Origin of the sequence: Kosakonia pseudosacchari (assembly GCF_900184035.1) — a bacterium.
GTDB lineage: Bacteria > Pseudomonadota > Gammaproteobacteria > Enterobacterales > Enterobacteriaceae > Kosakonia > Kosakonia pseudosacchari.
The window spans coordinates 1-113,882 of the sequence record NZ_FXWP01000019.1 but is presented as its reverse complement, the minus strand read 5'-3'; the positions used below and the strand labels follow the sequence as shown (position 1 = coordinate 113,882).

The window sequence follows — 113,882 nt, the reverse complement described above, 5'->3', positions numbered from 1 at the left end:
GCCCGCCGCTGGTGGTGGTGAGCCGTTCACACGCCGATGATGAGCTAAAAGAGTATTTACAGCATCTTGGCGAACACCAGACCACGGCGATTGGTTCCTCGCTGAAATTTTGTCTCGTGGCGGAAGGTAAAGCGCAGCTTTACCCGCGCTTTGGACCCACCAACGTCTGGGACACCGCGGCAGGCCATGCGGTGGCGGTCGCTGCCGGGGCGCATGTCCACGACTGGCAGGGGCGCACACTGGATTACACCCCGCGTGAATCCTTCCTCAACCCCGGCTTTCGGGTTTCGCTCTACTGATTAAGCAGCTTGTGCAGCAGGTCGATGACTTGCTGCACCTCTTGCGGGCTCAGACCACCATCTTTTGCGTACTGTACGCGCCCCTCTTTATCCAGCACTACAATCGCCGAGCTCTCTTCGTCCAGTTTCCAGGCTTTGCGCGTCACGCCTTCGCTATCCACAATGAATTGTGACCACGGATAGAGTTTCTTATTGCTTTCGATACTGCTGCGCACAAACATCGCGCTGCCAGGAATGGCGTCATCGGTGTTAACGATGGTGGTGGTTTGGTATTTATCGTGCGGCAGTTTTGCGGATTTGATCGCTTCAATCAGCGCCGCATTCTTCTCTTTTGCCGAGGTTCGACCGGCAATATGCTGCACCACTCGCACTTTGCCTGGAAGTTGAGCGCTATTCCATTTTTTATAGCTAAACTTGTCGTTATCCAGAATCAACTCCCCTCTGTCGGCTATGCTCACAGGCGGCACGCGTTGGTTGTTCTCAAAATTATGGGCTGAAGCAACCAACGGCAGTAACAGGCATGTCGCTGCCAGGATGTTACGTAGGGTCATGGCGTTTCCTTATTATCTCTTGTGTTTGTGCAGGTGATCCGACCACTTGGGCTCGCGTTTTAATCATAAATGCGATCAATGCGTTTTTCCCGCAATCTGGATGCCAGTTTGCGGGCGAACGCACATAACCGTGAAAAAATGTGGGCTTATACTGCGTAGAGTAAGGTGTTGAAAAGAATATTCTGAATAATTGTCATCAAAAGGTAAATAAAGTTATTCACGCTATGTATAGGTTAGGTTCTGAACTATAGTCATTGAGCATTAAAATTTGCGCTCATCTACGTTGGTCCGATTGTGGAACCGCAAGAGCGTAATGTTTCACAGGAGATACAAGAATGAAAATTTTCCAACGTTACAACCCACTTCAGGTGGCTAAGTACGTAAAAATCCTGTTTCGTGGACGGTTGTATATCAAGGACGTTGGCGCTTTCGAGTTCGATAAGGGCAAGATCCTGATCCCGAAAGTGAAAGACAAACAGCATCTGTCTGTTATGTCTGAAGTTAACCGTCAGGTGCTGCGTTTGCAGACCGAGATGGCTTAACAGCTGTGCTATGCAGTAGTTTAAGTACTATAAAAAAACGGCCCCAAAGGGGCCGTTGACATTTCTGCGACAAATTACGCCGCGCCTTTACCCTCAGCGTCCGGTAGCTTCGGCGTTAACACCGCCGCGCGGGTATCGATGCGGGTCACCAACAGTTGATCGATGCGGTAGTTATCGATGTCCACCACTTCGAATTTGTAGCCGGAAAACTTCACCGCATCGGTGCGTTTCGGGATTTTACGCAGCATAAACATCATAAAGCCGCCGATGGTTTCGTAGTTACCGGACTGCGGGAATTCATCGATATCCAGCACGCGCATCACGTCATCAATCGGTGTACCGCCGTCAATCAGCCACGAGTTTTCATCACGCGCGACGATCATCTCTTCCACCTGGCCGACCAGATCGCCCATCAGTGTCGTCATCACATCGTTAAGGGTAATAACGCCCACCACCAGCGCGTATTCGTTCATGATCACCGCAAAGTCTTCGCCCGCAGTTTTGAAACTTTCCAGCGCTTCAGAGAGCGTTAACGTATCCGGGACAATCAGCGTATTGCGGATCTGCACGCCGCTATTCAGCGCCATGCTCTGGTTTGCCAGCACGCGGTTCAGCAGATCTTTGGAATCGACATAGCCAACAATGTGGTCAATGTCATCGTTACAGACCAGAAACTTCGAGTGCGGATGCTCCGACACTTTCTTTTTCAGGCTCTGTTCATCTTCGTGCAGATCAAACCAAATAACGTTTTCGCGCGAGGTCATCGACGACGGCACGGTGCGCGATTCCAGTTCAAACACGTTCTCAATCAGTTCGTGTTCCTGCTTACGCAGTACCCCGGCTAACGCACCGGCTTCCACTACCGCATAAATATCGTCAGAGGTGATGTCATCTTTACGCGCCATCGGCAGTTTGAAGATGCGGAAAATGACATTGGCCAGGCCGTTGAAAAACCAGACCAGCGGGCGGAAAACAAATAAGCAGAAGCGCATCGGGTTGATGATACGCAAAGCCACGGCTTCAGGCGCAATCATACCGATGCGTTTCGGTGTCAGGTCGGCAAAAAGAATGAATAACCCGGTCACCAGCGAGAAAGAGATAATAAAGCTAAGTTGTTCAGCAAGCTCCGGTGAAACGACATTGATCAGCAGGCCGTGAAAAACGGGGGAGAATGCCGCGTCGCCGACGATACCGCCCAGAATGGCGACGGCGTTAAGGCCGATTTGCACCACCGTAAAGAACATACCAGGCGTTTCCTGCATTTTTAAAATGCGTTGCGCGTTGATATTGCCTTCATCGGCAAGCAGTTTGAGCTTAATTTTTCGCGATGCGGCGAGTGAGATCTCGGACAACGAGAAAAACGCACTTACCGCGATCAGACAGAGTATGACTAAGATACTGTTTAACATAATTTATCCAGCTATTAACCGGATCCTCGGAAGGGGTTTTTGAATATCCATGTGGTAAACACTTATGAAAGCCGGCCCGAAGCGGTGGACCGGCAATTTCGAGGGGTAGTATAGCGTAAGCCTGTTGCAGGCTGCCAGAGGCTTAATTTACGCCGTTTTTCGGCGATGAAACCCGTGGCTTTTTAAGGGTTAAGCTGCGGTGGCAAACAAACACCAATACCGCCGATACCGCAGTAGCCGTGCGGATTTTTATACAGATATTGTTGGTGCTCATCTTCCGCGTAATAGAACGGCGTCGCCGCTTTGATTTCGGTCGTCACCTGGCGCGCATCGCCTGCACTGCGCATTGCTTGCTGAAAACGCGCAAGGCTGGCTTGTGCGGCGTCGCTTTGCTCCGGCGTCAGCGGGTAAATGCCGGAACGATACTGGGTGCCGGAATCATTGCCCTGGCGCATGCCCTGCGCCGGATCGTGGTTTTCCCAGAACACCTGCAGCAGTTTTTCATAACTCACCACGTTCGGGTCGTATACCACGCGCACCGCTTCCGCGTGGCCGGTCAGACCGGAGCATACTTCGCGGTAGGTCGGATTTGGCGTATAGCCGCCGGTATAGCCTGCGGCGGTGCTGTAAACGCCATCTAATTGCCAGAACAGGCGTTCTACGCCCCAGAAGCAGCCCATCGCGAACAGGGCGATCTCCATCCCTTCCGGAACATGACTCATTGAATGCCCGTTAACAGCATGTAAACTGGCAACGGGCATTGGTGTATTGCGTCCGGGCAATGCATCTGATTGGGAAACAAGCTCTTTTTTATCGAACAGACTCACGGTGATACCTCCCGGAGGGGCTAATTGCGGTTAGGGTTGTGTTGCGGCCTGTGTTTTAACACAATAAACGCCATAAATCAGACTAGATTTAAACATAAGAAATTTTGGGGTAGTCGTCCGTTTTTCAACCTGTGTTAACGGGTTTTTATCGGCTTGTGAATTGCCGCAGGGCAAAAACAGGCTCAGCGCGGAGCTGCGCTTACGTTTCCTTCCAGGGGTGGGAACAAGGATATTCAGGAGAGAACGTGCCAAAGATCCGTCTGTTATGTTTTGCCGCTTTACTGCTGGCGAGCGAAACGGCTTTCGCCGCCAATGTGCGATTACAACTGGAGGGGCTAACCGGGCAGTTGCAAAAAAACGTGCGCGCCCAGTTGTCCACCATTGAAAGTGATGAAGTGACCCCGGACCGCCGTTTTCAGGCGCGCGTGGATGACGCCATCCGCGAAGGGTTAAAAGCCTTAGGCTACTACGAACCCACCATCGATTTCGAACTGCGCCCGCCACCAGCGAAAGGGCGCCAGGTGCTGATTGCGCGCGTGCAGGCCGGTGAACCGGTGCGCATTGGCGGCAATAGCGTGATCCTGCGCGGCGGCGCGCGTACGGACCGTGATTATCTCGACTTACTCAAAAAACGCCCCGCTATCGGTACGGTGCTGCACCATAACGATTACGACAATTTCAAAAAATCGCTCACCAGCGTGGCGCTGCGTAAAGGCTACTTTGACAGCCAGTTCCTTAAAAGCCAGCTTGGCATTGCTCTTGAGCGCCGCCAGGCGTTCTGGGATATCGATTACGACAGCGGCCAGCGCTACCGCTTTGGTACGGTGACGTTTGAAGGCTCGCAAATCCGCGACGAATACCTGCAAAACCTGGTGCCCTTCCACGAAGGCGATTATTACCAGACGCAGGATCTGGCAGAGCTAAACCGCCGTTTGTCCGCCACCGGCTGGTTTAATTCGGTGGTTGTCGCGCCAGAGTTTGATAAAGCGCGTAAAACCAAAGTGTTGCCGCTTAAAGGCGTGGTGTCACCGCGCACGGAAAACACCATTGAAACCGGGGTGGGTTACTCGACCGACGTCGGGCCGCGCGTTAAAGCAACATGGAAAAAGCCGTGGATGAACTCCTACGGCCACAGCCTGACCACCAGCACCAGCATCTCCGCGCCGGAACAGCAGCTTGATTTCAGCTATAAAATGCCGCTGCTGAAAAACCCGCTGGAGCAATATTACCTGGTACAGGGCGGCTTTAAACGTACCGATCTGAACGATACCGAAGCGGATTCCACCACGCTCGCCCTGTCGCGCTATTGGGATCTCTCCAGCGGCTGGCAGCGCGCCATTAACCTGCGCTGGAGCCTCGACCACTTTACCCAGGCGAATGTCACCAACACCACGATGCTGCTTTATCCCGGCGTGATGATCAGCCGTACCCGTTCGCGCGGCGGCCTGATGCCAACCTGGGGCGATTCGCAGCGCTACTCGGTGGATTATTCGAATACCGCCTGGGGATCGGATGTCGACTTCTTAGTATTGCAGGCGCAAAACGTCTGGATCCGCACCCTTTACGATCGTCACCGTTTTGTGATGCGCGGCAATCTGGGTTGGATCGAAACCGGCGATTTCGATCGCGTGCCGCCGGATCTGCGCTTCTTCGCCGGGGGCGATCGCAGTATTCGTGGTTACAAATACAAATCTATCGCGCCTAAAAATGACAGCGGCAAGCTGATTGGTGCCTCGAAACTGGCGACCGGATCACTGGAATACCAGTACAACGTCACTGGTAAGTGGTGGGGGGCGGCGTTTGTCGACAGCGGCGAAGCGGTGAGCGACATCCGTCGCAGCAATGTGAAAACCGGCGCGGGTGTTGGCGTGCGCTGGGAGTCGCCGGTCGGGCCGATCAAGCTCGATTTCGCGGTGCCGGTCGGCGATAAAGAGGAGCACGGATTACAGTTTTACATCGGGTTGGGGCCGGAATTATGAGTTTATGGAAGAAAATCAGCCTCGGCGTCCTGGTGTTTATCCTGCTGGTGCTGGGTACCGTGGTCTTTCTGGTGGGCACCACCAGCGGGCTGCATCTGCTATTTAACGCGGCCAACCGCTGGGTGCCGGGGCTGGAGATTAGCCAGGTCACCGGCGGCTGGCGCGATCTGACGCTAAAAAATATCCGTTTTACCCAGCCGGGCGTGGCAGTTAACGCGGGCGAAGTGCATCTGGCGGTGAAGCTCGGCTGCCTGCGCGACAGCAGCCTGTGCGTGAACGATCTGTCGTTAAAAGATATCAATGTCGCTATCGACAGCAAAAAAATGCCGCCCGCCGCACCGGTAAAAGAGGAAGAGAGCGGGCCGCTGAACCTCTCCACGCCATACCCGATAACGCTTAGCCGGGTGGCGCTTAACAATGTAAATATCAAGATCGACGACACCATCGTTTCGGTGATGGATTTCAGCACTGGTCTGAACTGGCAGGAGAAAAACCTGACGCTGAAACCCACTTCGCTGCAAGGGCTGCTGATTGCGCTGCCGAAAGTGGCCGCAGTGGCGCAAAAAGAGGTCGTTGAACCGAAAATTCAGAACCCGCAGCCGCAGGAAAAACCGCTCGGCGAAACCATGAAAGCGCTGTTTGAAAAGCCGCTGCTGCCGGAAATCACCGATGTTCACCTGCCGCTCAACCTCAATATTGAAGCGTTTCGTGGCGAACAACTGCGTCTTACCGGCGATACCGACATTCTGGTGCGCAGCCTGTTGCTGAAAGTGAGCAGTATCGACGGGCAGATGAAACTCGACGCGCTGGATGTGGATTCTAACCAGGGGCAGGTGCGCGCCACCGGTAGCGCCCAGTTGCGCGATAGCTGGCCGGTGGATATTACGCTCAATTCCACGCTGAATATCGATCCGCTGAAAGGCGAGAAAGTGAAACTGAAAGTCGGCGGCGAAATGCGTAAGCAACTCGACGTCGGCGTCAATCTATCCGGGCCGGTCGACATGGATTTGCGTGCGCAAACCCAGCTGGCCGAAGCCGGTTTGCCGCTGAATCTGGAGATAACCAGTAAGCAGCTTTACTGGCCGTTTATCGGGGAAAAACAGTATCAGGCCGATGACCTGAACCTGAAGTTCACCGGTAAAATGACCGACTATGTTTTGTCGTTTCGCACGGCGGTGAAAGGGCAGGATGTACCGCCTGCGACCATTACGCTTGATGGCAAAGGTAACGAGCAGCAACTGAACCTCGATAAACTGGTTATCGCCGTGCTGGAGGGCAAAACCGAGCTGAAAGCGCTGCTCGACTGGCAGCAGGCGATTAGCTGGCGCGGTGAATTAACGCTCAAAGATATCGATACCGCAAAAGCCTTCCCGGAGTGGCCGTCAAAACTGAATGGCCTTATCAAAACGCGCGGCAGCCTCTACGGCGGCACCTGGCAGGTTGATGTGCCGGAGCTGAAATTGAACGGCAACGTGAAGCAGAACAAGGTCAACGTTGACGGGCAGCTTAAAGGCAACAGCTATTTGCAGTGGACGATCCCCGGCTTGCACCTTGAACTGGGAAAAAACAGCGCCGATATCAAAGGCGAGCTGGGGGTTAAAGATCTCAACCTCGATGCCACGATTGATGCGCCGGGGCTGAATAACGCGCTGCCAGGGCTGGGCGGCACGGCGAAAGGGTTGGTGAAAATTCGCGGTACGGTGGATGCGCCGCAGGCGCTGGCGGATATTACTGCCAATAACCTGCGCTGGCAGGATCTTTCCGTGGCTCGCGTGCGGGTGGAAGGCGATGTGAAATCCAGCGATCAGATCGGTGGCAAACTGAATGTGCGCGTGGAACGTATTTCTCAGCCTGGCGTTAACGTAAGCCTGGCGACGCTGGCGGCGGACGGCAATGAGCAGCAGCATAAACTGCAGTTGCGCGTGCAGGGCGAGCCAGTTTCCGGCCAGCTTAATCTGGTGGGCAGCTTTGATCGCCAGCAGCAGCGCTGGAAAGGGACACTGAGCGATACACGTTTTGCCACGCCGGTTGGTCCGTGGTCGATTAACCGTCCGGTAACGCTGGATTACCGCAATCAGGAACAGAAAATCGCCATCGGCCCGCACTGCTGGCTGAACCCGAACGCTGAACTCTGCATTCCGCAAACCATTGATGCAGGCGCAGAAGGGCGCGCGGTCGTGAATCTTAACCGCTTCGACCTGGCAATGCTGAAACCCTTTATGCCGGAAACCACGCAAGCAAGCGGCGTGTTCAGCGGTAAAGCGGATGTCAGTTGGGACACCACCAAAGAGGGGTTACCTCAGGGGGAAGTGACGCTCGCCGGGCGCGGTGTGAAAGTGACGCAGGTGGTGAACGATGCACCGCTGCCGCTCGCGTTTGATACCCTCAATCTCAACGCAAAACTGCGCGATAACCGGGCCGATCTCGGCTGGCTGATCCGCCTGACCAACAACGGTCAGTTCGATGGCCAGGTGCAGGTAACCGATCCGCAAGGGCGGCGTAATCTGGGCGGCAACGTCAATATCCGTAACTTCTCGCTGGCGATGGCGAACGCCATTTTCAGCCGGGGCGAGAAAGCGGCGGGCACGTTGAATGCCAGTTTACGTCTTGGCGGCAACGTGCAAAGCCCGCAGCTATTCGGGCAACTGGGGCTGAACGGGCTGGATATTGACGGCAACTTTATGCCGTTTGACATGCAACCCAGCCAGCTGGCGATGAATTTCAACGGCATGAGTTCGACCTTGCAGGGCGTGGTGCGTACCGGGCAGGGGCAGATCAACCTGAGCGGCGATGCCGACTGGAGCCAAATCGATAACTGGCGCGCGCGCGTGGCGGCGAAAGGCAGCAAAGTGCGCATTACCGTGCCGCCGATGGTGCGCCTGGATGTCTCGCCGGATGTGGTATTTGAAGCGACGCCAAGCCTGTTTACGCTGGATGGCAACGTGGATGTGCCGTGGGCGCGCATTGTGGTGCATGACTTACCGGAAAGCGCGGTGGGCGTCTCCAGCGATGAAGTGATGCTGAACAACGACTTGCAGCCTGAGCAGCCAAAAAGCGCCTCGATTCCGATCAACAGCAACCTGACGGTGCATGTCGGCAACAATGTGCGTCTCAATGCTTTCGGCCTGAAAGCGCGACTGACGGGCGATCTGAAAGTGGCGCAGGATAAGCAGGGGCTGGGGCTGAACGGGCAGATCAACATTCCGGAAGGGCGTTTCCACGCGTACGGCCAGGATCTGCTGGTGCGCAAAGGTGAACTGCTGTTCTCCGGGCCGCCGGATCAACCGATGCTGAATATCGAAGCGATTCGTAACCCGGAATCGACAGAGAACGATGTGATTGCCGGGGTTCGCGTCACCGGCACCGCCGATGAGCCGAAAGCGGAAATCTTCTCCGATCCGGCGATGTCGCAGCAAGAAGCGCTCTCTTACCTGCTTCGCGGTCAGGGGCTGGAGAGCGAGCAGAGCGACAGTGCGGCGATGACATCGATGCTGATTGGCTTAGGGGTTGCACAAAGTGGTCAGGTTGTGGGTAAAATCGGCGAGACTTTTGGCGTCAGCAATCTGGCGCTGGACACCCAGGGCGTCGGCGACTCCTCGCAGGTGGTGGTCAGCGGCTATGTGCTACCAGGTCTACAAGTAAAATATGGTGTAGGAATTTTTGACTCACTGGCGACTCTCACGTTACGTTATCGCCTGATGCCTAAGCTGTATCTTGAAGCGGTGTCTGGCGTAGATCAGGCACTAGATTTGCTCTATCAGTTTGAGTTTTAGCAATGCGAATATTTGTCTACGGCAGTTTACGACGCAAGCAGGGCAACAGCCACTGGATGACCAATGCTCAGTGGCTGGGGGACTTTTGTGTCGAAAATCATCAGCTGTACAGTCTGGGGCACTATCCGGGCGCAGTACCCGGTGAAGGAAGCGTCAAGGGCGAAGTCTATCGCATCGACGCAGCAACGCTCGGTGAGCTGGACGCGCTGCGCACCGCGGGCGGCGAGTACAAACGCCAGTTGATCCAGACGCCTTATGGCAGCGCCTGGATGTATGTTTACCAGCGTTCGGTTGAGGGAAAAACCTTGATCGAGAGCGGTAACTGGCTCGATCGCGAGCAGTACCAGAAGTAATCACGCTTAGAGAACCGCGCCGCTGGCGCGGTTTTTCTTTTCCAGAGTGAGGACGAGAAGCATGTTACGTAAGACAGCCTGGGTATTTGCCGCAGCGCTGCTGCTGGCGGGGCTCTTTAGTTTTGGCTACCTCACTTATTACCCTTTTCTCCACTTTTTCTGGGGACATGCCGAGCTGGTAACGACCTCTGTTTCCGCCACCCTGCTGGCGACGCTGATTAATGGCCTGCTATTCGCTTTTTCTGGCTTGCTGATACTGGTTTTGCTGTTGCGACAAAATGCCCGGCAGCGCTTTTCAGCGCAGAGGATTGTGGCAAGAAGCCTGGGGATCGCGCTGGGTAACGTGGCGCTGTTTAGCCTGTTTGTCGCCGGACATAAATTTCTGCTGGCGCCGCAAATACCGCAAGGCGTTGGCGTAAATGTTACTCACGACTATTTCCACCCGGAGCGGGTACTGAGCACGGTTATTGTGCTGGCGTTCTCTGTCTGGCGGTATAAAGCCCGGCCAGAGTAAGCGTGCCAGCGTGCGCTGCGCATATCCGATCTCTGCCATTTCGTTGCCTGGAGCTGAAACCGAAAGCCCACAAAGCCAGGGCGAAAAAAAGCCCCGGTAGCATCACGCGCACCAGGGCTTTTTTCAGATAGCGCGGATTACTTCTTCGCAGCGCGCTCGAAAGAGGCAACGATTTCAGCTTTCGCCGCTTCAGCGTTGTCCCAGCCGTCCACTTTCACCCATTTGCCTTTTTCGAGATCTTTGTAGTGCTCGAAGAAGTGCGTGATCTGTGCTTTCAGCAGTTCCGGCAGGTCGTTCACATCTTTAATGTGATCGTACTCTTTGCTCAGTTTGGTGTGCGGTACGGCAACCAGTTTGGCATCTTCGCCAGACTCGTCGGTCATTTTCAGCACGCCAACCGGACGGCAGCGGATCACAGAACCAGGCTGCAGCGGGTACGGCGTCGGCACCAGCACGTCAACCGGGTCACCATCCAGAGAGAGGGTGTGGTTGATGTAGCCGTAGTTGCACGGATAGAACATCGCGGTGGACATGAAACGGTCAACGAACAGCGCGCCGCTCTCTTTGTCGACTTCGTATTTGATCGGGTCAGCGTTAGCCGGAATTTCGATAACAACGTAGATATCTTCTGGCAGATCTTTACCCGCCGGGACGTTCAGTAAGCTCATGTTTGTTTCCTTTAAAATGTGTGGCAAACAAGTGCCGGGTATTATAGCCAACTGGCGGTGAATGTCTTGGGCTGTTTTAACCACCTCACACTTTTTCAGACGCTTTCTGACACCCATTTTTGACCGTTTTATCCATAACCATAGCAGCATCATCAATAATTTTGTGTAAGCGATTACAGCGAAATTTCATTCTCATCCGTACGCAGTAAATTTCTGCAATTTCAATGGATAAATGAGGTGAATTAAAACCGCGCTTTTCGCGCGCCAGATCGCAACTGGTCAACAACAATTCATTCACTTTTCCGATTTGTGATGTAACGCATTCTGTTACATCTCCGATTGTCTATAGTTTTCCCGCAGGTGAAGTTGTAGCCAACAATAACCCTACGAGGATGCTCTTATGTGGAAGCGCTTACTTCTTGTCACAGCAGTTTCGGCAGCCATGTCGTCTATGGCGATGGCCGCCCCGTTAACCGTGGGATTTTCGCAGGTTGGATCTGAATCCGGCTGGCGAGCCGCTGAAACCAACGTCGCGAAAAGCGAAGCCAGCAAGCGCGGCATTACGCTGAAGATTGCTGACGCCCAGCAGAAACAGGAAAACCAAATCAAAGCGGTACGTTCGTTCATCGCCCAGGGCGTTGATGCCATCTTTATCGCGCCGGTGGTAGCGACAGGCTGGGAACCGGTGTTGAAAGAAGCGAAAGACGCCAAAATCCCGGTGTTCTTGCTCGACCGCTCCATCGATGTCAAAGACAAATCGCTCTATATGACCACCGTTACCGCCGACAACATTCTGGAAGGTAAGCTGATTGGTGACTGGCTGGTGAAAACCGTTGATGGCAAACCGTGTAACGTCGTGGAGCTGCAAGGCACCGTGGGTGCGAGCGTGGCAATCGATCGTAAGAAAGGGTTTGCTGAAGCCATTTCCAAAGCGTCCAACATCAAGATTATCCGTTCTCAGTCTGGCGACTTTACCCGCAGTAAAGGTAAAGAGGTGATGGAGAGCTTCATCAAGGCGGAAAACAACGGCAAAAACATCTGCATGGTTTACGCCCACAACGATGATATGGCGATCGGCGCGATTCAGGCCATCAAAGAAGCGGGTCTGAAACCGGGCAAAGACATTCTGACCGGCTCCATCGACGGCGTGCCGGATATCTACAAAGCGATGATCGACGGCGAAGCCAATGCCAGCGTCGAACTGACGCCAAACATGGCTGGCCCGGCGTTCGACGCGCTGGAAAAATTCAAAAAAGATGGCACGCTGCCGCCGAAGTTGACCATTACCAAATCGACGCTCTATCTGCCGGATACGGCGAAAGAGGAGTTAGAGAAAAAGAAAAACATGGGTTACTGAGTCGCAAAAACCTTCTCCCCGATGGGGAGAGGGTAAATGTGTGAGGGGTCAACAATGAACGCGGAAGCACACCAGGAAATCCTGCGTACTGAAGGCTTAAGTAAATTTTTTCCCGGCGTAAAAGCGCTCGATAACGTGGATTTCAGCCTGCGCCGCGGCGAAATCATGGCCCTGCTCGGGGAGAACGGCGCCGGAAAATCGACGCTGATTAAAGCGTTAACCGGCGTTTACCACGCCGATAAAGGCGCTATCTGGCTGGAAGGCCAGCAAATCAATCCGAAAAATACCGCCCACGCCCAGCAGCTCGGCATCGGGACGGTATACCAGGAAGTCAACCTGCTGCCGAATATGTCGGTGGCGGATAACTTATTTATTGGCCGCGAACCCCGGCGTTTTGGTTTCTTGCGCCGTAAAGAGATGGAAAAACGCGCGACGGCGTTAATGGAGTCCTACGGTTTTTCGCTTGATGTTCGCGAGCCGCTCAACCGCTATTCGGTAGCGATGCAGCAGATTGTGGCAATTTGCCGCGCTATCGATCTCTCCGCCAAAGTGCTGATTCTTGATGAACCCACCGCCAGCCTCGATACCCAGGAAGTGGAGATGCTGTTTACCCTGATGCGTCAGTTGCGCGATCAGGGCGTCAGCCTGATCTTCGTCACCCACTTTCTCGATCAAGTGTATGAAGTGAGCGACCGTATCACGGTGCTGCGCAACGGCGGCTTTGTCGGTTGCAAACCGACCTGCGAGTTGCCGCAAATCGAGCTGGTCAAAATGATGCTTGGCCGTGAGCTGGAAAGTAACGCGCTGCAACGCGCCGGACGTACATTGCTGAGCGAAAAACCGGTCGCGGCGTTCAATGGTTACGGCAAAAAAGGGGTTATCGCGCCGTTCGATCTGGAAGTTCGTCCCGGCGAAATCGTTGGGCTGGCGGGGCTGTTAGGCTCCGGTCGCACGGAAACCGCCGAAGTAATTTTTGGTATCAAACCCGCCGACAGCGGCAGCGCCACCATCAAAGGCAAAACACAATCTTTACGCTCGCCGCATCAGGCCTCGTGTCTGGGCATCGGTTTTTGCCCGGAAGACCGGAAAACCGACGGCATTATCGCCGCCGCGTCGGTGCGGGAAAACATCGTGCTGGCGTTGCAGGCACAGCGCGGCTGGCTGCGGCCTATCCCACGCAAAGAGCAGAACGCGATTGCCGAGCGTTTTATTCGCCAGCTTGGCATTCGCACACCGAGTGCCGAGCAGCCGATTGAGTTTCTTTCCGGCGGCAACCAACAGAAAGTGCTGCTGTCGCGCTGGCTGCTGACGCGCCCGCAATTTTTGATCCTCGACGAGCCGACGCGCGGTATCGATGTGGGGGCGCATGCGGAGATCATTCGCCTGATCGAAACCCTCTGTGCCGATGGGCTCGCGCTGCTGGTTATTTCGTCCGAACTGGAAGAGCTGGTGGGCTATGCGGATCGGGTGATTATCATGCGCGATCGTAAACAGGTGGCGGAGATCCCGCTCGCTGAGTTGTCCGTTCCGGCGATCATGAATGCCATTGCGGCGTAAGGAGTAAAGTGTGATGCCTCAATCACTTGGCCAAACGACGCCGCCAAAGCGCCGTTTTAACTGGCCGACCGGAACGCCGCAGTTGATAGCGCTACTGCTGGTGTTGGTGGTGGATAGCCTGGTTGCACCGCATTTTTATCAGGTGGTGTTACAGGATGGTCGCCTGTTCGGTAGCCCGATAGACATTCTTAACCGCGCCGCGCCGGTGGCGCTGCTGGCCATTGGAATGACGCTGGTGATTGCCACCGGCGGCATTGATCTGTCGGTCGGGGCGGTAATGGCGATTGCCGGCGCGACGGCGGCGTCGTTAACGGTCGCCGGACACAGCCTGACGGTGGTACTGCTGGCGGCGATTGGCACCGGTGTGCTGGCCGGGTTGTGGAACGGCATTCTGGTGGCGATTTTGAAGATCCAGCCGTTTGTTGCCACGCTGATTTTGATGGTCGCCGGGCGCGGGGTCGCGCAGTTGATCACCTCCGGGCAGATTGTCACCTTTAACGCCCCGTCGCTGGCATGGCTGGGCAGCGGTTCGCTGCTGCTGTTTCCCACGCCGGTGATTATCGCGCTGGTTACGCTGGTGCTGTTCTGGCTGTTCACCCGTAAAACCGCCCTCGGCATGTTCATTGAAGCGGTCGGCATCAATATTCGCGCGGCGAAAAACGCAGGGGTGAATACCCGCGTTGTGGTAATGCTGACTTACGTGCTGAGCGGCGTGTGCGCGGCGATAGCCGGGGTGATTGTCGCGGCGGACATTCGCGGTGCGGATGCCAACAACGCCGGGCTATGGCTGGAACTGGACGCGATTCTGGCGGTGGTTATCGGTGGCGGTTCGCTGATGGGTGGGCGCTTCAACCTGGTGCTGTCGGTCGTAGGGGCGCTGATTATTCAGGGCATGAATACCGGCATTTTGCTCTCCGGTTTCCAGCCGGAACTCAACCAGGTGGTGAAAGCGGTGGTGGTGATGTGCGTACTGATTGTTCAGTCGCCGCGCTTTATCGCGCTGATTAAAGGAGCTCGCGGTCATGATAAAACGTAATTTACCGCTAATGATAACGCTGGGCGTGTTTGTGCTCGGCTACCTCTACTGCCTGACGCAGTTTCCCGGTTTCGCCTCGACGCGCGTGATTTGCAACATCCTGACGGATAACGCTTTCCTGGGGATTATCGCCGTTGGTATGACCTTCGTGATCCTCTCTGGCGGTATTGATTTATCCGTTGGTTCGGTGATTGCCTTTACCGGTGTTTTTCTGGCGAAAGCCATTGGCGACTGGGGCATCTCGCCGCTGCTGGCGTTCCCGTTGATTTTGCTGATGGGCACCGCGTTTGGCGCGTTTATGGGGCTTTTGATCGACGCGTTAAAAATCCCGGCGTTTATCATCACCCTGGCGGGGATGTTTTTCCTGCGCGGCGTCAGTTACCTGCTGTCGGAAGAGTCGATTCCGATTAATCACCCGATTTATGATTCACTCTCCAGCATGGCATGGATGATCCCCGGCGGTGGGCGTTTGAGTGCGATGGGGCTGCTGATGCTGTTCGTGGTGGTGATCGGGATTTTCCTTGCGCACCGCACCCGTTTTGGCAACGAAGTCTACGCGATTGGCGGTAATGCCACTTCCGCGAACCTGATGGGCATCTCAACACGCAGTACCACCATTCGTATCTATATGCTCTCCACTGGCCTTGCGACACTGGCGGGGATTGTCTTCTCCATTTATACCCAGGCCGGTTACGCGCTGGCGGGCGTGGGGGTTGAACTGGATGCTATCGCCTCGGTGGTGATTGGCGGTACGCTGCTTAGCGGTGGCGTCGGCACCGTGCTCGGCACGCTGTTTGGCGTGGGTATTCAGGGGCTTATCCAGACCTACATTAACTTTGATGGTACGCTCAGTTCATGGTGGACCAAGATTGCCATCGGCATACTGTTGTTTATTTTTATCGCGTTGCAACGTGGCTTAACGGTGTTGTGGGAGAACCGCCAAAGCTCACCTGTTACGCGCGTTAGCACAACGGCAACAAAGTAATAACATATTGAAATGACTATTTTTCCCTAAAGTAATTCCGGTAGCGGTCGATAACTGACGAATCGGCTTAATTTACGCCAAAAAGTATCGCTGCTACCGGGATTCACATCATGCTTAAAACGCTTTCGATCCGTACTGGTTTACTTTCTTTGTTGGCTGTTATGACGCTTCTGCTGCTGCTGGTCAGCGGTATTGGCATTTATGCACTGAATAAAAGCTCCTCTTCGCTGGAACGCATTAGCCAGCTACAAGGCGAAAAAATGGCGCGCCTGAGCGATGGCTACACGCTGATCCTGCGTGCGCGTAATGAAGCGGGCCAGGCCGTTCGCATGATGGAAGTCGGTTTGCTGGATGATGCCGCCAAATCGGTGAAAATGATCAATGGCGAAATTGATCGCGGCGAAAGCGCGCTGACCGGCGTGATTAAGGCGGGCGTGGATGATGAGCAGGGCTCCGCGCTATTGGCGGCGTTAGCGAAAAGCTACGGCGACTATGTCAATCAGGGCATTAAACCGATGCAGGATGCGCTCAACCAACAGAGCGCCGATGCCTATTACGACCTGCTGGAAAACAAACTGATCCCTATCTCCCGCCAGTTTGATAACGACATGCAGGCCTTCCAGAAGTGGGGCGAAGTACGCGGCAAAGCGGAAGTGAGCGCCGTTCAGAGCAGTAAAAACGGCGTTATGCTGCTGATTCTGGTGGTGGCGTTGCTGGTGGCCGGGATCATTGTGCTGGCCTGGCTGGCGTTGCGCCATTTACTGCTGAAGCCGCTGGATACGTCTATTCAGCAGCTGGAACAGGTGGCGGCAGGGGATTTGACCTACCTGAAAACCGACGTCAGCAGTAAAGAGTTTAACCGGCTGAATGCGGCTATCGAAGAGATGCGCCAGTCGCTGGTGGGTTCAGTCACCCGCGTGCGTGATGCCAGTTCGCAAATTGATACCGGCAGCCGTGAGTTAGCGGCGGGCAACATCGATTTGTCGCAGCGTACTGAATCGACCGCCACATCGCTGGAGCAAACCGCAGCCAGCATGGAGCAGATCACTGCCACGGTGAAACTGAACGCCGACAACGCCGAGCAGGCGCACAAACTGGCGAAGACGGTTTCCGATACTGCCGATCGCGGCAGTGAAATGGTCTGCTATGTTATTGAAAAAATGCGTGATATCTCGGCCAGCTCCGATCGTATCGCCGACATTCTTAGCGTGATTGACGCCATTGCTTTCCAGACCAATATCCTGGCGCTCAACGCCGCCGTTGAAGCCGCGCGTGCGGGTGAACAGGGGCGCGGTTTTGCTGTGGTTGCCGGTGAAGTCCGTAACCTCGCCAGCCGCAGCGCCGAATCGGCGAAAGAGATCCGGGCGCTGATCAGCAGCTCTCAGGCGCAGGTCTCAGAAGGCAGCGAGCTGGCGATGCAGGCCGGGGAAACGATGGACGAAATCGCCGAAGAAGTGTTGCGAATGACCAAATTGATGCGCGAAATCGCCAATGCGTCGCAGGAGCAGAGCCGCGGCATTGAGCAGGTGAATATCGCCGTCAGCCAGATGGATGAAACGGCGCAGCAAAACGCGGCGCTGGTGCAGCAATCTTCTGCCGCAACCCGTTCGCTGGAAGAGCAGTCGCGCGAATTGTTGCAGGCTATGGCTTCATTCCGTTTACAGACGCAGGGATAACGAAAGGCAACACCATGGGAACCTGTATTCAATGCGATAAGGAAGCGCTGAAAGAGAGTGATTTCTGCGCGGAGTGTGAAGCGCGCGAGTTTAAAAAAATTCGCGGCTGGCTGTTTGTACCCGCTATTTCGCTGGTGCTGTCGCTGCTGACGATTGTGGTGTCGATCAACACCACCGTCAAAGCCCTGATGGAGAACGACGGCGCGTTCGTCGGCGGGCAGAAAGGGCTGCTTATTTTCGAACTGGTTTTCTTTGTGGCGATGTTTGCCTACACGCTGTTCGTTTCGAGCCTTTTCTTTCGCAAAAAGCGTCAGCTTCCGCGTTTTTTCATTGGTTTTCTGCTGCTCTGGCTCGCGTTTTACGGGGTGGATTTAGTGCTGGCGCATCAGCTTATGAATCTGCCTTACGTCTACGATAACGTTAAGCCGTTGCTGCGTAACGCGGTAAGCGCGGCGATTTGGATCCCCTATTTCCTGGTGTCCGTGCGCGTCAAACGCACGTTCGTGCGCTAAAAAAAGCGCCACAATCGTGGCGCTTTCTCGTTCTACCCGGCCGATTAGGCGTCCGGGAACTCACGCATATAACGTTCTACGTCATCCACCATGTGTTCGTTGCCGACAAAGAATGGACGGCGCTGATGCAGGCTTTCCGGCTGGATATCCAGAATACGGTTTTTACCGTCGCTGGCTTTGCCGCCCGCTTGTTCTGCGAGGAACGCCATCGGGTTGCATTCGTACAGCAGGCGCAGCTTCCCTTCCGGGTGGCTGGCGGTGCTTGGGTAGAGGTAGATCCCGCCTTTCAGCAGGTTACGGTGGAAATCCGCCACCAGCGAGCCGATATAGCGCGTGGTGTATGGGCGGTTGGTCGATTTATCTTCTTCCTGGCAGAATTTGAGGTATTTCTTCACGCCCTGCGGGAATTTGATGTAGTTGCCTTCGTTGATGGAGTACGTGTTGCCACGCTCCGGGAAGCGCATACGCTCCTGGCACAGGCAGAATACGCCAAGTGACGGATCGTACGTGAAGGCGTGTACGCCGCAGCCGGTGGTGTAAACCAGCATGGTGGACGAACCGTAAACCACATAACCCGCGGCGACTTGCTTGTTGCCCGGTTGCAGGAAGTCTTCCATGGTGACCGGCGTGCCGACTGGCGTGACACGGCGATAGATGGAGAAAATTGTCCCGACGGAGACGTTAACGTCGATGTTGGATGAACCATCCAGAGGATCCATCAGCACCACATATTTCGCGTGTTCGCAGCCTTCGAAAACGACGATCTCATCTTCTTCTTCAGAGGCGATCCCAGCCACGATATCGCGGGCGCGGAGTGCGGCTTTCAGTTTTTCGTTCGCGAACAGATCGAGTTTTTGCTGCACCTCGCCCTGTACGTTTTCAGCACCGCTTGCACCCAGGATATCGACCAGACCGGCCTTGTTGATATCACGATGAATGATCTTGGCGCCCAGTTTTATCGCCGACAGCAAAGCAGTCAGTTCACCCGTTGCATGCGAGAACTCATGCTGCTTTTCGACAATAAATTCACCTAACGTTTTCATAACACTTTCCCTGCATTTTTCATGATGGAGTAAAGCGATTGTAGCCTGTGGTTTTCAGGTTGCTGCTCACAGCAAGTTCCGGATAGTAAACAGCTGGCACCGTAACAGCCAGAGCTTTCGCAAACGAAAACGCGAAGGTCATGCAACAATACTAACAAACATTCAAAAGTCCGCGCACAGGTGAATCGCGCCAGCAACATACGGATTATCCTGAAATGCATTTCTCTGCGGTGAAACATATGAGTAAAATGTGCGCCAGTTTAAGAAAGGATAATGACGTATGCGCATTCATATTTTGGGGATTTGTGGCACTTTCATGGGCGGGCTGGCAATGCTGGCGCGCTCGCTGGGACACCAGGTAACGGGCTCGGACGACAGTGTCTATCCGCCGATGAGCACGCTGCTTGAGAATCAAGGGATTGAACTGATTGAAGGCTACGACGCAAGCCAGCTCGATCCGGCGCCAGATTTGGTCATCATCGGCAATGTGATGAAGCGCGGTAATCCCTGTGTGGAAGCCGTGCTGGAAAAGAACATTCCGTTTATGTCTGGCCCGCAATGGCTGCATGACTTTGTGCTGCGCGACCGCTGGGTTGTCGCCATTGCCGGTACGCACGGTAAAACGACTACCGCTGGCATGGCGACCTGGATTCTGGAAGCCTGCGGTTACAAACCGGGGTTTGTGATTGGCGGCGTACCGGGCAATTTTGATGTTTCGGCGCGCCTGGGCGAGAGCCCGTTCTTCGTGATTGAAGCCGATGAATATGACTGCGCCTTCTTCGACAAACGTTCCAAATTCGTTCATTACTGCCCACGCACGCTGGTACTCAATAACCTTGAGTTTGACCATGCGGATATTTTCGACGACCTGAAAGCGATTCAGAAACAGTTCCACCACCTGGTGCGCATCGTGCCGGGGCAGGGGAAAATTATCTGGCCGGAAAACGACATCAACCTGAAACAGACGATGGCGATGGGCTGCTGGAGCGAGCAGGAGCTGGTGGGCGAGCAGGGTCACTGGCAGGCGAAAAAACTGAACACTGACGCCTCCAGTTGGGAAGTGTGGCTGGATAACGAATGCGTCGGCCAGGTTAACTGGGGCTTAGTGGGCGAACACAACATGCACAATGGCCTGATGGCGATTGCCGCGGCGCGTCATGTTGGCGTCGCCCCGGCAGATGCGGCGAAGGCGCTGGACTCGTTTATCAACGCGCGCCGTCGTCTGGAACTGCGTGGTGAAGCCAACGGCGTGACAGTGTATGACGATTTTGCCCATCACCCGACGGCAATTCTGGCAACCCTCGCGGCGCTGCGCGGGAAAGTGGGCGGCACCGCGAAAATTATCGCCGTGCTTGAGCCTCGCTCGAACACCATGAAAATGGGTATCTGCAAAGACGATCTGGCTCCGTCGCTGGGACGTGCTGACGAAGTGTACTTGCTGCAGCCGCCGCATATTCCGTGGCAGGTGGCAGAAGTGGCTGATGCCTGCGTACAGCCTGCATACTGGAGTGCGGATGTGGATACGCTGGCGGATATGATTGTCAAAAGCGCGCAGCCGGGCGATCACATTCTGGTGATGAGCAACGGCGGTTTTGGTGGTATCCATCAGAAACTGCTCGACGGACTGGCGAAAAAAGCGCAGCTTGCTGCTGAAAACGCCTGATTGTACGTAGCAAAATAAAAAACCGCGCCTGCAAACCGGCGCGGTTTTTTTGTGCCTGCGCGTTACTCTTTCGCCATCGGCGTTGCAATCGACTGCGGAGTTTTGCTGCCCTGAATCGCCTGCACGCGTTTCTCTACTTCAGCCACCTGGCTGCTGTTGTGCAGCAGCGTATAGGTTAAATCGAAGCGGGTGCTCTGGCCCGGTTGCAACTGCTTCACGCGTTTTTGTTCGCGTTCAATCGTCACCGGATAGGCGTAGCTGGTGCCCGGTTCGATACCGGTGACGTAGCCCTGTTTTTCCGTGTCGGTATTTTTCCACAGTGTCAGTACCGGCAACTGTTCGGTGTTGTAGCTAATCGACACGCCTTTATCTCCTGCCTTGTTCAGCAATGCCGCGACGGTCTGTTTACTGGCGTCAGCCAGCGGCTTGATATTGAACACCATTTCGTCGAAGCCTTTGGTTGGCCCGGCGTAGGTTTGCCACTCTTTCAGCCCTTTTTTGGCGTAATCATTGAACGGGCTGACCGTTTCATACGGCGTAATAAAGCGCGCGCCCTGTTCAAGGATCGGTTTGCTGAAGTTGCTGTGGTAGATAATTTGGTAATCATGCGGGTAATCCGCGTGGTTGGTCAGCACGTCATGCAGGCTGAAACTGTTGCTGCCCGGAATGTAGCGCAGCTCCATTTCCGTTTGCAGATCCGCTTTTTTGAAGGTGCTCTCTTTAACTAATCCGCGAATGCGAATTTCATAGGGTGCGGTTTCGCTAACATCGACGGAAACCTGTGACGCGGGCGTGTTACCCACTTTGCCGTGCAGGGTGTAAATCTGCCCGTCCGCCGTGACCGGATGGCCGGTCCATTCATAGCCGCAGCGCACTACCATCTCGTTGAAACCTTCCAGCCAGCCTAAGCCATTGCGGCTTTCCAGATTGATGAATGCCGGGTTAACGACCTCTTTTACCGGTGAACTCCAGCCCATATGCACGCCAAAACCATCGGCATAGAGCAGGTTCATTCCGCGAGTTGGGCTCAGCGCGATAGTCAGGCCATTTTTGCTGCTGATTTTGATGACTTTGCTGCCCTCTTGTTTCCCACCGTGCAGCACCACCTGCTCAATGCTGAACTGCTGATCTTTGATGTTCAGCTGATCGCTGCTGATCCGCCAGTTTCCCTGCTCAACGCCGCCTTCAGCACTTGTCAGCACCCAGGTTTTTGCCGCTACCTGACCAGAAACAAGCAGGGCAAGCACGGAAAGCATTACTGTTTTTTTCATCATTTCGTCCTTTTTGGCTGAATCGATTATTTGCACCACGGCTGAAATCTACGTTTTGCGCGGTGGAGAAAATGTGATCCGTTTCATTTGGTGAAAATGAGCGGTAATGAGAACGTCAATAGCGGGTATTGATCGCATTTATCTATGAAATGAAAGCGATATGCACCGTAAATATGTGAAGTTGGATGTTTTTAGCTTTAACGATTCAGCTAAATTTGATTGTGTTCAGAAGGAAATAAATGAAACAGGAAAAGGGAAGCGGGAAAAGCCCTCTCCCGCAGGAGAGGGATTATGCAGAAAGGTTATTGCTCGCTGGTTTCAGCCAGTTCACGCAAATACTGGAAGATTAAACGCGCGGATTTCGGCGGTTTGTTGCCTTCTTTCTCTTTCTTCGCGTTGCGGATAAGCGAGCGTAACTGCTGGCGGTCAGCGTCTGGCCACAGGTTCAGCACCTCCGGCACTGCATCATCACCCTCTTCAATTAGGCGATCGCGGATCTGCTCCAGCTTGTGGAAAAAGGCCACTTGCTGGTTGTGGCGGTTTTTCAGCTTATCCAGCGCCTGGCGAATCGGATCGACATCGCGCTGACGCAGCATTTTACCGATCAACTGCAACTGACGGCGGCGACCCTCTTTCTTAATGCGCTGCGCCAGCTCAATGGCGTCGCGCAGATCCTGGTCGAGCGGGAGCTTATCCAGCGCGTTTTTGCCAAGATCCACCATTTCGGCGCCGAGCTGCTTTAACTCTTCAGCATCGCGCTTAATTTCACTCTTACTGACCCAGATGATCTCATCATCTTCGTCTTCAATATCATCACCGGGCACGTCGTCGAGCCAGTCGTCGGGCTGCTTTGTCATCTCAGGCTCCTTAAAAAAAGAGGCTAATGTTACCAGTTAAGGCGCGCACTGAAAAACGGTTCTCTGTTAGACTTCAAAGAATCTCTCCCTTAATTATGGCATTGGCAATGAAAGTAATCACACAAGTTGCACAACAACGCAAAACGCTGGAAGAGGCGGTTTCCACAGCGCTGGAATTAGCCGCCGGAAAAGCGGACGGTGCGGAAGTGGCTGTTAGCAAAACCACCGGGATCGGCGTGAGCACGCGCTACGGCGAAGTGGAGAATGTCGAATTTAACAGCGATGGTGCGCTTGGGATCACCGTTTATCACCAGAACCGTAAAGGCAGCGCCTCGTCAACCGATCTCAGCCCGGACGCGATTGCCCGCACCGTGCAGGCGGCGCTCGATATCGCGCGTTACACTTCGCCGGATCCTTACGCGGGCGTGGCAGATAAAGAGCTGCTGGCGTTTGAGGCACCCGATCTTGACCTGTTCCACCCGGCGGAAGTGACGCCGGATGAAGCCATCGAATGGGCCGCGCGCGCCGAGCAGGCGGCGCTGAAAGCGGATAAACGCATTAATAATACCGAAGGCGGCAGCTTTAACAGCCACTACGGCATTAAAGTCTTCGGCAACAGCCACGGCATGCTGCAAAGCTACTGCTCCACGCGCCACTCGCTCTCAAGCTGCGTGATCGCCGAAGAGAATGGCGACATGGAGCGCGATTACGCGTACACCATCAGCCGTGATATCAACGAACTGCAAACGCCGGAGTGGGTGGGCGAAGAGTGCGCGCGTCGCACCTTGTCCCGCCTGTCGCCGCGCAAGCTGCCGACCATGAAAGCGCCAGTCATTTTCGGTCACGAAGTAGCGACCGGCCTGTTTGGCCACCTGGTGGGGGCGATTGCCGGCGGCTCTGTCTACCGCAAATCGACCTTCCTGCTGGACTATCTCGGCAAGCAGATCCTGCCGGAATGGCTGACTATCGAAGAACATCCGCACCTGCTTAAAGGGCTGGCCTCTTCACCGTTCGACAGCGAAGGCGTGCGCACCGAACGCCGCGATATCGTGAAAGATGGCGTGCTGATGCAGTGGCTGCTGACCAATTATTCCGCGCGCAAATTGGGGCTGAAAAGCACCGGACATGCGGGCGGTATCCATAACTGGCGCATTGCCGGGCGCGGTTTGAGCTTTGAGCAAATGCTCAAAGAGATGGGCACCGGCCTTGTGGTCACTGAGCTGATGGGGCAGGGCGTGAGCGGTATTACCGGTGATTATTCGCGCGGTGCGTCCGGTTTTTGGGTAGAAAATGGTGAAATCCAGTACCCGGTGAGCGAAATTACCATTGCAGGAAATTTGAAAGAGATGTGGCGTAATATCGTTACCGTTGGTGACGATATCGAACACCGCAGCAATATTCAGTGTGGTTCAGTGTTACTCCCGGAGATGAAAATCGCCGGACAATAACTCCGTGGCGCACGGCGTTGCGCCTTTAGCGTGAATAATAAAAAGGAAGTGAGCAATGCGTAAAAACCTGTTAGCGATCCTTGCTGTGTCATCGTTATTTGTTGGATCGTCGGTGTTCGCCGCCGATCTTGAAGATGATATGGGCACCCTGAATGACAATCTGAAAGTGGTGCAGAAAACCAGCGACGCTGGCGAGATGAAAGATGCATTAACCAAAATGCGTACCGCTGCGCTGGATGCACAAAAAGCGACGCCGCCGAAACTGGAAGGTAAAGCGGCAGATAGCGCGGAGATGAAAGATTATCGTCACGGCTTTGATGTGCTGGTCGGGCAGATTGACGGCGCGCTGAAACTGGCTAACGAAGGCAAAGTGAAAGAGGCGCAGGACGCCGCCAAAGGGTTCATTGATACCCGCAACACCTATCACAAGAAATACCGTTAATCAGCAATAGATTTGAAATGGCCGCAACCGCAACGTTGCGGCCATTTTTTTATAGCGATGCATCTGCTGTTTAAGGTTTTAATGTTGAAGCGAAGGGGTTGAGTCCCCGCTGAAATTGGCGAACTGAAGAGTGAATGGCAAGGTCTGGGCGCCAGGGATGGCGACCAGAGGCGAAACGAGACACGACAAAATTGCCAGGAGCCATTTTGAACAGCGCTTGCGCTGGCCCCGAAGGGGCGAGTCCCAGGGATGGGACGAGTAATCTCGAGTCGAGCCGACCGAAGACAGACACTCGGGAGGCGAGCGTAGTGCGTAGCACCAATTTCTCGCGGGGCCGCGGGGATTGATAAGGGGGACGCGGTGTCCCCCTTATCCCGTTCACGATACGGACGTCTATTCAGAAAACCGTTCTATTAATGAACGGAACAATTCCACATATCTTAAATAACAACGCTTACTTACCTGGCATTTCACCTGTTAGTTGGTGAATGCTTTTTTATTATGGGCTTCCCTGGTGCTGTTTCATTTTAAAAAACGAGCAAGGTCAGGGGATCAAAATCACTTTCCCGCTAAACCTTCTGTTTTCCAGCAAGTCATGCGCCTCTTTCCCCCGGTAGAGTGGAAAAGATGTCACCTCCGGCAATTTAATATGTCCCTCTTTTAACAGCGCGAACAGGCGATCTGCGCGGCGCTGCCGCTCTTGCTGCGAGGTCAGGTAAGTCCACAAATCGGCACCGATAACGCCGGTGGAACGCAGCAAAAACTGCGCCGGATCCGGCGTGGGGATCGTGCCGCCGGACATACCGAACAGCACCACGCGCCCGCCCTCTTTCAGGCTCTCCAGGCTTTGTAATAGCGTGCTGCCAACCGAATCAAACACGATGTCACAACCCGCTGTATGCCAGGCGTGAACCTGCTCAGGCCATGAGTCGTAATCGGCGGCGGCATCCGCGCCGTTACGCAGACAGAGGTGCTGCTTGGTCTGGTTTGAGGCCACGGCGAACACCTGCACCCCCCGGTGTACCAGCATTTGCGTCAGCAGGTTGCCCACGCCGCCAGCGGCGGCCAGCACGGCGACACGCATGCCGGGTACCACCGGCAACACGTCATGCAACAGATAATCTGCGGTTAAGCCTTGCAACAGAATCGACGCCGCCTGCGCTTCAGAAAGCCAGTCAGGCAGGCGAATAGCATGTTCCTGCGGCACCACAATATGGCTGGCGTGCGCCAGCGGCACATCGGCAAAGCCCACGCGATCGCCCGGCTGCCAGCCGCTTACCCCGCTCCCCACAGCAATCACCTGGCCGGCACCTTCATACCCGGCAACCCAGGGGGCGCTTCCTGCCAGTGGGTAACGTCCCTGGCGGCGATAAATATCTGCAAAATTCAGCCCGGCGGCAGACACCTCAACCAGCAACTCACCTGCGCCGGGCTGCGGCGTCGGGTGATTGCGCATGAAGAGCACATCCGATGCGCCAAACTCATTGAACACCAGCGATTGCATAATTCAACATCCAACAAACGATAATGGCGCTATTATTTCCCGCGTTCTGTTGCAGATAAATGGGGCGTTGTTATCTTCATTTGATACTGTGGGTTTAGAATGCGGGTGGAAAATGGATTATCTCAAATGCGTTGAGTCGTTTGTCAGCACCATCAAGTTCGGCAGTTTTACCGCCGCCGCCGACTCGTTAGGCATCACCCCGGCGATGGTCGGTAAACATGTGCGTGAACTGGAGCGTCGCACCGGTTGCAAGCTGCTACACCGCACCACGCGCCGCCAGGGGCTAACCGAAGCCGGTCAGCGTTTTTACCAGTATGGCCTGCAAATCCTCGCCACCGTTCGCGAAGCGGACGGGTTAGCCAATCATCTTTATGAAAATGTCTCGGGCCTGCTGCGCATCAGCGCGCCGGTGGCCTGGGGCAACCATGTTTTAACCCCTATCTTGTCGCGTTTTTTACAACAATATCCCGGCGTGGATGCGGAAATGGTGCTTAGCGATCGCAAAGTCTCGCTGATTGAGGAGCGTTTCCAGCTCGCTGTTCGCGTCGGCGCTATCAACGACGAGGGGATGATTGCCATTCCGCTGGCGCCGTACCAGATGATCCTCGCCGCATCGCCAGACTATCTGGCTCGCCACGGCACGCCCGAAACCCCAGAAGAGTTGAAACAGCACCACTGCATCAGTTTTAGCCAGTGGCGATCCGATCACAGCTGGCAACTGGACGGGCCGGACGGTAAGCACGAGGTGCCGATTACGCCGCGGCTGATGGTGGATTCCGGCGAAGCGATTCGCCAGGCGGCGCTGGCCGGGCTGGGGATTGTGCAGCACGCCGACATCATGTTGCAGCGGGATATCGATGCAGGCCGCCTGTGTTCCGTGCTGCCGGGCTATTTGCCGCCGCCGCGCCCGATGCACTTATTACATTTACCCGGCAGGCCGTTATTGCCGCTGGTGTCGTCATTCACGGATTATCTGTTGCGGGCGCTGAACAGCGGGCAGGAATAAGTAAACCTTATTCACCTCACACTTTTCCCCTCCCGCCCGCCGTTTTTTTGTGCTTTGGGGCAGCCGTTTTTCCGCCTCTTTAGGTCAAAATTGTGACCGCTATACAGTGAAAAATCCCTGAACGGCCTCATTTTGAGGCGCAGATCACTAAAGCCTTCCTCGTTTCCACTTCGAAGTGGAAAACTCCTCGCTACAAACTCTTAACCTGCAACGTTAGTTTTATTCCGAAGTCATTAACGGGGTACGACGAGTGAATAACGGAGCGGTAATAAACGACGCGGAGCAGGCTGCGCAAACGGCAACCCTCGCTGAACGCATGCTGAAGCAGGTGTATGCCTTACTCAGTTCTCAGAACATTACGCCGAACGCGGTGCAGCAACAGATGCTGACTTCTCATGTCCGCGCGATGGCGCACCGGTCGGTGACCGGCGAACCGCTGCCGGAAGTGGACGCCAGCTTGTTCGACGAGATCTCGGCGGAATCCATGAGCCTTGCCCGCGACGTTGTGGCGGCCTTTGGCAACCTTCCGGATGAAGAAGCCTGGCTGCTGTCGGTGCACTTCGAAGTGGCGAAAGACAACCTTTAAGGAGCGAAAAATGGAACAGATTACCGTAGTGATTGGCGACCGCCTGGGTAAAGGCCAGAAAGTGGCGGCAGGTGTAGAAAAAGCGGGCGGCCGCGCGGTGGTCGTGCCGGGCGTGGCGGCGGATATGAAGCTTGGCGACGTCATGAAAGCGGAAAACGCCACCTTTGGCATCTCCTTTTGCGGCAGCGGCGGCGCGGGCGCTATCACCGCGCAGAACAAGCATGGCTACAAAGCGAAATACGGTATGCGTTCTGTGGAAGAGGGCGTGACGGCGATTAACGAAGGCTGCAACGTGCTGGGCTTTGGCTTTATGGACAAAGAAGAGTTAGGCGAGCGTCTGGTGCAGGCGTGGCAGAAAAAATACGGCGCATAACCATGAAAGAACAGTTCACCACCACGGTCAGGGTAAACGGCAAGGGCGATGCGAAAGCGCGCGCCTTCGCCGATGCGCTGAACCATGTTCAGGCCGCGGTGATGAAAGCGTCGCCGCACATTTTACTGCGCATTGAGCCACAGGACGTGCAGGTTGTTCAGGCGCAGGAAACGACGCGCAAAGAGGCGTTTTTGTTCCTCTTTCTGCGTCGGATAAGACGCACGTACAGCGTGGAGCTGGACGTCACCGTCAACGTGACCGCCATCAATCTCGATAAAGTGGATTTCGTCACGAAATAACTCACCGCATACCCCGTGAGCCAGTATCACAGGGTAGAAGAGGGCAGACTGATGTTCTTAATCATACTAATAAAATCGCTCATTATCGGCGGCCTGGTGGGCGTCGGTGTGGGCGCAGGGGCTGCACGCATGTTCCATGCGCCGACCACGCAAGGGATGGGCGCATTTCGTACACTGGGCGAACTGAACTCCTGCGAAGGGGACCCGGCTTCGCACTTCTCGTTTGGTCTGGGTTTCTTCTTTAACGCCTGGGCGTCGTCCGTTGCGGCAGGGTCGTTCACGCAGGACGTTGACCACCGCATTATTCCGAACTGGGGTGCTGCTGCGTTGATGGTGAAAAACCGCAACGTGGGCGAAACCCTGCATGATCCGAAAAAGATGGCTATCGCCTGTGGGCTTATCGGCATGGTGGTCGTCACCTTCCTCAACCTGACCGCTTCCTCCGTTCCGGCGGCGTTGCAGGTGACGGCGGTGAAAGTGCTGGTTCCGGCCGCGAACCTGCTGGTCAACACCGTGATGCCGGTGATTTTCTGGCTGGCGGCGATTGATGCGGGCAAGAAATCCGGCTTCTGGGCGACCGTCTTTGGCGGCGCGGCGCAGCTGATTATGGGTAACGCCGTACCGGGTCTGGTACTGGGCATTCTGATTGGTAAAGGTGTGGAAGAGAGCGGCTGGAACCGCGTCACCAAAGTGATGATGACGGCGATTGTCGCGCTGTTTGTTCTGAGCGCCTTCTTCCGTGGCTTCGATCTGAAAATGATCGAGTCCTTCCACCTGAGCGCGCCGGACTGGCTGTCGCTTATCCACAACTCGCTCAGCGGCAAATAAGGAACCGAGATGGAACAGAATAAAGGCTTTTGGTACGCCGACTGGTCATTCCCGATTTTTGTCGGCCTGCTCTCTTCCGGCGTGTTCGCCGGGACACACATGTACTACCTGTACGGTATTGGCGCGTTTAACGAAGTGGCGTTTGTTTCAATGCTGCGCTCCGGCATGGATACCGGGGTTTATGGCGCGGTAGCGGCGTTTGGCGCGAGCTTCCTGTTCGCCCGCATTATCGAAGGCTCGCTGGTCGGGATCCTGGATATCGGTGGTGCTATCCAGACCGGGGTGGGGCTTGGCGTGCCGGCGCTGCTGCTCGGCGCAGGCTTTGTCTTCCCGGTGGCGAACTTTGTGGCTTCGCTGGCAACCGGTTTGATCATTGGTCTGGCGATTGGCTACCTGATTATCCTGGCGCGTAAGTTCACCATCAACCAGAGCGACTCCACCTACGGCGCAGACGTGATGATGGGCGCGGGTAACGCCTCCGGCCGCTTCCTTGGCCCGTTGATTATCCTCAGCGCGATGACTGCTTCCATTCCGATTGGCATTGGTTCATTGATTGGCGCGCTGCTGTTTTACCTCTGGCAGAAGCCGATCACCGGGGGCGCGATCCTCGGTGCGATGCTGCTGGGCTCCATTTTCCCGGTAGCCCTCTGACACCCACGGGCGCTGCGGCGCCCGTTACTCCTGGAGATTCGCATGTTTGATTTACTCCTGCGCCGGGCGCGTCTGGTAGACGACACGGTGACGGATATCGCCATCGCGGCGGGCAAAATCGCGGCGCTTGGCGATATCGACGGCCCGGCGGCAAAAATCGTGGATTTACACGGCGAACACTATGTCAGCGCCGGGTGGATCGACTCCCATGTCCACTGCTATCCCAACTCGCCCATCTATCACGATGAGCCCGATAGCGTCGGCATTCAGACCGGCGTCACCACAGTGATTGACGCCGGAAGCACCGGCGCGGATGACATTGATGATTTCTATGCTATTACCCGCACGGCGACGACGGACGTTTACGCGCTGCTGAATATTTCCCGCGTCGGGCTGATTGCGCAAAACGAGCTGGCGAACCTGACTCATATCGACGCCCACGCCGCGCGCGATGCCATAACACGCCACCCGGATTTTATTGTCGGCCTGAAGGCGCGCATGAGCAGTAGCGTCGTCGGCGATAACGGCATCACGCCGCTGCAACGCGCCAAAGTCATCCAGCAAGAAAACGGCGATTTGCCGTTGATGGTGCATATTGGCAACAACCCGCCCAATCTCGATGAAATCGCCGATCTGCTGACTTCCGGCGACATCATTACCCACTGCTATAACGGCAAGCCAAACCGCATTCTGACGCCAACTGGCGAGCTGCGAGCTTCCGTGACTCGCGCGATTGCGCGCGGTGTGCGCCTTGATGTTGGACACGGCAGCGCCAGTTTCAGCTTTGCGGTGGCACAGCAAGCTATCGCGCTAGGAATTTTGCCGCAGACCATCAGTTCCGACATTTACTGCCGCAACCGCATCGATGGCCCGGTGCGCTCGCTGGCGAATGTGATGTCCAAATTCCTCGCCATTGGTATGTCGCTGCCACAGGTTATCGCCTGTGTGACCGACCACGCTGCCGATGGTCTGCGCCTGAAGCATAAAGGGCGTCTTGCCGTGGGTTTTGACGCTGACCTGACCATTTTCGACCTGAAACGCCAGCCGGTACTGTTCACCGATGCGGAAAACGAGACGTTACAGGCCGAACATATCCTCACGCCGCTTGCCGCCATTCGTGCAGGCAAGGGCTATATGACCGAACAAGGGAGTGCCGCACATGCCTTCGATTTATGATAAGTACCAGTTGAAACAGGTAATTAACGCCTCCGGGCGCATGACGGCGCTCGGCGTTTCCACGCCACGCCCGGAAGTGGTCGACGCCGTAGTCAGCGGCATGAATCACTACTTCGAAATGAAAGACCTGGTGAATAAAACCGGCGAATACATTGCGAAACTGCTGGAAGTTGAAGGCGCGACCGTGGTGTCGTGCGCGTCGGCCGGGATTGCCCAGTCCGTCGCCGCTGTGCTGGTACGTGACAGCGACTGGCTGCTGGAAAACCTGCACAGCACGCCGATTGAGAACAACGAAATCGTGCTGCCGCGCGGACATAACGTTAACTTTGGCGCGCCGGTTGGCACCATGGTGGCGCTGGGCGGCGGCAAAGTGGTGGAAGCCGGTTACGCCAACGAATGCTCTGCCGATCAACTGGCGGCGGCAATCTCGCCGCGCACGGCGGCGATCCTCTTTATCAAATCTCATCACTGCGTACAGAAAAGCATGCTCAGCGTGGAACAAGCGGCTGTGGTGGCGCGCAAGCACAACCTGCCGCTGATTGTTGATGCGGCGGCAGAAGAGGATTTGCAGTGCTACTACCGCGCCGGCGCCGATTTGGTCATCTACAGCGGCGCAAAAGCGATCGAAGGGCCAACCAGCGGGCTGGTGATCGGCAAAACGCAGTATGTAGAGTGGGTAAAACGCCAGACGGCGGGCATTGGCCGGGCGATGAAAGTGGGCAAAGAGGGCATTCTCGGTCTGACCTGCGCCATTGAACACTATCTTTCAGCCAGTAAAGAGAGCGGGGCGGAGATGGTCGCCAAAATGACGCCGTTTATCGACCAGCTAAACACGCTGAAAGGCGTGAGCGCACGCGTGGTGTGGGACAGCGCCGGGCGCGATATTGCCCGCACCGAAATCAAATTTGATGAAGCCGTCACCGGGATCGCCACTGGCGAGCTGGTCAGCGCCCTGAAACAGGGTGAATACGCCATTTACTTCCGTGGTTATAAAGCCAATGAAGGGATTATCGAAGCCGATGTGCGCAGCGTCACCGCCGATCAACTGACGATCATTTATCGCCGCATCGCCGAAGAACTGAATAAGGGATCCAACGTATGAAACTGACGCCAAATTTTTACCGCGACCGCGTATGTCTGAACGTGCTGGCGGGCAGCAAAGAGAACGCCAGCGCGATTTACGAGGCCGCAGAAGGCCATGTGCTGGTGGGCGTGCTGTCGAAAAACTACCCGGATGTCGCTACTGCCGTCGCGGATATGCGCGACTATGCGGCGCGTATTGATAATGCGCTTTCCGTTGGCCTCGGCGCGGGCGATCCGAACCAGTCGGCAATGGTCAGCGCCATCTCCCGTGAAGTACAACCGCAGCACGTTAATCAGGTGTTCACCGGCGTAGCAACCAGTCGCGCCCTGCTCGGACAGAACGACACGGTGGTTAACGGTCTGGTCTCGCCAACCGGCACGCCGGGGATGGTAAAAATCTCCACCGGGCCGCTGAGCAGCCAGGCGCCAGACGGCATTGTGCCGGTGGAAACCGCCATTGCGCTGCTAAAAGACATGGGCGGCAGCTCCATTAAATATTTCCCGATGGGCGGGCTGAAATGCCGCGACGAATTCATCGCCGTGGCGCAAGCCTGTGCGCGGCATGATTTCTGGCTGGAGCCGACCGGTGGAATCGATCTCGAAAACTTCAGTGAAATCCTGCAAATCGCGCTGGATGCGGGCGTTCGTAAAGTGATCCCGCATATTTACAGTTCAATCATTGATAAGGCGAGTGGCGACACGCGCCCGGCGGATGTTCGCCAGTTGCTGGATATGACCAAAACGTTGGTGAAGTAAACGACCTCCCCTCCCGATAAGGGAGGGGAAACTCCCCTCGTCACGTAAGGAGCTCTCATGCTTACCGCTCGTCATCTGCTTACCGTTTCACTTTCTCTGCTGGCGACGAGCGCCATGGCACAAACGCAATACGCCTGGGTGGGCACCTACAACCCGAATGGCGAAGGGCTGTACCGTTTTACCGTTGACCCGCAATCCGGGGCGCTGGGCAATAAAACGCTGGTCAGCCCGTTGCCGAATGCGGCACAGCTGACGGTTGCACGGGATGGTAAAACGCTCTATCTCGCCAGCGAGGTGGAAAAGGGCGCGGTGCAGGCGCTGCATATTGGCGATAACGGCGAGTTGAGCGTGCTGAACCAGGTGGCGTCCGGCGGTGCCGGGCCGGTTTATCTGTCGCTGGCGCCGGAGGGACGTTTCTTGCTGGTGGCGAATTACGTTAGCGGATCGATTGCCGTGCTGCCGGTGAAAGCGGATGGTAGCCTCGGTGAGGCGGTGGATACGCGTCAGGATCAGGGCGAGCCGGGCGCGGCGAAACCGGCTGCGGCGGTGGAAGGCAGTTTTGCGATTAGCGATCACAATGGCCCGCATGCGCATATGATCGCCGCCGATCCGAGCGGGAAGTTTGTCTTTTCTACCGATCTGGGTCTGGATCGCATTTATCAGTATAAGTTTGATGGCAAAACAGGCGCGTTAACGCCGAATGATCCACCCTTTATTAGCGCCTCTTCACCCGGTGCCGGGCCGCGCCACTTTGTGTTCACACCGCAGGGCGACGGCCTGTGGCTGATCAATGAAGAAGCCTCGACGCTCACGCACTATGCGCTGAACAAAACCACCGGCACGTTGCAGCCGGGGAAAACCGTTTCGGCGCTACCGAAAGCGTATAAAGGCACCAGTTTTGCCGCCGGGCTGGTATTAAGCGGTGACGGCAAACAGCTGTATGTCGCCAACCGGTTGCATAACAGCATCGCGCACTTTACGGTGAAAGCCGATGGGTCGCTAACCCATCAGGACGATGTCTGGACGCGCGGCGATTACCCGCGCACGTTGACGCTGGCGGACAATGGTCGCTGGCTATACGTAATGAACCAGCGCAGCGATAACATCACCCGTTTTCGCGTGGAACGCGACGGAAAACTGCATTTTGAGCCGGACTATACGCCGGTAGGCAGCCCATCCCAGATGGTTATTTCTTCTCACCCTTAAGCTGGAGAGCGACGTGCGATTCCCGAACCAACGTTTGGCGCAACTGTTTATGATGTTGCAAAACGAGACGCTACCGCAGGATGAGCTGGCACAGCGCTTGTCGGTCTCGACGCGTACCGTTCGGGCCGATATCACCGCACTGAACGCTCTGCTGCTGCACCACGGCGCGCAGTTTATTTTGACGCGCGGCAGCGGCTATCAACTGAAAATTGACGACGCCACGCGTTACCAGAGTTTGCAGGCGGCGCGTCCGCGCGCGCTGCGCATTCCGCGCAGCGGGCCGGAGCGTGTGCATTACCTGGTGGTGCGTTTTCTCACGTCCGCCTTCTCGCTCAAGCTGGAAGATCTGGCGGATGAGTGGTTTGTCAGCCGCGCCACACTGCAAAATGATATGACCGAGGTGCGCGAATGGTTTTCCCGCTACCGTCTGACGCTGGAAACCCGTCCGCGTCACGGCATGAAACTGTTTGGCAGCGAAATGGCGCTGCGCGCCTGTCTGACGGATCTGTTGTGGGAACTGGCGCAGCAAAATGCCGATAACCCGCTGATCACCGAAGAAGCGCTTAATCCGGGCGTGCTGGAGACGCTGGCCGCCATTCTGCATGACTGTTTTAACCGTCACCATATTCGCCTCACGGATGAGGGCGATCTGTTTATCCGCCTTTACTGCGCGGTGGCGGTTCGCCGCATCAGCGAGGGCTATCCGCTCTCTGAATTCAGCGCCGAAGATGGGGACGACAATGTCAAAGAGGCGGCGCGGGATATCTCTTCTGCGCTGCAACACCTGGCGGGAAAACCGCTGGCGGCGGCGGAAGAGCACTGGCTGCGGGTGCATATCGCCGGGCGACGCGTGCAGGAGATTGCGCCCAGCGCCATCAGCGCCGATGACGACGAAGCGCTGGTCAACTACATCCTTGGCTACATCAACACGCACTATAACTACAACCTGCAAAACGATGACCAGTTACATGCGGATCTGCTCACGCATATCAAAACCATGATCACGCGCGTGCGCTACCAGATTATGATCCCTAACCCATTGCTGGATAACATTAAACAGCACTACCCCATGGCGTGGGATATGACGCTGGCGGCGGTCTCCAGTTGGGGGAAATATACGCCGTATGTGATCAGCGAAAACGAGATCGGTTTTCTGGTGCTGCATATCGGCGTGGGTCTTGAGCGCCATTACAACGTGGGTTATCAGCGCCAGCCGCGCGTGTTGCTGGTGTGCGATGTCGGCAATGCGATGGTGCGGATGATTGAGGCGGTGCTGTCGCGTAAATATCCGCAGATTGTGGTGACGCGTACCGTGACGCTGCGTGAGTACGAGCAGTGCGACGGCATCGCGGAGGATTTTGTTATCTCTACCGCGCGGGTAAATGAAAAAGATAAGCCGGTCGTCACCATCGCGCCGTTTCCGAGCGAGTATCAACTGGAGCAGATCGGCAAGCTGGTGCTGGTAGACCGAACGCGTCCGTGGATGCTGGAAAAGTATTTTGATGCCGCGCATTTCCGCATCATCGACGGCGCGATGGATCAACAAACGCTGTTCAACACCTTGTGTCACCAATTGCAGGATGAAGGCTTTGTCGACGCGGAGTTTCTCGATTCGGTGGTCGAGCGCGAAGCGATTGTCAGCACCCTGCTCGGTGAGGGCATCGCATTGCCGCACGCCCTGGGGCTGCTGGCGAAAAAAACGGTGGTTTATACCGTGCTGGCACCGCAGGGGATCGCGTGGGGCGATGAAACCGCGCATGTCATCTTCTTGCTGGCGATCAGCAAGAGTGAGTATGAAGAGGCAATGGCGATCTACGATATTTTCGTTACCTTCCTGCGCGAACGCGTAACGGCGCGACTCTGTGCCTGTGCCGATTTCGCGTCGTTTAAAAGTGTGGCGATGGAGTCGCTGAGCCGCTTTTGAGCCCATTCCGGGGCGCTTTCGCGCCCCGTGTCTGTTAACCATCGGTAGAGCGGGTAAGCGCCTCCCATGCGTCAATCTCCGCGCTGAGCGCAGCCAGTTTTTCACGCACCAGACTGAGCGCATCGCTGCCCAGCAGCAGGTGCGCGGGCGGCGTGTCGCTGTCTATTATCGTCAGCATGGCACGTGCCGCTTTGACGGCATCGCCAGGCTGTTTTCCACTTTTTTCCTCGCGCGCCTGGCGAATCGGATCAAAAAGCGCATCGTAATCGGCAATGGCGCGGGGCGTGCGGATCATTGAGCGGCCGGCCCACTCGGTACGAAACGATCCCGGCGCCACCGCCGTCACGTGGATGCCAAAAGGCTTCACCTCTTTGCCCAACGTTTCGCTGATCCCTTCGAGCGCGAATTTGCTGCCGCAATACCAGGCTATTCCAGGCATGGTGATATAACCGCCCATCGAGGTGATATTGATAATGTGCCCGCTGCGGCGCTGGCGCATACCGGGCAGCACGGCTTTCATCATGGCCGCAGCACCAAACACATTGACGTCGAATTGGTGGCGCATCTCTTCAAGCGAGGACTCTTCCATGATCCCTTCATGGCCGTAACCGGCGTTGTTTACCAGCACGTCAATTGCTCCGATGTCTGATTCAACCTCAGCGACGACATGATTGATTTGTGCAACATCGGTGATATCAAGCAGGCGGGCAAACGCCCGGTCTGGATGCAGGGCTTCAAATGCCTGCTGCGCTTCGCGGTTGCGCACCGTGCCAATGACCTTGTGGCCCGCAGCCAGTGCTTCCTGAGCCAGCGCGCGACCAAAGCCGCTGCTGACGCCGGTGATGAACAGTGTTTTTGCAGGTGACATAACGCTTACTCCCATGAAAAATGGAAGCTGCATAGTATTCTCTGGCTTGCTGGCTTTTTAGGCCATATCTTCTCTTTTTATTGCCTGATCTTATGAGGTATGCGATGTCAGATATGATTGCGAGGTTAATGGAACTTGCCCCGCAGGAGGGGTACAACCTGACCGCGCTGGCGGATGTGCGCATTTTGCGTTCCGATCGCCCGCTGGCCCGCACACCAGTGCTTTACGATCCGGGGATTGTGATTGTCTGCCAGGGCAGCAAGCGGGGTTATTTCGGCCAACAGATCTATCTTTACGACGAGCAGCACTATCTGGCGGTATCGGTTCCGGTGCCTTTTGTGATGGAAACCGATGCATCGGCTGACCACCCGCTGCTGGCGATTTACATGCATCTGGATTTCCAGGTCGCCGCAGATGTGATGCTGCAAATTGAACAGCACGGCTTTCCGCTAGTATCCGCTTCGCCGCAAAGCATGATGTCCAGCCCGATGGATGAGACGCTGAAAAGCGCGGTGCTGCGTTTACTGGAGACGCTCGGCAACCCGCTTGAAGCGGCGATCCTTGGCCCGGCGCGGGTACGGGAACTCTATTTTCGTGTGTTGACCGGCGCACAAGGCAATGCGATGCGCGCCGCGTTAGCCTTGCAGGGGCAGTTCGGTAAAATTGGCAAAACGCTGCGTTATATTCACGCGACTTATGCTCAATCCTTCACGCTGTCGCAACTGGCTCAGCAAGCCGGGATGAGTGTGCCGACATTCCATAGCCATTTCAAAGCGATAACCCAGATGCCGCCGATGCAGTATGTGAAATCGGTGCGATTGCACCAGGCGCGGATGTTAATGGTTCGTCAGCGACTCACTGCCGCAGCGGCCTGTTACGCTGTTGGTTACGAAAGCCCGTCACAGTTTAACCGTGAGTTCAAACGGCTCTTCGGTTTACCGCCAGCGGAGGAGGTCAGACGTATGCAAAACAGTTTTGCCGTTCCTCCGGCGCATTCAGCGTCGGAATATATCTCGTCGCACTGAAAGAGAGAGAATGAGAGCGGCTTTCCATAAATGCGTGTAATGCGAATGTAATGCTATATTGCATTACACATTCTCTTTTTACCGGAGGCATAATGGCGACGTTAAATGTTCGACTGGATGACAAACTCAAAGAAGAGGCCTGGCGCGTGCTGGAAAAACTCAATATCACCCCAACCGAAGCCGTTCGCTTACTGTTTCAATATGTCGCTGAAAACGGGCGTATGCCGATCAAAACAGTGACGGTGAGCGAGGACGAATCGGCGTTGCTGGAGATTGTTCGGGAGCGGCTGGCGAACCCGCAAAAAGGCATCAAGGTTAATCTGGATGAATTATGAGCTGGTGTTTGATCCCCGCGCATACAAAGAATGGAAAAAACTCGGCGCCACGGTAAAAACACAGTTCAAAAAGAAACTGGCGGAGGTGCTGGTTCAACCCAGAATTGAAAAGGCCCGACTGCATCAATTTCCTGATTGCTACAAAATCAAATTGCGAACATCAGGCTACCGGTTGGTCTATCAGGTCAGAGACAATGTGGTGACGGTATTCGTTGTGTCTATCGGTAAACGCGAAAAAGCCGCCGCTTATCAGGATGCCAGCAAGCGGCTCTAATGGGGTCAACGCAAGTGATGCACAACCTGGTTGCTGCTGCCGCGCCAGATCAGCATCGGGTCTTTCAGATCCTGAACAAATTTGCCGTCGATCAGCACGTTGATCAACCCGACCACCTCCCGCTGCGCGGCGCTCAGTTCGTCCATTTTGTAACCGGTCCACACCCAGATATCTTTACCTGGGCACTCGGCGCGGATGCGGGTCACCAGCTTTAAAATGTCCGGCACGTTTTGCGGGTGCAGCGGATCGCCGCCGGAGAGCGAAATCCCCTGGCGTTTGATACGCGTATCGTTGAGATCGGCAATGATCCGATCTTCCATTTCTTCGGTAAACGGCACGCCGGAGTTCAGCCGCCAGGTGCTTTTGTTGTAGCAGCCCGGGCATTCATGGACGCAGCCGGAGACGAACAGTGTGCAGCGGGTGCCGGGGCCATTGACGATGTCGACTGGGTAGTATTGGTGGTAATTCATGTTTCCTCGTCGCATTTGGCGCTGTAGTTGCGTTGGCTACTCTCGCGCACCCGGGTCACTTACTTATGTAAGCTCACCGGGATTTACTCGTTTGCCGCCTTGCTACAACGTCAACTGCTTAGAGGAAACGTATCAGAGAAAATCGTAGCGGCAGAAAACGTATGCCCGATAAGCGTAGCGCCATCGGGCAATCAGGTACGGTGAAGTCACTGACCGTGTGCCCGGCGCGGGTAAACGCCACTCACCGGGCGACGGAGGTGTTAACCGATTTGCCCGTTGCCGAGGTGTTTCACGCGGCGTTTCACTTCTTCCTGCTTGCCAGCGTTGAACGGACGTGCATCCGGGCTGCCGAGGTAGCCGCAAACGCGGCGGGTAACGGAAACGCGGGACGCGTCGTGGTTACCGCATTTCGGGCAGGTAAAACCTTTGCTGGTGCATTCGAACTCACCGGTAAAACCGCACTCGTAACACTCATCGATTGGCGTGTTGGTGCCGTAATACGGCACATGCTGGTAGCTGTAATCCCAGACATCTTCCAGTGCGCGCAGGTTGTGCTGAATATTCGGGTACTCGCCGTAGCAGATAAAACCACCGCTGGCTAACGGCGGGTACGGCGCTTCGAAATCGATTTTGTCGTACGGGTTCACCTTTTTCTCGACATCAAGGTGGAAGCTGTTGGTGTAGTAACCTTTATCGGTTACCCCTTCCACCACGCCGAAATCAGCGGTGTCGATACGGCAGAAGCGGTCACACAGGTTTTCGCTCGGCGTACTGTAAAGGCTAAAACCGTAGCCGGTCTCTTCTTTCCACTGATCCACCGCCTGGCGCAGACGCTCAACGATCGCCACGCCTTTGGCACGCAGTGCTTCACTGTCGTAGATGTGCTTATTGCCAGACAGGGCGTTAATCGTTTCGTGAATACCGATATAACCCAGCGAAATCGACGCACGGCCGTTTTTAAAGATCGGCGCGATATCATCATCCGCTTTCAGGCGCACGCCGCAAGCCCCTTCCATATACAGGATGGGCGCAACGCGGGCTTTCACCCCTTCGAGGCGCGCGATACGGGTCATCAGCGCTTTTTTCGCCAGTTGCAGGCGGCTGTCCAGCAGTTTCCAGAACGCCGCTTCATCGCCTTTCGCTTCCAGCGCGATACGCGGCAGGTTAAGACTGATGACACCGAGGTTGTTGCGCCCGTCGTGGATCTGTTCGCCGTTCTCTTCATACACGCCAAGGAAGCTGCGGCAGCCCATCGGCGTTTTAAACGAACCGGTCACTTTCACAACCTGATCGTAATTGAGGATATCCGGGTACATGCGCTTGCTCGCGCACTCCAGCGCCAGCTGTTTGATGTCGTAGTTCGGATCGTCGAACTTGTGATTCAGACCATCGCGAATGGCGAACACCAGTTTCGGGAACACGGCGGTTTTACGGTTTTTACCCAGCCCCGCAATGCGGTTACGCAGGATCGACTGCTGGATCAAACGGGATTCCCAACTGGTGCCCAGCCCGAAACCGAAGGTGACAAAAGGAGTCTGACCGTTCGCGGTATGCAGGGTGTTAACTTCATATTCCAGCGACTGGAACGCGTCGTAACACTCTTTCTCGGTGCGGCTGCGCGCATAGCCATCGGCGTCAGGAATATTCCACTCGCTGGCGACTTTGCGGTGTTTTTCGAAGCTGGCGCTGACGAACGGTGCCAGCACTTCGTCGATACGGTTGATGGTGGTGCCGCCATAAATATGGCTGGCGACCTGGGCGATAATCTGCGCGGTAACCGCCGTGGCGGTAGAGATCGATTTTGGTGGTTCAATCTCCGCGTTGCCCATTTTGAAGCCGTGGGTCAGCATGCCTTTCAGATCGATCAGCATACAGTTGAACATCGGGAAAAACGGCGAGTAGTCGAGATCGTGGTAGTGGATCTCACCGCGTTCGTGCGCCAGTACCACATCGCGCGGCAGCAAGTGCTGGCGAGCGTAGTGCTTGGCGACAATCCCGGCCAGCAGATCGCGCTGAGTCGGGATCACTTTGCTGTCTTTGTTGGCGTTCTCATTGAGTAGCGCCGAGTTGGTTTGCTCAACCAGACCGCGAATATCCTGGTTCAGACGGCCGCGTTTTTCACGGGCGATATCGCGATCGTGGCGATACTCAATGTAGGCGCGCGCCAGTTGTTTATACGGCCCGGACATTAACTGGTTTTCGACGGCAGTCTGGATTTCGCTAATATCGACCTGCGATCGGCCCTGCATCTGACGACTAATAACCTCTGCGACGGTGGCGCAATAGTCTGCGTCATCGACTCCCGCTGCTTTAGCTGCACGCAAAATCGCTTCTTGAATGCGCTCTGACTTGAAAGGCACTTTACAGCCGTCTCGTTTCATCACATGCGGTGTCATGATCACTCCATTTTAGAAAACAGGTTATCCACAATATGAGGACGCGCCGACTGGCTGGTTATTCATTACTAAAACCAATAAGTTTGTCCCGTCCTGGCCCGTGTTATCCACAGCGTGTATCGCTTTCGCGGTGGTCAGCTTGTTCGAATAATAGTCGATTAATACAACATATAGGGCCGTGGTGCATTCTAATTTCTATATATAGTGATTTGCATCAAACATGTTTACGCTTTTATTGACTCAGAACAAAGTAAAAACCGGATAGCGCAGGGGACGGGCATTCAGAAGAAATATAAATTCAGTGATTATTTCGTTGACTAAAAATGCAGCAAAAACAGCAGGTTTATGCCTGCTGTTTTTTTGCGCCAGGGAAGTGAAAAACGCTTATTTTTGATGCCACCAAACGGCTTCGAACGGTCGCAGGGTCATTTCAGCAGGAACAGGGGAAACTTCCGCATAGTTGCTGATGGCAACCTGCCAGTCACCCGGCAACGTTTCTGGTCGCCACGGCTGGAATTGATTGCTGAGGTTGGCGATAACCAACAACGTTTCTCCCTGCCACTGACGGCGGTAACACCATAAGTGCGGGTGAGTGGGGAGCAGATCCTGATAATCGCCCCAACTGAGTATCGGTAAGTTTTTACGCAGGCGAATCAACGACTGGTAGGTATAGAACACCGAATCGCGATCGTTGACCGCGTTTTCGACGTTGATTTCCCGATAGTTATCGCACAGACCAATCCACGGATCGGCGGTGGTGAAACCGGCATTTTTACGCGCGGTCCACTGCATGGGCGTGCGGCTGTTATCGCGCGATTTGCTGGCGAGGATCGCCAGCAGCTCTTCCGGTTCGCGCCCGGCCGCCCGCAGTTCAGCAAACATATTCTGGCTTTCCACATCGCGGTAGTCGGTAATGCGCGCAAAATGCGGATTGGTCATGCCAATCTCTTCGCCCTGATAGATGTACGGCGTGCCCTGCATGCCATGCAGCACCAGCGCCAGCATTTTGGCGGCGGGCACGCGCAACGCGCCTTCATCGCCAAAGCGCGACACAATGCGCGGTTGATCATGGTTACACCAGAACAGCGCATTCCACGCCACGTTGTGCATCCCTTGCTGCCAGTGGCGGAACAGCGATTTCAACGCCACGAAATCCGGTTTCGCCAGCGACCATTTTTCGCCGTCGGGATAGTCGACTTTCAGATGGTGGAAATTAAACGTCATCGACAGCTCACTGCCGTCGAGCGCACCGTAGCGCTGGCAATGTTCCAGCGTGGTGGAGGACATCTCACCCACCGTCATCAATTCGCGTGGGCGAAAAACCTCACGGCTCATCTCTTGCAAAAATTCATGGGCGCGCGGGCCGTCGGTATAAAAACGTCGCCCGTCGCCGCGGTGATCGTCGGGGAAATCCTGCTGTTTGGAGATTAAATTCACCACATCGAGACGCAAACCGTCGACACCGCGATCGGCCCAGAATGTGCAGACTTTTTTCAACTCGTCGCGCACCGCCGGGTTTTCCCAATTGAGATCTGCCTGCTCTGGCGCGAACAGATGCAAATAGTACTGGCCGCTCTGGCTGTGCCAGCGCCATGCGCTGCCGCCGAATTTCGATCGCCAGTTATTCGGCGGCGTTTCTGGTTCGCCGTCGCGCCAGATATAGAAAGAACGGTAGGGGCTCGCCGGATCTTGCGCCGCCTGAAACCAGGCGTGTTGCGTCGAGGTATGGTTAAACACCATATCCAGTACCAGCCGGATACCGCGCTGGTGCGCCTCGGCGACCAGTTCATCAAAATCTGCCAGTGTGCCGTAAAGCGGATCGATGGCGGTGTAATTCGCCACGTCGTAGCCGTTATCCACCTGCGGGGAGATATAAAATGGCGTCAGCCAGATGGCGTCGACGCCGAGGGTTTGTAAGTAGTCAAGGCGCGTTATCACGCCGCGTAAATCACCGGTGCCCGTGCCGGTCGTGTCCTGAAAACTCTTTGGGTAAATCTGGTAGATAACGCCGTTTTGCCACCAGTGGGGAAGGATATTCATCATGATTTCCTGCGAAAACGAAGGGGCGCAAACGCGCCCCAAAAATTACACAATCTGCAATGTGCCGTGACGGAACTTACGCTGATAAACAAAGGAGGTCAGCACCAGCGGGATGACAACCGCCACCGCTGTAGCCAGCGCGAAGACCTGCCAGAAAGCGGGTTGAATCGAGAGAAAACCTGGCAGACCGGCCACGCCAATCCCGTTCGCCAGCACGCCGTTAAGGCCGCACAACAACCCGGCAAGGCCGGAACCGATCATCGCGCACAGCATCGGGAAGCGGTATTTCAGGTTGATGCCGTACATGGCCGGTTCGGTTACGCCGAGAAACGCGGAGATAGCCGCCGGAACCGAGATTTCACGCTCATTCTCTTTACGGCTGGAGATAATGATGCCCACCACCGCCGAGGCCTGCGCAACGTTTGACAGCGCAATCAGCGGCCACACCGGTGTCCCGCCCATGTTCTGAATCATCTGCATATCGATAGCCAGCGTGGTCTGATGCACACCGGTAATCACCAGCGGCGCATAAAGGAAACCAAACAGTGTCGCGCCAATCGGGGCGAAGCTGCCGGTCATCAGATGGCGAACCGCCCACGCCACGCCGTCACCAATCATGCGGCCGAACGGACCGATTAACGCATGCGCCAGGAACACCGCCAGGATCAGTGAACACACCGGAACAATCACCAGATAGAGGGAATCCGGCACCAGCTTTTTGAGCCGCGTTTCAATGATGCCGAGCGCCAGGCCCGCCAGCAGCGCCGGGATCACCTGCGCCTGATAGCCCACTTTCGCGATGCTGAACAGACCAAAGTTCCATACTTCCGGCACTTGCGAGCCCAGTAAATAAGCGTTCATTAATTGCGGAGAAACCAGCGTCACGCCGAGGATGATACCGAGGATCGGCGTTCCGCCCATTTTGCGCACCGCAGACCAGCAAACGCCGACCGGCAGATAGAAGAAGACCGCTTCGCCAATCAGCCAGAGAAAGTCATAAACGGTTTTCAATGGCGGAAAGATCTGTACTAACGTCTGGCCGTTGCTCATTGGAACATCGCCGACAATGTTGCGAAAACCGAGGATCAAACCGCCGCTAATCAGTGCGGGCAGCAGCGGGAAGAAGATTTCCGCGAAGTGGGAGATTAAGCGCTCATGCCATTTCATATTTTGTCGCGCTGCCTGTTTGGCCTGCTCTTTATCCGCATGCGCCAGACCGGTAGCGGCGCGCAGCGCCTGATAGTAGTCGCCGACGTTGGTGCCGATCACCACCTGGAACTGCCCGGCGTTGGTGAAACTGCCTTTGACCATCGGTAGCTGGTCAATCGCTTTTGGGTCGGCGGCGGCCGGGTTGTTTAATACAAAACGTAAACGGGTAATACAGTGACTGACCGTCGCGATGTTTTCGCGCCCGCCAACCAGCGTAATCAGTTGTTCAATATCTGATGGATTGACTTTGCTCATCCTGGTGCCTCTCGGGGGGAGAAATGATGCGTAACTTGACCGAGGCAAAGCGTAACCGCAGGCAAAAAAATTAAAAATGGGAACGTTCCCGAAACTTGGCGAGGATCACAATAAAACGATAAAGCGGCTTAAACGAGGCGGGCAGGGATCACGATTTGGCGAGGCGTGGCGCGGCCATTGACCTGTTCTATTAATTGCGCGGCGGCCTGGCGACCCGCTTCGGCGTAACCGGGATCAACGGTGACAATTTCCGGGTGCAGAAACTTCATCAGCGGCGTGTTGCCGACGCTGGCCAGTTGCAGATTATCAATGCGCTGCTCCTGCAAATATTTACTGGCACCGAGTGCCAGCGTATCGGTCGCGCAGAGCAGCGCGGTGGTGTCAGGGGTTAAAACGTGGGCGACATGTTCATAACCCTGCTTCATGGCAAGGCCCGGTAGGGCGAACCTGGGTTCGAGCTGGTGTTTTTGACAAAATGCCATATAGGCATCGTGGCGGCGTTTGCCGGTAGTGGCATCGCTGTGCGGTACGCCAATAAAGCTGATATGGCGGTGCCCGCGAGCGTAAAGATTTTCCATCAACAGTTGGATTGCGCCGTCATCGTCGTAACAGACCGAGGCGAAACCGCTGGCGTCGCGCGCCAGCAGCACCAGCGACGACTGCCAGGAGGTGAGCAGGCTTTCGGTGACGCCGGTAAAGCCAAACAGCACCACGCCATCAATATTCCGGTGGCTCAGCATCTGCAAATGCTCTTCGACTAACTGCGGTGAGAACTGGCTTTCCATCATAATCGGGTCATAACCCTGTTCGTAAAACGCCGGGAGCATGGTCTGTACGGCAAGGTTTTCAGAGAGAGAATCCAGACGCGAAACGATAATCGCCACCACTTTATCGCTCTGTCCGCGCATGGCGCGCGCGGAGCGGGAAGGGGAGAAACCGTGCTGATTAACCACCGCTTCCACCCGTTCGCGTGTGCGCTGGCTTACGCCGCTTTCGTTATTCAGCACACGGGAAACAGTGGATTTGCCCACGCCGCTTAAACGTGCGATGTCTTTGATTGTCAGCCGGTTTTGCATACTTCAATCCTTTCCTGATGGGGGCGGGTTGCAGGATAAAGGAGTTTTGCATCCCTTCCAAGCGCCAGCAATGAGCAAAGTCTGGTTTATACACTTTGTGCTACCAATTGGCGGTGTGTATATGTTTGGTTTAATTCAGCGGGTCTATGATACCGCTACGTTATGATTCGCCCTTCACACCTTACCGGAGGCCAGATGGATCCCGATCCCACCCCTCTCCCGCGACGGAGATACTTTTTCCGGTAAGCCTGCTGTTGCTGCCTTACCGGATGCGTAAGGCAGCGACGTCGTTTTCGTCCCTGCCCGATTAAAAACGCCAGCTGGCGCGGCTTTGCTATGCCAGTTATAAATCGCACCCGCGTGATGCGGGGGCAAGGACACTATCATGCTGAAAAACATTACCCGGCAGCTTTTCGCTCGCCTCAACCGCCATTTACCGCGTCGTCTGGTACAGCGCGATCCGCTCCCCGGCGTGCAACATATCGCGCAGGGCGCAATTCCCGCTTCGATGGGTGAACGCTGCCTGCGAATTGCTGCGATGGAACATGAGCAGCTCTGGCACACTTTCGCCAGCCATCCGGAAGGGCTGAACCCGCAGGACGTGGAACTGGCGCGGGAAACCCACGGCGAAAACCTGATCCCGGCGCAGAAACCCGCCCCCTGGTGGGTGCATCTGTGGGTGTGCTATCGCAATCCGTTTAACCTGCTACTGACCTGCTTAGGCATTATTTCTTATGCCTCCGAAGATCTGTTCGCCGCCTGCGTGATTGCGCTGATGGTGGCGATTTCGACGCTGCTCAACTTTCTGCAAGAGGCGCGTTCCACCAAAGCGGCCGATGCGCTGAAAGCGATGGTTAGCAACACCGCGACAGTGCTGCGTGTGGTGAATGAGAAGGGTGAGAATGGCTGGTGCGAATTGCCTATCGACCAGCTTGTGCCGGGCGATATCGTCAAGCTGGCCGCAGGCGATATGATCCCGGCGGATCTGCGCGTGTTGCAGGCGCGGGATCTGTTTGTCACTCAGGCCTCGCTGACTGGCGAATCTTTGCCGGTGGAGAAAGTGGCGACGACGCGCCAGGCCGCGCAGCGCAACCCGCTGGAAGCCGATACCCTGTGCTTTATGGGTACCAATGTGGTGAGCGGTACGGCGCAGGCGATGGTCATCGCCACGGGCGGCAACACCTGGTTTGGTCAACTGGCCGGGCGGGTCAGTGAGCAGGAAACCGAGCAAAACGCCTTTCAGAAAGGCATCAGCCGCGTCAGCATGTTGTTGATCCGTTTTATGCTGGTGATGACGCCAATTGTGTTGTTGATCAACGGCTTTACCAAAGGCGACTGGTGGGAAGCGGCGCTGTTTGCGCTGTCGGTTGCCGTGGGTTTGACACCGGAAATGTTGCCGATGATTGTCACCTCCACGCTGGCGCGCGGTGCGGTGAAACTGTCGAAACAGAAAGTGATCGTGAAACATCTGGACGCCATCCAGAACTTTGGCGCGATGGATATCCTCTGTACCGATAAAACCGGCACCCTGACGCAGGACAAAATCGTGCTGGAAAATCACACGGATATCAGCGGTAAAGTCAGCGAATTAGTGCTGCACAGCGCCTGGCTGAACAGCCACTACCAGACCGGGCTGAAAAACCTGCTGGATACCGCCGTGCTGGAAGGTGTGGATGCGGAAGCGGCGCAAACGCTGGCGGCGAGCTGGCGCAAAGTGGATGAGATCCCCTTTGATTTCGAGCGCCGCCGCATGTCGGTGGTGGTGGCGAAGCAGGCGGATGTACATCAACTGATTTGCAAAGGCGCGTTAACGGAGATCCTCAGTGTCTGCTCGCAGGTGCGTTTCAACGGCGAAATCTTCCCGCTGGATGACACCATGCTGCGCCGCATTGAACGCGTGACCAGCACGCTAAACCGCCAGGGGCTGCGCGTGGTGGCGGTGGCGACCAAATATCTGCCAGCGCGTAGCGGTGACTACCAGCGTATTGATGAGTCGGATCTGATCCTCGAAGGTTATATCGCCTTCCTCGATCCGCCGAAAGAGACGACTGCGCCAGCGTTGAAAGCGCTAAAAGCCAGCGGTATCACCGTCAAAATCCTCACCGGTGACAGCGAACTGGTGGCGGCGAAAGTGTGCCACGAAGTGGGGCTGGAAGTGGGGGATGCGCTGACTGGCAGCGAAATTGAGCACATGAGCGATGATGAGCTGGCGCAAATGGCGAAGCACATTACGCTGTTTGCCCGTCTGACGCCGATGCATAAAGAGCGCATTGTCCGTCTGCTGAAACGCGAAGGGCATGTAGTCGGTTTTATGGGCGATGGCATTAACGACGCCCCGGCGTTGCGCGCGGCGGATATTGGGATTTCCGTCGATGGCGCGGTGGATATCGCCCGCGAGGCGGCAGATATTATTTTGCTGGAAAAGAGCCTAATGGTGCTGGAAGAGGGAGTAATCGAAGGGCGCCGCACTTTCGCCAACATGCTGAAATACATAAAGATCACTGCCAGTTCCAACTTCGGTAATGTCTTCAGTGTGCTGGTGGCGAGCGCGTTTCTGCCGTTTTTGCCGATGTTGCCGCTGCACTTGCTGATTCAGAATCTGGTCTATGACGTATCGCAGGTGGCGATCCCGTTTGATAACGTCGATGACGAGCAGATCGCCAAACCGCAGCGCTGGAATCCGGCGGATTTGGGCCGTTTTATGATCTTCTTCGGCCCGATAAGCTCCATCTTCGACATCGTGACGTTTTGCGTGATGTGGTGGGTGTTTAAAGCCAACGTGCCGGAAGCGCAAACCCTGTTCCAGTCCGGCTGGTTTGTCGTTGGTTTGCTGTCGCAAACGCTGATTGTGCATATGATCCGCACCCGCCGCGTGCCGTTTATCCAGAGCCGCGCCGCCTGGCCGCTGGTAGCGATGACGCTGATGGTGATTTGTGTCGGCATTGCGTTGCCGTTCTCGCCGCTGGCGCAATACCTGCAATTGCAGGCGCTGCCGCTGGCGTACTTCCCGTGGCTGGTGGCGATCCTTGCAGGTTATATGACGCTCACGCAGTGGATGAAAGGGTTCTACAGCCGCCGTTACGGCTGGCAGTAAACCTTCACCTGACTCCGGCCTGTGCTTAGCGCGCAGGCCGGGTATTTCTCTCAATTCCCACAAGCTGTGATCCCTGTCGCCCGGCGTGCTTGACGCTCCTGAGGGCGCATGTTAACAAAATGTTTTCCCTCGCCTGACCTCTTCTGAAGGAACATTTATGTTGCGTTACAGCCTGTTAACTGCCGGGTTGCTGCTCGGCTCTACCGCTTTTGCTGCGCCCGCAGGCGACTTGCCGCTGATGCCGTGGCCGGCAAAGGTTGAACGTCCGGCAACGCAGGGCTCGCTGGTATTGACGGACGCGCTCTCTGTCAGCGTCAGCGGCGACGATCTGGGCGACGCCGTTACGCGATTGCGCCAGCGTATCGCCCGGCAAACCGGCTGGACGCTGCAGCCGCAGGCCGAAAAACCGCAACATCCCACCATTTCGATAACCATCGCCAAAAAAGTGGCGCCGCTGCCGACGCTGGATAGCGATGAACGCTACACGCTGACCATCGATGCGAATGGCGTGAAAATTGCCGCCAATACCCGTTTTGGCGCACTGCGCGCCATGGAAACGCTGCTCCAGCTAATACAAAACGGCACGGAAAATACCACGTTGCCGTGGGTGACCATTGACGATGCGCCGCGCTTCCCGTGGCGCGGTTTACTGCTCGATTCCGCCCGTCATTTTGTGCCGGTCGAGGACATCAAACGGCAGATCGACGGCATGGCGGCGGCGAAACTGAACGTGCTGCACTGGCATTTAACCGACGATCAGGGCTGGCGTTTTAGCTCAAAGCGTTACCCCAAATTGACGCAACTTGCCAGCGATGGCCTCTTTTACAGCGAAGAGCAAATGCGCGAAGTGGTGCGCTACGCCACAGCGCGTGGCATTCGCGTGGTGCCGGAAATCGACATGCCGGGACACGCTTCGGCGATTGCTGTCGCCTACCCGGAATTGATGAGTGCGCCGGGGCCGTATCAGATGGAGCGCCACTGGGGCGTGCTGAAACCGGTGTTGGATCCGACAAAAGCGGCGACATATGCCTTTGCTGAGGCGATGGTCAGCGAACTGGCGGCGATCTTCCCGGATGCGTATCTGCACATTGGTGGCGATGAAGTGGACGATACGCAGTGGAAAAACAACCCGGCTATCCAGCAATTTATGCGCGACAATAAACTGGCCGACAGCCACGCGTTGCAGGCCTATTTCAACCGCAAACTGGAGGCGATCCTCGAAAAACATCAGCGCCAGATGGTGGGCTGGGATGAGATCTTCCACCCGGATCTGCCCAAAAGTATTGTGATCCAATCCTGGCAGGGACAGGACGCGCTGGGCGAGGTGGCAAAGCAGGGTTACAAAGGCATTCTTTCTACCGGTTTTTACCTCGATCAGCCACAGTACACCGCCTATCACTATCGCAATGAGATTGTGCCGCAGGGCTTAAATGGCGTGGATGTGATTGCTGATAACGACAGTGCGCAAAGCTGGTCGTTTTCGATGCCGCGCCTGAAAGGCAGCCCGGTAGAAGGGACGTTTACGCTGGTGAAAGGCGAAAGTGGCTGGCGCGGATTTATTGATTTCAAAGGTAAATCCCGCCGCGCCGTGCAGCATATCGACTGGCGAAGCGACAGCCAGGTCAGTTTTGTCGTTGATACGTGGATGGGCGAAACCCGCCCGGTCATCACCCTCTCCGACGATAAACTCGGCGGTTATTTCCTGCTGGGTAACGCGCGCTATCCGGTCACCGGCGCGCGGCTAAACGAGGTGCCGAAAGGCATCGCGCCTGCCATACCGGACGCCAGCCAGCAGGCGAATTTGCTCGGTGGCGAAGCCGCGCTATGGGCGGAAAATGTGGTCGCGCCGGTGCTGGATATCAAACTGTGGCCGCGCGCGTTTGCCGTGGCGGAACGCTTATGGTCGGCGCAGGATGTGAACGACACCGACAACATGTATAGCCGTTTGCAGGCGATGGATAGCTGGTCTACGGTGTCGGTCGGCCTGCAACAGCATAGCCAGCAACTGGTGCAATTCACGCGCCTTGCCAACAGTGCTGATACATTACCGCTGCAAATCCTCGCCCAGGCTATCGAACCGGCGCACTACTACACGCGCCAGCACCTGAAATTCCAGGCCGGTAACTATCATCAGTTCGAGCCGCTGAACCGCTTTGCCGATGCGCTGGCACCGGAGAGCAGCACCGTTCGCCAGATGAACCAGTGGGTTGACAATGTAGTGAGCGATGCCGAAGACAGCACCAGCGCCGTGGCGCTGCGCCATCTGTTTAGCCGCTGGCAGGCTAACACCAGCGATGCGCTGGCGCTCAGCGACAGCAACTATCAGCTAAAAGCGATGCGACCGGTGATTTTGCAGGTGGATAAGCTTGCTTCTATTGGGCTGCGGTTGACGGATTTGGTGGCGCGTCAGGGGACGCTGGATGATGGCGAGATAGCGTCTATTCAGCGCGAGCTGGATAACGCGGCGCAAATTCAGGACGAAGTGGTGATAGCGGCGGTCTATCCGCTGGAAAAACTGCTGCGCGCCACGCGCAACCGGTAATAAAAAAGGCAGCGTAAGCTGCCTTTTATCTCTCGCCTGGCCGCAATCAACGGCGAACGGCGATGGCTTCAATCTCGATTTTCACGTCTTTCGGCAGACGAGCGACTTCCACGCAGGAACGCGCCGGGAAGCTGGCGTTATGCTCGTTGAAAAACGCTTCATAGGTGGCGTTAACGGTGGCGAAATCGTTGAGATCTTTTACGAAAACGGTGGTTTTCACGATGTCGCCCACTTTCAGACCCGCCGCTTCAACAATCGCTTTCACGTTGTCCAGCGACTGACGCGCTTGCGCCGCCACATCTTCCGGTACGCTACCGGTCTTCGGATCCACCGGGATCTGACCCGAGGTCAGGATCATGTTGCCAAGATCAACAGCTTGCACATAAGGGCCAATCGCTGCTGGCGCATTTTCCGTGGCGATAACTTTGGTCATAATTACTCCTGAATGACAGCGGTATTGAGGTTCCGCCCCATTATAGGGAGGGAAAAACGCAATACCAACCGCAATTAGTTAGCCAGCACCACATGGTGCGAGAACTCTTTCTCACAATATTTGCACTTCAGCGCGATGTCGCTCTCGCGTTTTTTTACCGCAAAGCTGGATGTAACTGGCTCTGCATGGCTGATGCAGTTGCTGTTCGGGCAGACCAGCACGCCCGTAATGCGCTCCGGCAGGCTCGGGCGCGATTTGCCCACCACTTCATACTCATCAATGCGATTAACGGTGGCCTGCGGCGCATACAGCGCCAGCTGGTTTACCTGCTCGTCGGTCAAGAAGGTGTTCTCGATCTTGATCAAATCTTTGCGTCCCATCTCGCCGGACGGCAGATTCAGGCCGATGGTGATGCGCTGGTCGGTTTCTGTCAGCTTAAACAGCGTCAGCAGTTTAAAACCGACGCGGGCGGGAATGTGGTCAATCACGGTGCCGCGTTTGATGGCTTCGACCTGCAGTTTGTTATCGTGTGTCATTGTCTCTCTCCTTACAGCGCCAAATCGCGATTGAGAACCAGCGCCAGCAGAGCCTGGCGGGCGAAGATACCGTTACCGGCCTGCTGGAAATACCAGGCGTGCGGTGTTTTATCCACGTCGGTGGTAATTTCATCCACGCGTGGCAGCGGGTGCAGCACCTTCATATTGCTGCGCGCGTTGGTTAAATCGCTGGCGCGCAGAACAAATTGGGCTTTGACGTTGGCGTATTCCGACGGGTCCAGACGCTCTTTCTGCACGCGCGTCATATAGAGAATATCCACCTCCGCCATCACCTCTTCGATGCTGGCATGTACGCTCCAGGCCATGCCTTTTTCGTCCAGCATATCGAGAATGTACTGCGGCATTGCCAGCGCGTCCGGGGCGATAAAGTAGAAGCGGTTGCCGCTGAATTTCGCCAGCGCCTGCGCCAGCGAATGGACGGTGCGGCCATATTTCAGGTCGCCGACCATCGCGATGTTGAGGTTTTCCAGCCGGCCTTGTGTTTCCTGAATCGTGAACAGGTCGAGCAGCGTTTGCGTCGGATGCTGGTTAGCCCCGTCACCGGCGTTGAGCACCGGAATGCCGCCGGAAAACTCGGTGGCCAGACGTGCCGCGCCCTCCTGCGGATGGCGCATGACAATGGCGTCCACATAGGTGCTGATCACCGAAATGGTGTCGGCCAGCGTTTCGCCTTTTTTACCCAGCGACGTGTTGCTGCTGTCGGAGAAACCGACCACGCTCGCGCCGAGGCGGTGCATGGAGGTTTCAAACGATAAACGCGTGCGGGTGGAGGCTTCAAAGAAGCAACTGGCGATCACTTTATGCTTGAGCAACTCCGGCTGCGGGTTGGCCTTCAGTCGTGCGGCGGTGTGTAGCACCAGTTCGAGTTCTTCGCGGCTGAGATCGTTTATGGAAATGATATGTTTCTGATATAGCGGGTTAGCCATGGTTATCTCCTGACGACTGCGCAAAAAAAAGCCCCTCAATAGAGGGGCTGTGGAATTCGGTGATCAACGGGAAGGAAAACGGCAGGCCAGCGCCTTTTTTCAGACGCGGTAAGACAGTTTGTCGTACACACTGATTCATGCTTCCTCCCGGCAAATTGTCCCGGATTATACGCAGCTGTTTTCGCGGATCAAGCGATTGATGCACATTTTACGCAATGCAAACGGTTCTCTTTGAATATTAATGCGTTCTAAGTAAATAATTAATTTGCTTATGCACCAGCGCCGTGTGCTTCACGATCCTCGGCGCGACCCAGACGATACTGCTTCCTGCCACCACGCCGAGGATCTCCGGCAACTGGTGGTAATCCAGAATACGTGCCACTGCGCGGCCATATCCCGCCACGGTGTGAATAAGGATAAATTCGCTATTATGCTCAACGCTAACCACCATTTCGGAGACGGAGCGGGCGGCGTCCGGCACCGGGCGCGATTGCGGATTGAGCGAATAAATTTTTTGTCCTTTGGCGTTGCGGATTTTGATTACGCCGAGCAACGTCAACAGACGGGAAACGGTGGACTGGCTGATGCTGTCGAAACCGTGGCGCTGCAAATCACGCCGGATCTCCTCCTGTGAAAGATAACTCTTTTCGCTAATCAGGCGCTGGCAGACCGCCAGTTGTAGCTGCTCTTTCGGTGAATAATCTCCATATTCCATCATCTTTTACCCGTAGTAGTTAGCGAAACAAAACGCCCGGCAACGCCATGCTTACCGGGCTTACATATTATCCACAGACCGGGGCCGCAAAGCGCCACCCGGCGCGCTACAGCAGAGCGCCAAGGCTGAGTGCCGCCATGATCACCACCGTTAATATCGCCAACAAGGGGGCGACCCACTTCAGGTAACGCACATAGGGGACATGGGCGATAGCCAGCCCACCCATCACCACCGCCGACGTAGGCGTCACCAGGTTGACGATGCCGGAAGCCGATTGGTATGCGGTAACCACCAGATCGCGGTTGACGTTAGCGAAATCGGCCAGCGGTGCCATGATCGGCATCGTCAGCACCGCGAGGCCAGAGGAGGAGGGCACGAGGAACGACAGCACCACTTCCAGCCAGTACATAACGTTGATAAACGCGACGGTGGATAGCCCGCTGACCATGCCTTCAGCACTGTGCAAAATAGTATGAGTAATCATGCCTTTATCCATGATCACTACGATACCGCGGGCAATGCCGATAATCAGCGCTACGCCCAGCAGATCCCGCGCGCCGTTGATAAATGTTGAGGTCAATTCCTCTTCGCTCATACGGGCGATCAAACCCACGATGATGGCGCTTGCCAGAAACACCGCCGAGATCTGCGCCATCCACCAGCCGAGCACCGCCACGCCGTAAATCATCACCACAAAGGCCAGTGCGAAGATAAGCAGGATAAGTTTGCGCACCGGGGTGAATTCGAGCATCTCCGGCGATTTATTACCGAGGAAAAACGCCCGATTTTCCTCTTGCTTATCGGCGATGATCGACGCCGCCGGGTTGGCGCGTACCTTACGGGCGTAGCGCATCACCCAGGCTACACAGATAATCCAGCCAATCACCAGCAGCGCAACGCGCAACAGGATGCCGTGGGTGAACGGGATCCCGGCGGCGTTGGCGGCGATCACCGTGGCGAACGGGTTGATGGTTGATCCGAGCGTGCCGATCCCCGCGCCGAGCAGCACGGTGGCGGCGGCGACAACCGGATCAAAACGGGCGGCGAGCATCACGGGAACCAGCAGCGTATAAAACGGCAGCGACTCTTCGGCCATACCGTAGATGGTGCCGCCTGCGGCAAACAGCGCCATCAGGATCGGGATCATCCACTCTTCACGGCCACGCAAACGGGTGGTGACGCGCTCGATCCCGGCGTCGATGGCGCCGGTTTTGGTGACGATGCCCAGAAACCCGCCGATGATCAGAATAAACAGCGCCACATCAATGGCACCGGCCTGGCCGGTATCGGGATCGTAAAGGCCGCTTATTGGCGCCATGATCACGGCGATTAACCCTTGAGGATGCGCGGCGACATGCGCATAAGTACCGGCAATCGGCACCTCTTTACCGAGGGCCGGGTTCATTGCCATCTGGTATTGCCCGGCGGGGATCACCCAACTGAGTGCGGCGACAATGGCAATCAACAAAAAGAGAATGGTGTAAGCGGAAGGGAACTTGAACTTGCCCATGATGTGCTCCTTAACCCCGGCGCACCCGCGGCGCGCCGGGGGAGTGGTTAGTCGCCGAGAGTTGCCACCATCACCGCTTTGATGGTGTGCATCCGGTTTTCTGCTTCATCAAAAACGATAGAATTAGGCGATTCGAAAACCTCTTCGGTGACTTCCAGCCCTTTCAGGCCATACGCCATTTCGATCTCGCCGCCCACTTTGGTGTGCTCGTTATGAAACGCGGGCAGGCAGTGCATAAATTTCACCTGCGGATTACCGGTGGCTTTCACCACCGCGCCGTTTACCTGGTAGGGTTTCATCAAGCTGACGCGCTCGGACCAGGCTTCTTTCGGCTCGCCCATCGATACCCACACATCGGTGTAGAGGAAATCGACGCCGTGTACGCCTTCTTCCACATCCTCGGTGAGCATGATGCGCGCGCCGGTTTCACCGGCGATGGCGCGGCACTGCTCGACCAGCGCCGCCTCCGGCCAGAAGGATTTCGGGGCCACCAGGCGGATATCCATGCCCATCTTCGCCGCGCCGACCATCAATGAATTGCCCATGTTGTTGCGTGCGTCGCCCAGATAAGCAAAGCGCAATTCCGACAAGCGCTTGCCCGGCGCGTGTTCCAGCATGGTCATCAGATCGGCGAGGATCTGCGTGGGGTGAAACTCGTTGGTCAGGCCGTTCCACACCGGCACGCCCGCGTATTGACCCAGTTCTTCCACAATCTGCTGCCCGTAACCGCGATATTCGATGCCGTCATACATGCGCCCCAGCACGCGGGCGGTGTCTTTCATCGACTCTTTGTGGCCAATCTGCGATCCGCTTGGCCCGAGATAAGTTACCTGCGCGCCCTGATCGAACGCGCCCACTTCAAACGCGCAGCGGGTGCGGGTGGAGGTTTTTTCAAAAATCAGCGCAATGTTTTTGCCGACCAGCGTTTTCTTCTCACGACCTGCTTTTTTGTCTGCTTTTAGCTGAATAGCCAGATCGATCAGGTACTGGATCTCCGCCGGGGTGTAGTCGAGCAGTTTGAGAAAGTTGCGGTTTTTCAGGTTGATGCTCATGAGATTTCCTTTTTTAAATCAGTAACGAATCAATGTGCCTTTGTCCCCGGCGAGAATGGCCGGGCCATCCGCCAGCGCGCCGATACCCGCGATGCCGTGACACTGCTCGACAAACTGGCGGCAGGCGGCGACCTTCGGCCCCATCGAGCCTGCGTCGAACTGCATGCCTTGCAGCATGTCCGGGGTGACCTGCGCCAGCGGGCGTTGCGTCGGTTTGCCCCAGTCGAGGTAAACCGCGTCGGCATCCGTCAGGATCAGCAGCGCATCCGCTTCGATTTGCCGCGCCAGTAACGCCGCCGAGAGATCCTTGTCGATCACCGCTTCGATGCCGTGGTAGCCAGTGGCGTTTTCCACCACCGGCACGCCGCCGCCGCCGTTGCAAATCACCAGGTGATCGCGGTCTATCAGCGCGCTAATGGCGTCGCTTTCGACAATGCGTTTAGGTTGCGGGGAGGGGACAACGCGGCGGAAGTAGCGGCCATCGGCCTTAAATACCCAGCCTTTCTCCTGCTGCAGCGCCTGGGCTTGCGCCTCGCTGTAGACCGGGCCGATGTATTTGCTCGGGTTGCTGAACGCCGGGTCTCTGGGGTCCACTTCCACCTGGGTGAGCAGCACGCTCACTTCACGCTGGGGCAGGCTGTTTTTCAGCGACTGTTGCAGCATGTAGCCGATCATTCCCTGGCTTTCCGCGCCGAGAATGTCGAGCGGGTAGGGGGTGACTTTGTCGTACGCGCTGTTTTGCAGCGCCAGCAGGCCAACCTGCGGCCCGTTGCCGTGTACCAGCACCACGCGCCACTGCGCGGTCAGCCCGGCGATGGTGCGGGCGGCAAGATCAATATTCTGGCGCTGGATGTTCGCTTCCAGCGGTTCGCCGCGTTTTAGCAGCGCGTTGCCGCCCAGCGCGACAACCAGTGTGGGTTTTCTTTCCATGATGGCTCCTTTAAATGCCGTCGCGTTCCAGTGGGCAGCTCATGCAGCGCGCGCCGCCGCGCCCGCGTCCCAGCTCATCACCGGGGATCGGCAGCACGGTGATCCCGGCTTTGTCATATTTTTCGTTGGTCCAGATATTGCGCTCGTAGCCCACGACCACGCCGGGACGCAGCGTGAGGACGTTATTGGCGTCATTCCACTGTTCGCGTTCGGCTTCAAAGGCATCGCCGCCGGTAGTGATAAGGCGGATCTGATCAATACCCAGCGCTTTTTCGATGGCGTGTAGCAGGTCGCTTTCCTGCGTGCGTTGCAGGCCGCCGCGCCCGTCCGGGGTGAGCGTCCAGCACTGGGCGTCTTTGCGCACCACTTCGGGATAAACGGAGAAGGTGTCGATATCGATATGGGTCATCACCGTGTCGAGGTGCATACAGGAGCGATGTTTCGGCAGTTCAACGACGATAACGCGTTCGGCCTGGCGGTGTTTGAACAGGCTATTGGCAAGGAATTCCACGCCTTGCGGTGTGGTGCGTTCAGAGAGACCAATTAATACCGCGCCGCGGCCAATCACTAATACATCGCCGCCCTCTAAGGTGGCGTGATCGTAATTAATATTCTCGTCGCCAAAATATTTAATAAAATTTCCATCGGCGAAATCCGGATGCCAGCGATAAATAGCGCGCAGATTATTCGTTTCCCGCTGGCGGGCCGGTTTAGCCATCGGATTAATCGACACACCGTTATAAATCCAGCACGAGGTATCTCGGGTAAATAAATGGTTGGGCAGCGGCTTCATAATAAAATCATTTGCCGTGTGGGTATCAACCACCATATTTTTAATAAATGCCGGGATCTCGCCGTAGGTTAATCCACCGCTGAGCCGACGCGCCAGTTCGCGATGCGGCATATCCGCCAGCCAGCTGCGCACGTCTGCGGCGAAGGTGGGGCCAAGGCGATAATCGGAAATCTGGATTTCCAGCAGCCAGGCTTTTGCCTCTGCAATATCAAGCGTTTGGGTCAGAAGGTCGGTCAACAGCAGGACTTCCACACCCTGCTCGCGCAGTGTGTTTGCGAAGGCGTCATGCTCTTCCCCGGCGCGCTCGACCGATAACACGTCATCGAATAACAGCTCTTGACAATTCGACGGTGTTAACCGTTTCAGGCTTAAATTGGGGCGGTGCAGCATAACGCTACGCAATTGACCTATTTCAGAACCGACGTAGTGCTTTTCCATAATTATTCCTTTAACTTTTTTTCAGAATAAAAAGGGGCGGCAATGAAATGTGATTAATTTCATCGCGCGTTAATAACGATTAATTTCATGGCTCATAGTAGAAGCCGTATAAATTAATAGTGTGATTGTGCTCACGTCGAATGGGATATTAAATCGTCGCCGTTCAAATGCATGATTCGCATCAGAGAATAGAGAATTAACCTAATTATCCAGATGAATGCTTACGCATTAACGGCTGAACTTATTCATGGTTGTTATTGTTTTGTAGCTATCCATCTATTTTTATGAATATGTAACCCACTGATTGATAAGTTTTTTCAATGATGAGTGGAATAGATATGCATAAAAATGAATAAAGCGGAGTTTTAGAGCGCAAAAAAAGGGAATAACCAGTGAATGAATGCGCAAATTACCAGGCTGCTGAAGTGTGATCGGGAAAGGTTTATTTAAATAAAGGCTTTTTAATCAGTAGGTAACAGCTTTATGTCAGCGTGCGGCTGTGGGCTTTATGCATCTATGCTGCATAAAAGCGTAATCAGCCTTAACAGGCATATAACATATTTTCCGATAAACATGCGTTGTGACAAATCTCCGGCAGAAAGTGGTGGTATGGCAGTGTGAATTTTCGTATAAAAGCTAAAAATGAAACAATGTTTTATATTGAGGGCTACACCATGATCGTTGGCAATATTCATCATTTACAATCCTGGCTGCCGGAAGAGCTGCGCCAGGCTATTGAACACGTTAAACAGCACGTGAGCGATGCGACGCCTGTCGGCAAACATGATATCGACGGCAACCGCCTGTTTTTCCTCGTTTCCGAAGATATGACCCAGCCGTTCGCTGAACGCCGCGCCGAGTATCACTCCCGTTATCTGGACATCCAGATCGTGCTGAAAGGCCAGGAAGGGATGACGTTTAGCACCCAGCCTGCGGGTGCGCCAGACACCGACTGGCTGGCAGATAAAGACATTGCTTTTTTGCCGGCAGGCGCACAGGAAAAAACCGTGGTGCTGAGCGAAGGGGATTTTGTGGTGTTCTACCCGGGGGAAGTTCACAAACCGCTGTGTGCGGTAAACGCGCCAGCCCAGGTGCGTAAAGTGGTGGTGAAACTGCTGGTGGCATAAAAGAAAAGCCCGGTTGCGCAAGGCGACCGGGCATATTGCGTTATTTACTGAGGGTGGCGACCATCACCGCTTTAATGGTGTGCATCCGGTTTTCCGCCTGATCAAACACAATACTCGCTGGTGATTCAAATACCTCGTCAGTCACTTCCATGCCGCCGTGCAGGCCAAACTCTTCTGCCATTTTCTTGCCGAGCGCGGTCTTATCATCATGAAACGCGGGCAGGCAGTGCAGGAATTTCACCTGCGGGTTGCCGGTAAGCGACAACATTTTGCTGTTGACCTGGTAAGGCCGCAACAGCGCGATACGCTCCGCCCACTTCTCTTTGGCTTCGCCCATCGATACCCACACATCGGTGTAAATGAAATCGGCATCTTTCACTCCGCTCGCGATATCTTCCGTCAGCAGAATGTTGCCGCCATTTTTTACCGCCAGCGCTTTGCATTCGGCGACCAGGCTCGCGTCCGGCCAGCACGCTTTGGGTGCGACAAGGCGCAGATCCAAACCTACCAGCGCGGCGGCTTCCAGCATCGAGTTGCCCATGTTGTTACGCGCGTCACCGGCATAAACCAGTTTCATCTGGTTAAAAGCTTTGCCCGGCAGGTGCTCGCGCATGGTCAGCAGATCCGCCAGCAGCTGGGTCGGGTGAAATTCATTGGTTAAGCCGTTCCACACCGGTACACCGGCGTATTGCGCCAGCGTTTCGACAATCTCCTGACCATAACCACGATATTGAATGCCGTCGTACATACGCCCCAGCACGCGTGCGGTGTCTTTAATTGACTCTTTATGCCCGATTTGGCTGCCGCTTGGGCCGAGATACGTGACGCGGGCACCTTGATCATATGCGGCAACTTCGAAAGAGCATCGTGTGCGGGTTGAGTCTTTTTCGAAGATGAGCGCGATATTTTTACCGGTAAGCTTCTGGACTTCTTGGCCTTTTTTCTTATCCGCTTTCAACTGAGCGGCGAGTTGCAGCAGGGTATTGATTTCTGCAGGTGTAAAATCGAGCAGTTTCAAAAAATGCTTTTGATAAAACGCGGACATATTTCCCTCACATGGCGAAGGCCACTTATTGAATTAAAATTCAATTTATATGTATGAATATGCATTTGCAACCCCGGGCTATAAATCTTTTCGGCGAGGAGTGGAGGCAATGCCAGCGGTGTGTGACAATAAGTGTATCTGCCACATTGATGAGGAACGAGCCATGGCAAACCCGGAACACCTGGAAGAACAGCGCGAAGAGACGCGTTTGATTATTGAAGAGTTGCTCGAAGACGGCAGCGATCCTGATGCGCTGTATACCATTGAGCATCACCTGTCGGCAGATGATTTCGAAACGCTGGAAAAAGCCGCTGTCGAAGCCTTCAAACTGGGCTACGAAGTGACAGAGCCGGAAGAGCTGGAACTGGACGAAGGCGAAGTGGTTATCTGCTGCGACGTGCTGAGTGAAAGCGCACTGAACGCCGATTTGATCGACGCGCAAGTTGAGCAACTGCTTAACCTTGCTGAGAAATTCGACGTGGAATACGACGGATGGGGAACCTACTACGAAGATCCGAACGGCGAAGAGGGTGACGATGACGACGAGGATTACGTCGACGAAGAAGATGACGGTGTTCGTCACTGAGTAAATATTGCGGCAGCGCTCGCTGCCGCAATGCAAGGAAAGAGCATGGATTACCCGCAAATACTCTCCCCGGTTTTAAACTTTCTGCACTGCCCGACACCGCAATCCTGGCTGGACAAAGCGCGCGATCCACTGATGCTGCCGCTGCTGCTTACCGATCATATGGTGTGTGAACTGAAAGCGGCGCAAACCGCCATGCTGCTGGTGCGCCGTTATGTCGCCGATAAAAGTGGGTCGGACGCGCTACTGGCGTGGCTGAAGCCCTATGAAGAATTTACCTTTCGCGAAGGGCCGGAGCCGGATTTTGTCGCGCTGCATAAGCAGATTGGCAAAAGTGTGATGCCGCAAACTGACGATGCCTGGGGCCAGGAACTGATTGATAGCATGGTGCTGTTGATCAAAGAGGAACTGCATCACTTCTGGCAGGTGCGTGAAGCCATGCTCGCCCGCAACATTCCCTATGTGAAAATCACCGCCAGCCGTTATGCGAAAGGGATGCTCAAAGAGGTTCGCACGCATGAACCGCTCACACTGGTCGATAAGTTAATTTGCGGTGCCTATATCGAAGCGCGCTCCTGCGAGCGTTTTGCTGCACTGGCGCCGTGGCTTGACGATGACTTGCAGAAATTTTACCTGTCATTGCTGCGCTCTGAAGCGCGCCATTACCAGGATTACCTGGCGCTGGCGCAGCAAATTTCGACCACGGATATCAGCCCGCGTGTGCGCCATTTCGGTGAAGTGGAAGCGGCGCTTATCTCAACACCGGATGCGGAGTTCCGTTTTCACAGCGGCGTACCGGTGTAGCACATCGGGGCGCTCCGACGTTACAGCGTTTTCAGCATCCGCACTTCGCAGTCTACGTGACCGGTACAGCCGAGCGGGCCGTCGATATGTTCAAAGCCAAGGCGTTCATAAAGTCCAATAGCGTCGGTCAGAAAGGCGGTGGTTTCCAGATAACAGCGGGTAAAACCCTGTGCGCGGGCGTGTTCCAGCGCCATCTGCGCCAGTTTCTTCGCCAGCCCTTGCCCCCGCGCACTGGGCAGGAAATACATCTTTTGCAGTTCGCAGATATCCGGCTCGCTACATTTCAGCGGCGCGACGCCACCGCCGCCCACGACCTCGCCGTTTTGCTCCACCACCCAATAGGCGCAACCCGGGCGACTGTATAACTGATAGAGCTCATCCAGTTCAGGGTCGGCAACGGTGTAGCCTTTATCGGCGGTGAGGCCATATTCCGCAGACACCTGGCGGATCACCGATGCGATTGCTGCGTTGTCGGCGGCAGCAATGGGGCGCATTTTTACCTCTACCGGTGCGGTCACATTCATCTCTGCACTCTGTTTTCGGGGTTATAAGCTGATCCTGCTTAATACCACTACAGGCGCGTTCTGGCAAGACCAGGAATATTGGGCGCTATTTTTTTGACCGGCAGCTATTTAGACTTAATAGTGGAGATAACCATTTCGCAATATTGTTATGGTTGACTGCATTTTTCCTGGCTTCTTTTTTACGATAAGGATTGTTATGACTTCCGAAACTCATGGTTCCGTGGCGGTTCCCGTGCGCCGTTTTCTCTTTCAGGGCAGCGGGAAAGGCTATTTCGTGGTTTGGCTGGTTAATATTTTACTGACCTTAATAACGCTGGGGTTATATTTGCCGTGGGCGTTAGTACGCGCGCGTCGTTATTTTTATGAGAACACTGAACTTAGCGGTGCGCGTTTTTCTTATCACGCGACCGGGCGTTCTATTTTTGTCGGCTGGCTTTGCCTGCTGGTGCTGTATGCGATTTTCTTTATTAACGTGGCCTATCAGAACGTGCTTTTACAGCTCTGTATGATAGGGCTGTTCCTGATTTTCTTCCCGTGGTTGATTACTCAGGGGCTGCGTTATCAAATGCTGATGACAGAGATAAACGGCGTGCGTTTTAATTTCTACGCCAGCCCCTTACGCGCCTGGTGGGTGATGATGGGGTGCCCGTTGCTGATTATTATCGCCTCGGTGGTGGTGTTCTCCCTCTTTGTTACTTCGGCATTAAGTAGCGGCTCATATGGCGCTATTTCCGTGATGATTGGTATTGGTACATTGGTATTGCTGCTGGGTATTGCCATTATGCAGGGTGTATATGCAGCGCAATGGTTTGGCATGCTGATTAATAATTTGCAGTACGGCAAACTGAAATTCTCGGCTGAAATTTCAATGAAAAAATGCATCACCATTGTGGTGTTGTCGATGCTGCTGTTTGTACCGTTTATTTTGCTGGTAATGGTACTGGTTATGCCGTCACTGATGACTCTGCAAGAGAATGCCTACGCAGCAGGTGGCGATCCGGAACAATTAGCGATGATGATGGGACCGATTTACGGCAAACTGGCGCTGAGCTACCTGATTTATATTGCCGGGGCGATTGTCTGCTTCCTTTTCGCGTTTGTGAAACTGCGCGCCTATATTTACGGGCAACTGGTGCTGGAAGGGAACCTTCGTTTCTCTTCGACGGTGGCGATGGGCCGTATGTTCTGGATTTCTGTTTCTAACATGCTGGTGTGTTTTATTACGCTGTTCCTGGCATGGCCGTGGGCGAAAGTACGCATGACCCGTTATCTGCTGGAAAACACTCATGTTCATGGCGACCTGGAAGCGCTGACGCTGGAAGACCACGGTGTGCAACCGGCGAAAGATCCAGCGAACCTGCTGGCTCGAGGCCTGTCATTCTACCCGGCGGTGCTATAATTCAGGGAAATTTGCCGGATGGCGGTGACGCTTTAGCTGGCCTGCAAAATAAAAAAAGCCGGGCATCGCTGCCCGGCTTTTTCTTTATGCGCAGAGATTACAGCGCGGCGATAACCGCCTGCTGCTCAATCAGCTTCGCTTTCGCTTCCGCGTAGCCATCCAGCTTTTCGCGCTCTTTGGCAATGACCGCTTCCGGCGCGCGCGCCACGAAGCCTTCGTTGCCCAGTTTGCTTTCGATGCGGCCAATTTCCTGCTCAACTTTCGCCACTTCTTTCGCCAGACGCGCCAGCTCGGCCTCTTTGTCGATAAGCCCCAGCATCGGGATCAGCAGCTCTGCGCCATCGACAATTTTGGTCACCGAAACCGGGCCTTTATCGTCGGCAGGCAGAATGGTGATGCTCTCCAGACGCGCCAGCGTTTGCAGGAAGCTCAGGTTGTCGTTCACACGACGCTTCGCGTCCTCGCTTGCGCTACGCAGCAGCAGCTCCAGCGGTTTACCCGGCGCGATGTTCATTTCGGCACGAATATTACGTACCGCGGTGATCGCCTGCTTCAGCCACTCGGTGTCGGCCAGCGCTTTCTCATCCACCTGAGACGCATCGTACTGCGGGAACGGCTGCAGCATGATGGTATCGGCAGTGATGCCTTTCAGCACTTTCACGCGCTGCCAGATGGTCTCGGTGATAAACGGAATGATCGGGTGCGCAAGGCGCAGCAGACCTTCCAGCACGGTAACCAGCGTGTTGCGGGTGCCGCGCAGTTCCGCTTCAGTACCACCGTTCATTACCGGTTTGGTCAGTTCCAGATACCAGTCGCAGAACTGGTTCCAGGTGAACTCATACAGAATGCCCGCCGCGATATCGAAGCGGAAGTTATCCAGCGCATCACGGTAGGCTTTGATGGTCTGGTTGAACTCAGCCAGGATCCAGCGATCCGCCAGCGACAGCACCATTTCGCCGCCATTGAAGCCGCAATCCTGATCTTCGGTGTTCATCAGTACAAAGCGGCTGGCGTTCCACAGCTTGTTACAGAAGTTACGGTAACCTTCCAGGCGTTTCATATCCCAGTTGATATCGCGACCGGTCGAGGCCAGCGCTGCGAGGGTGAAACGCAGGGCGTCAGTACCGTGTGGCTCAATGCCGTTCGGGAACTGTTTCTCGGTGCGCTTGCGGATTTTCTCCGCCAGTTGCGGTTGCATCATGTTACCGGTGCGTTTTTCCAGCAGCTCCGGTAAAGAGATACCGTCAACCATATCCAGCGGGTCAATCACGTTGCCCTTGGATTTGGACATCTTCTGGCCTTCGTCATCGCGGATAAGACCGGTCATATAGACGGTTTTAAACGGCACCTGCGGCTTGCCATTTTCATCTTTGATGAAGTGCATGGTCATCATGATCATGCGCGCGATCCAGAAGAAGATGATGTCGAAGCCGGAAACCATCACGCTGGTCGGGTGGAACTGGCGCAGCGCGTCAGTGTTTTCCGGCCAGCCGAGCGTTGAGAAAGTCCACAGCGCGGAGGAGAACCAGGTATCCAGCACGTCGTCATCCTGGCGCAGCGCAATATCGGCGCTCAGATTGTTTTCCTGGCGCACTTCGTCTTCGCTGCGGCCAACATAAACGTTGCCTTCGTTGTCGTACCACGCCGGAATGCGGTGACCCCACCACAACTGACGGGAGATACACCAGTCCTGAATGTCGCGCATCCAGGAGAAATACATGTTTTCGTACTGTTTCGGCACGAACTGGATGTCACCGTTTTCAACGGCTTCCACCGCCGGTTTCGCCAGCACATCAGCGCGAACGTACCACTGATCGGTGAGCATCGGTTCGATAACCACGCCGCCGCGATCGCCGTACGGAACGGTCAGGTCGTGCGGTTTGATCTCTTCCAGCAGACCAAGCGCGTCCACTGCCGCGACGATGGCTTTACGCGCGGCAAAACGCTCCAGCTTCTGGAACTCTGCCGGGATATCCGCCGGATAGACATCAGATTCGTTGCCGTTGGTGTCGTACACCTGCGCGCTTTCACGGATATCGCCGTCAAAGGTCAGGATGTTGATCATCGGCAGTTTGTGGCGACGGCCAACTTCATAGTCGTTAAAGTCATGCGCCGGGGTGATTTTCACGCAGCCGGTGCCTTTTTCCATGTCGGCGTGTTCGTCGCCCACAATCGGAATGCGGCGGTTGACCAGCGGCAGCACCACGAATTTGCCAATCAGATCTTTGTAGCGTGGATCTTCCGGGTTCACCGCCACGCCGGTATCACCGAGCAGGGTTTCCGGGCGGGTGGTGGCCACCACCAGGTAATCTTTGCCATCGGCGGTTTTCGCGCCGTCAGCCAGCGGGTAGCGGATATGCCACATTGAGCCTTTCGACTCGCGGTTTTCCACTTCCAGATCGGAAATCGCCGTGCGCAGTTTCGGGTCCCAGTTCACCAGGCGTTTACCGCGGTAAATCAGGTCTTCTTTATACAGGCGGACGAACACCTCTTTAACGGCGTTAGACAGGCCTTCGTCCATGGTGAAGCGTTCGCGATCCCAGTCTACGGAGTTGCCGAGACGGCGCATCTGGCGGGTAATGGTGCCGCCGGATTCCGCTTTCCACTGCCAGATTTTGTCAATAAAGGCGTCGCGACCATAGTCGTGGCGGGTTTTACCCTCTTCGGCGGCAATTTTACGCTCAACCACCATCTGCGTGGCGATACCCGCGTGGTCAGTCCCCGCCTGCCACAGGGTGTTTTTCCCCTGCATGCGTTGGTAGCGGATCATGGTGTCCATGATGGTCTGCTGGAAGGCGTGGCCCATATGCAAACTGCCGGTGACGTTCGGCGGCGGGATCATGATGCAGAAGCTTTCCTGGCTTTCATCACCGTTCGGTTTGAAATAGCCCTGCTTTTCCCACTGCTCGTACAGCGGCTGTTCGATATCTTTGGGGTTGTATGTCTTTTCCATTATTTCCAGGTTGCCGTGTTCAGGTTGAAACCAGCCATGCGGTACGCTTTATAGCGTTCGCGCGCCAGTTGTTTCAGAGAATCTTCGTAAGGGACGAAGTCTATCACTTCTGTGAAAGCGGTGGCAAAATCTGCAAATTCCGCGCGCAGGCTGATCAAAATATCGCGCGGGCTGCTGTTGCGTTTTTGTGGCCAGGCCAGCTCCACCGGCGCACCGCCGCGTGGTCCTTCGCCTGCCAGGTTGTGCGGAACGAAGCTCTCCGGCGGGCGCGCCCACAGCGCTTCATCCAGACGAATCGCTTGCTGCTCATCAGCGCAGGCAATCAGCACGCGTTTACCGTTACGCCAACGTTCTGCGGCAATTTCACACACCAGTTGTTCAACGGCGTTTAAGCCATCCTGTTGCGTGTCATTGTCCAGAAGGTAGAACGTTGCATTTTTCATATATGGGACTTTTGGTTGAGGATTTAAACGCTATAGCCGTCGCTCTTTCGTACTGCCTCTTTGTTGGCTGCGCATACGAGGCCCATCCCTGGGCCTCGCCCTCAAGGGGCCGCTGCCGGCCGCGTTCATATCTGCTGCCGGCAGATTTGTTGCGCACCCCAGTCATAGGGGTATCTATGCTGCCGGGGATTTGCTCAGTTGCCGCGACGATGCAACGCGAAATCCATTGGGTATAGCATTCGCATTGCTGAGGCTCCAGGCCGGATAAGGCGTAGCCGCTATCCGGCGATCACAGCTATCCGGCCTTACGAGGCTTACTCTTCGCCGTTAAACCCGGCGCGGTTCAGCAGGAACTGCGACAGCAGCGCCACCGGACGACCGGTCGCGCCTTTGGCTTTACCGGAACGCCATGCCGTACCGGCGATATCCAGGTGCGCCCAGTTGTACTTACGGGCAAAGCGAGAAAGGAAGCAGCCTGCGGTGATCGCACCACCTGGACGGCCACCGATGTTCGCCATATCCGCAAAGTTGGACTCCAGCTGTTCCTGGTACTCATCAGCCATCGGCAAACGCCACGCGCGATCGCCCGCCTGCTCGGACGCGCCAATCAGCTCGTGCGCCAGCGGGTTGTGGTTCGACATCAGCCCGGTAATGTGGTGGCCGAGCGCAATCACACACGCGCCGGTCAGCGTCGCGACATCAATTACCGCTTCCGGCTCGAAACGCTCAACGTAAGTCAGCACGTCGCACAGCACCAGACGGCCTTCGGCGTCGGTATTCAGCACTTCTACCGTCTGACCGGACATCGTGGTCAGCACGTCGCCCGGACGATAAGCACGCCCGCCAGGCATGTTTTCGCAACCCGCCAGCACGCCAATGACGTTAATTGGCAGTTGCAGCTCGGCGACCATGCGCATCACGCCATACACCGCCGCGGCGCCGCACATGTCGTACTTCATCTCATCCATGCCTTCGGCAGGCTTGATGGAGATACCGCCGGAGTCGAAGGTCAGGCCTTTACCGACCAGCACGATGGGACGCGCGTCTTCCGCCGGGTTGCCTTTGTATTCAATCACCGACATCAGCGATTCGTTCTGCGAACCCTGGCCGACCGCGAGGTACGAGTGCATGCCCAGCTCGCGCATCTGCTGCTCGCCAATCACGCGAGTTACCACGTTTTTGCTGTAGGTGTCGGCTAGCTGGCGCGCCTGAGAAGCGAGGTAGCCCGCGTTACAGATGTTTGGCGGCATATTGCCGAGATCTTTTGCCGCTTTGATACCGGCGGCAATGGCCAGACCGTGCTGAATAGCGCGCTCGCCGCTGGTCAGCTCGCGGCGTGTTGGCACGTTGAACACCATTTTACGCAGCGGGCGGCGTGGCTCGCTTTTGTTGGTTTTCAGTTGATCAAAGCTGTAAAGGGTCTCTTTCGCGGTCTCAACGGCCTGACGTACTTTCCAGTAAGTATTGCGCCCTTTTACGTGCAGCTCGGTCAGGAAGCAGACGGCTTCCATTGAGCCGGTATCATTCAGCGTGTTAATGGTTTTTTGAATCACCTGCTTGTACTGGCGCTCGTCCAGCTCACGCTCTTTACCGCAGCCAATCAGCAAAATGCGTTCGGAGAGGACATTCGGTACGTGGTGCAGCAGTAAAGTCTGCCCCGGCTTGCCTTCCAGTTCCCCGCGACGCAGCAGCGCACTGATGTAGCCGTCACTGATTTTATCGAGTTGCTCGGCGATCGGAGAGAGCCGGCGCGGTTCAAAGACGCCCACAACGATGCAGGCACTCCGCTGTTTCTCCGGGCTACCGCTTTTTACACTGAACTCCATGCACTACGCTCCTGAATCTTAAAGACAACGGCGGCGGCTACGGATAGAATTGCAAGCTTTCGTAACTCGTGTCCGCTGTTGCGGTGACTTCGTGTTAATCTTAATGTTACTTCGGTTTCGGCACGTCAGAATCGGGTCTTACGCACGTATCCGCTGAGTATATTAATCTTAGCGATCATTTCGACGACTCAAGAGAATAAATGACGTTTAAGCCATGAAACAAGCTATTTTCCAGCAAAAATACTGGTTTTTACGGGCGTATTTAAAGTGATAATCATAAGATATCTGGTTCGGGAGACGCTAAAAAGCCAGCTTGCGATCCTATTCATCCTGCTTCTGATTTTCTTTTGTCAGAAACTGGTCAGGATTTTAGGCGCAGCCGCTGATGGCGAAATTCCGACGAACCTCGTGCTCTCACTGCTGGGGCTGGGCGTGCCGGAAATGGCGCAGCTTATCCTGCCGTTGAGTCTGTTCCTCGGCCTGTTGATGACGCTGGGCAAACTTTATACAGAAAGTGAAATCACCGTGATGCACGCCTGCGGCCTGAGCCGTGCGGTATTGGTGAAAGCGGCGCTGATCCTCGCGTTGTTCACCGGGATTGTCGCGGCGGTCAACGTTATGTGGGCGGGCCCGTGGTCTTCCCGCCATCAGGATCAAGTGCTCGCAGACGCGAAAGCGAATCCTGGCATGGCGGCGCTGGCGCAGGGGCAGTTCCAGCAGGCGACGGATGGCAACTCGGTGCTGTTTATCGAAGGCGTTGAGGGCAAAAACTTCAAGAATGTCTTCCTGGCGCAGATTCGTACCAAAGGCTCCGCCCGTCCATCCGTTGTCGTGGCGGATTCAGGGCATCTCTCGCAGCATAAAGACGGCTCGCAGGTGGTGACGCTCAATACCGGCACCCGCTTCGAAGGCACCGCCATGCTGCGCGATTTCCGCATTACGGATTTCCAGAACTATCAGGCGATTATAGGTCACCAGACGGTGGCGCTCGACCCGTCGGATACCGAGCAGATGGACATGCGCACGCTGTTCAAAACCGATACGCCGCGCGCCCGCGCCGAGCTGCACTGGCGTTTAACGCTGGTGTTTACGGTGGTTATGATGGCGCTGATGGTAGTGCCGCTGAGCGTGGTCAACCCGCGTCAGGGGCGCGTACTGTCGATGCTCCCCGCCATGCTGCTCTATCTGGTCTTCTTCCTGCTGCAAACCACGCTGCGCTCGAACGGCGCGAAAGGCAAACTCGATCCACTGGTGTGGATGTGGCTGGTAAACCTGGTCTATTTAGCGCTGGCTGTGGTGCTGAACTTGTGGGATACGGTGCCAATGCGCCGGGTTCGCGCCCGTTTTACGCGTAAAGGAGCGGTATAATGCAGGCTTTTGGCGTACTTGACCGCTATATCGGTAAAACCATTTTCACCACCATCATGATGACGCTGTTCATGCTGGTGTCGCTCTCCGGCATTATCAAGTTTGTCGATCAGTTGAAAAAAGCAGGCCAGGGGAGCTATGACGCGCTGGGCGCGGGGATGTACACCATTCTCAGCATCCCGAAAGATATTCAGATCTTCTTCCCGATGGCGGCGCTGCTGGGTGCGCTGTTAGGGCTGGGCATGCTGGCGCAGCGCAGTGAGCTGGTGGTTATGCAGGCGTCCGGCTACACCCGCATGCAGGTGGCGCTGTCGGTCATGAAAACGGCTATTCCGCTGGTGCTGCTGACCATGGCGATTGGCGAGTGGGTCGCGCCGCAGGGGGAGCAGATGGCGCGTAACCAGCGTGCGCAGTCGATGTATGGCGGCTCGCTGCTCTCCACGCAGTCAGGTTTGTGGGCGAAAGACGGCAACAACTTTATCTATATCGAGCGCGTCAAAGGCGACGATGAACTCGGCGGCGTAAGCATCTATGCCTTCAATAAAGAGCGCCGTTTGCAGTCGGTGCGCTATGCCGCGTCGGCGAAGTTCGATCCGCAGGAGAAACTCTGGCGGCTGTCGCAGGTTGATGAATCTAATCTGACGAACCCGAAACAGGTTACCGGCGCGCAAACGGTGAGCGGCACGTGGAAAACGAACCTGACGCCAGACAAACTCGGTGTGGTGGCGCTGGATCCGGACGCGCTCTCGATCAGCGGTTTGCACAATTACGTGAAGTACCTCAAATCGAGTGGTCAGGATTCCGGGCGCTACCAGCTCAATATGTGGAGCAAAATCTTCCAGCCGCTGTCCGTGGCGGTGATGATGCTAATGGCGCTGTCGTTTATCTTCGGGCCGTTGCGTAGTGTGGCGATGGGCGTACGTGTTATCACCGGCATCAGCTTCGGTTTCGTCTTCTACGTGCTGGATCAGATTTTCGGCCCGCTGACGCTGGTATACGGCATTCCGCCGGTGGTTGGCGCACTGTTGCCGAGCGCCAGCTTTTTCCTGATTAGCCTGTGGCTGATGACGCGAAAAAGCTAATTGATACCTGAAAAGAGAGGCTGAGGCCTCTCTTCTTTTTTTTGCAAGGAGCACCGCATGTTGATACGCGCAGCGACGCATCTCTCCGCCATGATCGTCTCTTGTTTGTTGAGCACGCTGGTTACCGTGGCGATGCTGAGTGCGCAGTGGGCCCTTTCCATCGTCAGTGAGAGCGCGGTGCTGGTGTTTGAACTGCTGGTGGCCGTTATTGCGCTGAGCCTGGTACGCTGGCTGATTCAGCGAGCAGATGCGCTGGCGCAGCAGGTCGGCACCGTGCGACGCGGTTCGCCGCAAGAGTCTCAGGCAGATCGGGTGCTCGCCCGTTTTAGCGTGGCGGAAAACACGCTAAACAGTCTGTGGGTGGCTTTTTCTCTTCCGGCTATTGCTGGCTTCTTTCTGCTGGATTCGCGTATTGCCATGTCTGTGCATGGTGTGCTGCTGGTGCTGGCGATTAGCGGGGCTGTTGTGCTTGGCAACCGTCTCGACACGCTGCGCAACTTGCGCGGTTATGCCGTGCATTTTGGCCGTAGAGCACCGTAAACCCCTTCAGTAAAATCTGTTCTTTACCCCGGCCCGCACCGCGCGGGCTATGCTTGAGGAACGATTCACAACTTTTTGGAAACTTATGTCCAGATTCTTTTTCAATGACCGCAAACAGCTGGTCAATGATGCCATTGAAGGTTTGGTAATTTCTGCACCACACGGCAACCTCGTTCGACTCGATATCGATCCCGCTATTCGCATTGTGGCCCGCGCCGACTGGGATAAAAGCCGCGTGGCGGTGATTTCCGGCGGCGGTTCCGGGCATGAACCGGCGCATGCCGGGTTTGTCGGTAAAGGGATGCTCACCGCTGCCGTTTGCGGTGATGTTTTCGCCTCGCCAAGCGTGGATGCGGTACTGAACGCGATTGTGGCAGTAACCGGCGATCGCGGCTGCCTGCTGATTGTGAAGAACTACACCGGCGACCGGCTTAACTTCGGCCTCGCGGCAGAGAAAGCCAAGCGCTACGGCCTGAAGGTGGAGATGGTGATCGTCGCAGACGACATTGCGCTGCCGGACAACAAACAGCCACGCGGCATCGCCGGTACGGCACTGGTGCATAAGATTGCGGGCCATGCTGCGGAGCACGGAAAGTCGCTAAGTGAAGTGCGTGATATCGCTCAGCAGGCCTGCGACAACGTCTTCAGCCTCGGGCTGGCGATGGATACCTGCAATCTGCCGGGCGGCGATAGCGAAGAGGGCCGCATTCAGCACGGCAAAGTCGAGCTGGGTCTGGGTATTCACGGCGAACCCGGCGCAACCACCGTTGATACGCATAACAGCAAGACGCTCATCGATACGCTGGTAAAACCGCTAAAAGCGGCGGTGGGTAACGATCGGGTGGCGGTGCTGATTAACAACCTCGGCGGTGTCTCGGCGCTGGAAATGGCGCTGCTGACCAAAGAACTGGCGCATTCAGCCTTTAAAGCGCAAATCGCCTATCTGATTGGCCCCGCACCGCTGGTCAGTTCACTGGATATGAAAGGGTTTTCGCTGTCCGTATTGCGCCTGAATGACACCTTCGAGCAGGCGATTTGCGCCGATGTGCAGACCGTAGGCTGGCAGAAACCGGTGCCGTTCGCGCCGATGAAAACCCAGCCGCACAGCGCGGTATATGACGGGCTGGAGATTGAACCTTCCGACAACCCGCAGGTGAAAGCGCTGGTTAATACAGCAGTCAATACATTGATTGACCTCGAAAACCGGCTTAACGCGCTGGATGCGAAAGTGGGCGATGGCGATACCGGTTCAACCTTTGCTGAAGGGGCGCGGGAAATCAAACGTCTGCTGGAGCAAAATGCCCTGCCGTTGAACAACACTTCGCAACTGCTGCAACTGGTTGGCGAGCGACTGGCGACCGTGATGGGCGGTTCCAGCGGCGTGCTGATGTCGATTTTCTTCACCGCCGCAGGTCAGGCCGTACACAACGGCACGCCATTGCCGGAAGCGCTACTGCTGGGGCTGAAGCAGATGAAACATTATGGCGGTGCGGATCTTGGCGATCGCACGCTGATCGATGCGCTGCAACCGGCGCTTGAAGCGCTGCGCGATAGCGGGCTGGATGCCGCCGTTGCCGCTGCAAAAAGCGGTGCGGCCAGCACGGCATCGATGCAAAAAGCGGGTGCCGGGCGCTCATCATATGTGAACAGTGAAAATCTCGACGGGGTAACCGATCCGGGGGCTGTCGCGATTGCGGAAGTGTTTGCTGCTATTAGCAGGTAAGCTCCCGCCTTGCTGGAAAGCGGCTTTGATTTCGCGTTTGAAGGGTGTACCGAAAACCATAAAAGATCTGCCCGCCAGGCCAGTCGGAAGTCAATCCAAAGGCATTATGGCGACCCAAACTCTGGCGCTGTTCGCGTTAACAAGACGGGGTAGCGCAATAAAAAAGCCCGGCGATATTGCCGGGCTTTTTCACATCAGAAATCCGCTTTTAATACCACGCGGTAACGGGCTTTGCCGTCGCGTACGTGCTGCAACGCTTCGTTAATCTGCGACATCGGGAACATCTCCGTGGTCGGTGCCACTTTCGCGCGTCCGGCGAACTTCATCAGCTTACGCAGTTCAAACGGCGTACCGGTTGCGGAGCCGGAAACGCTGCGATCGCCTGCGATCAGCGTAAAGGCCGGGACTTCGAGCGGCTTCAGCACCGCGCCAACGGTGTGAAAATGCCCGCCGTGCGTCAGCGCCTCAAAGTAGGGCTGCCAGTTCAGATCGACGTTAACCGTGTTGATAATCAGATCGTACTGACCTGCCAGCGCTTTCAGCGCATCCGCATCGCGGCTGTTTACCACATAATCGGCACCCATAATGCGCACTTCTGCCTCTTTCGCCGGGTTCGAGCTAAACGCCGTCACTTCGCAGCCCATCGCGTGCAGCAGTTTAATGGCGATATGGCCCAGCCCACCGATACCGATCACGCCAACGCGGCTGGTGGCGGTAATGTTGTGCATCAGCAGCGGTTTAAACACGGTAATGCCGCCGCAGAGCAGCGGGCCGGCGGTTTCGATATCAATGCTGTCCGGCAGCGGGATCACCCATTGCCAGTCGGCGCGGATTTTGTCGGCAAAGCCGCCGCGATTGAGAATGGTTGGTACCGCACCTTGCTGGCAGTTGATCTGGTTGCCATCAATACAGGCATCACAATGACCACAGCTGCGCGCTGTCCAGCCGATGCCTACGCGTTGGCCGATTTTCAGCCCTTTATTTTGTGCCGCGCTGCCGAGATCCACCACACGGCCAATCACTTCATGCCCGGCGACCAGCGGATACTGGGAGAAGCCCCATTCGTTATCGATCATCGAGAGATCCGAATGGCAGATCCCGCAGTAATCCACCTGCACTTCCACATCTTCCGCCGCCAGCGGGCCAGCGTCGTATTCCTGCAATTCGAGCGCGGCACCAGCCTGCGGTGCGGCGTAGCTTTTAATGATGCTCATCACGGATTCCTTTGATTCAGAGGGAGTCGCATGAAGTGTAGGGCATCTGCACACTCTGCGGCAGCCTGTGGGTGTGCATACCGCCCGTTTCGTTAAGTTATGGCGGTGTATGGCACGCCGCAGGCCGCTATTTTCGGATTTTCCATACGGCTATTTTGGCGCGGTGACTTTGCAACACGATGTGTCCGAACCATCCTCAAAAGGTGCTGTACCCACCCACAAACCAGGAGTAACCACCATGGCGAATCAACCGCAAAGTACAGGCGCTGGCGGGCTGGCGCTCATTAAATCTTTTGAAGGGCTCAGGCTGGAAAAGTACAAAGATGCCGTGGGTAAGTGGACCATTGGCTACGGGCATTTGATCTTACCGAATGAAAACTTCTCCCACCCGATTACCGAAGCCGAGGCCGAAGCGCTGCTCCGCACCGATCTGTTAATGACCGAGCGCGGGGTACACAAAGCGGTGACGGTGGATCTCAATCAGAACCAGTTTGATGCGCTGGTGTCGTTTACGTTTAACCTGGGCGCAGGCAATTTGCAGAGCTCGACGCTGCTTAAACTGCTCAACCAGGGGGAGTACGCGCAGGCCGCAGAGCAGTTTCTGCGCTGGAACAAAGCGGGCGGTAAAGTATTGGCCGGGCTGACAAGACGGCGTGAAGCCGAGCGCGCGCTGTTTGTAAAACCTGCGTAACCCGGCACGCGCCGTAGGCCATTTTCCCCGTTTTTTACCGCCATCCAGCCAATATTTTCATCCTCTGCCGAGCGCTACTGTGGGTTTGCGAATTCGCAACGCGATGTTTTCGTATAACCCACAGGAGTATGCATTATGGATTCACAATTTATTGGATCGGTCATTAATGCACTGCCGCTGGAGCACATGATTGGCGGCCCACTGCAGGCGATGATCAAAGCGCAGGTGCAGGCGAGTAAAGCGTACGCCGACTTCCTGCTCTCGGTGTGTATCAAGGACGGTAAGGCGGAGTCGGTGCAGTTTGATTACGACGAAACCGTGGTGGATGACAAGGGTGTTATCCAGGGCGTGGTGAAAAAGACCATGCGCATCCCGCTGCTGGCGGCCATTTCCCACCCTAACATCAGTATCGAAGAGGGCACCATCGACTTCGAGCTGGAAGTCTCCCAGAGCGAAGCCAGCAGCAGCCAGACCGAAGCGGAAGCCTCGCTGGAAGCCTCCGTTGGCTGGGGGCCGTTCAGCGTGAAAATCACCGGTCGTGTCTCGCACAAAGCCCAGCAAACCCGCTCCAGCGATACCCGCGCAAAATACAGCATCCATACCCAGGTAAAACGTCAGCCGCCACCGGAAGCCTTGATGCGCGTGATTGATTTCCTGACGGATGCCGCAACACGCCCGGCTGTTCTGCCGTCAGAGGCGCAAAAGCTGGAATCGAAACAGCTTGATGCCTACCCCGCAACGCCTGCCGCAGCGGAAAAAGCGCCGGCGTAATTCTCGCTATCTCCACCCTGAGGCTGCCTGGCAGCCTCATTTCTCACGGAGCGCACTATGTCAATGAAAGACTGGCTTCGCGGCAACCGTGGCGCGCAGCCGAAGGCGGATTCACCTGCGCCGCCGCCACCGCAGGAAGAGAGTGCCGGGCTGCCACCTGCCGATCCGCCCCCCGAGGATGTCGCCGGATTACCGCCCGCCGATCCACCGCAGGACCCGCCACCGCCGCCGGGCGACGGCACGCCACCCTCTGCGTCGGGTGTGACGCTGGCCGATATCACGCGCGGCATGCAGCATGCGGCCTCGGCGGCGAACCAGCTGATTGCGCATCAGTACATGCAGGCACTGGATCCCTTTTTCGAACACAGCGACGACGGGCGGCTGGTGCCGAAAATCGTCGAAATGGCGCTGGACGATCGACACCACTTCAAATTGCCGCTGGTGGCGCTCTCCACACCGCGTGGGCTGATGCTGGAGAAGATGAAAGTGTTTCTCACCGTGCGTACCGACGCGGTGGAGCAGCAGAGTGCTATGTCCGGCACGCCTGACGACGCGGTCAGCCGCTTTCACGTCAGCATGTCGCCGCCGAGCCACGGAGGCAGCGGGCGCGACAGCGGACATGTGGATATCGAAATGCAGTTCACCGTACTGGAGCCGCCGGAAAGCGTGTTGCGGCTTATCGAAGAGTACACCCGACAAGTTCTTCCTCAAGTAAACGACAGGAGTGATGACAATGGCTAATCAACCCCTGAGCACCGGCGCTGCCGGGCTGACGCTGATTAAATCTTTCGAAGGGCTAAGCCTTGAGAAGTACCGCGACGCGGTAGGCAAATGGACCATCGGCTACGGGCATTTGATTTTGCCCAATGAAAACTTCCCCCAGGCGCTGAGCAAAGTGGAGGCGGAAGATCTGCTGCGCGCCGATCTCGGGATGACCGAGCGCGGCATTCATAAATATGTGACGGTCGATCTCAACCAGAATCAGTTCGACGCGCTGGTCGCCTTCGCCTTTAACGTCGGGCTTGGCAACTTGCAGAACTCAACGCTGCTGCGCCTGCTCAACCAGGGCCAGTATCAGGAGGCGGCAGATCAACTACCGCGCTGGAACAAGGCCGGCGGCAAGATTCTGGCGGGGCTGACGCGCCGACGTGATGCCGAACGCGCGCTGTTTTTGGCACCAATTAACTGATCCACGGAGCGAACAGATGAAACGATATCTCCCGGTAGTCGCCTTTGTCGGTCTGCTGTTAACCCAGCCTGCCTGGGCTGAGTTGCCGCAGTGCAGCGCGGTGGTGCAGGCGGCAAATCAAGAGTTGGCAAAACTGAATAAGAAAACCGTTCAGGACGACAAGAAACTGACGGCTCTGCTCAAAACCCTGAACCGTGATGACGTGCTGCCAGCCGATTACGTCACCCGCGAACAGGCCATCAAACTGGGCTGGAGCGGCAAGGCGGAGGATTCGCTATGGAGCGTGTGGGCGCTGAACAAGAAGCAGTTGGGCGGCGACCCGTGGAGCGGTAAACCGCTGCCGGGCAAAGGTAAGTGGTACAGCGCGGATATTGATAGCGTACGCGGTCTGCGCAGTAACAAGCACCTGATTTACAGCCCGGAAAGCGCGACGCGTTATCTCACTACAGATAACGACGCCACAACCGTCACGCTTCCTCCTTGCCAGTAGTCGCTATTGCGGCCTCATCCGATTCGTTGAGGCCGCCTGTTCCGGAGGTAATGCGATGGCCGCAGATGGACTGCAATTGCTAAGCCAGGGGCTGGCCGCGCTCGCCGGATTGTTCGGCGGGCTGAGCGTGTCGTTTTTCTGGCAGCCGAAAAAACTGCATCAACACGGGCGCCTGGCCGCCGGGGTAATCATTGGCGCGATTAGCGTGAGCACCACTTTCACGCTCGGCGGGTTTATTGCCCGCTGGCTGGGAATGAACTTTAAAGACAGCGATATCGCCATGGGCATCGGCTATTTTGTTGGCGCAATAAGCGTCGGCATGATTGCCTGGCTGGCCAATTTCTTTAACCGCCGCGAAGGGCATGACATTTTGCAGGTGGCCGGTGAATTAAAACGCGCGGCTCGCGGCGTGAAAGCCGCACCGTGTCGCCGTGCGCCACGACGTAAACCAGAGGAACCATCATGACGCTTAAACTCCTTTTTTGGGCCATCACGCTGGTGGATGTGGCGATTGCCGTGATCATTTTTGTGAGCGCCCTTAGCAGCCGCATGCTTGATATTCCATTGTGGTATCGCATTGGGCTTTTAATTACGGCGTTCGGTTTTACCGTGCAGGGCTGTTTAAATTTACCCTACCTGTTATTTAACGTGATATTAATGGCTCAGGAATTGCCTTTCTGGATATTAAAAGATGTGGGTATCGGGATAATCTCAATTTATTATTTTTATCACACCATGCACAAAGCCGATAAACCCGACAAAACTCCGGCACGTAAAAAATCAGCAGTGGCGAAAAAGACACTTGTCGCTAAAAAAATCCCTACTGCTAAAAAAACACCCACTCCTCGCACACCGCGCAAGAAAACTTCCACACAATAATTAGCGCGGAGTGGTGAATTTATTTTGCTGCTCCGTAAAATGGCCCAGGCCATTTATCACCTCTGCACTGGTCACTTGTCAAATTTTCTGCAATTCATACGGGCGTTAATTTAATTCTGCGAATTCGCACTTTCTTTATTCCACTCGCAGGAGATGATTATGTCTGTAAACTCTGTTTTTTCACATAAGGTTAAAACGCGCAGCATTATTTCTGTGGCTGCGGTATCGCTGTTTTTATTTTCAACCGGGGCCATGGCCGTTAATGTCGGCCCTGCCTGTAATTTGCCCGGCGCTGGCCTGACTGCCGCGCAGTGGGCGCAGAATCAGGATAACGCCGGTGGGCATATGACGGTTTGCCATGTCGGTAAATCCGATGCATGGCTGCAGCAGCGCACGGTTGCCAACCAACCGAGCTGCCCGCAAACGAATACCGCTTCGACATGGACGGATGCGGATGCGGCGTGGAATTCTATTGGCAACACCATTCAGGCGTTTTGTGCTGGCGCGGCCAACAATACCGCAGCGGTTAATTTTAACATTGCGCTGGGTGGGAATGGAACGGTGAACGTGGGCAGGGCGTATGGCAATGGGGCTTTTTATAATATCGCCAACGATCGCCAGGCGTTTATCCGCTTAGTGAATAACGGTGGGCAGTGGCGCGTACAAACAAGTTATCCGAGAAATTAAGTTAAACGACAGGAGCATTATGCCCACGCATAATGCTCTTTTTACGCTCAGGAAAAAGAAAATAAGCTAACGCAATCAAATAAAGATAATCAGGACTACTCTTCCGAATACATCATCGCGGCCTGCGTGCGGTTATTCACATTCAGACGGCGGAAAATTGATTCCAGATGCGCTTTCACCGTGCCCGCGCTGATATTTAAATGGCGGCTAATTTGTTTATTTGACTCCCCGGCGGCCAGCAGTTTCAGGATCTCTCGCTGGCGTTCGCTCAGACGGGCAAGGGCGCTGTGCCCGTTGTCCAGCAGCGTAATGCTCTCCTGTGGCAGACAGAACATTCCCAGCGATGCGCTACGCAGTGTTTGAGCGATGGTTTCCGGGGGCGAATCGCGCCGGACAAACGCTACCGCGTGATGATTTAAAAATAATCGTAATAATGTCGGCTGACATTTATTCATCAGCATCACTACGGGGATATTCGGATGACGACAGGCTAAAATATCCAGCAATTCGAGACTCGATGTTTTATTACCATCACCATCGAGCAGAATTAATGATGCCGGAAAGTCATTAAGCGTATCATCGATATCGTTTTGATTATTCAGCCCACGAACTTTCACCTCCGGAATATATTGCGATAGTACTGATGCCATTCCTTCAATAAATATTGACTGCTTGTCAATCATGAGTACATGCATACATTATCTCCACGTAATAGCGTTCGCCATTGAGACTGGTAATCATCAAAGTATTCAATGAAATGCAAAAAAAGAAACAGGCTAATTGTCATAGGTCTTTTAACCGATATGACGAATAAAACAATATGGAATGGTATAAAGTGGTTGAAGAAATATTATATATGAAGAATGGTCGCTTCGCTATTTACGGATTGTTAGCAGGCTCAGTTTTATAAAATAACGGGAAGGGGAGAAGGTTTATTCCTTTCGGGGGATTGTTGTGCTGAAGCTGGGCTGGAGAAGGGAGAAGGGAGAAGGGAGAAGGGAGAAGGGAGAAGGGAGAAGGGAGAAGGGAGAAGGGAGTGTTAGCGGATTATGATGTTGGAAGGGCAGAGGCTGATGTGGAATGTTCAAAAATGGGAACTGGGAAGATGAACATTCTGGATCGAAGGGTGAAGCGGGTAAGGGATCAAGAGATTATAAAGAGTTAAGGAGGAAAGGATTTATAAAGAGAAAGGTGACAGCTTGTAGAACGCTGATTTTTTCAGCACTTAGCGGCGTATGACAACATCGTGACTTGCATAGCCGTCCGCGGCAGGTATAATCCAACACGTTTCCGCATCCCCTTCAGTGCCGAAGTGGCGAAATCGGTAGACGCAGTTGATTCAAAATCAACCGTAGAAATACGTGCCGGTTCGAGTCCGGCCTTCGGCACCAAAAGCATGTAAATGGACCTCAACTGAGGTCTTTTTTTATGTCTAAGATTCAGTATTTATCTACCTTTCCCGCTATATTAACTCTCTCAAGGTCAACCGACATCAATGTACATCTACCAACACATGTTGGTACAGATGATGGTATTTCCGGTTCGATAATGCTTGTACCAACAGGGAGGGGATAAGCATGGCGTTAACAGATATCAAGGTCAGAACAGCCAAGCCAACGGATAAGCAATACAAACTGACCGATGGCAGCGGTATGCACCTTCTTGTCCATCCAAATGGTTCTAAGTACTGGCGTTTGCAGTACCGTTATGACGGCAAGCAAAAGATGTTGGCACTTGGGGTTTACCCTGAAATCACACTGGCGGATGCCAGAGTACGTCGTGACGAAGCGCGTAAGCTACTAGCGAATGGCGTCGATCCGGGAGACAAAAAGAAAAATGATAAGGTTGAACAGAGTAAAGCACGAACCTTTAAAGAGGTAGCGATCGAGTGGCATGGCACCAATAAAAAGTGGTCTGAAGATCACGCCTATCGTGTGCTAAAAAGTCTGGAAGATAATCTCTTTGCAGCGCTTGGCGAACGTAATATCACTGAGTTAAAAACGCGCGATTTATTAGTGCCCATTAAAGCCGTAGAGATGTCTGGACGTCTTGAGGTTGCTGCTCGTCTTCAACAGCGCACTACGGCCATCATGCGGTATGCGGTACAAAGTGGGTTAATTGATTATAACCCGGCACAAGAGATGGCTGGAGCGGTTGCTTCCAGTAATCGACAACATCGTCCGGCACTTGAGTTAAAACGCATCCCTGAATTACTTCAGAAAATAGACGGCTATACCGGCAGGCCGCTAACCCGCTGGGCAACGGAGCTCACTCTGCTTATCTTTATTCGATCCAGTGAGCTGCGTTTTGCTCGCTGGTCAGAAATCGATTTTGAAACTTCAATATGGACCATCCCGCCTGAGCGAGAGCCTATTCCTGATGTGAAACATTCTCAGCGAGGCTCAAAGATGCGTACACCGCATCTGGTGCCGCTTTCAAAGCAGGCGCTGGCGATCCTGAAGCAGATAAAACAGTTCTGTGGCGAACATGAGCTGATCTTTATTGGCGATCATGATCCGCGTAAGCCAATGAGTGAAAACACCGTAAACAGTGCGCTTCGGGTGATGGGCTATGACACTAAAGTTGAGGTTTGCGGCCACGGCTTCCGTACAATGGCCTGTAGTTCGTTAATTGAGTCAGGACTATGGTCGAAGGATGCGGTGGAAAGACAGATGAGCCATATGGAACGCAATTCGGTGAGGGCGGCGTATATCCATAAAGCGGAACATCTGGATGAGCGCAAGTTGATGTTGCAGTGGTGGGCTGATTTTTTGGATGCGAATCGGGATAAAGGGATTACGCCGTTTGACTATGCGAAGATCACTCGGGGTAGTATGTAGCATATATTTTTACTGGATATACTGTTTCTGAGACAGCAACAATGATTGTTCCTCATCAGCAAGAACGATCTACGCAAATCATTTAGCAACTAGAGTATTAATCAGATTGGGGCTAAATCCATCGCTAAAAGATGTATCTTCCGAAACACGATTAGCAGCATCTTGCACGAGCAGGGCTTTAACTCAGCGTGGAATGAAACATCGCTCGCGCATGTGGACAAGAACGCAATTCGCGGGACATATAACCATGCACAGTATCTGTAAGGGAGGAAAGAGATGATGCAGTTGTATGGGAATAATTACTTACTACCCCCACCTTTTATTTAAAGGTGGGGCGAATATTGAGATCACCCTGCGATTGCAAAGTGCGCTGGAGCTGGTCGATATCCGGCACCTCGATCATCTGGTTGTTGCCGCAGAGGGAATAATGTCGCTTGCGGGAGGGGGCTTGGGTTAATCACTCTCGCTGTGGTTCAGCCACCATTTTTGCTAGACTCTGCAGCTTAAATTTTGCCAGAACATCCGACTATGAAACTGCTAAACACCTATGATGACAAAGATGAAGCCGAAGAAGCACTGACAAAGCTCCTAGGTGAAAAACGCTTGGCCAGTGAACGAGATAGCACTGTGGTGATCTACAACCTATTTGGCCAACCTACCTGGGGTAACTTCCATCGTCTTGGCATGTTCAACTTGCCGGAGCTGCAGAAGATGCTGGAGCAGCGCAAGGCAGGGCATGTCATTGACAAAGCCAGACACAGCGAAATTTTGAGTATGCTGCGCTATGCCGTCCAGTCCTTCGAACTCACCATTCCGCAGCATTGGATGTAAAAAAGGCCGGAAAACCCAGCCTTCATTTTTTTGCTTTTTACTCTTCAAATTCAGCATTACCAAACTTCAGCATGCTGCAGTTTTCTTTGATAGCTCGCTGTAAATTTGCATCAAACCCTTTCTCAGAGCGTGCATTAATCTCAATGGAGATCTCTACCTCAACACCGTATTGGCTGGCAAAATTTTGCACCACCTCGTCCATGATATTAGCAAAATCCATTTTGGCTCTGATGGAATCAATTCGTACTGAACCATAAAACCGAGTTTTCTGGCTCTCTGTTACAATGACTCGACCAGTTCCAGAACCTGTATCCGTGTCCTTGCCGTCATCCGATTCGTCCTTATCGGTCCCATCGTGGCTGTCTTTATCCGAATCCCCCCGCTTACGCTCTTCTTCACTCTTTTCACGGGCTTCCTGCTTTTCACGGTTTTCCTGCTCCAGCTTGGCTTGATAGCACAGAGCAGCATTCCGGCTAATCAGAAGGCTGTTCTCATCCAAAAACACAGTGGATGATTTGCCAAAAGCAAACCCTTCAAAGCGATCGTCACGCAGACCGGAGGCAAAAGCGAAGAAATCGGTACTCTTGACAGCCTCTTCTATCGTTCGACGCAATACCTTGTCCTCTACCAAACGAGGCATGTAGAGGTACTGACAGGCATCCTGCCACACCTTCAATGCACTGACTGACTCTACCCCGTTGGCAAAATAGTATTTTTCCAATAAATTGCGCAGATGAACCGGTGACCAGTCTTTGATCAACCACTCCTCTTCAGCTAGTTTACTTTCAATTTCCTGGATTAATTTAGGTGCGCTGGAAGAGATTTGCGATACCTCCCATTCCAGCTGCTGACCGGGCTCCTGCAGCGGCGCCAGTAGCCACTTATAAGTGTCGCGGACCAAACTATCAAACTGCTTCTTCGCTGTATCGCGATTCCCTTTGGCTTGGGTCAAGTGCGCCAGATCCTGATTCAACACTCCGTTTTCGATATCGGTAACGATAGAGTGCCAGGCCAGATACGTTCTCCCCTGATCTTTCAAACGATTCAGACTGTCATAATCGGCAGCGAGAAAGAACAGCCGATTTTGTTTCACACGTGGTTGCTCACCACGTTTAAACAAGATCACCTCAGCTGCTTTGAATGCCTGGTTAGTACTGCTACTACGGCTATAAGCAGAAAATGCCGACGGCTCCAGTACCACCAAACGCGGTCCATTGCCGTATTCATCAAGCACATCGCTGGAAGGTGTGAAAACGTGTATCCCGGCAAAACAGTGCTGGGGGCCAAAACACGCAGTCACTGACTTCTTAAGCAGCGGCGTCAACTCTTCACGCTCACTGACTTTACTCTTGCGGGTTTCCATTTCCCGACGCAGATTAGGCTTAGTATCCAGCCAAAAACGATCTTTATCGCCATAAAGGTAGGTCAGACGATCTCGCAGCCGAACCAACACATCCTTAAAGGTGGCCACTGTTTGCCCGGGCGAGCAGGCGCCCAGCATAATCCGCTCAGCCAGCAGGCCGCGATGCATCTGATCGCCTGTACTGGGTGCACTACCCAAAAACAGGGTACGCATCACCCTACGTGCGGCGTGGAATTGACCAAAACGGGTATCTTGATTATCGATATCTGCCGCTTCAGAGCGCGAGCCATCCACCTCTTTTTCGATGACCGGTTCCCAACCCTGTGGTAGATAATGAATGCTCTTGCCACGCACATTACTGTCATCAAGGGGCAACGACCCCGGCATGATCAGCGCATCGCGGTTATCCGCCACCCACAAGCGATGGATCACTATCGCCATATATTGCAACACACCACGGGTGCGCTGAAACTTGTCCAGCGTAGACCAATCCTCATAAAGTCGGTCAAATACCTCCGGGTGGATCGGGTATGACTTGCACAGTCGGTCGTAATAGTGGCTGGATTGTGTTTCGTTTGGGAACTCTTGCGCATGCTGGCGATAGAAGTCAGCATACTGCTGCGCAATACCCTGCACCTGAGCGGCATCACCAGCCGACTCAAACAAACGACGGCGCACAATCTCAAAGGCCTCTTCAGTGGCTACCGGCTTCCATACCGACTCAACCCGAGCAAAATATTTCTCCAGCGAATCCAGCGCCTTCTGCCCCATAGTGCCACCCACTTCCAAGGCCGACTCAGGCAAAGAAGCCAACAACATGGCATTGGGTACCGACTTCATCGCTTCAGTCAATGCCTGAATAAAGGTGATATTGGAGTCGAAGGTTCCGGCATTAAACTGCTTGCCGACTTCCAACTGGCGCAAAAAAGCCACCAGCTCATCCATCAACACCACACAGGGTGCCGCCTTGGTCAGCAATTTAACTAACTGCTCTTTGCCCGGTGATGTGCCATCGCGGTCACTTTCCGCCACTAGCTCATAGCCTTCATCACCCAAAAGTTGCCAGGCTAGCTCCCCCCACAGAGTATTGGCATGGATCACACCGTGCGTGCGTGCTTGGCTCACCGACAAGTTAATCCCATCAATCACCGCCACTCGGGCACTGGGTAAGTCATGAATCCCTGCCGCATCCAAAATCGGCGGAATACCCTGCAAGCGATCCGTGGTCACTGTACGTGAGGCTAAGTGATAAACCGCAAGCATAGTGTGAGTTTTACCGCCACCAAAAGCAGTTTGCAGTTGGATCACCGGGTCGCCGCCTTTGCCTGCCAGCCGCTCGGCGACCGACTCTAATAGCAAGCGCATGCCTTCCGTGATAAAGGTGCGCGCAAAAAACTGCTCAGCATTCTGATATTCTGCTGGCGCAGAGCCATTGGCGACCTGAGTAATATCTGCCGCAAATTCCGACTGTTTAAAGGTGCCTTCCAGTACATCGCGATGCGGGCGCGCAATCTCGCGCCAAGGTTTCAGGCTCATAATTTCATTATCCGTTTCAATCCAATTCAGTATTGGCTTGGGCTCCAAATTTATTGAGCAAAAAGGTGTCATCGCCTATCTGCTCAGGAATCTTCGACTTCTGACCTTTAGAGGTCCAGGCTATAGCTTTCTCCCACTTGCCCACTGTTGGCCATGGCGCTTTGAATCGCCTCCCACGCGGTGACCAATTCGTTATAGGCTCGGGCTTCTTGTGCCCAACCTTTACGCTCGCAGAGGGTGTAGAGGCGATACGCCAGCGAGCGGATCGCATCGCTCTTGTCTGATAGTCGCCCCAGCATGGCACCAGCACTGCTGGCGCCTTCGCTGTTCAGGATCCGGATCAGCTGATGCAGTCCTTCCCATACCGGGGTTCGGATGTCTCGCTCTGGCGCCCAGTCGGAGGGCAGTTCGGTCCATTTGAGTAGTTGCACCTCACCCTGGCCGCTACTTATCACCCCGGCCTCTTGCAAGCCTGCCACGCTGGTGCCCTTGGCGCGCGCTAATACGTCGGCTTCACCGAACTTACCCACGCGCCAACCCTGCTGTTCAAACCAGTGCAGACAGAATTGGGTATCGTTGTCAAAGTCATCTTCGGCCAAGAAGCGGTTAATCAGTTGCAGTGCTGTTTTCACGCTCATTTTGCTGCCATCAGCTTCGAGCACCGCGGAATATTTACTGAAGATGCCCATACCGGGGCCAATAATGGCTTGCGACAAGTCCACCGGCGCCACTGCTGATTGGCTGATACCCAGGGCATCGATGCTGCCCTGGGTCATTTCATCCAACGCCTCCGGCAATACCCGGTTAAGTTCGCGGATAAACTGACGGCGGCTGATGCTATCGGCATTCGCCGCGCGCTTATTGCACACCAGCACTACGCTGGAGGCCAGCGCATTGGTACCTAAAGCTATCATTCGTCCAGCACCTTCCGTACGAACAGGCCAAGTGCCGTTGATAGCGAATCCGGCGTCAATTACAGCCTGCAAAAAAGTCTCCCAACCGGCGCTGGAGGTGCCATCGGCCTTGGTTTCCGACTGCTTAAAGGCGTAATAAATGGTGACCGGGAAGGCCGGATGCGCCTGCTCCGCCAGTTGATGAATCGCCTTGCCCATGCCATCCAAAAAGAACGCCTCAGCGCCTTCTTTACCGCCATGGCGGTAGGGCGTTGCAACCAACTCTTCGACCTTCGGTACCGCCATAGAGGCATAGAGACCTGGGAAAATCGGACGCAAGGATTTACGCAGCCAAACATAGAAGAAATCAGACAGATCGGCATAACCGATATTATCGTAATATGGTGGATCGGAGGAAATAACTTTGTTACGACTGATAGTTTGAGTTTGCGCATCAGCCTGTACTACAAAACCTTCATTGTTTGCAGGTAGTGCATCGACTGACATGGCACCTTTGTCGATGGCCATACTAAAACTACCACCGCCATCGGTAAACGGATTTGACTCAGCAAAATCCCAAACCATTGGTATTGCTTGACGTGCAAATGTTTCTCTAAATGCTCCTCTATCACTCATCCAAGAAGCAATAGAAGAGCCTATATTTGCTACCTTGCTTATTGCAGAGGCCAAATAAACCCCAACCGCCTGGGCATAGGCTGTCGCGCCAGTGCCACCGGCATCGAGGCCTGTGCCATCATCGGACATGCCCGCTGCAAGCGCATCGTCTCGGCAGCGAGCAATGGCTTCACCAACCAAGTCGGAGAAGGTATTCAATGCTACCAATTGGCGGGGGGTGAATAGATCGCCGTATTTCTCCAATCCGTAGCTTAACGTCCAAAAGTTGCGAGGATCATCTGGCAACGCATTTTCTGGCTTCCATTGCGGTATGGCACTGTTTGCAACAACCTGCTGTTCGCTTAAAGGTGACAAGTAAACTCGCCCTTTCTTACCTTCAGCAACAATTGCCATCAAACGCTGACCTAATCTCCCAGCAATACCTTCGGCCTTAACATGCTTACCCTCGATTGGCGCCTTTGACAGTAGGCACTCAAAATTCGCCCCTCTTGCTAACTTAGTGCCATTTTTTGCCGATAAGGGTGGCGTGCCAACTTTAACGGTAAACTGGTAGCTATCCCCTTGCACCACTGGCTCGACATAGGCCTCTTTGCCGGTCTTGGAGGAGAGAATAAAGGTGGACGCCAATGGCACCTCGACATGGGCAAAAGCCGGGCTGGGGCTTTTCACCGTACGCGCCCACAGCCAGGCAATCACTGTCAGCTCGTCGCCCAAGTAAAGCGCTAGATCTGGTCGTTCAGCGACCATTGCCTCGGTGACCAAGACCTTAGGGTAAAGATGGCCAATGCGTTTTAGTGCCTCTTCGCGCATCCAGGCTCCATAACGGCGCACATCTTCGGCCAGCCCTTTGGCCCCCGACCAATCTTCAAAGGCATCTTTAGTGGCCTTTTTCTTACTGATTTTATCGGTGGCCGGCTCTGGTCCAACAGGTGCACGGCCGGCAAATTTGGGCGGGATCTCAATCATCGCCTTGTTGATGGTGACAGCCACTGGATTTAAGTCGGAGGCATGGGATTCCAATCCTAAGCGCTGGGCTTCGAGTGGCAGCGCGCCGCCACCGGCGAAGGGGTCGTGAAAGCCGGGCAATTTGTTGGGATTAAACAGTTCGGTCGCATCTGGGTGGTCTTTGTTAAGGGTACAGATTTCGCGCCAGCTCTCCATGATGGCCTCGCGCGCCTGATTGAGCACAGCCTCGTTATTGGTATTTTCCCACTTCACCAACTCGCGCAAGATATTAAACAGCTTTTCGCGCTTTTTGGCAGCTTCTTGCTTGTTCACACCATACTTGAAACCGTCCCCCTGCTGGTAGCCAGGGTCGTTCACCATCTGGGCAAAAATCACCGCTCGTGCGGCAGCTAGGGGGCGACGCGCCCACCACAGATGCAAAGTGGAGGGATGGCCGTGGCGTATGGACTTCTCACGCGCCGCTGCGGCGTTGATATCGTCCAGCGGCAGGGCCACTTCGATCAGTTTTTTGGGGGATTTGATGGGTGTCATGGTTATTCCAACATTAAATGGATGCAGCTATCAGTGCGCGAAATGGCGCTGATTGCAAAAATTGGTCAAAATCGTCTGGCGCCGTTTTTAGCACAGTAACTGCTTGGGTGAACCATTTTTTCCGTTCACTGACCAGATTGGGATCCTTATTCAACCCCAGCATATCGCGCGTTTGTACGACAGGATGACGCTGCCTTCTGGTCAGTGTGGGTAGCGGTTCAACCCAACCGTTGCTACTGGCTATGGCCCATTGCTGATTGCAGCCTGGGCCGGGCTCGATGGGCAACAAGCCATTCCCTTTGCGCTGGCCACAGGTCTGGTTATTGATGCAGCTATGGGCATAGTTGTGATAGTCAAAACAGAGATGAGGATGTGCATTTGCCCCCGCTTTGGGCTTGATATGCTCGACTTGCCCCTCAGTTGCCTTAAGATGCTGTTCACAATAGACACACAGACCACCTTGGTCTTGATGCAGATCGGCTTTTACTGCATCTTTCACCGCTTTAAATGCAGTGCTATCAAAATCTGCGGCTGTGGCTGCCGGGTTAGCTGTGCGGTATTGCGTCAACGCCGGGGTTGGCATCGCACGATGCTGAATTTCTATCATGGGTTACGACCCTTTGGCTGCCAGCTTACGCTGTGCCAAGAATCGCCAAGTGGCCAGATCGCTCTCATGAAACTGATATCCCGCCTGCTCAAGGGTTGCCAACAGAGTTGTTGCGCGTTCAGATGTTTCCTCCCCTGATCTAACCAGTAATTCGTATTCACTAATGGTCTCTTGCAGCGGTAGGCTTGGCTGGCTATGAGTTTCCATAACTTTGGCCAGTGCATCGCTGTTGTCATGGGCCAGCGGGCTAAAAGGCGGCATTCTGGCATAGGCGCCGTGCTCATCAGAGCCAAGTTGACGAATATTCTCTTTGGCTACTGTGGTGAGAACCTGCGGGCTATGGGTGGTGACAATAAATTGCAGCAAGGGAAATGCCTCTTGTAGCGCCCCAAGTACTTGCTGCTGCCACGCCGGATGCAGGAACATATCCACTTCGTCAATCATCACGATGCCTACAGTTTTCTGTGCAGCTTCATCCTTCAGATGTGGATTCAGCTTGATACAGCGAAAAGCGATATCCGACACAGTGGCTACTATATTGCGCAGACCATCACTGAGCATCGCGAGCGGCATGTAGCCATGCTGAGAGTGTTCCATCACCAGTTGCTGCCCCATGCTGGCGCGGTATTGCAGGTCGTGCCAACCGGTCAGCGAGCTCGTGAGAGTGTTGATGGCACGCTGCACAACCTCAATGGCAGCGGCAAAGTAGGCCAACGAGCTCTGATCCTGGGGCTTGATCTGATTTTCCAGCTGACCAATTTGCAGCTCGCGATAGCTGCGAAATACCCAGCCATACCACGATTCAAACTGCTTATAGCTCGAGGTCGCCGTCAGGCAGTTTTGATAACCCCAAAGACGAGAAAATACGCTGGCATCGAGCTTTTTATCCTCCGCTTCTGAGGTATAGCGCCCCTGATACCATAGACGGCCAGTACCTAAATAGACAATCAAGGGTAACTCGATAGTATCTGCTTCGGCTTGCTGCCCCTTGTAGATGACAGACTGGTAGTTCTTGGCGAGCCGGGTCAGAACTTGTGTCGACCTATCACCTTTGCTTTGAGTTCGTGGCTTGACTTGCTCGCGGACCTGTTGCCATTCGAACAGATGTGGCTGTTTTTCACAAATGGGGATACCTGTGGCCTGAGCTGTAATCTGGCAGGGTAATATCGGTTCCATCTCTTGCTCGCGGCGTTCAAGACGCACATCTTCAATCTGAATGATGGCTGACTTGCCTGTTTGGCTACTCAGATCAAAGCCTTTGACAAAGGGCCATAACGCAATGCGAACTGCATCAAGGATCGTCGTTTTGCCCGCACCATTGGGGGCGGTTAACACCGTCAACTGCGGGTGGAAAGTCACATCTAGCTGCTCAAAACATCGGAAGTTTTTTAAGCTAACTTGTTCAATTTTCATAAGCTGCCTTCAGCATTGGTGGAGCGTGCCAACAAATCCGCTAAGTCGTAATTGATGCTCGCCACGCCCAAATCCGGCTCTTTGGTAAAAGGCTGGCGAATGTAATACGGGCCTTCAGCCTTGTCCCCCTCTACCAGCACGATAGCCAGCAAAAATTTGTCTGCCTGGTTAAGGGCATAGAGGATCTCGTTACGGCTGACGGTGATGGTGATCTGTCCTTTGCTGCGGCCTTTCACTTCAATGTGACGATCTTGTGGCAAGGAGCCATCACTTTTGAGTGGCGGGCGCGCGGTGATATCCCACCCACATTTATCCGCTGCTACATCGATAACCATGTGGCCTAAAGCCTGTTCAGCATCGGTTACCGCCTGCATTGCGACCCGTTCTATATGGGCGCGGCTGGCCGCATCGGGGCTAAACATGACCTCCCCCTTACGTTTGGCCAATAGCCCTTGCGGGATCACCAGAGCACTACCAATGACCACCGGGGTGCTGGAGACCACTTGCTTGAGCGCGGTGAGTTCAGTTGTGCGCTGCTGTAAACGGGCGGTAAGTTCATCAACACGCCGACGCGCGTTTTCTGGCTGCATTCTGGGCTGCTTGCCAGACTTCACATCATCACTGAGTTTGAGATAGCGGTCTTGCCAATAGTTGATTTCTTTGATCAAGCGCTCATGTACTGCTGCCAAGGTTTTGTCTGCCTGAAGCTCACGCCGGGTTTTTACTTCAGCAAAATGCTCTGGCACCAGTTTTTCAGAGGCCAGCTGCAGTGCCAGTGGTTCCAGTGGTTGGGATAACCAAGGGGAGCAGAGAATATCTTGTACTAGTGCCAAGTCCCCCTCGCTGATGGGCACCAAGTCCAAGTGTGGCGCCCAGCCTGCATAACTGGCCTGACAGGCTCTATCTATCGCAACAAATTGTAAGCGGCGGGAGGCGATACTTTTTGCTTGTTCCGCCGTTTCTCTGACCGAGTGTTCCAACATAATGATTAGGCGGGGTTCATCGCCGTCATCAGCCGGATCAACCAACACGGCGCCCTGTTTCAGTTTGCCGCGATGGGCTTGCAAGGTGAGGTCCAGCACGGAGTGCATCAGAGGATGCACAGGGTGCAACAGCTCAGCTAACACCTTGCCAGTAGGACGAGTTAACTGCTTTTCGAAGCAAACCCGCTCGTAACGCGGTAGTACCGGCGTACGGCTTTCCCCTATGGTGCGATCTCGCTCGCGGATAACCGCTGGGACATGCCTGATCTCGTATCGGCCTTGTTCGCGCTCGCGCAAATCGCCCCCCAACATTTGGAAGGCCTCCTGAAAGAAGGCTCGGATAAAAAAGGGCTGCAAACGGCGCGCTTCGGCTTTTTCCATCTGCTCTTTGATGGCGTACAGCCCTTCCATTCCCATGTGGGATTCCACCAGGGCGTTGCGGCGCATGATCTCCTTGAGGTGGTCGCTATCCAGTGCCCCCTCAATTGCTTGGTCCATTCTGGCGCGCACAGCAGGATCTTCACCATAGCGAATGGCATCCATCAGCAACTGTTTGAGTGAAACGTTGTCGAACGCCTCCCCCAATATGTCGAACACCTTGCCGCCAAGTGCTTGTTTCTCAATTTCTAACTTGGCGAACAGTTTTTGGAATACTTCACCTTCACGGGTTTCATTGGCGACAATGTTCCACAGATGGCACACCTCTTTTTGGCCAATTCGGTGAATCCTGCCAAAGCGCTGTTCCAGTCGATTGGGATTCCATGGCAGGTCATAGTTGACCATCAAGTTGGCGTTTTGCAGGTTGACACCTTCACCCGCAGCGTCGGTGGCAATGAGCACCAACACTGTGGGGTCACTGCGAAACTCACTCTGGATTTTACGCCGCTCATCACGATTGGTTCCGCCGTAAATCACCCTGACAGCATTTGACTGGCCAAGCAGATCACCGACTCGCTGACGCAAATAATTGAGTGTGTCTTTGTGCTCGGTAAAGATGATCAGTTTGCGACGACTACCATCGCGGTTTTTCATTTCCGGCGAGTCTTGCAGTAAAGCGGATAGCTGTTCCCACTTTTTATCATTACCTGATTGCACCAACAGCAGTGCTTGCTGTTCCAGATCCTTGAGTGACAGGATTTCGGCGTCGAGCTCTAATATGGTCTCGGCTGCAGTAGCCTGATCTGCTACTTGCTCAGCATAGAGCTCGTACTCTTCGGCGCTTAAGTCTTCATCCAGCTCGTCCCAATTATCCGGTAAATCGAGCTGTTTGGTTACTGTATAACTACCCAGAGTTTCAGCTACACCGGTTAGTTTCGCCTTCTGGCCACGGGCCAACAGCTTCATCTCTGCAAGTTTGTCTTTAAGGCGATTACGGCGCCGTTTTAACGATTGATAGATCGCCTCCGGGCTGGATGCCAATCGTCGTTGCAATTGCGTTAGTGCGAAACCAACAGTATTTTTTTTCTTGTTGTCGAGTTTGTCGGCTCGATTCATCTCTTCTCTCACATAAGTGGTGACCTGCTCATAAAGACTTGCTTCGAGAGAAGAGAGATCGTAGTTGGCTGTATAGGCCCGACGCTCAGGGAATAACGGTGTGCCATCAAAAGTCAATAGCTCTTCTTTCACCATTCTGCGCATCATGTCAGTAATATCGACTTTATGGGCGCCTTCGCGAAACTTGCCATAGAACCGATCACTGTCGAGCAGTGACATCCAGACCTGAAAATCTTCTTCCTTGCCGTTGTGTGGCGTGGCTGTCATCAACAAGAAATGGCGGCAAATAGACCCAAGCAGTTCGCCTAATGCGAAGCGCTTGGTCTTATTGATTTTGTTACCAAAATAGTTCGCTGAGAGTTTGTGCGCTTCGTCGACAATGATCAAATCCCAGTCGGTATTGCGCAGCTTTTCTTGTAGCTCTTCGCTACGGGAAAGCTGATCCAGACGGCAAATCAGGCGATCGGTTTCGGTAAAAAAATTGCCCGTTGCACACTGCTCCTGCTTTTCTTTGCTGAAGATTTCAAATTGCAGGCCAAACTTTTCAAATAGCTCGTCTTGCCATTGTTCGGTCAGTGAGCCAGGCGATACCACCATAATCCGTCTGGCATCAGCTCGCAGCAGCAGCTCAGAAATGAACAAGCCAGCCATAATCGTTTTGCCCGCGCCAGGATCATCGGCCAAGACATAGCGCAGCGGCTGCTTAGGTAGCATATATTCGTAAACAGCTGAAATTTGGTGCGGCAAGGGGTCTACATTGGCCATGTTGACAGCCATCATCGGATCAAACAGAGCAGCCTGTGATATCCGATATGCTTCCAGCCCCAGTTTGAAATCGCCTCCGTCAGCATCAAACGCCCATGCTCGTCCCACTGTCGCGAGCTCAAGGGCCATCTCATCACTTCGAAACAACATGCGTTCTGCCAATACGCCCTTACTGTCTTTGTAGTAAACCGTCAGAGCGTGCTCACCGATCTGCTCCACTGTCACCACGCGAACCACTTGCCCTTCGACAATGCCGCGGACCTGAGCATCTTTCTTGATCTCTTCGAGCTTGAGCATGTTGTTCCTTAATAACTTGCTGGTTTATAAACCGGTCTTCGCGAAGTTGAACGATATTAGAGCTTGTAGGTATCGAGCCCAGCAAGCTTTAGTCGAGTAGTCAGATTACGCATCTTGCTGAATTCGGTACCAAGGCTCTCTTTGAGCCCAACCCCTTCACAAAACTCCCGCGAAGTCACGTGTTTAAGCTCATCTGCATATTTGAGCATTTGCAGATGTAGCTCGACTGTATATTGGTTGCGAGGTGCAACTGCCAAGGCTTGCTTGATCTGCTGATAGATCTCTTGTTCAGACACTAATGACTCCAAGTAAACTAAAACAGCTAATTTAGCTAAATTAGCTACTTAACACCGTCAGTACAAGCATTGATCATGACCCAAAATCAGTACAGTACTAAATCAGAGATCCTTCTCTTTCTTGACCCTGACCCAAAATCAGTGCAGTGCTAAATCAGAGATCTTCGTCTTTCCGGAGACTTCGGATAAATTCAGCCGGAGTCATGTCATTTAATGATGAATGCGTCCTTTCATGATTGTACTGCCTGCGCCAGCTGTCGAGTTTGTCCTGCGCATCTTCCAGTGACAGGAACCAGTGAATGTTCAGGCATTCATCCCGCAGACTGCCGTTAAATGACTCAATAAACGGGTTATCTGTCGGCTTTCCGGGGCGGAAGGAACATAGCGTTCCGCCATACACGCGAGTTCCGCCCATTGGCTGCGCAACATTTCAAAATTGAGAGACTGCTCCATCAATCATCGCCTTATGTCGTCGATACAACAGGAATTTTGGAAAGAATATCACACTAATTTGGCTGACGAAGTAAGCAGGATGGCATATGGTGGCTGCCCACACCAGACGCAGTGCCAGGACAGCACCGTCACGGGAGTTGTCAGTTCCCCGATGGAATTACGCAGTTTTCTGAGCCTGGCCTCTGCTTTGATTTCCGGATCAGAATGGACACAGTTCATCAGCGTGCTGACGGGCACTGTACTCTGGTCATGCCTGAACCACGGCTTTTCGTCTGCATTTCCTGGCTGAACGTACAGAACACAACCGCATGAGGAGCAGGTCAATGGTCCCGGTTCGCCGGCTGCGGCTTCGTCAGCAGTGATAAAATGTCCGTTGCCGGTATTTGCGAGATAGCATTTCATCATTCGCATGCCAATCTCCTTAAACACACCGCAAGGAGCACAAGCAGGAAGAGTGAAGGTAAAAACGATGGCGGTTTTTGGTCGCCAGTAAGCATGAGTGTTCTCATTATCTTTTTTCTCCATTACAGCCAGATACCGCGTAGGCGCAATCCATCCTGTTCATGGCAGAAGGACTGTGGGAAATGTGGCGGTATGACTGCAGAAAGGGTTAACGGGTATTAAGTGGATGACAGTACGAGCCAAAATTGACCGTCAGCTTCAGGGCTGATAAAGGTTTACTTCTTCAGCAACTAGGGGAAATGTCTCACCTGGCGTTGTGCTGGCTTATCTGACGCTCCCCCCGAACGAGCGTGTTTCCCTGCTATAGACTTTGGTGCGTTCTTTGGCAAAGTAACTCAGGTGGTTCAGCAGACTCCTACGTTGTTTCTCAAAACGGTCCTCGCGAAGCGCTTCCAGAATGTGTGGCGTGTTGTTGAAGGCAACCAGCGTTCGGTATTCAGGATACCCGAGCAGACCTGTCGCACTCAGCCAGGCCTTACAGATATAGCTCCCCAGATTACGGTCTTTCTTCGAATAATCCCCCAGACAGTTGAAGGTATCTTTGTTAACGAATATCGCTGCGTGATAGTGCGGTTTACCACTGGCTCCCGTCTCACGTACCCAGACGACTCTCAGGTCAGTTGGGCACACCTGAAGACCTTCCCGCCTGCGTTGGTGCTGATGAACGGCTATACGGGCTTTCAGCGCCCCTTTGAAGCGTTCCATTATCCCGACCTGCAGATTGGGAATACAGGCTATAGTATCCCCTTTGTCGCGGTACTCAGGCAGTCTGAGAACGAAGGTGAAAACGGCAGTTCTGGGGTGAGCCTCTGTCGCTAAATTGATGATTTCCCCCATACGCTTCATGTAATCAGGATTCAGTGAGCCAAATTTACTGTCGGGCATAAGTGTTACTCCTGCTGGTTTGATTCAGACGTGCGAAGCCCCTGCCGGAGCAAATGGCAGTAACGAACGCACGAATGAGGGTTAAGGTTTCAGACGGTGGAAAGGTATAGCGCTACCAGATGCTCATCTGCTGACGCTGATGCTTTAACTGGCGATGAATGCGCTTACCATCAGGTTTTAATGCGGTGCTGAACGGACGCTGTCCTGGCTATTGTCAGTCCTCGCGATTTGATATCTCCCCCTGATGAGAGAACGGTGTGGTTAGCGTTTTTAGGGGGTGAAAGGATTCTTTAATTTTATTTTAAAGAACTGCTGGGGTAAGTCTTTATACCTGTATTAACTGAGATTAGCATCCTGCGTTTTTATTTTGTTTACGTATTTCGCCAGCTCATTAAGTTAATTGTGATGAACTAATTCGTTAGCGTGTCTCATATTATTGCTACTTAACCCCTTACCTTAATATATTATATTTCCATTGTCTTGCATCTTGCTCTGTTATATTGGTTAATACCTTGCTAATGTAATATATATACTGTACCAAGTTACATGGCTAGCTAATAACCAGGCCTTGTCATGTCCGGGATTATATATTTTAAGTCCTCAGCTTTTACTCCAGGGTTACCAGTTCAGGATACAAAAAAACTTATTCCCGGAGAGACTGACATTCACAACTGAAAGACCGGATACCGTCATGTGACAGACGAAGTTGACTGGCAACAGCCAGTTGCTCCTCAGACAATCCGGTGGCAGAAAGGGCAGGGTTTAGCACCACAATACTGACGACGGCAGCGTGGACATATCCAGCGGGTCGGGATACCAGCAGACACTGCGCGTGAGGTTTTTGCTGATACGGCTTTTCTTCTGTTGTACTTCAGGGCAGACATGGTCAGTTACCCCGTGAGTCAGCAATACGCTGCTGCATCCAGGTTTCCACTTCGCTCTTCAGCCAGCGAGAACTGCGCCCCAGTTTAATGGGCTTCGGGAACTGGCCTTCGCTGATGAGTTTGTAGAACCACTTGTCCGTCATTTCGGTGTAGGTGGTAATGAATGCCATATCGACAAGCTGGTCATTCAGCAGTGCGGGGGATGTGTTCATGGAAATCTCCTTTACGTTAAAAGTGAAGGAGGAATGACTGTTCTCAGTGTTGTGTTGCAGCCTTCCTCAGAGGATGGGAAGGTTGCGTAAAAAAATACATCACGTACTGCAGGACAGGTATCTCTACCCTGTTCAGGTAAAGGTTACTTTTAGAATGTTCACAACATCTGAATATGCTATCTTATTGAAATTAATTGTTAGTATAAAAAGTGCAGCACTTGTTTGTTATATAAAGTGCAGCACTTATGGAGAAAAAATGCCCAGCCATCATCGAATCACTATCAACCTACCAACCCGAAAGTTCTGCAGTGATCTGAAGGGACTGGCACAGAAGCGAGATTTCACTCTTTCGAAGCTCATCCTGGAAATCATCATTGCATGCCTGAGATTCGATGCATCTTCAGCACGGTTTCTGGAGGAGTTACGTAATGAGTTAAAAGAAGGTATTGCAGTGGAAAAGAGTTTTACTAGGGATGAGACGCACATTTTGCATCGTACATCCATAGTGGTACCGAATGAGGATAAGGATACCAGCGGTGCTTATGAGAAAATTATACTGAATGCTCATGAATGTCGCCTTCGTGAGTATGAATTCACAATTCCTGATTTAAGCAGTAAGAGCGAGTTCGACCCTAAAGCCAGAAGGAAAATGAGTGGCGATACCAGAACTGAAGTTTTGGCTATGTTGAGAGCATTTATTATTAAGGAGATACCTGTTATTACTCAGTTTATGGGAGGAACGCCTGATTTTCTCCATTTATTCGTTAAAAAGGCAATTATTCAGTACGATAAGGATAATGATTTAAAATGCAATGTCAGAATTCTGACCACACTGCATGTATTACCTCTTTTTTTTAATGACGTTGCTAACAGCAGACTTGATTTTCCCGGAATCAGATTCAGACAGTTCAAAACACTGGCAGTTGATGGCTGGGATAAAAATAAACATGAGAGAATGGTGTATATTGAACGCGCTTCAGGAACGAAGTCAGGAGGATATTTTATTGGACTGGACTGGAATAAGAGGGACAGTGTGGATGAAATTTATGAAGGCTATGAGATGCTCAAGATAGGTGATGCGGAAAAACAGAAAGATATGCGCTATAAAGTGCATATGCACTCCCGTGATGTGAAATTCAAAAATACGCCAACGCTTTCATCTCCAAAAAAAGACAACCAGATATCACCACTGTGAGTATGGCAGCTGGCATGGCTGCCGCATCGTTGTTTAACTCACGGAGGTCAATGTGTCAGACCATATCCTTACCGGGCAAATTCCTGAGGCCCTGCAACAGCCCTTATCCCTTCTCCCTAGTATTCTGTCGGATGCGATGGTGGAGCGCCTGCTCCGGTGCGTTCACTACGAACCGGTGATTGGCATCATGGGAAAATCTGGGGCAGGTAAATCCAGCCTGTGCAATACCCTGTTCAGTCCACCTCCCGCCAGCGTGGATGCGGTCAGAGGCTGTACGCGACGCGTTCAGCGTTATCAGGTTCACCGTGGCCCCCATATTCTTCATATTGCAGATTTCCCCGGCATTGCCGAAACCCCGGAGCCCGACAGACAGTATCGTCGACTGTACCGGGCATGGGCCCAGAAGCTGGATCTGATTGTCTGGGCACTGAAGGCAGATGAACGGGCATGGAAAGATGACCTGCGCTGTTATCGCGAACTTCTGGGCGAGGGAGTTGCGCCAGAGCGTTTTCTGTTTGTTCTCACCCAGGCGGATAAAATGGAGCCCTGTCGCGAATGGGACAATGCAAGCCACCAGCCCTCACCCCGACAGACTGAGAATCTCCGGGCTAAAACTGAGCTTGCTGGAACGCTGTTTGCGGTTGTCCATCCGGTCATTGCAGTATCCGCAGCGGAAAACTATCACCTCGAACTCTGGGCGGAAGCGCTGATTAAGGCGCTGCCGGTGAGCAGCAGTAGCGCGGTTTTCCATCATCTTAACCCTGAGCTGCAAACGGAATATGTTCAGGAAACTGCCCGCGAGCGCTTTGTCCATGCCACAGGCGACATCTTTGATGAGGCCGTCGCGGCCATACAAACGTCAGGCAGGCTGGTGCGCCAGTTACAGCGACTCCGCCTGCGGTTCTTGGCGGTTATCCGCGCCGTCTGGCATCTCCTGTTCTGATTTCACTGTGCTTTTTTTACTGCCGTTTCGATCTGTTTTGACGATCGAAATGATTTCTTTTGATAGTTACAATCTATTGATGATTGTGTATTGATCGCTATTATTGATAGATGTCAACGATCAGTCTACGTGTATCGATCTGAATTAACAATTATCCCGCCTTCTGATTAGTCAGTACGATCTGTGCTGAATGTGAGGATATCCCCAGTTATTCGTTTTATTTAATCAATTGTTTATAAAGGAATATTTTATGTGTGCTTTTATGCCTGCGATGACGGGTGTATGTATCCACAGGGAGAACCTGAGATGAAATCCTATCCATTACAGCGTCAGGACATTTTTGCCTGGTGCCTCGCGGCTGTACTTCCGGCAATATGGGTGGTGCTGTACCTGAACTTTCCACAGACTGCCGCACTTGTCATTTATCTTGTCGTCGCACTGGTCTGGGTATTGCTGGACCGGACAAACCTGATGAAGCAGGGCATCACGCCACCTTCTTTTATCTGGTTCTGGTTTCCGGTGGTGTACCTGCGCCAGCGTGACCAAATGCAGGGTAAACCGTGGCGATTGATGCAGGTCTGGCTGCTGTGTACAGTGCTGTCATTCGTGGCGATATACCAGCTCAACCAGCAGTCAGGTACAGAAAATCTGGCGCAAAGTGCCTGTACCGTGGTGACGAAAATCCTGCGTGATGAAGGCTATGACGAACGCTGCATCCGTGTGACGGAAATACAGGAAGAAGTGAGAGGGCGTTTCTGGCGGGCACAGGCGTTGCTGAACACCGGTGTAAAGGAACCCGTGACCATTGAGGTCAGGGGCCGGGATATTTATGTCGTGTTACCCGAAGCAGGAGAGTGAAGAAGATGGAAACAGTAAAAAGTATTTCCCGATGTCTGGTGCTTAATGCGGTGACTTTATTCTCCGTAACATCAGTGGCTCATGCAGCTACACAGGACACACTTCGTCAGGCTCATTACCAGCGCTGTGCAAAACCGGTGTTTTACGCTCAGACCTCTAACCACAAAAAGGAGGTGGAGATTTGTATTGTCACCCCGTCAGTCTCGTATTCATTCGGCAGGGTGGGGGTAAAAAATAAAGAAATGAACCTTACCGTTCCGGCAGGCAGTACCTCTTACGCATATTCGAATAATCAGGTCATCAGCATTCAGAACTTCACAGTCAGAAATAGCGATACCACCTATCAAGTTTCAGCGGGTATGAATGACTCCGGGGAGCCGGTTGCCTCCCTTAATGTCTATAAGGGCACGCCGGAGAGCGGGAAGTTACTGGCAGAAATCAGACTCGACCCGGCGACGGCGGTGAACAACATCAGTCATTCACTGGCAGAAGAGGGCATTCCGGAGGCAGACAGCCTCTGACTGCTCCTCCACTGAACGAAACAGATACTGGTCTCAGTGCCAGGATACCGGACGTTGTTTATAAGGAATGTTAATGATGTTTAAAACCCTGCTTACCACCTTGCTGCTTGCTGTCTCACTTCCTTTGCTGGCAGAAAATGCGCCATTGTCTGTCAATGCTCAGCAGGCTTATCTCCCGAGAGTTAATTTCCCGGTCTGGCAACTGACGCTGACCAGCCTGGATAACGACATCACCATACAGTCACTCTCCCTGAACCGGGGGAATTGCCTGATTTCCATGTCGGGACGGGGACAGAATGTGAATAAACGTCTGGGGTACGGTCAGACGCTGTCTTTTACCACTCCCAGTAACAGTACTTTCACGCAGTGCCGTCCTCTTGAGTTAACTGTACAGACCAGCCAGGGTAATTTTACCTTTAACTGGTGATCTGTAACGGCGGTATTGCCGCCGATTCAAAACGGGTCAGCAACCTTCGTTGGTGAATGCTGAACCGATCATACACCACTGTACTGACAGGGCTGTTCCTCCTTCGGGAGGAACAGCCTTTTTCTTTTATGTCATTCATTAAGGAATTACCGATGAAATTAGCCAGCCGCTTCGGGCGGATCAACCAGATACGTCGCGACCGTCCGCTGACTCACGAAGAACTGATGAGCCATGTCCCCAGCATCTTCGGTGAGGACAAACATGCGTCCCGCAGTGAACGCTACACCTGGATACCATCCATCACCATCCTGGAAAACCTGCAGCGCGAAGGTTTTCAGCCGTTCTTCGCCTGCCAGACCAGAGTGCGTGACCAGAGTAAACGTGAACACACGAAGCACATGCTGCGTCTGCGTCGTACCGGGCAAATCACCGGTCATCTGGTCCCGGAAATTATCCTGCTCAACTCTCATGATGGGTCATCAAGTTATCAGATGCTGCCTGGTATCTTCCGCAGCGTCTGTACCAACTCACTCGTCTGCGGGCAGTCGTTTGGCGAAGTGCGTGTTCCCCACCGGGGGGATGTGGTGGAAAAGGTGATTGAAGGCGCTTATGAAGTCCTCGGTGTGTTTGACCGGGTGGAAGAGAAGCGTGATGCCATGCAGTCACTGCTTCTCCCGCCACCTGCACAACAGGCGCTGGCGAATGCTGCACTGACATACCGTTATGGTGAAGACCACCAGCCGGTGACGGCAACGCAGATACTGACGCCACGCCGCTATGAAGACCGTCAGGACGACCTGTGGACAACATATCAAAGGTTGCAGGAGAACCTGCTGAAAGGCGGTCTGCCCGGTCGCACTGCGAAGGGCAAACGCAGCCATACCCGCGCCGTTAACGGTATCGACGGTGATGTGAAACTTAACCGTGCTTTATGGGTGATGGCGGAAAACATGCTGGAACTCCTCGGTAAATAATCCCCCGAGTTTCCTCACTGATATCCCAGTTTCCTCACCCCACAGATTTATCCCATTAATGAACAAGGAAAAATCAGCATGACCGACAATACACTGCCACTGTTCACACCCTCAGAATCTGTTCCTGTTGCGGCTCAACATCAGATTACCGCAACACAGGTAACCGATGAAAACCGCATCAGCTTCTGGCCGCAGTATTTCGGCAACATTCCACAGTGGATAACCCTCGAACCGCACATCTTCGCGTGGATGGACCGCTTCTGCGCTGACTACCATGGCGGTATCTGGACCTTTTTCACTCTCAGTAACGGCGGTGCTTTTATGGTGCCGGAAACTGGTGAGGACAGTGATGAGAGTTCATGGACGCTGTTCAACCCGATGAACTGCAACGGTGCGGACATGTGTGCGGAAGCCGCCGGTATTGCGGTCTGTCTTATTGCTTACAGTCATCATGCCTGCCGTACCGAATGTGACGCCATGACGGAACACTATTACCGTCTGCGGGATTACGCCCTGCTGCATCAAGAGTGTCAGGCCATTATGCGCATCATTGATTAGGAGTTTCAGACTATGCCCGACATGGCAGCATTACCCATACAGTCACAATCCGACATGTTCCCTTCTTCAGTACATCCACGACAACAACCCATCCTGACCCCATATGCACAGCGCACCATTCGTCGGGCGCTGAACATTCTGGAGCGTCAGTTACGTGAGCCCGGTGCGGTATTCTCCTCCAGTAACTCAGTCCGCAACTGGTTGCGCCTGCAGATGACACTGGAGGAAAAAGAGGTATTCATGGTGCTCTTTCTGGATAACCAGCATCGTCTTATTGCGTACGAAACTCTGTTCACCGGCACCATCAACCATACGCAGGTCCATCCCCGTGAGGTGGTGAAGGCGGCACTGAAGCACAACGCTGCAGCTGTCATTGTGGCGCATTGCCACCCTTCGGGACTTGCGGAACCCAGTCTGGCTGACCGCCATATTACAGAGCGTCTTAAACAGGCGCTGGACCTGGTGGATATCCGCCTTCCGGACCATCTGATCGTTGGTGGCATGGATATTGTTTCCTTCGCCGAATCGGGCTGGATTTAAAGGGGAAGGGGGATATATCGGTGAAGATTATCAGCAAACGTCAGGCCATGACGATATACCGGCAACATCCACAATCCCGGTTATTTCGCTTCTGTACCGGCAGATACCACTGGTCCGGCAGTGTCTGCCACTACGCAGGCCGGGAGGTACAGGACATTCGCGGTGTGCTGGCGGTCTTCGCAGAACGTCGCCAGGACCGCAACGGTCCGTATGTCATATTGCGCTGTGTCACCCTGAATTAACTTTGTTTAAGGAGCACGACAATGTCGAAAAAACACGGCCAGTAAGCCACCATATCGCTGAGCCCTGGTGGGGACTGAAACGCAATATCACCCCGTGTTTTGGCGCACACCTGGTGCAGGAAGGTCACCGCCTGCACTATCTGGCTGACCGTGCCGGTATCTCGGGAACTTTCAGTGACTCGGAGTTATGCCATCTCGACCAGGCATTTCCGCTGCTGATGAAGCAGCTTGAACTGATGCTGGCCAGTGGTGAACTCACTCCCCGTCATCAGCACTGCGTTAGCCGGTGCACATTTGCCCATCAACCTCTATTTGCAACAATATTTCAACATGTTTATTACTAATTTTCATTGGCTCCATAAAAAATAGTCATAGCCTAGATTGCGAGAGACATCTGTACTTGTGTTGGCATTGCAGCTCGACGCCAGAGCCAAGCGTCAAATTCTCGACGCGAAAGAGAGAGAAGGTCTGCTGCGAAGCAAAAAGACTCACGCAAGAAGTGATAGTCATCATTTTTGACACCAATTGCTTTCGCGAATGTGCGAACGTGACGATCAACTGCGATGGAGTCAATGCCGACAAGACATCCCATATAATCGACCGTCTTCGGGCCGATACCATTTATGGCTTGAATTGCATCACAGAATTCATTGGATGCCAGACTCAAACGTAAATCCTGTACGTCCTCAATTCCAGCTCTTTGCAAGAAAGCTACTAGTGCCTCGAAACGGCTAACCTTCTCATGATGGCGCCAGTTCAAAAATGTACCTGTTTCTCCGCTCTGAATTAGCGAGACCAATGAGGAAATTGTGACGTGATTCGGATGCATCCGCAGGATAGTCTGCACCCGAGGACGCACAACTGTCATATAATTAAGTCCGGCCTGGAGCACTGAGTCCGCGAGAACGGCTCCGATGTGATCACAGATATCGCGAGGGGACCTTACCTCAAAGAGTGCGCCTTGATTTTTCGCATGATTAGCGATGCTACGCGCTACTTGCAAAATCTCGATGGCGGAATTACTCATACTAACTTTGCCTCTTTTAATGCACTCAGGCGCTCTACACAGTTCGGACAAGCACCGCAAGGAAACTGTGCGGACGCCTGACACGAATAAGTTCGTCCGATAGGAACACCAAGCTCAGCAGCAACCCTAGCTACATCGGCTTTGGATGAATAGCGGAATGGCGAATGAAAGCGAACGGGACCGATGGTTGATGTAAGTTCGTCGAGATTGTTCATAAATGCAGCAGTGCAGTCAATTTCTTTGGCGTGGTTGCTATTGATGAATCCGGTATAGACATTCAAGATGCCGACAATCTGTGCGCGTGCCGCAGCAGCAGCGAAAAAAAGCATTGTCCGATATGGGATGTACAAATCGTCGTCCTTGATATCCTCAGTCCAAAGATCTGCTTCGCGAATTAGCCGCGATTGCGAGCCGCGGAAGATATCAGATATATCAAAGCGCTCAGGTCGTTGCATTTCGGAAGGCAGGACTTCATTTACCCTACTCCACTCAATTTCTACACAATGTTGCCCATAGTTGAAAAAAATCGGTACAACTTCGGTACCTTCTGCTGCAAGCTGGTATGCAACAGTTGTTGAGTCTAGGCCACCCGAAGCTAGAAGGAGCACCTTTTTTATCAAGATTTGGCCCTCAATTCAGCAATGACACTAAACATACCGTTGAGACACGTATCAAGGTCAGAAGAATATACCGAACTTCCGACAACTACCATCGTGTTCTCATTCTCATGCCGCGGATCATAGGTGATGACCGGCTTACCCATCGCGATTGCCATACCGATTTCCACAAGCGTGCCAGGGTCTCGGTCGAGAGGGACAGCAAAGATTGCGTCACATTCCTTTAGTAGATGGTAATCCATGTGATATGTACAACGCAGCTCACCATTACTTGCGGGTCGCTTCAACTCTCCATTTTCAAGAACGGGACGACGCACCTTGAAATTGTGATACACCAGACTTTCAACAGCATGGTCGAGTTCCTGTTTTTCAACATATGAGAAATCTGGACCAGCAAGGTAAATTGAGTAACTCTGTCGGTCATGCCATGGAAGCACTGTCCCTCGGAGTGCTTGCAGTACATCCAGCGAAAGCCGGAACCCGCGTTGCAAATCGCGTTTGATGTCGTCAGGAAACGTCGACTGTGAGTACACCGTCGCAGCTTGGCATCCGCGCCATGCAGCTTCAATCCACCCCTTTTGAGAGAGGCCAACCATAACGCTCGAATAAACATCTCCAACGCCGACTGAGTTTACGGTATTGCCCAACGTTGCTGGTATTTCTTCGACACTGTTATTACGCAAATCAAAAAGCCGGCTACCGCCACGATTTTCTTTAAGGAGAAATACGTCTGGCGAAAGTGCCCTCACTGCATTTAGAAGTCCACCTATATCGTCTTTTCCAAGTTTCATAAACAATGGGGACGATGTCGAGATAATGACAGCTTGCACGCGCCCGAAGAACTCTTTAAGCGAAGATAGATCCTCAAGGTCATACGCTATATCGAACGAAAATCGTGCGTCTTCAGTAAATGCGTTCGCGAGTACATTGATATCGAACCGACCAGGGAAGACGACGATTTTTTTATAAGCTTCGAGACATGGCAACGGGTCATTAACTTTCACTACTTTAGTATCGCTCATTAGGTCTTCATAGCCTTGATGCGAAACTTCTGTCACGTCGCCAATAAGGATAACGTTTGGTGCACCTATGACATCACCAAGCCAGATGAAATCTTTACACCCAAACTCATTCAGATAGTGATTGGCTTCATCAACAAGGTATTGAGGACAGAAAGCCGCTACTGAATATTTTAGCCCTGCCGCCCACATTCCCCTTGCTGCATGAGCAATTCCTCCCAAGCGAAGCTTGCACATTACACCACGCTGAGCAAGCGTATAGTCGATAACAAGCTCCCCAACAATTAGAACTGTATCTTTGCAATTCATGATTATCTCGGCACGAAGTCAGCATTTACGGTAGGAACAGGCGATGCTGCGGAGAAACTCACCAAGCCCACGTAAGTTACACCATCTTCGAGGCATGCTACGAGATAATTGAATGAAGTAGGAAGTGCCCCTACCTTTACACCCTGCACATCCACCGCGAAAACGCGTTTCTTGTCAAAAACAATACCAAGTTGATCGCCAACAGCAGGCACATTTCTGAACCGTGAATAAAAATCACTATTTCCAACGTCTTCCAACACAGTGTGAAATGCCTGTTTACATCTATCGACCCCGCTAGCTCCGCCCTCTATGCCAGTCCCATCTCCTACAGCCTTCTTAGCTTTTGTACCTGGATAATCTGAAAAATGCCCCGATCCTGAGCTCCCCATCGCATTGCTCCTAGTGGTTAATAAAGCCTTTTCTTATTACGGATTCGCACAGACCGCTCTCTTAACATACAGGTCAGCGCTACAATCAGATCAATAGCAGTTAATATATAATTTTTTGTGGGATTTTGTTATCCGGACTTCTTCTTGCTCGCCTGAATTCTCAAGCAATAGCTATGAACGTTTCCGATATATGCGAGTCAAGCATCACCGCATCAACGGCTTCGCCGTAAGTTTGCGCTACTGGGCAGCGTAACGTTCGTGATCAGCCTTGAGGTTGATCGGACAGGTGAACGTCAGCTTAACACTTGTGGTATCGGGCTGCGGCCCCAGTCGCAGCTAGCGTGTCGTACTCATCGAATGCCTCCACTTTGATAGAACAACAGCTGAGACGGTCGCAACATCAGATCCCGGTTAATTGAGCTTTGTTGTGATCCAGATGAGTCTGAGGACGAAAGTGATGACGATATCGGTCAGTTGAATGCATTTTTTGACATTCTGGAATCAGAGCCGGAATCAACAGAACGATATCAGTTAACCGATATAGATGGTGAAGATGCTTTCATCCGTATTGGTTCTATCGCGATGGTGCGAGTACCACTTGATGCGCTGGAGCCTGTCGAGGAAAATGACGAGTAACAGAGTTCGGCATCTCAACCAAGCCATACTCGTCCTGGTTCGATGCCGAAAATCAATGAATTTTCGTGTTGGTATCTATGTTGGTATAACATTGTAGAGTTTATTATAAATAATTTTAAATCATGAGGTTAAGTATTATGTACGAGTCCGGCCTTCGCACCAAGTGATGCAAAAATGAGCTACCTTCGGGTGGCTTTTTTTGTGTCCATTTTCGTCCAAATTCGTTCATATCCATTTGTAATTTAAAGATAATTTATATAAATATTATCCGCTTTTTAATTGTGGGCACTGTGCGTGGTGGTCGTTTTTCATCCATTGACATCCGACCGATTTGGGGGCAAAAAAGGGGGCAATTCTCCGGTTCGATAGAGGTTGACCCCCAAATGGCGCTTACAGATCTCGCAATCCGGCATGCCAAGCCGTCTGGCAAGGCATACAGGCTCTCCGACTGTCACGGTCTCTACCTGCAAATTAATCCCTGCGGTTCGAAACTGTGGTATCAGAAATTTCGGTTTGAAAACAAAGAGAACCGTATGTCATTAGGGCCTTATCCGCTGATTTCTCTCGCACAAGCAAGGGAAAAGCAGGCGGAGATAAGAAGGCTTATTTTTGAAGGCATTAACCCAGCGGAAAAACGCAGGGAGGAAAAACGCGGTGGAGTACCGCTTCACACGTTCGAGTCCGTGGCACGAATGGGTCGCCAGCAACCTCAGATGGACCTCAGAACACGCGAAGCGGGTGCTGCGTTATTTTGAGCTCTATGTTTTCCCCACCAATGGCGATCGCGACATCACCAAACTGAAAGTGATGGATCTGCTGCTACCCATTAAAGAAGTGGAGAAAGCCGGTAAACTGGATGTCGCTTCCCGCCTGCAACAGCGCACTGCCTGCGTGATGCGCTACGCCGTCCAGAATGGCATTATCGAGCATAACCCTGCTGCAGATTTAACCGGGGCGGTTGCCACCGCAAAAGTACGTCACCATCCGGCCCTGGACCTTCATCTCATTCCCGATTTTCTTGAACGTATTGATGATTACAAAGGCCGCAAGTTAACCCAACTGGCGGTGAAACTGGCGCTGTTGCTATTCATCCGCTCCAGCGAACTGCGGTTTGCCCGATGGGAGGAGATTGACCTCGATAACGCCATGTGGACGATACCTGCTGAGCGTAAACCGATCCCCGGTGTGAAATATTCCGTACGCGGTGCAAAAATGCGTTCCACTCACCTGGTGCCACTCTCCCGTCAGGCGACAACCCTCCTCAATGAGATCAAACAGCACACACGGCCAGGTCTGGAGTTGGTTTTTCCTGGCGACCATGATTACCGCAAGCCCATGAGTGAAAACACCATCAATAAGGCGCTGCGGGTGATGGGGTACGATACGCAAAAAGAGGTCTGCGGCCACGGCTTTCGTACCATGGCCTGTAGCGCCCTGGTGGAATCAGGATTGTGGTCCAGCGATGCGGTAGAGCGTCAGATGAGCCATCAGGAACGTAAGCGCGTCCGGGCAGCCTATATCCATAAAGCGCAGCATCTGGAAGAACGCAGGGAAATGATGCAGTGGTGGGCAGATTACCTGGATGCCAACCGGTTTCGGCACGTGGTTCCATATAATTTCAAGAAACCATCGGGCGACACCTCGGACCTCCTGAGTCTTCAGGAGTGTAATGCCCGGCGTCTGGAAGAACTGAAAGCATGGATTCTGGCTGATTCGAAATGGCTGACGGCCAGTGACCTTTCGGTTAAAGCGGGGTTTAAAGCCATCGACACCGATGCTGGTCCAAAACGCTGGAAAGCTGCCGGAAAGATTTTTTCCCTGAAGGTCAATGGTGAGGATTTATATCCCGACTACGTTCTCGATGATAAGGCTCGACCTCTCAAGGTCGTTATGCTGATACTTTCACTCTTTAAAGAGCGCAAAACGCCCTGGGGCCTGGCGATATGGTTTGGTTCAGGAAATAGCTGGCTGCGAGGGGAAAAACCTAAAGATCTGTTACTCACTAAGCCTGATCTGGTTGTTATGGCTGCACAGGAGGAAACAGAATCGGGGGAACACGGATAATATATTATGTATCAAAGCTGAGCATTCACGGCTACGGAGCACGTAGTGGTTTTTATAATAATGAACAGAATCGCAGGTTATCCGTTTCCACGGTCTGGCGCCTTCCCCTACTGGTGGCGTGTACACAACGTTATTATCCTGGTCGCGTAACACAGTGCCCGGTGTTTTGCGGATGTCAGTTTGAACGGTGCGCAATTTGGTGCAAACGGCGATCGCTGTATTTATACATAACGGGTATGCGTTCAGGTGCTCAAAGCCGTCATACAATACCGTACGGTAGCGCAGGGCTTCTTTTGTCGAAGGATCTGCGTTCTCAGCCCGGTCTGCAGACTGGAAAAGCTGATCGCTTGTCGTCACGATGTTTTCGATACGGGAAGAGTCTTTCGCTTCCAGCATGGGAAGGATGTTTATCAGTAATCCTTGATGAGGAATCAACTCACCGGCAGTCTTCAGCTCGGCGATAGCCGCGCGTGCTGTGATGCATGCTTTGAGTACCCGACGTGTTTCGATGCGCTCCAGCTCGGGTGGGGCAGTACTGGCGGTGCGTTATAGGGGATTTCAGGATCCCAATTCATATGTTTAAGATTATCACTTTTAGCGACATATTGCCGTGATATGTCGATGGTATCGACTTGTCACGTCTTCATGTTTAAAAAAAGTGATTCTATCGACATATGAGTAAAGCATGTCGATGCTATAAATGTATCCCAATCATTGGCCTTGGCCCAAAATCTGTTTAGCGCAAAACTTGAGATCTTCGGTGAATCGTGATTTTTTCATCGGTACCACCTTTGTTCAGGGGAATAGTTATCATGCCGGAATTCTGTTTCTGAATGGCGCAGGGTTTCGGGTCAGGATCAATGTGTATTAAAGCGGCCACAAGTTGAAGAAGCCTGATTTTTCCATTCAAAGTGCCGAACTCCTGTGACGTAGGTATGCGAACTCTATGTGTATCTATATTTGGGTAAAGTCATCATGTTCAAGATGTTAGGAGGCAAGGAAGTTTAAAAAAAGAGGCAATGATCACACTCTTCATGCGTGGGGAATAAATGAAGAATATAAATGTTATGCACTAAGTATGGTGGTTAAATCATAGAAAGGATGTGTTTTGGGTAAGTAAGAAAAATGAATTTAATTTTTTCGTTGATGCTTTTTTATTTTGAATTATCCACTGAAAAGTCATGACACCTCTTTAACGCTATGCCTCTGTAGAACTCACTACTTGTGTGAGCATAATTAGCGCCAGGTATATGGGTGAGTTGTCAACAGGTTCGACCTACATCTCAACGAAGTGGTTAGTTATTAATAACGGAGAGCAATTCCATTCGCTTTTCCTGTAAAAGTTTCTGAATTTCATTGCTTTTTCTGGCATAAACTTCATTTTTGTCTTCACCTTGGGTCCAGCCGATACGCCTGAGGCGTGAGTCATAGCTGAATAAGTCTCCAAAAAATTCCTGCTTGTTTTTCCCCAATGCTTTAGCAAGTATATCCTCTGGGCTGTGCTCCGGGAAAATGACATGCTCAAATGATTTATTATGCAACGCTATTGCTTTAAGCATTGTGAGATCTGCAATACCCCAGATATCACGATCGCAAGAGACCAAATTTGAAATATAAAAATCGGTATGTAATTCGGCACTGGTATTGCTAAACCAGTCCATAACTCTGAATATAAAGAGATCCCATGCGCAGCCTTGCACGATACCAAGAGAGTTAGTATGTCCAGAATTAACTTTCAGAAGCTTTGTTGTTAATTGTGTCTTATTGCCTCTGAATAATATGTCCGCGCAAATTGCAAGCTCGCGTAACATCATCATTTGCAGCTTTTCATCCATAAAATAGATGAGATCTTCGAGTTTATCTTCATTTTTCTTTTCGGAAGAAATGTCTAATATTTTAGTTTCTAATAGCAATAACTCTGTTAATGAAAATAGATGGTCCAGAGAACTAAAGCCACCGCTTTCATGTTTAGCCATAAACTCATTAAATAGTGGGTCGATATTAGCTTCACATTGTTCCATGAAATATTTTTGATAAATTTCACGCCAGGACTCGTCCAGCGGACCGCCGATTTTTGACAATGCAGTCAATGCGGCAAATGTTTTTCGGCTAAATTCTATATTTTCAGGTTTTTTGTTAAAGTGTCTTCTGCTTTCGAATAGGTATAAATAAGGATTGATGTTATTATAATCTATCCCTAAAGACTGAATTCGGAGTAACTGATTTTTTAGCTGCGGCTGAAATTTATCCTTATATCCTAATGAGTATATATATATGAAGCTGCATTCGAATCAAAATAAATCCCTGTTCCTGCTAAATAAGGTACGGTGCCTTCTTTCTCTACCATACTGGCATCAATAACCCAGAGAGACTGTCCCTTAAAAATTGAGCGGATCCCAACAACATCATCGATTACTTTGTTTTTTAATTTAAATGGGCCATGGTCATCGCCAGAAGCACAGATAAAGCGCCAGTCTTTTAGAACATTGAAGTTCTTCTCGTAAATTTTAAGCGCTTGCAGAGGTGTTGTCACAGTACTCATCGCCTGAAATGCAAGCTGTAGTTTGAAATCATCCATTTAAATGCCTTTACTCCAGAAGTGATGGCTCAAAAGTGACAGGTGCGATATTAGCTGACTTCATCAGAAGGTTGAATCGCCACGGGTTTAACAGACACCCCGGAGTCATTTAAGATGGCTTAAAGAGAGGTGCCCATGAGCGATAAGCGTTATCCCGAAGAGTTTAAAATTGAAGCAGTCAAACAGGTTGTTGATCGTGGTTATT

The 113,882-nt window shown here is 53.7% G+C and carries 111 protein-coding genes, 1 tRNA gene and 5 pseudogenes (1 of these 117 running past the window's edge); 67 read left to right on the top strand and 50 right to left on the bottom strand.

Features of this window, described 5'->3' with window-relative positions; translation table 11 throughout:
* Positions 1-299, top strand: the 3' portion of a protein-coding gene (gene cysQ / locus BN2591_RS16075) for a 3'(2'),5'-bisphosphate nucleotidase CysQ (RefSeq protein ID WP_086872967.1). It extends 442 nt beyond the left edge of the window; only the last 299 of its 741 coding nucleotides appear in the window; its start codon lies beyond the left edge, outside the window; it ends in the stop codon at positions 297-299.
* Here the strand turns inward: cysQ and BN2591_RS16070 are convergent.
* A complete protein-coding gene (locus tag BN2591_RS16070) occupies positions 293-850 on the bottom strand; it encodes a YtfJ family protein (protein ID WP_086872966.1) in 558 nt (185 codons plus the stop codon). The two genes, cysQ and BN2591_RS16070, sit on opposite strands and share 7 nt — an antisense overlap.
* Positions 851-1,185: 335 nt before the next feature.
* Between BN2591_RS16070 and BN2591_RS16065 the strand changes: the two genes are divergently transcribed.
* A complete protein-coding gene (locus BN2591_RS16065) occupies positions 1,186-1,392 on the top strand; it encodes a DUF1107 domain-containing protein (protein ID WP_004857160.1) in 207 nt (68 codons plus the stop codon).
* 74 nt (positions 1,393-1,466) lie between these two features.
* On the opposite strand, the gene paeA is transcribed toward BN2591_RS16065, so the two are convergent.
* Complete coding sequence (paeA, locus tag BN2591_RS16060) at positions 1,467-2,801, bottom strand: polyamine export protein PaeA (protein ID WP_017459132.1); 1,335 nt, start codon at positions 2,799-2,801, stop codon at positions 1,467-1,469.
* Positions 2,802-2,983: 182 nt separating this feature from the next.
* Complete coding sequence (gene msrA, locus BN2591_RS16055; RefSeq protein ID WP_086872965.1) at positions 2,984-3,628, bottom strand: peptide-methionine (S)-S-oxide reductase MsrA; 645 nt, start codon at positions 3,626-3,628, stop codon at positions 2,984-2,986.
* 245 nt (positions 3,629-3,873) lie between these two features.
* On the opposite strand from msrA, the gene tamA reads away from it, so the two are divergent.
* From tamA to BN2591_RS16035, 4 genes are all read left to right on the top strand, one after another.
* Positions 3,874-5,607, top strand: coding sequence for an autotransporter assembly complex protein TamA (tamA, locus tag BN2591_RS16050; RefSeq protein WP_086872964.1), 1,734 nt, complete (start codon positions 3,874-3,876; stop codon positions 5,605-5,607).
* Positions 5,604-9,380, top strand: a complete 3,777-nt coding sequence (gene tamB / locus BN2591_RS16045; RefSeq protein WP_086872963.1) for an autotransporter assembly complex protein TamB — start codon at positions 5,604-5,606, stop codon at positions 9,378-9,380. Before tamA ends, tamB begins: the two co-directional genes overlap by 4 nt.
* A gap of 2 nt (positions 9,381-9,382) precedes the next feature.
* The gene (locus tag BN2591_RS16040; protein ID WP_086872962.1) at positions 9,383-9,733 is read left to right on the top strand and encodes a gamma-glutamylcyclotransferase family protein; all 351 of its coding nucleotides are present in this window, start codon (positions 9,383-9,385) and stop codon (positions 9,731-9,733) included.
* Between the two features lie 61 nt (positions 9,734-9,794).
* Entirely contained in the window at positions 9,795-10,247 is a 453-nt protein-coding gene (locus tag BN2591_RS16035) for a hypothetical protein (RefSeq protein WP_086872961.1), read from the top strand.
* 137 nt (positions 10,248-10,384) lie between these two features.
* Here BN2591_RS16035 and ppa read toward each other — a convergent pair whose 3' ends face one another.
* A complete protein-coding gene (gene ppa / locus BN2591_RS16030; protein WP_020456272.1) occupies positions 10,385-10,915 on the bottom strand; it encodes an inorganic diphosphatase in 531 nt (176 codons plus the stop codon).
* 400 nt (positions 10,916-11,315) lie between these two features.
* Between ppa and ytfQ the strand changes: the two genes are divergently transcribed.
* From ytfQ to BN2591_RS15995, 6 genes are all read left to right on the top strand, one after another.
* Positions 11,316-12,272, top strand: a complete 957-nt coding sequence (gene ytfQ / locus BN2591_RS16020) for a galactofuranose ABC transporter substrate-binding protein YtfQ (protein WP_086872959.1) — start codon at positions 11,316-11,318, stop codon at positions 12,270-12,272.
* Between the two features lie 54 nt (positions 12,273-12,326).
* Positions 12,327-13,829 carry a galactofuranose ABC transporter, ATP-binding protein YtfR gene (ytfR, locus tag BN2591_RS16015; protein WP_086872958.1) on the top strand — a complete coding sequence of 501 codons (1,503 nt, stop codon included), beginning with the start codon at positions 12,327-12,329 and terminating at the stop codon, positions 13,827-13,829.
* A gap of 10 nt (positions 13,830-13,839) precedes the next feature.
* Entirely contained in the window at positions 13,840-14,865 is a 1,026-nt protein-coding gene (ytfT, locus tag BN2591_RS16010; protein WP_162494956.1) for a galactofuranose ABC transporter, ATP-binding protein YtfT, read from the top strand.
* Complete coding sequence (gene yjfF, locus BN2591_RS16005) at positions 14,852-15,850, top strand: galactofuranose ABC transporter, permease protein YjfF (protein WP_017459122.1); 999 nt, start codon at positions 14,852-14,854, stop codon at positions 15,848-15,850. The genes ytfT and yjfF overlap by 14 nt, the downstream gene beginning before the upstream one ends.
* A gap of 110 nt (positions 15,851-15,960) precedes the next feature.
* Positions 15,961-17,526: a methyl-accepting chemotaxis protein gene (locus BN2591_RS16000; RefSeq protein ID WP_086872956.1), complete on the top strand. Its 1,566-nt coding sequence runs from the start codon at positions 15,961-15,963 to the stop codon at positions 17,524-17,526.
* A gap of 14 nt (positions 17,527-17,540) precedes the next feature.
* Entirely contained in the window at positions 17,541-18,038 is a 498-nt protein-coding gene (locus tag BN2591_RS15995) for a DUF2569 domain-containing protein (RefSeq protein ID WP_086872955.1), read from the top strand.
* Positions 18,039-18,082: 44 nt separating this feature from the next.
* Here BN2591_RS15995 and fbp read toward each other — a convergent pair whose 3' ends face one another.
* Positions 18,083-19,081 carry a class 1 fructose-bisphosphatase gene (fbp, locus tag BN2591_RS15990; protein ID WP_086872954.1) on the bottom strand — a complete coding sequence of 333 codons (999 nt, stop codon included), beginning with the start codon at positions 19,079-19,081 and terminating at the stop codon, positions 18,083-18,085.
* Between the two features lie 280 nt (positions 19,082-19,361).
* Between fbp and mpl the strand changes: the two genes are divergently transcribed.
* The gene (gene mpl / locus BN2591_RS15985; RefSeq protein ID WP_086872953.1) at positions 19,362-20,744 is read left to right on the top strand and encodes a UDP-N-acetylmuramate:L-alanyl-gamma-D-glutamyl-meso-diaminopimelate ligase; all 1,383 of its coding nucleotides are present in this window, start codon (positions 19,362-19,364) and stop codon (positions 20,742-20,744) included.
* A gap of 62 nt (positions 20,745-20,806) precedes the next feature.
* On the opposite strand, the gene BN2591_RS15980 is transcribed toward mpl, so the two are convergent.
* The gene (locus tag BN2591_RS15980; protein WP_086872952.1) at positions 20,807-22,015 is read right to left on the bottom strand and encodes an aldose 1-epimerase family protein; all 1,209 of its coding nucleotides are present in this window, start codon (positions 22,013-22,015) and stop codon (positions 20,807-20,809) included.
* Positions 22,016-22,317: 302 nt separating this feature from the next.
* Positions 22,318-22,872, bottom strand: coding sequence for a ribosome biogenesis factor YjgA (gene yjgA, locus BN2591_RS15975; protein WP_017459116.1), 555 nt, complete (start codon positions 22,870-22,872; stop codon positions 22,318-22,320).
* Between the two features lie 95 nt (positions 22,873-22,967).
* Here yjgA and pmbA point away from each other — a divergent pair, with 95 nt between their 5' ends.
* Positions 22,968-24,320 carry a metalloprotease PmbA gene (pmbA, locus tag BN2591_RS15970; protein WP_086872951.1) on the top strand — a complete coding sequence of 451 codons (1,353 nt, stop codon included), beginning with the start codon at positions 22,968-22,970 and terminating at the stop codon, positions 24,318-24,320.
* 55 nt (positions 24,321-24,375) lie between these two features.
* Positions 24,376-24,762, top strand: coding sequence for a cytochrome b562 (cybC, locus tag BN2591_RS15965; RefSeq protein WP_020456284.1), 387 nt, complete (start codon positions 24,376-24,378; stop codon positions 24,760-24,762).
* Between the two features lie 544 nt (positions 24,763-25,306).
* Here cybC and BN2591_RS15960 read toward each other — a convergent pair.
* Entirely contained in the window at positions 25,307-26,269 is a 963-nt protein-coding gene (locus BN2591_RS15960) for a zinc-binding dehydrogenase (protein ID WP_086872950.1), read from the bottom strand.
* A gap of 109 nt (positions 26,270-26,378) precedes the next feature.
* Between BN2591_RS15960 and BN2591_RS15955 the strand changes: the two genes are divergently transcribed.
* The 11 genes from BN2591_RS15955 (at position 26,379) to BN2591_RS15905 (ending at position 36,154) form a co-directional block, all read left to right on the top strand.
* Positions 26,379-27,272: a LysR substrate-binding domain-containing protein gene (locus BN2591_RS15955; RefSeq protein WP_086872949.1), complete on the top strand. Its 894-nt coding sequence runs from the start codon at positions 26,379-26,381 to the stop codon at positions 27,270-27,272.
* Positions 27,273-27,522: 250 nt separating this feature from the next.
* A complete protein-coding gene (locus BN2591_RS15950; protein ID WP_086872948.1) occupies positions 27,523-27,858 on the top strand; it encodes a glycine dehydrogenase in 336 nt (111 codons plus the stop codon).
* 10 nt (positions 27,859-27,868) lie between these two features.
* Entirely contained in the window at positions 27,869-28,231 is a 363-nt protein-coding gene (locus BN2591_RS15945; protein WP_020456288.1) for an SFCGS family glycine-rich protein, read from the top strand.
* A 2-nt stretch (positions 28,232-28,233) separates the two neighbouring features.
* Positions 28,234-28,530 (top strand): DUF4312 family protein, encoded by a 297-nt coding sequence (locus tag BN2591_RS15940; protein WP_086872947.1) that lies wholly within the window; start codon positions 28,234-28,236, stop codon positions 28,528-28,530.
* 51 nt (positions 28,531-28,581) lie between these two features.
* Entirely contained in the window at positions 28,582-29,358 is a 777-nt protein-coding gene (locus BN2591_RS15935) for a DUF4311 domain-containing protein (protein WP_017459108.1), read from the top strand.
* 9 nt (positions 29,359-29,367) lie between these two features.
* On the top strand, positions 29,368-30,009 hold the full coding sequence (locus BN2591_RS15930) for a DUF4310 family protein (RefSeq protein ID WP_020456290.1): 642 nt from the start codon (positions 29,368-29,370) through the stop codon (positions 30,007-30,009).
* 42 nt (positions 30,010-30,051) lie between these two features.
* Entirely contained in the window at positions 30,052-31,185 is a 1,134-nt protein-coding gene (locus BN2591_RS15925) for an amidohydrolase/deacetylase family metallohydrolase (RefSeq protein ID WP_086872946.1), read from the top strand.
* Positions 31,169-32,287, top strand: coding sequence for a DgaE family pyridoxal phosphate-dependent ammonia lyase (locus BN2591_RS15920; protein ID WP_086872945.1), 1,119 nt, complete (start codon positions 31,169-31,171; stop codon positions 32,285-32,287). The genes BN2591_RS15925 and BN2591_RS15920 overlap by 17 nt, the downstream gene beginning before the upstream one ends.
* Entirely contained in the window at positions 32,284-33,024 is a 741-nt protein-coding gene (gene dagF, locus BN2591_RS15915) for a 2-dehydro-3-deoxy-phosphogluconate aldolase (RefSeq protein WP_086872944.1), read from the top strand. Before BN2591_RS15920 ends, dagF begins: the two co-directional genes overlap by 4 nt.
* Positions 33,025-33,081: 57 nt before the next feature.
* Positions 33,082-34,230 carry a lactonase family protein gene (locus tag BN2591_RS15910; RefSeq protein WP_086872943.1) on the top strand — a complete coding sequence of 383 codons (1,149 nt, stop codon included), beginning with the start codon at positions 33,082-33,084 and terminating at the stop codon, positions 34,228-34,230.
* A gap of 13 nt (positions 34,231-34,243) precedes the next feature.
* Positions 34,244-36,154, top strand: coding sequence for a BglG family transcription antiterminator (locus BN2591_RS15905; RefSeq protein WP_086872942.1), 1,911 nt, complete (start codon positions 34,244-34,246; stop codon positions 36,152-36,154).
* Between the two features lie 34 nt (positions 36,155-36,188).
* On the opposite strand, the gene BN2591_RS15900 is transcribed toward BN2591_RS15905, so the two are convergent.
* Positions 36,189-37,022 (bottom strand): oxidoreductase, encoded by an 834-nt coding sequence (locus tag BN2591_RS15900; RefSeq protein ID WP_086872941.1) that lies wholly within the window; start codon positions 37,020-37,022, stop codon positions 36,189-36,191.
* Positions 37,023-37,126: 104 nt separating this feature from the next.
* Here BN2591_RS15900 and BN2591_RS15895 point away from each other — a divergent pair, with 104 nt between their 5' ends.
* From BN2591_RS15895 to BN2591_RS15885, 3 genes are all read left to right on the top strand, one after another.
* A complete protein-coding gene (locus BN2591_RS15895) occupies positions 37,127-38,047 on the top strand; it encodes an AraC family transcriptional regulator (protein WP_086872940.1) in 921 nt (306 codons plus the stop codon).
* Positions 38,048-38,139: 92 nt separating this feature from the next.
* On the top strand, positions 38,140-38,382 hold the full coding sequence (locus BN2591_RS15890) for a type II toxin-antitoxin system RelB/DinJ family antitoxin (RefSeq protein WP_017459099.1): 243 nt from the start codon (positions 38,140-38,142) through the stop codon (positions 38,380-38,382).
* The gene (locus tag BN2591_RS15885; RefSeq protein WP_086872939.1) at positions 38,372-38,656 is read left to right on the top strand and encodes a type II toxin-antitoxin system RelE family toxin; all 285 of its coding nucleotides are present in this window, start codon (positions 38,372-38,374) and stop codon (positions 38,654-38,656) included. Before BN2591_RS15890 ends, BN2591_RS15885 begins: the two co-directional genes overlap by 11 nt.
* Before the next feature lie 5 nt (positions 38,657-38,661).
* On the opposite strand, the gene nrdG is transcribed toward BN2591_RS15885, so the two are convergent.
* The 5 genes from nrdG to treR form a co-directional block, all read right to left on the bottom strand.
* A complete protein-coding gene (gene nrdG, locus BN2591_RS15880) occupies positions 38,662-39,126 on the bottom strand; it encodes an anaerobic ribonucleoside-triphosphate reductase-activating protein (RefSeq protein WP_086872938.1) in 465 nt (154 codons plus the stop codon).
* A 260-nt stretch (positions 39,127-39,386) separates the two neighbouring features.
* Positions 39,387-41,522, bottom strand: a complete 2,136-nt coding sequence (gene nrdD / locus BN2591_RS15875) for an anaerobic ribonucleoside-triphosphate reductase (RefSeq protein WP_086872937.1) — start codon at positions 41,520-41,522, stop codon at positions 39,387-39,389.
* A 384-nt stretch (positions 41,523-41,906) separates the two neighbouring features.
* Entirely contained in the window at positions 41,907-43,562 is a 1,656-nt protein-coding gene (gene treC, locus BN2591_RS15870) for an alpha,alpha-phosphotrehalase (protein ID WP_086872936.1), read from the bottom strand.
* A gap of 45 nt (positions 43,563-43,607) precedes the next feature.
* On the bottom strand, positions 43,608-45,026 hold the full coding sequence (gene treB / locus BN2591_RS15865; RefSeq protein WP_086872935.1) for a PTS trehalose transporter subunit IIBC: 1,419 nt from the start codon (positions 45,024-45,026) through the stop codon (positions 43,608-43,610).
* A gap of 128 nt (positions 45,027-45,154) precedes the next feature.
* On the bottom strand, positions 45,155-46,102 hold the full coding sequence (gene treR, locus BN2591_RS15860; RefSeq protein ID WP_086872934.1) for a trehalose operon repressor TreR: 948 nt from the start codon (positions 46,100-46,102) through the stop codon (positions 45,155-45,157).
* A gap of 162 nt (positions 46,103-46,264) precedes the next feature.
* Here treR and mgtL point away from each other — a divergent pair, with 162 nt between their 5' ends.
* From mgtL to BN2591_RS15850, 3 genes are all read left to right on the top strand, one after another.
* Positions 46,265-46,348: a mgtA regulatory leader peptide MgtL gene (gene mgtL / locus BN2591_RS25010; RefSeq protein WP_110093639.1), complete on the top strand. Its 84-nt coding sequence runs from the start codon at positions 46,265-46,267 to the stop codon at positions 46,346-46,348.
* Between the two features lie 139 nt (positions 46,349-46,487).
* Positions 46,488-49,196, top strand: coding sequence for a magnesium-translocating P-type ATPase (gene mgtA / locus BN2591_RS15855; protein ID WP_086872933.1), 2,709 nt, complete (start codon positions 46,488-46,490; stop codon positions 49,194-49,196).
* Positions 49,197-49,353: 157 nt separating this feature from the next.
* Positions 49,354-51,738 (top strand): beta-N-acetylhexosaminidase, encoded by a 2,385-nt coding sequence (locus BN2591_RS15850; protein ID WP_086872932.1) that lies wholly within the window; start codon positions 49,354-49,356, stop codon positions 51,736-51,738.
* 46 nt (positions 51,739-51,784) lie between these two features.
* Here the strand turns inward: BN2591_RS15850 and ridA are convergent, their stop codons facing one another.
* From ridA to arcA, 9 genes are all read right to left on the bottom strand, one after another.
* Entirely contained in the window at positions 51,785-52,171 is a 387-nt protein-coding gene (ridA, locus tag BN2591_RS15845; RefSeq protein WP_017459089.1) for a 2-iminobutanoate/2-iminopropanoate deaminase, read from the bottom strand.
* Positions 52,172-52,245: 74 nt separating this feature from the next.
* Positions 52,246-52,707 (bottom strand): aspartate carbamoyltransferase regulatory subunit, encoded by a 462-nt coding sequence (gene pyrI / locus BN2591_RS15840; protein ID WP_086872931.1) that lies wholly within the window; start codon positions 52,705-52,707, stop codon positions 52,246-52,248.
* Between the two features lie 11 nt (positions 52,708-52,718).
* Positions 52,719-53,654 carry an aspartate carbamoyltransferase gene (gene pyrB / locus BN2591_RS15835; protein ID WP_065369960.1) on the bottom strand — a complete coding sequence of 312 codons (936 nt, stop codon included), beginning with the start codon at positions 53,652-53,654 and terminating at the stop codon, positions 52,719-52,721.
* Positions 53,647-53,793, bottom strand: coding sequence for a pyrBI operon leader peptide (locus BN2591_RS15830; protein WP_020456307.1), 147 nt, complete (start codon positions 53,791-53,793; stop codon positions 53,647-53,649). The genes pyrB and BN2591_RS15830 overlap by 8 nt, the downstream gene beginning before the upstream one ends.
* A 99-nt stretch (positions 53,794-53,892) precedes the next feature.
* Complete coding sequence (locus tag BN2591_RS15820) at positions 53,893-54,372, bottom strand: arginine repressor (protein WP_086872929.1); 480 nt, start codon at positions 54,370-54,372, stop codon at positions 53,893-53,895.
* Positions 54,373-54,475: 103 nt separating this feature from the next.
* Positions 54,476-55,879 (bottom strand): YfcC family protein, encoded by a 1,404-nt coding sequence (locus tag BN2591_RS15815; RefSeq protein ID WP_086872928.1) that lies wholly within the window; start codon positions 55,877-55,879, stop codon positions 54,476-54,478.
* Between the two features lie 47 nt (positions 55,880-55,926).
* On the bottom strand, positions 55,927-56,931 hold the full coding sequence (gene argF / locus BN2591_RS15810) for an ornithine carbamoyltransferase (RefSeq protein WP_086872927.1): 1,005 nt from the start codon (positions 56,929-56,931) through the stop codon (positions 55,927-55,929).
* A gap of 18 nt (positions 56,932-56,949) precedes the next feature.
* On the bottom strand, positions 56,950-57,861 hold the full coding sequence (gene arcC / locus BN2591_RS15805; RefSeq protein WP_086872926.1) for a carbamate kinase: 912 nt from the start codon (positions 57,859-57,861) through the stop codon (positions 56,950-56,952).
* A 10-nt stretch (positions 57,862-57,871) separates the two neighbouring features.
* Positions 57,872-59,092, bottom strand: coding sequence for an arginine deiminase (gene arcA, locus BN2591_RS15800; protein WP_086872925.1), 1,221 nt, complete (start codon positions 59,090-59,092; stop codon positions 57,872-57,874).
* 674 nt (positions 59,093-59,766) lie between these two features.
* Between arcA and BN2591_RS15795 the strand changes: the two genes are divergently transcribed.
* Entirely contained in the window at positions 59,767-60,219 is a 453-nt protein-coding gene (locus BN2591_RS15795; RefSeq protein ID WP_086873026.1) for a YhcH/YjgK/YiaL family protein, read from the top strand.
* A gap of 40 nt (positions 60,220-60,259) precedes the next feature.
* Here the strand turns inward: BN2591_RS15795 and argF (BN2591_RS15790) are convergent, their stop codons facing one another.
* Together argF (BN2591_RS15790) and argL are read right to left on the bottom strand one after the other, a co-directional pair.
* Entirely contained in the window at positions 60,260-61,264 is a 1,005-nt protein-coding gene (gene argF, locus BN2591_RS15790; protein WP_086872924.1) for an ornithine carbamoyltransferase, read from the bottom strand.
* Positions 61,234-61,329, bottom strand: coding sequence for a putative translational regulatory protein ArgL (argL, locus tag BN2591_RS25005; protein WP_228007808.1), 96 nt, complete (start codon positions 61,327-61,329; stop codon positions 61,234-61,236). Before argL ends, argF (BN2591_RS15790) begins: the two co-directional genes overlap by 31 nt.
* 98 nt (positions 61,330-61,427) lie before the next feature.
* Here argL and rraB point away from each other — a divergent pair, with 98 nt between their 5' ends.
* Both rraB and miaE read left to right on the top strand, forming a co-directional pair.
* Complete coding sequence (gene rraB, locus BN2591_RS15785) at positions 61,428-61,850, top strand: ribonuclease E inhibitor RraB (protein WP_017459078.1); 423 nt, start codon at positions 61,428-61,430, stop codon at positions 61,848-61,850.
* A 45-nt stretch (positions 61,851-61,895) separates the two neighbouring features.
* Complete coding sequence (gene miaE / locus BN2591_RS15780; RefSeq protein ID WP_086872923.1) at positions 61,896-62,654, top strand: tRNA isopentenyl-2-thiomethyl-A-37 hydroxylase MiaE; 759 nt, start codon at positions 61,896-61,898, stop codon at positions 62,652-62,654.
* Between the two features lie 20 nt (positions 62,655-62,674).
* On the opposite strand, the gene BN2591_RS15775 is transcribed toward miaE, so the two are convergent.
* Positions 62,675-63,178 carry a GNAT family N-acetyltransferase gene (locus tag BN2591_RS15775; RefSeq protein WP_086872922.1) on the bottom strand — a complete coding sequence of 168 codons (504 nt, stop codon included), beginning with the start codon at positions 63,176-63,178 and terminating at the stop codon, positions 62,675-62,677.
* 196 nt (positions 63,179-63,374) lie between these two features.
* Between BN2591_RS15775 and BN2591_RS15770 the strand changes: the two genes are divergently transcribed.
* Positions 63,375-64,577, top strand: coding sequence for a YjgN family protein (locus BN2591_RS15770; RefSeq protein ID WP_086872921.1), 1,203 nt, complete (start codon positions 63,375-63,377; stop codon positions 64,575-64,577).
* 97 nt (positions 64,578-64,674) lie between these two features.
* Here the strand turns inward: BN2591_RS15770 and BN2591_RS15765 are convergent, their stop codons facing one another.
* The 3 genes from BN2591_RS15765 to pepA all read right to left on the bottom strand — a co-directional run bounded on the left by BN2591_RS15765 (position 64,675) and on the right by pepA (position 69,799).
* Positions 64,675-67,530: a valine--tRNA ligase gene (locus tag BN2591_RS15765; RefSeq protein ID WP_086872920.1), complete on the bottom strand. Its 2,856-nt coding sequence runs from the start codon at positions 67,528-67,530 to the stop codon at positions 64,675-64,677.
* Positions 67,530-67,973 (bottom strand): DNA polymerase III subunit chi, encoded by a 444-nt coding sequence (holC, locus tag BN2591_RS15760; protein WP_086872919.1) that lies wholly within the window; start codon positions 67,971-67,973, stop codon positions 67,530-67,532. The genes BN2591_RS15765 and holC overlap by 1 nt, the downstream gene beginning before the upstream one ends.
* Before the next feature lie 314 nt (positions 67,974-68,287).
* A complete protein-coding gene (gene pepA, locus BN2591_RS15755; protein WP_086872918.1) occupies positions 68,288-69,799 on the bottom strand; it encodes a leucyl aminopeptidase in 1,512 nt (503 codons plus the stop codon).
* A gap of 153 nt (positions 69,800-69,952) precedes the next feature.
* Between pepA and BN2591_RS24780 the strand changes: the two genes are divergently transcribed.
* From BN2591_RS24780 to BN2591_RS15730, 5 genes are all read left to right on the top strand, one after another.
* On the top strand, positions 69,953-70,003 hold the full coding sequence (locus BN2591_RS24780; RefSeq protein ID WP_216848985.1) for a hypothetical protein: 51 nt from the start codon (positions 69,953-69,955) through the stop codon (positions 70,001-70,003).
* Between the two features lie 63 nt (positions 70,004-70,066).
* Positions 70,067-71,167: an LPS export ABC transporter permease LptF gene (gene lptF, locus BN2591_RS15745; protein ID WP_086872917.1), complete on the top strand. Its 1,101-nt coding sequence runs from the start codon at positions 70,067-70,069 to the stop codon at positions 71,165-71,167.
* Positions 71,167-72,249: an LPS export ABC transporter permease LptG gene (gene lptG / locus BN2591_RS15740; RefSeq protein WP_086872916.1), complete on the top strand. Its 1,083-nt coding sequence runs from the start codon at positions 71,167-71,169 to the stop codon at positions 72,247-72,249. Before lptF ends, lptG begins: the two co-directional genes overlap by 1 nt.
* Positions 72,250-72,306: 57 nt before the next feature.
* A complete protein-coding gene (locus tag BN2591_RS15735; protein ID WP_086872915.1) occupies positions 72,307-72,789 on the top strand; it encodes a hypothetical protein in 483 nt (160 codons plus the stop codon).
* 85 nt (positions 72,790-72,874) lie between these two features.
* Positions 72,875-74,512 (top strand): dihydroxyacetone kinase subunit DhaK, encoded by a 1,638-nt coding sequence (locus tag BN2591_RS15730; RefSeq protein ID WP_086872914.1) that lies wholly within the window; start codon positions 72,875-72,877, stop codon positions 74,510-74,512.
* Between the two features lie 194 nt (positions 74,513-74,706).
* Here BN2591_RS15730 and ahr read toward each other — a convergent pair whose 3' ends face one another.
* Positions 74,707-75,726 carry an NADPH-dependent aldehyde reductase Ahr gene (gene ahr / locus BN2591_RS15725; RefSeq protein ID WP_086872913.1) on the bottom strand — a complete coding sequence of 340 codons (1,020 nt, stop codon included), beginning with the start codon at positions 75,724-75,726 and terminating at the stop codon, positions 74,707-74,709.
* 238 nt (positions 75,727-75,964) lie between these two features.
* Between ahr and BN2591_RS15720 the strand changes: the two genes are divergently transcribed.
* From BN2591_RS15720 to BN2591_RS15685, 8 genes are all read left to right on the top strand, one after another.
* Entirely contained in the window at positions 75,965-76,417 is a 453-nt protein-coding gene (locus BN2591_RS15720; RefSeq protein WP_086872912.1) for a lysozyme, read from the top strand.
* Positions 76,418-76,552: 135 nt separating this feature from the next.
* Positions 76,553-77,188, top strand: coding sequence for a DUF2589 domain-containing protein (locus tag BN2591_RS15715; RefSeq protein ID WP_086872911.1), 636 nt, complete (start codon positions 76,553-76,555; stop codon positions 77,186-77,188).
* Between the two features lie 57 nt (positions 77,189-77,245).
* Positions 77,246-77,929 (top strand): DUF2589 domain-containing protein, encoded by a 684-nt coding sequence (locus BN2591_RS15710; RefSeq protein WP_086872910.1) that lies wholly within the window; start codon positions 77,246-77,248, stop codon positions 77,927-77,929.
* Positions 77,922-78,377 carry a lysozyme gene (locus BN2591_RS15705; RefSeq protein ID WP_020456325.1) on the top strand — a complete coding sequence of 152 codons (456 nt, stop codon included), beginning with the start codon at positions 77,922-77,924 and terminating at the stop codon, positions 78,375-78,377. The genes BN2591_RS15710 and BN2591_RS15705 overlap by 8 nt, the downstream gene beginning before the upstream one ends.
* A 16-nt stretch (positions 78,378-78,393) precedes the next feature.
* Positions 78,394-78,867 carry a ribonuclease domain-containing protein gene (locus tag BN2591_RS15700; protein ID WP_086872909.1) on the top strand — a complete coding sequence of 158 codons (474 nt, stop codon included), beginning with the start codon at positions 78,394-78,396 and terminating at the stop codon, positions 78,865-78,867.
* A gap of 55 nt (positions 78,868-78,922) precedes the next feature.
* The gene (locus BN2591_RS15695) at positions 78,923-79,333 is read left to right on the top strand and encodes a hypothetical protein (protein ID WP_086872908.1); all 411 of its coding nucleotides are present in this window, start codon (positions 78,923-78,925) and stop codon (positions 79,331-79,333) included.
* The gene (locus BN2591_RS15690; RefSeq protein WP_086872907.1) at positions 79,330-79,746 is read left to right on the top strand and encodes a hypothetical protein; all 417 of its coding nucleotides are present in this window, start codon (positions 79,330-79,332) and stop codon (positions 79,744-79,746) included. Before BN2591_RS15695 ends, BN2591_RS15690 begins: the two co-directional genes overlap by 4 nt.
* A gap of 159 nt (positions 79,747-79,905) precedes the next feature.
* On the top strand, positions 79,906-80,433 hold the full coding sequence (locus tag BN2591_RS15685) for an RNase A-like domain-containing protein (RefSeq protein WP_086872906.1): 528 nt from the start codon (positions 79,906-79,908) through the stop codon (positions 80,431-80,433).
* 95 nt (positions 80,434-80,528) lie between these two features.
* On the opposite strand, the gene BN2591_RS15680 is transcribed toward BN2591_RS15685, so the two are convergent.
* Positions 80,529-81,128 (bottom strand): helix-turn-helix transcriptional regulator, encoded by a 600-nt coding sequence (locus BN2591_RS15680; RefSeq protein ID WP_086872905.1) that lies wholly within the window; start codon positions 81,126-81,128, stop codon positions 80,529-80,531.
* 611 nt (positions 81,129-81,739) lie between these two features.
* On the opposite strand from BN2591_RS15680, the gene BN2591_RS15675 reads away from it, so the two are divergent.
* From BN2591_RS15675 to BN2591_RS15660, 5 genes and pseudogenes are all read left to right on the top strand, one after another.
* Positions 81,740-81,824 (top strand) — tRNA-Leu (locus BN2591_RS15675).
* A 186-nt stretch (positions 81,825-82,010) separates the two neighbouring features.
* Entirely contained in the window at positions 82,011-83,273 is a 1,263-nt protein-coding gene (locus tag BN2591_RS15670) for a tyrosine-type recombinase/integrase (RefSeq protein WP_086872904.1), read from the top strand.
* Positions 83,274-83,318: 45 nt separating this feature from the next.
* Positions 83,319-83,534: pseudogene (locus BN2591_RS25000) on the top strand (integrase); the annotation flags it as partial.
* Between the two features lie 28 nt (positions 83,535-83,562).
* On the top strand, positions 83,563-83,730 hold the full coding sequence (locus BN2591_RS15665) for a JAB domain-containing protein (RefSeq protein WP_086872903.1): 168 nt from the start codon (positions 83,563-83,565) through the stop codon (positions 83,728-83,730).
* 71 nt (positions 83,731-83,801) lie between these two features.
* The gene (locus BN2591_RS15660) at positions 83,802-84,104 is read left to right on the top strand and encodes a hypothetical protein (RefSeq protein ID WP_086872902.1); all 303 of its coding nucleotides are present in this window, start codon (positions 83,802-83,804) and stop codon (positions 84,102-84,104) included.
* A 37-nt stretch (positions 84,105-84,141) separates the two neighbouring features.
* Here BN2591_RS15660 and BN2591_RS15655 read toward each other — a convergent pair whose 3' ends face one another.
* From BN2591_RS15655 to BN2591_RS15610, 11 genes and pseudogenes are all read right to left on the bottom strand, one after another.
* Positions 84,142-87,003: an ATP-binding protein gene (locus tag BN2591_RS15655; protein ID WP_086872901.1), complete on the bottom strand. Its 2,862-nt coding sequence runs from the start codon at positions 87,001-87,003 to the stop codon at positions 84,142-84,144.
* A gap of 107 nt (positions 87,004-87,110) precedes the next feature.
* A complete protein-coding gene (locus tag BN2591_RS15650; protein WP_086872900.1) occupies positions 87,111-90,029 on the bottom strand; it encodes a DUF1156 domain-containing protein in 2,919 nt (972 codons plus the stop codon).
* Positions 90,030-90,042: 13 nt separating this feature from the next.
* Positions 90,043-90,636, bottom strand: coding sequence for a retron system putative HNH endonuclease (locus BN2591_RS15645; RefSeq protein WP_086872899.1), 594 nt, complete (start codon positions 90,634-90,636; stop codon positions 90,043-90,045).
* 3 nt (positions 90,637-90,639) lie between these two features.
* Positions 90,640-92,049, bottom strand: coding sequence for an AAA family ATPase (locus tag BN2591_RS15640; RefSeq protein ID WP_086872898.1), 1,410 nt, complete (start codon positions 92,047-92,049; stop codon positions 90,640-90,642).
* The gene (locus tag BN2591_RS15635; RefSeq protein ID WP_086872897.1) at positions 92,046-95,588 is read right to left on the bottom strand and encodes a helicase-related protein; all 3,543 of its coding nucleotides are present in this window, start codon (positions 95,586-95,588) and stop codon (positions 92,046-92,048) included. Before BN2591_RS15635 ends, BN2591_RS15640 begins: the two co-directional genes overlap by 4 nt.
* A gap of 56 nt (positions 95,589-95,644) precedes the next feature.
* A complete protein-coding gene (locus BN2591_RS15630) occupies positions 95,645-95,884 on the bottom strand; it encodes an HTH-like domain-containing protein (RefSeq protein ID WP_086872896.1) in 240 nt (79 codons plus the stop codon).
* 154 nt (positions 95,885-96,038) lie between these two features.
* A pseudogene (locus tag BN2591_RS15625) lies at positions 96,039-96,257 on the bottom strand (integrase core domain-containing protein); the annotation flags it as partial.
* Positions 96,188-96,337, bottom strand: coding sequence for a hypothetical protein (locus BN2591_RS24485; RefSeq protein WP_159457496.1), 150 nt, complete (start codon positions 96,335-96,337; stop codon positions 96,188-96,190). The gene BN2591_RS24485 and the pseudogene BN2591_RS15625, both read right to left, overlap by 70 nt.
* Positions 96,338-96,385: 48 nt before the next feature.
* The gene (locus tag BN2591_RS15620; protein ID WP_086872894.1) at positions 96,386-96,862 is read right to left on the bottom strand and encodes a DUF7828 domain-containing protein; all 477 of its coding nucleotides are present in this window, start codon (positions 96,860-96,862) and stop codon (positions 96,386-96,388) included.
* A 201-nt stretch (positions 96,863-97,063) separates the two neighbouring features.
* Positions 97,064-97,684 carry an inovirus Gp2 family protein gene (locus BN2591_RS15615; protein WP_086872892.1) on the bottom strand — a complete coding sequence of 207 codons (621 nt, stop codon included), beginning with the start codon at positions 97,682-97,684 and terminating at the stop codon, positions 97,064-97,066.
* 886 nt (positions 97,685-98,570) lie between these two features.
* Positions 98,571-98,780: a helix-turn-helix transcriptional regulator gene (locus BN2591_RS15610; RefSeq protein ID WP_086872890.1), complete on the bottom strand. Its 210-nt coding sequence runs from the start codon at positions 98,778-98,780 to the stop codon at positions 98,571-98,573.
* A gap of 154 nt (positions 98,781-98,934) precedes the next feature.
* On the opposite strand from BN2591_RS15610, the gene BN2591_RS15605 reads away from it, so the two are divergent.
* The 10 genes from BN2591_RS15605 (at position 98,935) to BN2591_RS15560 (ending at position 105,382) form a co-directional block, all read left to right on the top strand.
* Positions 98,935-99,975: a hypothetical protein gene (locus BN2591_RS15605; protein ID WP_143468261.1), complete on the top strand. Its 1,041-nt coding sequence runs from the start codon at positions 98,935-98,937 to the stop codon at positions 99,973-99,975.
* Positions 99,976-100,027: 52 nt separating this feature from the next.
* Entirely contained in the window at positions 100,028-100,918 is an 891-nt protein-coding gene (locus BN2591_RS15600; protein ID WP_244173018.1) for a GTPase family protein, read from the top strand.
* 306 nt (positions 100,919-101,224) lie between these two features.
* Complete coding sequence (locus tag BN2591_RS15595) at positions 101,225-101,776, top strand: hypothetical protein (RefSeq protein ID WP_086872887.1); 552 nt, start codon at positions 101,225-101,227, stop codon at positions 101,774-101,776.
* Between the two features lie 5 nt (positions 101,777-101,781).
* Positions 101,782-102,297 (top strand): hypothetical protein, encoded by a 516-nt coding sequence (locus BN2591_RS24770; protein ID WP_244173017.1) that lies wholly within the window; start codon positions 101,782-101,784, stop codon positions 102,295-102,297.
* 73 nt (positions 102,298-102,370) lie between these two features.
* Entirely contained in the window at positions 102,371-102,724 is a 354-nt protein-coding gene (locus BN2591_RS15585) for a hypothetical protein (protein ID WP_086872885.1), read from the top strand.
* Between the two features lie 152 nt (positions 102,725-102,876).
* Positions 102,877-103,698, top strand: coding sequence for a DUF932 domain-containing protein (locus tag BN2591_RS15580; protein ID WP_086872883.1), 822 nt, complete (start codon positions 102,877-102,879; stop codon positions 103,696-103,698).
* Between the two features lie 78 nt (positions 103,699-103,776).
* Positions 103,777-104,256 carry an antirestriction protein gene (locus tag BN2591_RS15575; RefSeq protein WP_086872881.1) on the top strand — a complete coding sequence of 160 codons (480 nt, stop codon included), beginning with the start codon at positions 103,777-103,779 and terminating at the stop codon, positions 104,254-104,256.
* Between the two features lie 54 nt (positions 104,257-104,310).
* Positions 104,311-104,796: a RadC family protein gene (radC, locus tag BN2591_RS15570; RefSeq protein ID WP_086872879.1), complete on the top strand. Its 486-nt coding sequence runs from the start codon at positions 104,311-104,313 to the stop codon at positions 104,794-104,796.
* Between the two features lie 20 nt (positions 104,797-104,816).
* A complete protein-coding gene (locus BN2591_RS15565) occupies positions 104,817-105,038 on the top strand; it encodes a DUF987 domain-containing protein (protein ID WP_086872877.1) in 222 nt (73 codons plus the stop codon).
* Between the two features lie 2 nt (positions 105,039-105,040).
* Positions 105,041-105,382 carry a type IV toxin-antitoxin system YeeU family antitoxin gene (locus BN2591_RS15560; protein ID WP_086872875.1) on the top strand — a complete coding sequence of 114 codons (342 nt, stop codon included), beginning with the start codon at positions 105,041-105,043 and terminating at the stop codon, positions 105,380-105,382.
* Between the two features lie 32 nt (positions 105,383-105,414).
* Here BN2591_RS15560 and BN2591_RS15555 read toward each other — a convergent pair whose 3' ends face one another.
* The 5 genes from BN2591_RS15555 to BN2591_RS24995 form a co-directional block, all read right to left on the bottom strand.
* Complete coding sequence (locus BN2591_RS15555; protein WP_086872873.1) at positions 105,415-106,065, bottom strand: HhH-GDP family DNA glycosylase; 651 nt, start codon at positions 106,063-106,065, stop codon at positions 105,415-105,417.
* Positions 106,062-106,685, bottom strand: coding sequence for a 7-cyano-7-deazaguanine synthase (locus tag BN2591_RS15550; RefSeq protein WP_244173016.1), 624 nt, complete (start codon positions 106,683-106,685; stop codon positions 106,062-106,064). Before BN2591_RS15550 ends, BN2591_RS15555 begins: the two co-directional genes overlap by 4 nt.
* Entirely contained in the window at positions 106,682-108,010 is a 1,329-nt protein-coding gene (locus BN2591_RS15545; protein WP_086872872.1) for a nucleoside 2-deoxyribosyltransferase, read from the bottom strand. Before BN2591_RS15545 ends, BN2591_RS15550 begins: the two co-directional genes overlap by 4 nt.
* A 2-nt stretch (positions 108,011-108,012) precedes the next feature.
* Complete coding sequence (locus BN2591_RS15540) at positions 108,013-108,399, bottom strand: hypothetical protein (RefSeq protein ID WP_208616146.1); 387 nt, start codon at positions 108,397-108,399, stop codon at positions 108,013-108,015.
* Between the two features lie 237 nt (positions 108,400-108,636).
* Positions 108,637-108,729, bottom strand: a complete 93-nt coding sequence (locus BN2591_RS24995; RefSeq protein ID WP_425268957.1) for a hypothetical protein — start codon at positions 108,727-108,729, stop codon at positions 108,637-108,639.
* 81 nt (positions 108,730-108,810) lie between these two features.
* On the opposite strand from BN2591_RS24995, the pseudogene BN2591_RS24915 reads away from it, so the two are divergent.
* The 3 genes and pseudogenes from BN2591_RS24915 to BN2591_RS15515 all read left to right on the top strand — a co-directional run.
* Positions 108,811-109,035 (top strand): annotated as a pseudogene (locus BN2591_RS24915) (helix-turn-helix transcriptional regulator); the annotation flags it as partial.
* 383 nt (positions 109,036-109,418) lie between these two features.
* A pseudogene (locus BN2591_RS15520) lies at positions 109,419-109,703 on the top strand (Arm DNA-binding domain-containing protein); the annotation flags it as partial.
* A complete protein-coding gene (locus BN2591_RS15515; RefSeq protein WP_159457495.1) occupies positions 109,690-111,099 on the top strand; it encodes a tyrosine-type recombinase/integrase in 1,410 nt (469 codons plus the stop codon). The pseudogene BN2591_RS15520 and the gene BN2591_RS15515, both read left to right, overlap by 14 nt.
* 102 nt (positions 111,100-111,201) lie before the next feature.
* Here BN2591_RS15515 and BN2591_RS15510 read toward each other — a convergent pair.
* The 3 genes and pseudogenes from BN2591_RS15510 to BN2591_RS15500 all read right to left on the bottom strand — a co-directional run.
* Positions 111,202-111,674 (bottom strand): annotated as a pseudogene (locus BN2591_RS15510) (Fic/DOC family N-terminal domain-containing protein); the annotation flags it as partial.
* A 720-nt stretch (positions 111,675-112,394) separates the two neighbouring features.
* Positions 112,395-113,180: a hypothetical protein gene (locus BN2591_RS15505; RefSeq protein WP_143468259.1), complete on the bottom strand. Its 786-nt coding sequence runs from the start codon at positions 113,178-113,180 to the stop codon at positions 112,395-112,397.
* A 176-nt stretch (positions 113,181-113,356) separates the two neighbouring features.
* Positions 113,357-113,677: a hypothetical protein gene (locus tag BN2591_RS15500; RefSeq protein WP_086872862.1), complete on the bottom strand. Its 321-nt coding sequence runs from the start codon at positions 113,675-113,677 to the stop codon at positions 113,357-113,359.
* Between the last annotated feature and the right edge of the window lie 205 nt (positions 113,678-113,882).

What these genes read in the sequence shown, in the direction of transcription:
- BN2591_RS15665 (WP_086872903.1), top strand. Translation starts at nt 83,563, where the DNA reads ATGGGAATAATTACTTACTACCCCCACCTTTTATTTAAAGGTGGGGCG.
- ytfQ (WP_086872959.1), top strand. Translation starts at nt 11,316, where the DNA reads ATGTGGAAGCGCTTACTTCTTGTCACAGCAGTTTCGGCAGCCATGTCG.
- treR (WP_086872934.1), bottom strand. Translation starts at nt 46,102, where the DNA reads ATGCAAAACCGGCTGACAATCAAAGACATCGCACGTTTAAGCGGCGTG.
- BN2591_RS15660 (WP_086872902.1), top strand. Translation starts at nt 83,802, where the DNA reads ATGAAACTGCTAAACACCTATGATGACAAAGATGAAGCCGAAGAAGCA.
- tamB (WP_086872963.1), top strand. Translation starts at nt 5,604, where the DNA reads ATGAGTTTATGGAAGAAAATCAGCCTCGGCGTCCTGGTGTTTATCCTG.
- BN2591_RS15895 (WP_086872940.1), top strand. Translation starts at nt 37,127, where the DNA reads ATGTCAGATATGATTGCGAGGTTAATGGAACTTGCCCCGCAGGAGGGG.
- BN2591_RS15715 (WP_086872911.1), top strand. Translation starts at nt 76,553, where the DNA reads ATGGATTCACAATTTATTGGATCGGTCATTAATGCACTGCCGCTGGAG.
- BN2591_RS15765 (WP_086872920.1), bottom strand. Translation starts at nt 67,530, where the DNA reads ATGGAAAAGACATACAACCCCAAAGATATCGAACAGCCGCTGTACGAG.
- BN2591_RS15500 (WP_086872862.1), bottom strand. Translation starts at nt 113,677, where the DNA reads ATGGATGATTTCAAACTACAGCTTGCATTTCAGGCGATGAGTACTGTG.
- BN2591_RS15775 (WP_086872922.1), bottom strand. Translation starts at nt 63,178, where the DNA reads ATGAATGTGACCGCACCGGTAGAGGTAAAAATGCGCCCCATTGCTGCC.
- miaE (WP_086872923.1), top strand. Translation starts at nt 61,896, where the DNA reads ATGGATTACCCGCAAATACTCTCCCCGGTTTTAAACTTTCTGCACTGC.
- BN2591_RS15815 (WP_086872928.1), bottom strand. Translation starts at nt 55,879, where the DNA reads ATGGGCAAGTTCAAGTTCCCTTCCGCTTACACCATTCTCTTTTTGTTG.
- pyrB (WP_065369960.1), bottom strand. Translation starts at nt 53,654, where the DNA reads ATGGCTAACCCGCTATATCAGAAACATATCATTTCCATAAACGATCTC.
- BN2591_RS15595 (WP_086872887.1), top strand. Translation starts at nt 101,225, where the DNA reads ATGAAATCCTATCCATTACAGCGTCAGGACATTTTTGCCTGGTGCCTC.
- BN2591_RS16065 (WP_004857160.1), top strand. Translation starts at nt 1,186, where the DNA reads ATGAAAATTTTCCAACGTTACAACCCACTTCAGGTGGCTAAGTACGTA.
- BN2591_RS15700 (WP_086872909.1), top strand. Translation starts at nt 78,394, where the DNA reads ATGAAACGATATCTCCCGGTAGTCGCCTTTGTCGGTCTGCTGTTAACC.
- BN2591_RS16000 (WP_086872956.1), top strand. Translation starts at nt 15,961, where the DNA reads ATGCTTAAAACGCTTTCGATCCGTACTGGTTTACTTTCTTTGTTGGCT.
- BN2591_RS15820 (WP_086872929.1), bottom strand. Translation starts at nt 54,372, where the DNA reads ATGATGGAATATGGAGATTATTCACCGAAAGAGCAGCTACAACTGGCG.
- lptG (WP_086872916.1), top strand. Translation starts at nt 71,167, where the DNA reads ATGCAGGCTTTTGGCGTACTTGACCGCTATATCGGTAAAACCATTTTC.
- yjfF (WP_017459122.1), top strand. Translation starts at nt 14,852, where the DNA reads ATGATAAAACGTAATTTACCGCTAATGATAACGCTGGGCGTGTTTGTG.
- radC (WP_086872879.1), top strand. Translation starts at nt 104,311, where the DNA reads ATGTTCCCTTCTTCAGTACATCCACGACAACAACCCATCCTGACCCCA.
- BN2591_RS15670 (WP_086872904.1), top strand. Translation starts at nt 82,011, where the DNA reads ATGGCGTTAACAGATATCAAGGTCAGAACAGCCAAGCCAACGGATAAG.
- BN2591_RS15900 (WP_086872941.1), bottom strand. Translation starts at nt 37,022, where the DNA reads ATGTCACCTGCAAAAACACTGTTCATCACCGGCGTCAGCAGCGGCTTT.
- nrdD (WP_086872937.1), bottom strand. Translation starts at nt 41,522, where the DNA reads ATGACACCGCATGTGATGAAACGAGACGGCTGTAAAGTGCCTTTCAAG.
- BN2591_RS15940 (WP_086872947.1), top strand. Translation starts at nt 28,234, where the DNA reads ATGAAAGAACAGTTCACCACCACGGTCAGGGTAAACGGCAAGGGCGAT.
- BN2591_RS15655 (WP_086872901.1), bottom strand. Translation starts at nt 87,003, where the DNA reads ATGAGCCTGAAACCTTGGCGCGAGATTGCGCGCCCGCATCGCGATGTA.
- BN2591_RS15580 (WP_086872883.1), top strand. Translation starts at nt 102,877, where the DNA reads ATGAAATTAGCCAGCCGCTTCGGGCGGATCAACCAGATACGTCGCGAC.
- BN2591_RS15635 (WP_086872897.1), bottom strand. Translation starts at nt 95,588, where the DNA reads ATGCTCAAGCTCGAAGAGATCAAGAAAGATGCTCAGGTCCGCGGCATT.
- BN2591_RS16070 (WP_086872966.1), bottom strand. Translation starts at nt 850, where the DNA reads ATGACCCTACGTAACATCCTGGCAGCGACATGCCTGTTACTGCCGTTG.
- BN2591_RS15885 (WP_086872939.1), top strand. Translation starts at nt 38,372, where the DNA reads ATGAATTATGAGCTGGTGTTTGATCCCCGCGCATACAAAGAATGGAAA.
- BN2591_RS15930 (WP_020456290.1), top strand. Translation starts at nt 29,368, where the DNA reads ATGGAACAGAATAAAGGCTTTTGGTACGCCGACTGGTCATTCCCGATT.
- BN2591_RS15695 (WP_086872908.1), top strand. Translation starts at nt 78,923, where the DNA reads ATGGCCGCAGATGGACTGCAATTGCTAAGCCAGGGGCTGGCCGCGCTC.
- treC (WP_086872936.1), bottom strand. Translation starts at nt 43,562, where the DNA reads ATGAATATCCTTCCCCACTGGTGGCAAAACGGCGTTATCTACCAGATT.
- BN2591_RS15650 (WP_086872900.1), bottom strand. Translation starts at nt 90,029, where the DNA reads ATGACACCCATCAAATCCCCCAAAAAACTGATCGAAGTGGCCCTGCCG.
- BN2591_RS15730 (WP_086872914.1), top strand. Translation starts at nt 72,875, where the DNA reads ATGTCCAGATTCTTTTTCAATGACCGCAAACAGCTGGTCAATGATGCC.
- BN2591_RS15925 (WP_086872946.1), top strand. Translation starts at nt 30,052, where the DNA reads ATGTTTGATTTACTCCTGCGCCGGGCGCGTCTGGTAGACGACACGGTG.
- BN2591_RS15615 (WP_086872892.1), bottom strand. Translation starts at nt 97,684, where the DNA reads ATGCCCGACAGTAAATTTGGCTCACTGAATCCTGATTACATGAAGCGT.
- BN2591_RS15555 (WP_086872873.1), bottom strand. Translation starts at nt 106,065, where the DNA reads ATGAGTAATTCCGCCATCGAGATTTTGCAAGTAGCGCGTAGCATCGCT.
- BN2591_RS16040 (WP_086872962.1), top strand. Translation starts at nt 9,383, where the DNA reads ATGCGAATATTTGTCTACGGCAGTTTACGACGCAAGCAGGGCAACAGC.
- BN2591_RS15690 (WP_086872907.1), top strand. Translation starts at nt 79,330, where the DNA reads ATGACGCTTAAACTCCTTTTTTGGGCCATCACGCTGGTGGATGTGGCG.
- BN2591_RS15795 (WP_086873026.1), top strand. Translation starts at nt 59,767, where the DNA reads ATGATCGTTGGCAATATTCATCATTTACAATCCTGGCTGCCGGAAGAG.
- BN2591_RS15610 (WP_086872890.1), bottom strand. Translation starts at nt 98,780, where the DNA reads ATGAACACATCCCCCGCACTGCTGAATGACCAGCTTGTCGATATGGCA.
- pyrI (WP_086872931.1), bottom strand. Translation starts at nt 52,707, where the DNA reads ATGACACACGATAACAAACTGCAGGTCGAAGCCATCAAACGCGGCACC.
- mgtA (WP_086872933.1), top strand. Translation starts at nt 46,488, where the DNA reads ATGCTGAAAAACATTACCCGGCAGCTTTTCGCTCGCCTCAACCGCCAT.
- arcA (WP_086872925.1), bottom strand. Translation starts at nt 59,092, where the DNA reads ATGGAAAAGCACTACGTCGGTTCTGAAATAGGTCAATTGCGTAGCGTT.
- BN2591_RS15710 (WP_086872910.1), top strand. Translation starts at nt 77,246, where the DNA reads ATGTCAATGAAAGACTGGCTTCGCGGCAACCGTGGCGCGCAGCCGAAG.
- dagF (WP_086872944.1), top strand. Translation starts at nt 32,284, where the DNA reads ATGAAACTGACGCCAAATTTTTACCGCGACCGCGTATGTCTGAACGTG.
- ridA (WP_017459089.1), bottom strand. Translation starts at nt 52,171, where the DNA reads ATGACCAAAGTTATCGCCACGGAAAATGCGCCAGCAGCGATTGGCCCT.
- BN2591_RS15685 (WP_086872906.1), top strand. Translation starts at nt 79,906, where the DNA reads ATGTCTGTAAACTCTGTTTTTTCACATAAGGTTAAAACGCGCAGCATT.
- BN2591_RS15735 (WP_086872915.1), top strand. Translation starts at nt 72,307, where the DNA reads ATGTTGATACGCGCAGCGACGCATCTCTCCGCCATGATCGTCTCTTGT.
- BN2591_RS15540 (WP_208616146.1), bottom strand. Translation starts at nt 108,399, where the DNA reads ATGGGGAGCTCAGGATCGGGGCATTTTTCAGATTATCCAGGTACAAAA.
- BN2591_RS15585 (WP_086872885.1), top strand. Translation starts at nt 102,371, where the DNA reads ATGATGTTTAAAACCCTGCTTACCACCTTGCTGCTTGCTGTCTCACTT.
- ahr (WP_086872913.1), bottom strand. Translation starts at nt 75,726, where the DNA reads ATGAGCATCATTAAAAGCTACGCCGCACCGCAGGCTGGTGCCGCGCTC.
- BN2591_RS15645 (WP_086872899.1), bottom strand. Translation starts at nt 90,636, where the DNA reads ATGATAGAAATTCAGCATCGTGCGATGCCAACCCCGGCGTTGACGCAA.
- BN2591_RS15945 (WP_020456288.1), top strand. Translation starts at nt 27,869, where the DNA reads ATGGAACAGATTACCGTAGTGATTGGCGACCGCCTGGGTAAAGGCCAG.
- argL (WP_228007808.1), bottom strand. Translation starts at nt 61,329, where the DNA reads ATGCATATTCATACATATAAATTGAATTTTAATTCAATAAGTGGCCTT.
- BN2591_RS15980 (WP_086872952.1), bottom strand. Translation starts at nt 22,015, where the DNA reads ATGAAAAAAACAGTAATGCTTTCCGTGCTTGCCCTGCTTGTTTCTGGT.
- ytfR (WP_086872958.1), top strand. Translation starts at nt 12,327, where the DNA reads ATGAACGCGGAAGCACACCAGGAAATCCTGCGTACTGAAGGCTTAAGT.
- BN2591_RS24770 (WP_244173017.1), top strand. Translation starts at nt 101,782, where the DNA reads ATGGAAACAGTAAAAAGTATTTCCCGATGTCTGGTGCTTAATGCGGTG.
- BN2591_RS15850 (WP_086872932.1), top strand. Translation starts at nt 49,354, where the DNA reads ATGTTGCGTTACAGCCTGTTAACTGCCGGGTTGCTGCTCGGCTCTACC.
- BN2591_RS15935 (WP_017459108.1), top strand. Translation starts at nt 28,582, where the DNA reads ATGTTCTTAATCATACTAATAAAATCGCTCATTATCGGCGGCCTGGTG.
- BN2591_RS15890 (WP_017459099.1), top strand. Translation starts at nt 38,140, where the DNA reads ATGGCGACGTTAAATGTTCGACTGGATGACAAACTCAAAGAAGAGGCC.
- BN2591_RS15605 (WP_143468261.1), top strand. Translation starts at nt 98,935, where the DNA reads ATGTTCACAACATCTGAATATGCTATCTTATTGAAATTAATTGTTAGT.
- BN2591_RS15995 (WP_086872955.1), top strand. Translation starts at nt 17,541, where the DNA reads ATGGGAACCTGTATTCAATGCGATAAGGAAGCGCTGAAAGAGAGTGAT.
- yjgA (WP_017459116.1), bottom strand. Translation starts at nt 22,872, where the DNA reads ATGACAAAGCAGCCCGACGACTGGCTCGACGACGTGCCCGGTGATGAT.
- BN2591_RS15640 (WP_086872898.1), bottom strand. Translation starts at nt 92,049, where the DNA reads ATGAAAATTGAACAAGTTAGCTTAAAAAACTTCCGATGTTTTGAGCAG.
- BN2591_RS15575 (WP_086872881.1), top strand. Translation starts at nt 103,777, where the DNA reads ATGACCGACAATACACTGCCACTGTTCACACCCTCAGAATCTGTTCCT.
- mgtL (WP_110093639.1), top strand. Translation starts at nt 46,265, where the DNA reads ATGATTCGCCCTTCACACCTTACCGGAGGCCAGATGGATCCCGATCCC.
- BN2591_RS15920 (WP_086872945.1), top strand. Translation starts at nt 31,169, where the DNA reads ATGCCTTCGATTTATGATAAGTACCAGTTGAAACAGGTAATTAACGCC.
- BN2591_RS16035 (WP_086872961.1), top strand. Translation starts at nt 9,795, where the DNA reads ATGTTACGTAAGACAGCCTGGGTATTTGCCGCAGCGCTGCTGCTGGCG.
- BN2591_RS15955 (WP_086872949.1), top strand. Translation starts at nt 26,379, where the DNA reads ATGGATTATCTCAAATGCGTTGAGTCGTTTGTCAGCACCATCAAGTTC.
- BN2591_RS15770 (WP_086872921.1), top strand. Translation starts at nt 63,375, where the DNA reads ATGACTTCCGAAACTCATGGTTCCGTGGCGGTTCCCGTGCGCCGTTTT.
- paeA (WP_017459132.1), bottom strand. Translation starts at nt 2,801, where the DNA reads ATGTTAAACAGTATCTTAGTCATACTCTGTCTGATCGCGGTAAGTGCG.
- pmbA (WP_086872951.1), top strand. Translation starts at nt 22,968, where the DNA reads ATGGCATTGGCAATGAAAGTAATCACACAAGTTGCACAACAACGCAAA.
- mpl (WP_086872953.1), top strand. Translation starts at nt 19,362, where the DNA reads ATGCGCATTCATATTTTGGGGATTTGTGGCACTTTCATGGGCGGGCTG.
- rraB (WP_017459078.1), top strand. Translation starts at nt 61,428, where the DNA reads ATGGCAAACCCGGAACACCTGGAAGAACAGCGCGAAGAGACGCGTTTG.
- BN2591_RS15830 (WP_020456307.1), bottom strand. Translation starts at nt 53,793, where the DNA reads ATGAATCAGTGTGTACGACAAACTGTCTTACCGCGTCTGAAAAAAGGC.
- cybC (WP_020456284.1), top strand. Translation starts at nt 24,376, where the DNA reads ATGCGTAAAAACCTGTTAGCGATCCTTGCTGTGTCATCGTTATTTGTT.
- fbp (WP_086872954.1), bottom strand. Translation starts at nt 19,081, where the DNA reads ATGAAAACGTTAGGTGAATTTATTGTCGAAAAGCAGCATGAGTTCTCG.
- arcC (WP_086872926.1), bottom strand. Translation starts at nt 57,861, where the DNA reads ATGGAAAGAAAACCCACACTGGTTGTCGCGCTGGGCGGCAACGCGCTG.
- BN2591_RS15720 (WP_086872912.1), top strand. Translation starts at nt 75,965, where the DNA reads ATGGCGAATCAACCGCAAAGTACAGGCGCTGGCGGGCTGGCGCTCATT.
- argF (WP_086872924.1), bottom strand. Translation starts at nt 61,264, where the DNA reads ATGTCCGCGTTTTATCAAAAGCATTTTTTGAAACTGCTCGATTTTACA.
- BN2591_RS15910 (WP_086872943.1), top strand. Translation starts at nt 33,082, where the DNA reads ATGCTTACCGCTCGTCATCTGCTTACCGTTTCACTTTCTCTGCTGGCG.
- BN2591_RS24485 (WP_159457496.1), bottom strand. Translation starts at nt 96,337, where the DNA reads ATGGAGCAGTCTCTCAATTTTGAAATGTTGCGCAGCCAATGGGCGGAA.
- holC (WP_086872919.1), bottom strand. Translation starts at nt 67,973, where the DNA reads ATGAAAAATGCAACGTTCTACCTTCTGGACAATGACACGCAACAGGAT.
- ppa (WP_020456272.1), bottom strand. Translation starts at nt 10,915, where the DNA reads ATGAGCTTACTGAACGTCCCGGCGGGTAAAGATCTGCCAGAAGATATC.
- BN2591_RS15705 (WP_020456325.1), top strand. Translation starts at nt 77,922, where the DNA reads ATGGCTAATCAACCCCTGAGCACCGGCGCTGCCGGGCTGACGCTGATT.
- BN2591_RS15680 (WP_086872905.1), bottom strand. Translation starts at nt 81,128, where the DNA reads ATGCATGTACTCATGATTGACAAGCAGTCAATATTTATTGAAGGAATG.
- treB (WP_086872935.1), bottom strand. Translation starts at nt 45,026, where the DNA reads ATGAGCAAAGTCAATCCATCAGATATTGAACAACTGATTACGCTGGTT.
- BN2591_RS15545 (WP_086872872.1), bottom strand. Translation starts at nt 108,010, where the DNA reads ATGAATTGCAAAGATACAGTTCTAATTGTTGGGGAGCTTGTTATCGAC.
- argF (WP_086872927.1), bottom strand. Translation starts at nt 56,931, where the DNA reads ATGAGCATCAACCTGAAAAACCGCAACTTTCTCAAACTGCTCGACTAC.
- BN2591_RS15620 (WP_086872894.1), bottom strand. Translation starts at nt 96,862, where the DNA reads ATGGAGAAAAAAGATAATGAGAACACTCATGCTTACTGGCGACCAAAA.
- nrdG (WP_086872938.1), bottom strand. Translation starts at nt 39,126, where the DNA reads ATGAATTACCACCAATACTACCCAGTCGACATCGTCAATGGCCCCGGC.
- pepA (WP_086872918.1), bottom strand. Translation starts at nt 69,799, where the DNA reads ATGGAGTTCAGTGTAAAAAGCGGTAGCCCGGAGAAACAGCGGAGTGCC.